This window comes from Streptomyces sp. NPDC104371 (genome assembly GCF_055583785.1).
Genome location: NZ_JBVJNF010000006.1, coordinates 1 through 113,181, shown reverse-complemented (window position 1 = coordinate 113,181; position 113,181 = coordinate 1). Strand labels below are relative to the sequence as shown.

At 70.4% G+C, this 113,181-nt stretch carries 102 protein-coding genes, 11 tRNA genes, 1 other RNA gene and 1 riboswitch (1 of these 115 only partly in view); of the genes, 60 read left to right on the top strand and 54 right to left on the bottom strand.

The window, feature by feature from the left end; translation table 11 throughout:
* The 3 genes from ACZ60T_RS19840 to ACZ60T_RS19830 form a co-directional block, all read left to right on the top strand.
* Positions 1–110, top strand: partial view of a DUF2797 domain-containing protein gene (locus ACZ60T_RS19840; protein ID WP_469667063.1) — the end only. The gene continues 760 nt to the left of window position 1, outside the view; only the last 110 of its 870 coding nucleotides appear in the window; its start codon lies beyond the left edge, outside the window; it ends in the stop codon at positions 108–110.
* A 47-nt stretch (positions 111–157) separates the two neighbouring features.
* Entirely contained in the window at positions 158–568 is a 411-nt protein-coding gene (locus tag ACZ60T_RS19835; RefSeq protein WP_469667061.1) for an antibiotic biosynthesis monooxygenase family protein, read from the top strand.
* A 108-nt stretch (positions 569–676) separates the two neighbouring features.
* Entirely contained in the window at positions 677–1,417 is a 741-nt protein-coding gene (locus ACZ60T_RS19830) for a response regulator transcription factor (protein ID WP_469667060.1), read from the top strand.
* A 52-nt stretch (positions 1,418–1,469) separates the two neighbouring features.
* On the opposite strand, the gene ACZ60T_RS19825 is transcribed toward ACZ60T_RS19830, so the two are convergent.
* The 4 genes from ACZ60T_RS19825 to ACZ60T_RS19810 all read right to left on the bottom strand — a co-directional run bounded on the left by ACZ60T_RS19825 (position 1,470) and on the right by ACZ60T_RS19810 (position 6,002).
* Complete coding sequence (locus ACZ60T_RS19825; protein WP_365629025.1) at positions 1,470–1,943, bottom strand: PPOX class F420-dependent oxidoreductase; 474 nt, start codon at positions 1,941–1,943, stop codon at positions 1,470–1,472.
* 57 nt (positions 1,944–2,000) lie between these two features.
* Positions 2,001–2,822 carry a YceI family protein gene (locus ACZ60T_RS19820; protein WP_469667059.1) on the bottom strand — a complete coding sequence of 274 codons (822 nt, stop codon included), beginning with the start codon at positions 2,820–2,822 and terminating at the stop codon, positions 2,001–2,003.
* A 136-nt stretch (positions 2,823–2,958) separates the two neighbouring features.
* Positions 2,959–5,403 (bottom strand): MFS transporter, encoded by a 2,445-nt coding sequence (locus tag ACZ60T_RS19815; RefSeq protein WP_469667359.1) that lies wholly within the window; start codon positions 5,401–5,403, stop codon positions 2,959–2,961.
* A 119-nt stretch (positions 5,404–5,522) separates the two neighbouring features.
* Positions 5,523–6,002, bottom strand: a complete 480-nt coding sequence (locus tag ACZ60T_RS19810) for a MarR family winged helix-turn-helix transcriptional regulator (protein WP_469667058.1) — start codon at positions 6,000–6,002, stop codon at positions 5,523–5,525.
* 297 nt (positions 6,003–6,299) lie between these two features.
* Between ACZ60T_RS19810 and ACZ60T_RS19805 the strand changes: the two genes are divergently transcribed.
* Entirely contained in the window at positions 6,300–6,494 is a 195-nt protein-coding gene (locus ACZ60T_RS19805; protein ID WP_365629037.1) for a hypothetical protein, read from the top strand.
* 202 nt (positions 6,495–6,696) lie between these two features.
* On the opposite strand, the gene ACZ60T_RS19800 is transcribed toward ACZ60T_RS19805, so the two are convergent.
* From ACZ60T_RS19800 to ACZ60T_RS19765, 8 genes are all read right to left on the bottom strand, one after another.
* Entirely contained in the window at positions 6,697–7,608 is a 912-nt protein-coding gene (locus ACZ60T_RS19800) for an RNA polymerase sigma factor SigF (protein ID WP_365629040.1), read from the bottom strand.
* Positions 7,609–7,853: 245 nt separating this feature from the next.
* Positions 7,854–8,861: an RNA polymerase sigma factor SigF gene (locus ACZ60T_RS19795; RefSeq protein WP_469667057.1), complete on the bottom strand. Its 1,008-nt coding sequence runs from the start codon at positions 8,859–8,861 to the stop codon at positions 7,854–7,856.
* Between the two features lie 208 nt (positions 8,862–9,069).
* Positions 9,070–9,363, bottom strand: coding sequence for a Dabb family protein (locus ACZ60T_RS19790; RefSeq protein ID WP_365629046.1), 294 nt, complete (start codon positions 9,361–9,363; stop codon positions 9,070–9,072).
* A 55-nt stretch (positions 9,364–9,418) separates the two neighbouring features.
* Positions 9,419–9,595, bottom strand: a complete 177-nt coding sequence (locus ACZ60T_RS19785; protein WP_252426540.1) for a hypothetical protein — start codon at positions 9,593–9,595, stop codon at positions 9,419–9,421.
* 535 nt (positions 9,596–10,130) lie between these two features.
* Positions 10,131–10,215, bottom strand: a tRNA-Ser gene (locus ACZ60T_RS19780).
* Between the two features lie 69 nt (positions 10,216–10,284).
* On the bottom strand, positions 10,285–10,713 hold the full coding sequence (gene tadA / locus ACZ60T_RS19775) for a tRNA adenosine(34) deaminase TadA (RefSeq protein WP_365629206.1): 429 nt from the start codon (positions 10,711–10,713) through the stop codon (positions 10,285–10,287).
* Positions 10,714–10,776: 63 nt separating this feature from the next.
* Positions 10,777–11,310, bottom strand: coding sequence for a tRNA adenosine deaminase-associated protein (locus tag ACZ60T_RS19770; RefSeq protein ID WP_365629209.1), 534 nt, complete (start codon positions 11,308–11,310; stop codon positions 10,777–10,779).
* Positions 11,311–11,579: 269 nt separating this feature from the next.
* Positions 11,580–11,786, bottom strand: coding sequence for a hypothetical protein (locus tag ACZ60T_RS19765; protein WP_469667055.1), 207 nt, complete (start codon positions 11,784–11,786; stop codon positions 11,580–11,582).
* 136 nt (positions 11,787–11,922) lie between these two features.
* On the opposite strand from ACZ60T_RS19765, the gene upp reads away from it, so the two are divergent.
* Positions 11,923–12,558, top strand: coding sequence for a uracil phosphoribosyltransferase (gene upp / locus ACZ60T_RS19760; protein WP_365629052.1), 636 nt, complete (start codon positions 11,923–11,925; stop codon positions 12,556–12,558).
* A gap of 95 nt (positions 12,559–12,653) precedes the next feature.
* Here the strand turns inward: upp and ACZ60T_RS19755 are convergent, their stop codons facing one another.
* The 6 genes from ACZ60T_RS19755 to ACZ60T_RS19730 form a co-directional block, all read right to left on the bottom strand.
* Positions 12,654–13,289: a LytR C-terminal domain-containing protein gene (locus ACZ60T_RS19755; protein WP_469667054.1), complete on the bottom strand. Its 636-nt coding sequence runs from the start codon at positions 13,287–13,289 to the stop codon at positions 12,654–12,656.
* Between the two features lie 126 nt (positions 13,290–13,415).
* Positions 13,416–13,712, bottom strand: a complete 297-nt coding sequence (locus ACZ60T_RS19750) for a type II toxin-antitoxin system VapB family antitoxin (RefSeq protein ID WP_004943146.1) — start codon at positions 13,710–13,712, stop codon at positions 13,416–13,418.
* A 329-nt stretch (positions 13,713–14,041) separates the two neighbouring features.
* Positions 14,042–14,194, bottom strand: coding sequence for a hypothetical protein (locus ACZ60T_RS19745; RefSeq protein WP_365629058.1), 153 nt, complete (start codon positions 14,192–14,194; stop codon positions 14,042–14,044).
* 58 nt (positions 14,195–14,252) lie between these two features.
* Positions 14,253–14,597, bottom strand: coding sequence for a hypothetical protein (locus tag ACZ60T_RS19740; protein ID WP_469667053.1), 345 nt, complete (start codon positions 14,595–14,597; stop codon positions 14,253–14,255).
* Positions 14,598–14,699: 102 nt separating this feature from the next.
* On the bottom strand, positions 14,700–15,377 hold the full coding sequence (locus tag ACZ60T_RS19735; protein WP_365629064.1) for an HdeD family acid-resistance protein: 678 nt from the start codon (positions 15,375–15,377) through the stop codon (positions 14,700–14,702).
* Between the two features lie 1,275 nt (positions 15,378–16,652).
* The gene (locus tag ACZ60T_RS19730) at positions 16,653–16,889 is read right to left on the bottom strand and encodes a hypothetical protein (RefSeq protein WP_469667052.1); all 237 of its coding nucleotides are present in this window, start codon (positions 16,887–16,889) and stop codon (positions 16,653–16,655) included.
* Positions 16,890–17,083: 194 nt separating this feature from the next.
* Between ACZ60T_RS19730 and ACZ60T_RS19725 the strand changes: the two genes are divergently transcribed.
* Positions 17,084–17,281 carry an HAD hydrolase-like protein gene (locus ACZ60T_RS19725; protein ID WP_469667358.1) on the top strand — a complete coding sequence of 66 codons (198 nt, stop codon included), beginning with the start codon at positions 17,084–17,086 and terminating at the stop codon, positions 17,279–17,281.
* A 46-nt stretch (positions 17,282–17,327) separates the two neighbouring features.
* On the opposite strand, the gene ACZ60T_RS19720 is transcribed toward ACZ60T_RS19725, so the two are convergent.
* From ACZ60T_RS19720 to ACZ60T_RS19710, 3 genes are all read right to left on the bottom strand, one after another.
* Positions 17,328–18,176: a DUF4231 domain-containing protein gene (locus ACZ60T_RS19720; protein WP_469667050.1), complete on the bottom strand. Its 849-nt coding sequence runs from the start codon at positions 18,174–18,176 to the stop codon at positions 17,328–17,330.
* 295 nt (positions 18,177–18,471) lie between these two features.
* On the bottom strand, positions 18,472–19,044 hold the full coding sequence (locus ACZ60T_RS19715; RefSeq protein ID WP_469667048.1) for a GNAT family N-acetyltransferase: 573 nt from the start codon (positions 19,042–19,044) through the stop codon (positions 18,472–18,474).
* 28 nt (positions 19,045–19,072) lie between these two features.
* Positions 19,073–19,849: a GntR family transcriptional regulator gene (locus ACZ60T_RS19710; protein WP_469667047.1), complete on the bottom strand. Its 777-nt coding sequence runs from the start codon at positions 19,847–19,849 to the stop codon at positions 19,073–19,075.
* Positions 19,850–20,299: 450 nt separating this feature from the next.
* On the opposite strand from ACZ60T_RS19710, the gene ACZ60T_RS19705 reads away from it, so the two are divergent.
* The 12 genes from ACZ60T_RS19705 to ACZ60T_RS19650 all read left to right on the top strand — a co-directional run bounded on the left by ACZ60T_RS19705 (position 20,300) and on the right by ACZ60T_RS19650 (position 30,364).
* Entirely contained in the window at positions 20,300–20,569 is a 270-nt protein-coding gene (locus tag ACZ60T_RS19705; RefSeq protein ID WP_469667046.1) for a DUF6284 family protein, read from the top strand.
* Positions 20,566–21,015 (top strand): Pycsar system effector family protein, encoded by a 450-nt coding sequence (locus tag ACZ60T_RS19700; protein ID WP_469667045.1) that lies wholly within the window; start codon positions 20,566–20,568, stop codon positions 21,013–21,015. The genes ACZ60T_RS19705 and ACZ60T_RS19700 overlap by 4 nt, the downstream gene beginning before the upstream one ends.
* Positions 21,012–22,172, top strand: coding sequence for a conjugal transfer protein (locus ACZ60T_RS19695; protein ID WP_469667043.1), 1,161 nt, complete (start codon positions 21,012–21,014; stop codon positions 22,170–22,172). The genes ACZ60T_RS19700 and ACZ60T_RS19695 overlap by 4 nt, the downstream gene beginning before the upstream one ends.
* Positions 22,172–22,357 (top strand): hypothetical protein, encoded by a 186-nt coding sequence (locus ACZ60T_RS19690; RefSeq protein WP_469667041.1) that lies wholly within the window; start codon positions 22,172–22,174, stop codon positions 22,355–22,357. Before ACZ60T_RS19695 ends, ACZ60T_RS19690 begins: the two co-directional genes overlap by 1 nt.
* Before the next feature lie 2 nt (positions 22,358–22,359).
* On the top strand, positions 22,360–22,677 hold the full coding sequence (locus ACZ60T_RS19685) for a hypothetical protein (RefSeq protein ID WP_469667040.1): 318 nt from the start codon (positions 22,360–22,362) through the stop codon (positions 22,675–22,677).
* 128 nt (positions 22,678–22,805) lie between these two features.
* On the top strand, positions 22,806–24,953 hold the full coding sequence (locus ACZ60T_RS19680; protein WP_469667038.1) for an FtsK/SpoIIIE domain-containing protein: 2,148 nt from the start codon (positions 22,806–22,808) through the stop codon (positions 24,951–24,953).
* A gap of 204 nt (positions 24,954–25,157) precedes the next feature.
* The gene (locus ACZ60T_RS19675) at positions 25,158–25,661 is read left to right on the top strand and encodes a hypothetical protein (protein ID WP_469667036.1); all 504 of its coding nucleotides are present in this window, start codon (positions 25,158–25,160) and stop codon (positions 25,659–25,661) included.
* Between the two features lie 18 nt (positions 25,662–25,679).
* Positions 25,680–25,847, top strand: a complete 168-nt coding sequence (locus tag ACZ60T_RS19670; RefSeq protein ID WP_469667035.1) for a hypothetical protein — start codon at positions 25,680–25,682, stop codon at positions 25,845–25,847.
* 157 nt (positions 25,848–26,004) lie between these two features.
* On the top strand, positions 26,005–26,844 hold the full coding sequence (locus ACZ60T_RS19665) for a bifunctional DNA primase/polymerase (RefSeq protein ID WP_469667034.1): 840 nt from the start codon (positions 26,005–26,007) through the stop codon (positions 26,842–26,844).
* A 2-nt stretch (positions 26,845–26,846) separates the two neighbouring features.
* A complete protein-coding gene (locus ACZ60T_RS19660; RefSeq protein ID WP_469667033.1) occupies positions 26,847–28,319 on the top strand; it encodes an ATP-binding protein in 1,473 nt (490 codons plus the stop codon).
* 451 nt (positions 28,320–28,770) lie between these two features.
* On the top strand, positions 28,771–29,004 hold the full coding sequence (locus tag ACZ60T_RS19655; RefSeq protein WP_469667031.1) for a helix-turn-helix domain-containing protein: 234 nt from the start codon (positions 28,771–28,773) through the stop codon (positions 29,002–29,004).
* Between the two features lie 79 nt (positions 29,005–29,083).
* Positions 29,084–30,364, top strand: coding sequence for a tyrosine-type recombinase/integrase (locus ACZ60T_RS19650; protein ID WP_469667030.1), 1,281 nt, complete (start codon positions 29,084–29,086; stop codon positions 30,362–30,364).
* Positions 30,365–30,426: 62 nt separating this feature from the next.
* Here ACZ60T_RS19650 and ACZ60T_RS19645 read toward each other — a convergent pair.
* Positions 30,427–30,514: transfer RNA gene (locus ACZ60T_RS19645), tRNA-Ser, on the bottom strand.
* Positions 30,515–30,586: 72 nt separating this feature from the next.
* On the opposite strand from ACZ60T_RS19645, the gene ffs reads away from it, so the two are divergent.
* The 6 genes from ffs (at position 30,587) to ACZ60T_RS19615 (ending at position 39,957) form a co-directional block, all read left to right on the top strand.
* Positions 30,587–30,683, top strand: an RNA gene (gene ffs / locus ACZ60T_RS19640) — signal recognition particle sRNA small type.
* 76 nt (positions 30,684–30,759) lie between these two features.
* A complete protein-coding gene (locus ACZ60T_RS19635) occupies positions 30,760–32,979 on the top strand; it encodes a DNA polymerase III subunit gamma and tau (RefSeq protein ID WP_469667029.1) in 2,220 nt (739 codons plus the stop codon).
* A gap of 157 nt (positions 32,980–33,136) precedes the next feature.
* Positions 33,137–34,393 carry a phosphoribosylamine--glycine ligase gene (purD, locus tag ACZ60T_RS19630; RefSeq protein WP_469667028.1) on the top strand — a complete coding sequence of 419 codons (1,257 nt, stop codon included), beginning with the start codon at positions 33,137–33,139 and terminating at the stop codon, positions 34,391–34,393.
* Between the two features lie 390 nt (positions 34,394–34,783).
* A complete protein-coding gene (locus ACZ60T_RS19625; RefSeq protein WP_469667357.1) occupies positions 34,784–37,252 on the top strand; it encodes a M48 family metalloprotease in 2,469 nt (822 codons plus the stop codon).
* A 223-nt stretch (positions 37,253–37,475) separates the two neighbouring features.
* Complete coding sequence (locus ACZ60T_RS19620) at positions 37,476–38,972, top strand: N,N-dimethylformamidase beta subunit family domain-containing protein (protein ID WP_469667027.1); 1,497 nt, start codon at positions 37,476–37,478, stop codon at positions 38,970–38,972.
* An 85-nt stretch (positions 38,973–39,057) separates the two neighbouring features.
* The gene (locus ACZ60T_RS19615) at positions 39,058–39,957 is read left to right on the top strand and encodes a phosphoribosylaminoimidazolesuccinocarboxamide synthase (RefSeq protein ID WP_469667026.1); all 900 of its coding nucleotides are present in this window, start codon (positions 39,058–39,060) and stop codon (positions 39,955–39,957) included.
* Between the two features lie 57 nt (positions 39,958–40,014).
* On the opposite strand, the gene ACZ60T_RS19610 is transcribed toward ACZ60T_RS19615, so the two are convergent.
* The 4 genes from ACZ60T_RS19610 to ACZ60T_RS19595 all read right to left on the bottom strand — a co-directional run bounded on the left by ACZ60T_RS19610 (position 40,015) and on the right by ACZ60T_RS19595 (position 41,285).
* Positions 40,015–40,090 (bottom strand) — tRNA-Gly (locus tag ACZ60T_RS19610).
* Between the two features lie 451 nt (positions 40,091–40,541).
* Positions 40,542–40,614: transfer RNA gene (locus tag ACZ60T_RS19605), tRNA-Gly, on the bottom strand.
* A gap of 81 nt (positions 40,615–40,695) precedes the next feature.
* Positions 40,696–40,767, bottom strand: a tRNA-Gly gene (locus tag ACZ60T_RS19600).
* A gap of 200 nt (positions 40,768–40,967) precedes the next feature.
* A complete protein-coding gene (locus ACZ60T_RS19595) occupies positions 40,968–41,285 on the bottom strand; it encodes a histone-like nucleoid-structuring protein Lsr2 (RefSeq protein ID WP_365629079.1) in 318 nt (105 codons plus the stop codon).
* A gap of 363 nt (positions 41,286–41,648) precedes the next feature.
* On the opposite strand from ACZ60T_RS19595, the gene purS reads away from it, so the two are divergent.
* The 3 genes from purS to purL are packed head-to-tail and all read left to right on the top strand — an operon-like array spanning position 41,649 to position 44,844.
* Positions 41,649–41,912: a phosphoribosylformylglycinamidine synthase subunit PurS gene (gene purS / locus ACZ60T_RS19590; protein WP_365629082.1), complete on the top strand. Its 264-nt coding sequence runs from the start codon at positions 41,649–41,651 to the stop codon at positions 41,910–41,912.
* Positions 41,909–42,589: a phosphoribosylformylglycinamidine synthase subunit PurQ gene (purQ, locus tag ACZ60T_RS19585; RefSeq protein ID WP_365629085.1), complete on the top strand. Its 681-nt coding sequence runs from the start codon at positions 41,909–41,911 to the stop codon at positions 42,587–42,589. Before purS ends, purQ begins: the two co-directional genes overlap by 4 nt.
* Positions 42,586–44,844 carry a phosphoribosylformylglycinamidine synthase subunit PurL gene (gene purL, locus ACZ60T_RS19580; protein ID WP_469667024.1) on the top strand — a complete coding sequence of 753 codons (2,259 nt, stop codon included), beginning with the start codon at positions 42,586–42,588 and terminating at the stop codon, positions 44,842–44,844. Before purQ ends, purL begins: the two co-directional genes overlap by 4 nt.
* Before the next feature lie 49 nt (positions 44,845–44,893).
* Here the strand turns inward: purL and ACZ60T_RS19575 are convergent, their stop codons facing one another.
* Positions 44,894–46,393, bottom strand: a complete 1,500-nt coding sequence (locus ACZ60T_RS19575) for an MFS transporter (protein WP_469667022.1) — start codon at positions 46,391–46,393, stop codon at positions 44,894–44,896.
* Positions 46,394–46,489: 96 nt separating this feature from the next.
* Between ACZ60T_RS19575 and ACZ60T_RS19570 the strand changes: the two genes are divergently transcribed.
* From ACZ60T_RS19570 to purM, 4 genes are all read left to right on the top strand, one after another.
* Positions 46,490–47,131: a TetR/AcrR family transcriptional regulator gene (locus ACZ60T_RS19570; protein WP_469667020.1), complete on the top strand. Its 642-nt coding sequence runs from the start codon at positions 46,490–46,492 to the stop codon at positions 47,129–47,131.
* A gap of 187 nt (positions 47,132–47,318) precedes the next feature.
* Complete coding sequence (locus tag ACZ60T_RS19565; RefSeq protein WP_365629096.1) at positions 47,319–48,116, top strand: maleylpyruvate isomerase family mycothiol-dependent enzyme; 798 nt, start codon at positions 47,319–47,321, stop codon at positions 48,114–48,116.
* A gap of 222 nt (positions 48,117–48,338) precedes the next feature.
* Positions 48,339–49,865 (top strand): amidophosphoribosyltransferase, encoded by a 1,527-nt coding sequence (purF, locus tag ACZ60T_RS19560; protein ID WP_365629099.1) that lies wholly within the window; start codon positions 48,339–48,341, stop codon positions 49,863–49,865.
* 32 nt (positions 49,866–49,897) lie between these two features.
* A complete protein-coding gene (gene purM, locus ACZ60T_RS19555) occupies positions 49,898–50,992 on the top strand; it encodes a phosphoribosylformylglycinamidine cyclo-ligase (RefSeq protein ID WP_469667018.1) in 1,095 nt (364 codons plus the stop codon).
* Between the two features lie 84 nt (positions 50,993–51,076).
* Here the strand turns inward: purM and ACZ60T_RS19550 are convergent, their stop codons facing one another.
* Entirely contained in the window at positions 51,077–51,331 is a 255-nt protein-coding gene (locus ACZ60T_RS19550; RefSeq protein ID WP_252426559.1) for a DUF3073 domain-containing protein, read from the bottom strand.
* A gap of 282 nt (positions 51,332–51,613) precedes the next feature.
* The gene (locus ACZ60T_RS19545) at positions 51,614–52,723 is read right to left on the bottom strand and encodes a Leu/Phe/Val dehydrogenase (RefSeq protein WP_469667016.1); all 1,110 of its coding nucleotides are present in this window, start codon (positions 52,721–52,723) and stop codon (positions 51,614–51,616) included.
* Between the two features lie 242 nt (positions 52,724–52,965).
* Here ACZ60T_RS19545 and ACZ60T_RS19540 point away from each other — a divergent pair, with 242 nt between their 5' ends.
* Together ACZ60T_RS19540 and bldC are read left to right on the top strand one after the other, a co-directional pair.
* Complete coding sequence (locus ACZ60T_RS19540) at positions 52,966–53,808, top strand: DUF8083 family protein (protein ID WP_469667015.1); 843 nt, start codon at positions 52,966–52,968, stop codon at positions 53,806–53,808.
* A 544-nt stretch (positions 53,809–54,352) separates the two neighbouring features.
* Complete coding sequence (gene bldC / locus ACZ60T_RS19535; RefSeq protein WP_003949541.1) at positions 54,353–54,559, top strand: developmental transcriptional regulator BldC; 207 nt, start codon at positions 54,353–54,355, stop codon at positions 54,557–54,559.
* A gap of 490 nt (positions 54,560–55,049) precedes the next feature.
* On the opposite strand, the gene ACZ60T_RS19530 is transcribed toward bldC, so the two are convergent.
* The 8 genes from ACZ60T_RS19530 to ACZ60T_RS19495 all read right to left on the bottom strand — a co-directional run bounded on the left by ACZ60T_RS19530 (position 55,050) and on the right by ACZ60T_RS19495 (position 62,128).
* On the bottom strand, positions 55,050–55,250 hold the full coding sequence (locus ACZ60T_RS19530; protein ID WP_365629113.1) for a DUF6274 family protein: 201 nt from the start codon (positions 55,248–55,250) through the stop codon (positions 55,050–55,052).
* A gap of 160 nt (positions 55,251–55,410) precedes the next feature.
* A tRNA-Asp gene (locus tag ACZ60T_RS19525) sits at positions 55,411–55,485 on the bottom strand.
* A 108-nt stretch (positions 55,486–55,593) separates the two neighbouring features.
* Positions 55,594–59,598: an ATP-dependent RNA helicase HrpA gene (hrpA, locus tag ACZ60T_RS19520; RefSeq protein WP_469667014.1), complete on the bottom strand. Its 4,005-nt coding sequence runs from the start codon at positions 59,596–59,598 to the stop codon at positions 55,594–55,596.
* A 104-nt stretch (positions 59,599–59,702) separates the two neighbouring features.
* Positions 59,703–60,014: a hypothetical protein gene (locus ACZ60T_RS19515; protein WP_469667013.1), complete on the bottom strand. Its 312-nt coding sequence runs from the start codon at positions 60,012–60,014 to the stop codon at positions 59,703–59,705.
* A gap of 179 nt (positions 60,015–60,193) precedes the next feature.
* Positions 60,194–60,267, bottom strand: a tRNA-Phe gene (locus tag ACZ60T_RS19510).
* A 24-nt stretch (positions 60,268–60,291) separates the two neighbouring features.
* A tRNA-Asp gene (locus ACZ60T_RS19505) sits at positions 60,292–60,366 on the bottom strand.
* A 37-nt stretch (positions 60,367–60,403) separates the two neighbouring features.
* Positions 60,404–60,476, bottom strand: a tRNA-Glu gene (locus tag ACZ60T_RS19500).
* An 80-nt stretch (positions 60,477–60,556) separates the two neighbouring features.
* A complete protein-coding gene (locus ACZ60T_RS19495; protein ID WP_469667012.1) occupies positions 60,557–62,128 on the bottom strand; it encodes a metallophosphoesterase family protein in 1,572 nt (523 codons plus the stop codon).
* 86 nt (positions 62,129–62,214) lie between these two features.
* On the opposite strand from ACZ60T_RS19495, the gene ACZ60T_RS19490 reads away from it, so the two are divergent.
* From ACZ60T_RS19490 to ACZ60T_RS19475, 4 genes are all read left to right on the top strand, one after another.
* Positions 62,215–62,565 carry a metallopeptidase family protein gene (locus tag ACZ60T_RS19490; RefSeq protein ID WP_252426566.1) on the top strand — a complete coding sequence of 117 codons (351 nt, stop codon included), beginning with the start codon at positions 62,215–62,217 and terminating at the stop codon, positions 62,563–62,565.
* A 207-nt stretch (positions 62,566–62,772) separates the two neighbouring features.
* Positions 62,773–63,309, top strand: a complete 537-nt coding sequence (locus ACZ60T_RS19485) for a hypothetical protein (protein WP_469667010.1) — start codon at positions 62,773–62,775, stop codon at positions 63,307–63,309.
* 259 nt (positions 63,310–63,568) lie between these two features.
* Entirely contained in the window at positions 63,569–65,770 is a 2,202-nt protein-coding gene (locus ACZ60T_RS19480; RefSeq protein ID WP_469667009.1) for a DEAD/DEAH box helicase, read from the top strand.
* Positions 65,771–65,979: 209 nt separating this feature from the next.
* Positions 65,980–66,052 (top strand) — tRNA-Lys (locus ACZ60T_RS19475).
* A gap of 145 nt (positions 66,053–66,197) precedes the next feature.
* Here ACZ60T_RS19475 and ACZ60T_RS19470 read toward each other — a convergent pair.
* Positions 66,198–67,724, bottom strand: coding sequence for a site-specific integrase (locus ACZ60T_RS19470; protein WP_469667008.1), 1,527 nt, complete (start codon positions 67,722–67,724; stop codon positions 66,198–66,200).
* On the bottom strand, positions 67,721–68,407 hold the full coding sequence (locus tag ACZ60T_RS19465) for a helix-turn-helix domain-containing protein (RefSeq protein ID WP_469667007.1): 687 nt from the start codon (positions 68,405–68,407) through the stop codon (positions 67,721–67,723). The genes ACZ60T_RS19470 and ACZ60T_RS19465 overlap by 4 nt, the downstream gene beginning before the upstream one ends.
* Positions 68,408–68,503: 96 nt before the next feature.
* Between ACZ60T_RS19465 and ACZ60T_RS19460 the strand changes: the two genes are divergently transcribed.
* From ACZ60T_RS19460 to ACZ60T_RS19440, 5 genes are all read left to right on the top strand, one after another.
* Positions 68,504–68,743 carry a hypothetical protein gene (locus ACZ60T_RS19460; RefSeq protein WP_360063471.1) on the top strand — a complete coding sequence of 80 codons (240 nt, stop codon included), beginning with the start codon at positions 68,504–68,506 and terminating at the stop codon, positions 68,741–68,743.
* Positions 68,744–69,006: 263 nt separating this feature from the next.
* Positions 69,007–70,263: a DUF3631 domain-containing protein gene (locus ACZ60T_RS19455; protein WP_469667006.1), complete on the top strand. Its 1,257-nt coding sequence runs from the start codon at positions 69,007–69,009 to the stop codon at positions 70,261–70,263.
* Between the two features lie 482 nt (positions 70,264–70,745).
* Entirely contained in the window at positions 70,746–71,522 is a 777-nt protein-coding gene (locus ACZ60T_RS19450; RefSeq protein ID WP_469667005.1) for a DUF2637 domain-containing protein, read from the top strand.
* Positions 71,523–71,858: 336 nt separating this feature from the next.
* Positions 71,859–72,419 carry a MobC family plasmid mobilization relaxosome protein gene (locus tag ACZ60T_RS19445; protein ID WP_469667004.1) on the top strand — a complete coding sequence of 187 codons (561 nt, stop codon included), beginning with the start codon at positions 71,859–71,861 and terminating at the stop codon, positions 72,417–72,419.
* Positions 72,416–74,131, top strand: coding sequence for a relaxase/mobilization nuclease domain-containing protein (locus ACZ60T_RS19440; protein ID WP_469667003.1), 1,716 nt, complete (start codon positions 72,416–72,418; stop codon positions 74,129–74,131). Before ACZ60T_RS19445 ends, ACZ60T_RS19440 begins: the two co-directional genes overlap by 4 nt.
* 441 nt (positions 74,132–74,572) lie before the next feature.
* Here ACZ60T_RS19440 and ACZ60T_RS19435 read toward each other — a convergent pair whose 3' ends face one another.
* Positions 74,573–75,757, bottom strand: coding sequence for a serine hydrolase domain-containing protein (locus ACZ60T_RS19435; RefSeq protein WP_469667002.1), 1,185 nt, complete (start codon positions 75,755–75,757; stop codon positions 74,573–74,575).
* Between the two features lie 160 nt (positions 75,758–75,917).
* On the opposite strand from ACZ60T_RS19435, the gene ACZ60T_RS19430 reads away from it, so the two are divergent.
* Positions 75,918–77,249: an MFS transporter gene (locus ACZ60T_RS19430; RefSeq protein WP_469667001.1), complete on the top strand. Its 1,332-nt coding sequence runs from the start codon at positions 75,918–75,920 to the stop codon at positions 77,247–77,249.
* A gap of 19 nt (positions 77,250–77,268) precedes the next feature.
* Here the strand turns inward: ACZ60T_RS19430 and ACZ60T_RS19425 are convergent, their stop codons facing one another.
* Positions 77,269–77,865, bottom strand: a complete 597-nt coding sequence (locus ACZ60T_RS19425; protein ID WP_469667000.1) for a TetR/AcrR family transcriptional regulator — start codon at positions 77,863–77,865, stop codon at positions 77,269–77,271.
* 158 nt (positions 77,866–78,023) lie between these two features.
* On the opposite strand from ACZ60T_RS19425, the gene ACZ60T_RS19420 reads away from it, so the two are divergent.
* The 3 genes from ACZ60T_RS19420 to ACZ60T_RS19410 are packed head-to-tail and all read left to right on the top strand — an operon-like array spanning position 78,024 to position 81,959.
* Positions 78,024–79,580, top strand: coding sequence for a class I adenylate-forming enzyme family protein (locus tag ACZ60T_RS19420; RefSeq protein ID WP_469666999.1), 1,557 nt, complete (start codon positions 78,024–78,026; stop codon positions 79,578–79,580).
* Positions 79,581–79,605: 25 nt separating this feature from the next.
* Positions 79,606–80,802, top strand: a complete 1,197-nt coding sequence (locus tag ACZ60T_RS19415; protein WP_469666998.1) for an acyl-CoA dehydrogenase family protein — start codon at positions 79,606–79,608, stop codon at positions 80,800–80,802.
* A 29-nt stretch (positions 80,803–80,831) separates the two neighbouring features.
* Positions 80,832–81,959: a CaiB/BaiF CoA transferase family protein gene (locus ACZ60T_RS19410; RefSeq protein ID WP_469666997.1), complete on the top strand. Its 1,128-nt coding sequence runs from the start codon at positions 80,832–80,834 to the stop codon at positions 81,957–81,959.
* Positions 81,960–82,172: 213 nt separating this feature from the next.
* Here the strand turns inward: ACZ60T_RS19410 and hemC are convergent, their stop codons facing one another.
* The 4 genes from hemC to ACZ60T_RS19390 form a co-directional block, all read right to left on the bottom strand.
* On the bottom strand, positions 82,173–83,144 hold the full coding sequence (gene hemC / locus ACZ60T_RS19405; RefSeq protein ID WP_469666995.1) for a hydroxymethylbilane synthase: 972 nt from the start codon (positions 83,142–83,144) through the stop codon (positions 82,173–82,175).
* The gene (locus ACZ60T_RS19400) at positions 83,141–83,581 is read right to left on the bottom strand and encodes an NUDIX domain-containing protein (RefSeq protein ID WP_469667355.1); all 441 of its coding nucleotides are present in this window, start codon (positions 83,579–83,581) and stop codon (positions 83,141–83,143) included. Before ACZ60T_RS19400 ends, hemC begins: the two co-directional genes overlap by 4 nt.
* 367 nt (positions 83,582–83,948) lie before the next feature.
* Complete coding sequence (locus ACZ60T_RS19395) at positions 83,949–84,431, bottom strand: hypothetical protein (protein WP_469666994.1); 483 nt, start codon at positions 84,429–84,431, stop codon at positions 83,949–83,951.
* Positions 84,428–84,868 carry an ATP-binding protein gene (locus tag ACZ60T_RS19390; protein ID WP_469666992.1) on the bottom strand — a complete coding sequence of 147 codons (441 nt, stop codon included), beginning with the start codon at positions 84,866–84,868 and terminating at the stop codon, positions 84,428–84,430. The genes ACZ60T_RS19395 and ACZ60T_RS19390 overlap by 4 nt, the downstream gene beginning before the upstream one ends.
* A 254-nt stretch (positions 84,869–85,122) precedes the next feature.
* Here ACZ60T_RS19390 and ACZ60T_RS19385 point away from each other — a divergent pair, with 254 nt between their 5' ends.
* From ACZ60T_RS19385 to ACZ60T_RS19375, 3 genes are all read left to right on the top strand, one after another.
* Complete coding sequence (locus tag ACZ60T_RS19385) at positions 85,123–86,010, top strand: helix-turn-helix domain-containing protein (protein WP_469666991.1); 888 nt, start codon at positions 85,123–85,125, stop codon at positions 86,008–86,010.
* Positions 85,997–86,188, top strand: a complete 192-nt coding sequence (locus ACZ60T_RS19380) for a DUF397 domain-containing protein (protein ID WP_469666990.1) — start codon at positions 85,997–85,999, stop codon at positions 86,186–86,188. Before ACZ60T_RS19385 ends, ACZ60T_RS19380 begins: the two co-directional genes overlap by 14 nt.
* 99 nt (positions 86,189–86,287) lie before the next feature.
* The gene (locus ACZ60T_RS19375; protein WP_469666989.1) at positions 86,288–86,590 is read left to right on the top strand and encodes a hypothetical protein; all 303 of its coding nucleotides are present in this window, start codon (positions 86,288–86,290) and stop codon (positions 86,588–86,590) included.
* Positions 86,591–87,098: 508 nt separating this feature from the next.
* On the opposite strand, the gene ACZ60T_RS19370 is transcribed toward ACZ60T_RS19375, so the two are convergent.
* Together ACZ60T_RS19370 and ACZ60T_RS19365 are read right to left on the bottom strand one after the other, a co-directional pair.
* A complete protein-coding gene (locus ACZ60T_RS19370) occupies positions 87,099–89,459 on the bottom strand; it encodes an ABC transporter permease (protein WP_469666988.1) in 2,361 nt (786 codons plus the stop codon).
* Positions 89,456–90,148 (bottom strand): ABC transporter ATP-binding protein, encoded by a 693-nt coding sequence (locus tag ACZ60T_RS19365; RefSeq protein WP_365629134.1) that lies wholly within the window; start codon positions 90,146–90,148, stop codon positions 89,456–89,458. The genes ACZ60T_RS19370 and ACZ60T_RS19365 overlap by 4 nt, the downstream gene beginning before the upstream one ends.
* 220 nt (positions 90,149–90,368) lie before the next feature.
* On the opposite strand from ACZ60T_RS19365, the gene ACZ60T_RS19360 reads away from it, so the two are divergent.
* The 3 genes from ACZ60T_RS19360 to ACZ60T_RS19350 all read left to right on the top strand — a co-directional run bounded on the left by ACZ60T_RS19360 (position 90,369) and on the right by ACZ60T_RS19350 (position 93,431).
* Entirely contained in the window at positions 90,369–91,994 is a 1,626-nt protein-coding gene (locus ACZ60T_RS19360) for a sensor histidine kinase (protein WP_365629137.1), read from the top strand.
* Positions 91,958–92,602: a response regulator transcription factor gene (locus ACZ60T_RS19355; protein ID WP_365629141.1), complete on the top strand. Its 645-nt coding sequence runs from the start codon at positions 91,958–91,960 to the stop codon at positions 92,600–92,602. Before ACZ60T_RS19360 ends, ACZ60T_RS19355 begins: the two co-directional genes overlap by 37 nt.
* 109 nt (positions 92,603–92,711) lie before the next feature.
* A complete protein-coding gene (locus ACZ60T_RS19350) occupies positions 92,712–93,431 on the top strand; it encodes a leucine-rich repeat domain-containing protein (protein ID WP_469666987.1) in 720 nt (239 codons plus the stop codon).
* Positions 93,432–93,458: 27 nt separating this feature from the next.
* Here the strand turns inward: ACZ60T_RS19350 and ACZ60T_RS19345 are convergent, their stop codons facing one another.
* Positions 93,459–94,142 (bottom strand): GTP cyclohydrolase II, encoded by a 684-nt coding sequence (locus tag ACZ60T_RS19345; protein ID WP_365629147.1) that lies wholly within the window; start codon positions 94,140–94,142, stop codon positions 93,459–93,461.
* A 163-nt stretch (positions 94,143–94,305) separates the two neighbouring features.
* Here ACZ60T_RS19345 and ACZ60T_RS19340 point away from each other — a divergent pair, with 163 nt between their 5' ends.
* From ACZ60T_RS19340 to ACZ60T_RS19325, 4 genes are all read left to right on the top strand, one after another.
* A complete protein-coding gene (locus ACZ60T_RS19340) occupies positions 94,306–95,454 on the top strand; it encodes a dihydrofolate reductase family protein (RefSeq protein WP_469666985.1) in 1,149 nt (382 codons plus the stop codon).
* A 104-nt stretch (positions 95,455–95,558) separates the two neighbouring features.
* Positions 95,559–95,632, top strand: a tRNA-Met gene (locus ACZ60T_RS19335).
* A gap of 309 nt (positions 95,633–95,941) precedes the next feature.
* Positions 95,942–96,100: riboswitch (cyclic di-AMP (ydaO/yuaA leader) on the top strand.
* 11 nt (positions 96,101–96,111) lie between these two features.
* Positions 96,112–97,182: a M23 family metallopeptidase gene (locus tag ACZ60T_RS19330; protein ID WP_365629153.1), complete on the top strand. Its 1,071-nt coding sequence runs from the start codon at positions 96,112–96,114 to the stop codon at positions 97,180–97,182.
* Between the two features lie 183 nt (positions 97,183–97,365).
* Entirely contained in the window at positions 97,366–98,310 is a 945-nt protein-coding gene (locus ACZ60T_RS19325; RefSeq protein ID WP_469666984.1) for an aldo/keto reductase, read from the top strand.
* A gap of 14 nt (positions 98,311–98,324) precedes the next feature.
* On the opposite strand, the gene ACZ60T_RS19320 is transcribed toward ACZ60T_RS19325, so the two are convergent.
* The 4 genes from ACZ60T_RS19320 to ACZ60T_RS19305 form a co-directional block, all read right to left on the bottom strand.
* Entirely contained in the window at positions 98,325–99,656 is a 1,332-nt protein-coding gene (locus ACZ60T_RS19320; protein WP_469666983.1) for a PrsW family intramembrane metalloprotease, read from the bottom strand.
* Positions 99,657–99,737: 81 nt separating this feature from the next.
* On the bottom strand, positions 99,738–100,580 hold the full coding sequence (gene trmB, locus ACZ60T_RS19315; RefSeq protein ID WP_469666982.1) for a tRNA (guanosine(46)-N7)-methyltransferase TrmB: 843 nt from the start codon (positions 100,578–100,580) through the stop codon (positions 99,738–99,740).
* Between the two features lie 60 nt (positions 100,581–100,640).
* Positions 100,641–101,858, bottom strand: coding sequence for an L-2-hydroxyglutarate oxidase (gene lhgO, locus ACZ60T_RS19310; protein ID WP_469666980.1), 1,218 nt, complete (start codon positions 101,856–101,858; stop codon positions 100,641–100,643).
* 64 nt (positions 101,859–101,922) lie between these two features.
* Positions 101,923–103,347 (bottom strand): MFS transporter, encoded by a 1,425-nt coding sequence (locus ACZ60T_RS19305; protein ID WP_252426580.1) that lies wholly within the window; start codon positions 103,345–103,347, stop codon positions 101,923–101,925.
* Positions 103,348–104,021: 674 nt separating this feature from the next.
* Here ACZ60T_RS19305 and ACZ60T_RS19300 point away from each other — a divergent pair.
* Complete coding sequence (locus ACZ60T_RS19300) at positions 104,022–106,127, top strand: asparagine synthase-related protein (RefSeq protein WP_469666979.1); 2,106 nt, start codon at positions 104,022–104,024, stop codon at positions 106,125–106,127.
* Positions 106,128–106,286: 159 nt separating this feature from the next.
* Here the strand turns inward: ACZ60T_RS19300 and ACZ60T_RS19295 are convergent, their stop codons facing one another.
* Positions 106,287–107,060 (bottom strand): TetR/AcrR family transcriptional regulator, encoded by a 774-nt coding sequence (locus ACZ60T_RS19295; protein WP_469666978.1) that lies wholly within the window; start codon positions 107,058–107,060, stop codon positions 106,287–106,289.
* A 408-nt stretch (positions 107,061–107,468) separates the two neighbouring features.
* On the opposite strand from ACZ60T_RS19295, the gene ACZ60T_RS19290 reads away from it, so the two are divergent.
* Both ACZ60T_RS19290 and ACZ60T_RS19285 read left to right on the top strand, forming a co-directional pair.
* Positions 107,469–108,842 carry an NAD(P)/FAD-dependent oxidoreductase gene (locus ACZ60T_RS19290; protein WP_365629171.1) on the top strand — a complete coding sequence of 458 codons (1,374 nt, stop codon included), beginning with the start codon at positions 107,469–107,471 and terminating at the stop codon, positions 108,840–108,842.
* Between the two features lie 202 nt (positions 108,843–109,044).
* Positions 109,045–110,685, top strand: a complete 1,641-nt coding sequence (locus ACZ60T_RS19285) for an ATP-binding SpoIIE family protein phosphatase (protein ID WP_365629174.1) — start codon at positions 109,045–109,047, stop codon at positions 110,683–110,685.
* A 111-nt stretch (positions 110,686–110,796) separates the two neighbouring features.
* On the opposite strand, the gene ACZ60T_RS19280 is transcribed toward ACZ60T_RS19285, so the two are convergent.
* Positions 110,797–112,080, bottom strand: coding sequence for an MFS transporter (locus ACZ60T_RS19280; protein ID WP_365629218.1), 1,284 nt, complete (start codon positions 112,078–112,080; stop codon positions 110,797–110,799).
* A gap of 164 nt (positions 112,081–112,244) precedes the next feature.
* Here ACZ60T_RS19280 and ACZ60T_RS19275 point away from each other — a divergent pair, with 164 nt between their 5' ends.
* Positions 112,245–112,793, top strand: coding sequence for a MarR family winged helix-turn-helix transcriptional regulator (locus ACZ60T_RS19275; protein WP_365629177.1), 549 nt, complete (start codon positions 112,245–112,247; stop codon positions 112,791–112,793).
* Positions 112,794–113,181 lie beyond the last annotated feature (388 nt).

Here is a 113,181-nt window from a genome sequence, read left to right as displayed (position 1 = left end):
ACACGCGGTTGATGACGGGCTGGGAGCTGACGGCCACGTCGGGGCGGGACGAAACGACCGTACCCATCCGGGAGTTGGCCGACCCTGGCGTCCAGGACGGGCTGTTCTGACCCCGTGGGTGGACTGGTGCGTTCGCCGTGGACGATCGTGGGGCGGCATGAGCGATGATCACTTCAGCGCGCCTGACGCGCCCGCCCCGTCCGTTCACGCCGCCTCACCGGCTCCGGCCCCCTTCGGCGCCTGTGAACCCCCGTACTACGCCGTCGTCTTCACGTCCGTACGGACCGATGACCACGACGGATACGAGGAGACCGACGACCTGATGGACGAGCTGGTCAAGGAGGTCCCCGGGTATCTCGGGATGGACCACGCCCGGACGCCGGGCGGACTGTCCCTGACCGTCGGGTACTTCCGGGACCTCGCGGCCATCGAGGCGTGGCGGAGCGATCCGCGGCATCGCGCGGCCCAGAAGCGCGGCCGTGAGCACTGGTACGAGAGGTACACGGTGCATGTCGCCAAGGTCGAGCGCAGCTACGGGTTCGAGGCCGAAGACACCGTCGGCATGTGAACGCCGCGGTGCGGCCCGGCCGTTCCATGAGAGGCACCGGTCTGTTTCTCAGGGAAAACACAGGTGGTGGAAAGAGAGCTCTCAGAGGGCGCCGAGAAGGTGGTCACCATGACCACGACCTCGCCCCAGATGCGCTCCGAACTGCTCCGGTCGGACGGGAGCCCCGTCCGTGTGCTGGTGGTGGACGACGAACTGTCGATCGCCGACCTGCTGTCGATGGCCCTGCGATACGAAGGCTGGCGGATCCGCAGCGCGGGTGACGGACAGGGCGCCGTGCAGGCCGCGCGCGAGTTCCGGCCCGACGTGGTGGTCCTCGACATGATGCTCCCGGACACGGACGGCCTGACCGTCCTGGGGCGGCTGCGGCGCGAACTGCCGCAGGTCCCCGTGCTCTTCCTCACCGCCAAGGACGCCGTCGAGGACCGGGTCGCGGGCCTGACCGCCGGGGGCGACGACTACGTCACCAAGCCGTTCAGCGTGGAAGAGGTCGTGGCCCGGCTGCGCGGTCTGATCCGGCGCTCCGGTGCCGCCGACCGCCGCTCCGGCTCCGTGCTGGTCGTCGGGGACCTCGCCCTCGACGAGGACAGCCACGAGGTGACACGGGGCGGTGAGGACATCCACCTCACCGCCACCGAGTTCGAACTGCTCCGCTTCCTGATGCGCAACCCGCGGCGTGTGCTCAGCAAGGCGCAGATCCTGGACCGCGTCTGGTCGTACGACTTCGGCGGGCGGGCCAATGTCGTCGAGCTGTACATCTCCTACCTGCGGCGGAAGATCGACGCGGGCCGTGAGCCGATGATCCACACCCGGCGCGGCGCCGGTTACATGATCAAGCCCGCGCAGTCGTGAGCGGCGGCGCGGCGTCCTCCCGTGCCTTCGGGGAGCCGCGGCCTCTGCCTGTTCAGTCCTCCGGGGCCACCAGGCGGGCCGGGAACCCGCCCGTCGCCACCGGCCCCCACCGCACCGGGGTCACCCGGATCACGGACTTGCCCTGCCTGACCATGGCCTGCCGGTACTCGTCCCAGTCCGGGTGCTCACCCGCGACGGTGCGGTAGTACTCGACGAGCGGCTCGACGGAGTCCGGAGTGTCGATGACCTCCGCCGTGCCGTCGACCTGCACCCACGGCCCGTCCCACTCGTCGCTGAGCACGATCAGGCTGACCCGCTCGTCCCGCTTGGCGTTGCGGGTCTTGGCGCGCTCCGGGTAGGTGGAGACCACGATCCGTCCCGAGTCGTCGACCCCGCAGGTCAGCGGGGAACCCTGGGGGCTCCCATCGGCCCGTCGCGTCAGCAGGACGGCGCGGTGGCGGGGCCGTACGAAGTCGAGCAACTCGTCCAGCGTCACGGCGGTGTTGGTCGCGATGTTCGGTGCCATGAGAGGCAGCCTAGGCGGCCGACGGGCCCGCGCGGAGTGCCCCGCCGAGCCGAGGCCCTACGCCTGCGGCAGCGACTCGCCCTGCACCGCCTGGATGTCCAGCTCCACCTTCAGCGTCGTCCCGATCGCGGCGATGCCCGCCTGGACGACCTGGTTGTAGTTCATCGCGAAGTCCTCACGGCGCAGTTCCGCCGTCGCGCGGAACGCGGCGCGGGTGCCGCCCCAGGGGTCGGAGCCGGTGCCGAGGTAGGCGAGGTCCAGGTCGACGGGGCGTACGACGCCGTGCAGGGTCAGCTCGCCGTGGACCGTCCAGCGGTCCGAGCCCGCCGCGCTCAGACCGGTCGAGCGGTAGGTGATCTCCGGGTACTGCTCGACGTCCAGGAAGTCCGCCGACCGCAGATGGGTGTCGCGCATACCGGTGCCCGTGTCGATGGACGCGGCGCGGATGACGGCCTCGACCCGGGACTTCTCCACCTCGTCCGGGGCGATCTCGATGCGCGCGGAGAAGTCCGTGAACCGGCCGTGCACGCTGGAGATCCCCAGATGCTGCGCGACCGCGCCCACCGAGGAGTGCGCCGGGTCGACGGTCCACGGACCGGGCGGCGGCAGCTCGGTGCCGCCCTGCCGGGCGAGCGTGACCGTACCGATCTCGGCGCGTCCGCTCGCCGTGACGATCGCACTGGCAGCCGCGGGCGCGTACCCGACCGCGGTCACGATCACGGTGTAGGCACCGGGGTCCAGCGCGGTGGTGTCCCGTACGGCCCCGTCCCCGTCGGCCTCGGCGCGCAGCACCTGCCGACCGGTCATGTCGGTCACGGTGACGACCGCGTGCGACACGGCCCATCCGTCCCGGGTACGGATCCGTGCGGTCAGTGCCATCGTGTGGTCTCCCTCTGAGTTCTTGCTCTGAGTTCTTGAAATATCCGTGCGGAACGGGCGGATCGGAACGGGCAAAAGAATCCGGCTCGTGGGGGCGCGCCTTGTTCGCAGCGCACCCCCACGAGCCGGGGAACCTCTACTCGCCCGGGTGGGCCAGTTCGATGTCGTGGTCGTCGACGCCCTGTCCGGACAGGGTCAGCGCGGTGGCCACCGGCGGGTAGCCCGTCGCGATGACCGTGTACTCACCGCTGTCCAGATCGGTGAAGGCGTACGCCCCGTCCGCGCCGGTCATGGCCGTGCCGACCACGTTGCCCGCCGCGTCCACCAGCGTCACGCGGGCGTCCGTGAGAGGGCCGTGCGGGGACCGTACGACGCCCTGGACCTCGGCACCGGCGTCGAGGTCGACCTCGATCCGGGTGACCCCGGTGCCGCCCACCTCGACGGGCAGTGCCCGCGGCCGGAAGCCGGTGGCGTTCACCGCGACCGTGACCGCACCCGGCACCAGCTCGGTGAAGGAGAAGTCGCCCTGCTCACCGGTGGTCCCGGTGGCCAGCAGATCGCCGCGCACATCGGTGACGATCACCATCGCGTCCTTGACGGGCCGCGTGGTCCCGGCGGCCCGGACGACCCCGCTCAGCCCGCTGGTGCCGCTGAGCAGGATGTCGTACGACACCGGCTCCTCGTGCACGACGATCGTCGAGGCCTGGGGCTGGAAGCCGTCGGCGGAGGCGATCAGGACGTACGAGCCCGCGCCCGGCGCGTCCACCGCGTAGGAACCGTCGGCCTGGGCGACCGAGCGGCCCAACTGCCGTCCCCCGAGGGAGATCAGCGTGACGGCGGCGTGCGGGACCGGGGCGCTCTCGACGCCGCGGACGAAGCCGCTGACCGGGACACCCCCGGTGGGCTGCGGAGCGTCCTCGGCGGCACCCTGCTCGGGCGAGGCGGACGGCGTGGCGGTGGCCTCGCCCGACACCTTCTCCGCGGCGACGGCGGCGACGGCAGCGGCGGGGGCGGCGACCTCGGCGGCAGCCTCCGGCGCGCCCTGCGCCGTGTCCTCGGACGAGGCGGTCTGCGCCAGGGCGCCCGCGGTCCGCAGCGGGACCTCCTTGATGAACAGGCTGGTCAGGAAGGCGAGGAACGCCATGCCGGCCGCGATGAGGAAGACATCCGCGATGCCGTGGCCGTACGCGCTCTCCATGACCGTGCGCAGCGGCGCGGGCAGCTTGTCCATGTCCGGGATCGAGCCGCTGCCGCTGGAACCCGAGGCGAGCTGCGCGTACTTGGGGCCGAGGTCGGTGAGGCCGTCCTTGACGTAGTCCGTGATCTTGTGAACCATGACCGCGCCGAGCGCGGAGACACCCACCGCACCGCCGAGGGAGCGGAAGAACGTGACCGTCGAGCTGGCCGAACCCAGGTCCTTGGCCTCCACCTGGTTCTGCGTGCACAGCACCAGGTTCTGCATCATCATGCCGATGCCGAGACCCAGCAGCGCCATGAAGACGGCGACCTTCCAGTAGGCCGTGTCGTAGCGGATGGTGCCCAGCAGACCGAGCCCGGCCGTCACCAGGACGCCACCGCTGACCAGCCAGGCCTTCCACTTGCCGGTCCGGGTGATGATCTGGCCGGAGACGGTGGAGGAGACGAACAGGCCGCCGATCATCGGGATCGTCAGCACACCCGACATCGTCGGGGACTTGTCCCGCGCCAACTGGAAGTACTGGGCGAAGAAGACCGTGCCGGCGAACATCGCGACACCCACGAAGAGCGAGGCGAGCGACGACAGCGTGATGGTGCGGTTGCGGAACAGGCGCAGCGGGATGATCGGCTCGCTGGCCTTGGACTCGATGAAGACGAAGATCGCGCCGAGGACGATCGAACCGGCCACCATCGTGTACGTCTGCCACGACAGCCAGTCGTACTTGTCACCGGCGAAGGTGACCCAGACCAGCAGCAGGCTGACCGCGGCGGAGATGAAGAACGCACCGGCCCAGTCGACCTTCACGTCCCGCTTCACCACGGGCAGGCGCAGGGTCTTCTGGAGCACGATCAGGGCGATGACCGCGAACGGCACACCGACGTAGAAGCACCAGCGCCAGCCGAGCCACGAGGTGTCGGTGATGACACCGCCGAGCAGCGGGCCACCGACAGTGGCGACGGCGAAGGTGGCGCCGAGGTAGCCGGAGTACCGGCCGCGCTCGCGCGGCGAGATCATCGCGGCCATGACGATCTGGGCCAGCGCCGACAGGCCGCCGACGCCGATGCCCTGGACGACACGGCAGGCGATGAGCGTGCCGGGGTTCTGCGACAGACCCGCGGCCATCGAGCCGAGAACGTAGATGATCAGGGCTATCTGGACCAGTGCCTTCTTGCTGTACAGGTCCGCGAGCTTGCCCCACAGCGGGGTGGTCGCGGTCATGGCCAGCAGCGAGGCGGTGACGACCCAGGTATAGGCGGACTGGCCGCCACCGAGGTCACTGATGATGTGCGGCAGCGCGTTGGAGACGATCGTGGACGACAGAATCGCCACGAACATGCCGAGCAGCAGCCCGGAGAGGGCCTCCATGATCTGCCGGTGGGTCATCGGTGCGCCGTCCGGGGCACCTCCCCCGTGCTTGGCGTGGGCCCGCACACCGGCTGGTGTGGTCGTTGCCATGGGCTTCCTTTGCTTACGGTCCTTATGCAGGTGTACGGGTGGTCTGATCAGGCAACGGGGTCCGTCGCGGGTGCGTCCTGCGCGAGCCGGGGCGCGGAGCGGCAGTCGCCGAAGCTCTGCCGCAGCCTTCCCATGAGGTCGATGAGGAGGGCGACGTCGTCGTCGCTCCAGTCGCTCAGCCGGTCGGCGAGCAGTTCGCTGCTGCGCCGGAACAGCTCGTCGAGCTGGTCCCGGCCGGCGTCCGTCAGATGCAGGATGCGGGAACGCTTGTCCGCCGGGTCGTGGGAGCGCTCGATCCAGCCGCGGTCCGCGATATGCGCGACGTGGCGACTGGTGACCGACATGTCGACGGCGAGCAGCTCGGCCAGCCTGGTCATGCGCATGTCGCCGTGGCGGCCGAGCAGGGTCAGGACGGCGGCCGAGCCTCCGGGGCAGTCGGGCGGCAGTATCCGTCCGAGGCCCCTCTTCACGGCTCCGATGGCGCTGAGCTGACGTGCCAGCTCCTCGTACTGCGCCCGGCCGGCCATCGCACCCCTCCATGTTCGTTGCTTAGGGCAACCATAAGGATGGTTGGTTGCCGTAGGCAAATGAAATGGGGGGTGCTGAGCTAAAAGCTTGGCAAAGGCAAGTATTGGCGAACGTAAACCCGCAGGTGAACGCGGGTGAGGATGGATATTGGCAGCCGGCCCGGCGTTCGAAGGCGCGGCCACCCGGGTCGAAGCGGGCCCGGCGGCGACGGCCCGGCCGCTGAACGCACCGCGCTCGCGCTCCGACGAGGGGCCCGCACTTGGGCAGTTCCCGCGGATTCGCTAGGGTCTCGGGCCATGGCTAACACCCAGGGACCCCAGGGCAATTACGACCCCGCGGGCAACACCCAGATGTTCCGTGCCTTTGTCGACGAGGCCCCACCGGCCGCACAGCAGCAGCAGGCTTCGTCCGGCCCCCGCGTCGGGCTGATCGTCGGCGTCCTGGCCGCGGTGGTGATCGTCGCCGCGGTCGCCTGGCTCGCGCTGAAGTAGGACGAAGCAAGACCGAAGCAGGAAGGGCGTCGCCCGGCTCGCGCGGACAGGACGCGGGCGGGGCGATGCCTCATGTCCACGGGACGGGCACGGCACGTCCCGTGCCTCGGTGTGCGCGCCGCACGCCGACGCGCCGCCCCACCGGAAGGGGACCCGGGTCAACCGCGAGTCCCCGCAGGCAACTTGAGGCCACCAGGGCCGCTCAGTCGGAGATGAGCCCTTCCCGCAACTGCGCCAACGTACGGGTCAGCAGCCGGGAGACGTGCATCTGCGAGATGCCGACCTCCTCGCCGATCTGGGACTGCGTCATGTTGGCGAAGAAGCGCAGCATGATGATCTGCCGCTCACGGGGCGGGAGTTTGGCCATCAGCGGCTTGAGCGACTCGCGGTACTCGACGCCCTCCAGCGCGCTGTCCTCGTACCCGAGCCGGTCCGCGAGCGAACCCTCGCTGCCGTCGTCCTCGGGGGTCGGGGAGTCCAGCGAGGACGCCGTGTAGGCGTTGCCGACCGCGAGGCCGTCGACCACGTCCTCTTCCGATACGCCCAGCACAGAGGCGAGTTCGGTGACCGTCGGCGAGCGGTCCAGCTTCTGGGACAGCTCGTCGCTGGCCTTGGTGAGGGCCAGGCGCAGCTCCTGGAGGCGGCGCGGCACCCGGACCGACCACGAGGTGTCCCGGAAGAACCGCTTGATCTCACCGACGACCGTCGGCATCGCGAACGTCGGGAATTCCACGCCCCGTTCGCAGTCGAAGCGGTCGATCGCCTTGATCAGCCCGATCGTGCCGACCTGGACGATGTCCTCCATCGGCTCGTTGCGGCTGCGGAAGCGGGCCGCCGCGTACCGCACGAGCGGGAGGTTCAACTCGATGAGCGTGTCCCGGACATAGGCACGCTCCGGGCTGTTCTCGTCGAGTGCGGCGAGCCGCAGGAAGAGGGAGCGGGACAGGGTGCGGGTGTCGATGGCTTCGGAGGACGCGAGGGCCGGGGCCTCGGAGGCCGGAGGTGTCCCGGCGCTCGGGAGGTCCTGAGGGGCCTGAAGGTCCGGAAGCACGTCGGTGGCCGAGTCGCTCTGCATGAGCGTGAGCACCTTCGAGCTGCCCTGGTCTGCGGACATGCCACCCCCTTTGGGTCGCGGGACGGTCGCGGCGGACGCTCCCGTCGGAGGAACGCAGCCTCCACCTGAATACCGGCCGGGAGGCTGCGGCAAACGCGCTTCCGGAAGGATGTCACATGTCGGCAACACGCTGTAGTGACATGTCGACACAGAAGAGTTGAATGCGCCCTGGTTAAACGGGGTCTGAGGGTGTTTCAGAGGAGAACTGTCGAGAAGGGTCCTCGCGAGCGATTCGCTCGCGTGAGTTACGCGTCGATCCTGTTTGCGGATCGCAGCCGCGCGAAGCTACGGGCGAGGAGCCTTGACACATGCATCTGGGAGACGCCCAGCTCGGCACTGATCTGCGACTGGGTCAGGTTGTTGTAGTAGCGCAGCAGCAGGATCCGCTGCTCCCGCTCGGGCAGTTGGACAAGCAGATGCCGTACGAGGTCGCGGTGTTCGACGCCGTCGAGCGCGGGGTCCTCGTAGCCGAGCCGGTCGAGCAGGCCCGGCAGCCCGTCGCCCTCCTGGGCCGCCTCCAGCGAGGTCGCGTGGTACGAGCGGCCCGCCTCGATGCAGGACAGCACCTCCTCCTCGGTGATGCGCAGCCGCTCGGCGATCTCGGCGGTGGTGGGGGAGCGCCCGTGCGCGGTGGTCAGGTCCTCGGTGGCGCTGTTGACCTGCACCCACAGCTCGTGCAGCCGACGCGGGACATGGACGGTACGGACGTTGTCGCGGAAGTAGCGCTTGATCTCACCGACGACGGTCGGCATCGCGAACGTCGGGAACTGCACGCCCCGGTCGGGGTCGAAGCGGTCGATGGCGTTGATCAGCCCGATCGTGCCGACCTGGACGACGTCCTCCATGGGCTCGTTGCGAGAGCGAAAGCGGGCGGCGGCGTAGCGCACGAGCGGGAGGTTGGCCTCGATGAGCGCCCCGCGGACGCGGCAGTGCTCCGGCGTGCCCGGCTCCAACTCCTTGAGCTGGGTGAAGAGCACCTGGGTGAGGGCGCGGGTGTCGGCGCCGCGGCGCTTGGGGGGCTCCTGTGGTGCGTCGTCCTGAGGAGCGTCCGGGGAGGCGTCGGAAGGGGTGTCCTGCGAGGTGTCCGGAGGAGCGTCCGGGGAGGCGTCCGAGAGAGCGTCCTGCGAGGCGGCGGCCGGAGCGGATGCCTGGGGCCGGGTGGCAGCGGTGGCGGAGGCCTGGGGCCCGTCGGGGGTCGGGGCCGGAGCCTCGTCCTGGGGCGGCGCACTACGGGCCGACACAGTCAACGCCACCTCTTCATCCGTCCACACATCCGTCAATTCATGTCAAAAGCGGTCATAGCATCACAAGAGATGGACGCGGTGTGCAAGTACCGCATAGCCCCGTGTTGAAGGAGAGTTGGGGCCTGCGGCCATGGGGTCCATGACATAGGGGAGCCCCCCACCGTCCCGGTGAGGGGCTCCTGGAGCGGTGTCGCCCCGAATGCCTGCGTGGTGTCGCTCAGACTTCGTAATCCGCGATCACCCATGTGGCGAACTCACGCCACAGCGCGACGCCCGCCTGGTGCTCGGGGTGCTCGAGGTAGCGCACGAGCGCCTCCGCGTCGTCGACCGCGGAGTTGATCGCGAAGTCGTAGGCGATGGGCCGGTCGCTGAAGTTCCAGCCGCACTCCCAGAAGCGCAGCTCGTCGATCCGGCCGCCGAGGGCCTGGAAGACGCGAGCGCCCTCCACGACGCGCGGGTCGTCGCGCTCGACGCCCTCGTTGAGCTTGAAGAGGACCAGGTGGCGGATCACGGGCGCTCCCAGGGGGTGTGACGACGGCCGCCCGGTCGCGAGAGCCTCGCTGGGCTCAGTGGGCTCCGTCGGCGACCCACGTCATGAAGTGGCCGACGGCCTTGGCGGCGCTCGAAATGCCCTCGAACCCTATCTGTACGTAGTCGGCGGCCTTGGCGGGGTCGGTGATGACCACGTAGAGCACGAAGACGACGATCACATACAGCGCGATCTTCTTTCCCTGTACCGCCACCGGCGGCCTCCCCCGTCTGTCACGCCCCGCGGGGCCCGGTTCGCCGGCGGTGAGTGTAACCCGCCCAGGTGTTCGGGGACTCGCAAAAGATCACGTATGCACTATGTCCTCACCGGGTCCGTTCCGCCGTGAGCGTCAGGGACCAATGGCCCAACGGACGGGGCCGTTCGTCCGCCCGGTGCGGCGGGTAAGGGCGGCAGGATGGGTCTGTCCACCGGATCTGGCAGGAGCCGGGGGGCCCGAGGACGGGACCCCACTGCGGGGTCCGCGCCGCAGGCTTGCCCAAGGCGTGGCGCGGACTTGGGGTCCCTCCTCAATGGGGGGGGGAGGCGGTCTGTTCCCCCGCGACCGCCTCCCCAGCGGTGCCGCGTTCCCCCGACGGCGCCCGCGTTCTCCTCAGCGGTGCCGCGTACTGCGCGAGCGGCGAGTACCCTCACGCACCCCCGTCCCACCTCCGCGCCAGGCGCGGGCACGCACGCCGCACACCGTCCCGCACGCACGAAGGGCCCCGTCCTGAGACGGGGCCCTTCTTCGGCGGTAGCGGAGGGATTTGAACCCTCGGTGACTTGCGCCACACTCGCTTTCGAGGCGAGCTCCTTCGGCCGCTCGGACACGCTACCGAGGGAGACCCTACCCCAAGGTGGGCCATGCGCTGAAATCAGTTTCCGAAGATCATCCGGGGCGAGGACTCAGCGGGTCCGGAAGAAGTCCGTGAGGAGCCGGGCGCACTCGTCGGCGAGCACCCCTTCGATCACCTCCGGGCGGTGGTTGAGGCGCCGGTCGCGCACCAGGTCCCACAGCGATCCGGCGGCGCCCGCCTTCTCGTCGCGGGCGCCGTAGACGACCCGCTCCACCCGGGACTGCTGGAGCGCCCCGGCGCACATCGTGCACGGCTCCAGGGTGACGACGAGCGTGCAGCCGGACAGCCGCCACTCGCCGAGCGCCGCAGCGGCCCGGCGGAGCGCGAGGATCTCCGCGTGGGCCGTCGGATCGCCCGTCGCCTCGCGCTCGTTGTGCCCGGTGGCGAGCACCGAGCCGTCCGTGCCGAGCAGGACGGCGCCGACCGGTACATCACCGCCCGCGGTGGCCCGGCCGGCCTCGTCCAGGGCGAGCCGCATCGCGGCCCGCCACGGATCGCGTACCGGATCGGCGGTCGAACTCCCCTCGGTCACCTGGCGCACCTAACGGACGGTCTCCAGGACGTCCGAGGCCCCGAGGGCGTCGGCGATCGCGGTGAGGGCGTCCTGGGCGCCGAGGAGGCGCAGTCGCGGCTCGTCGAAGCCGAGGTCGTCGAGGATCTCGCTGTCCCCCAGGGGGGTGTGCGGTACGGCGGTGTCCGTGCCGTCGCCGTCCTCGTCGTCGGCGGTCTCGGGCTCACCGTCCTCCGTACCGTCGAGGTCGAGGGAGTCCAGGTCGGTGTCGTCGTCCCCGGGCTCCCTTCCGAGCAGTTCGTCCGTGAGCAGGATCTCGCCGTACGAGCTGCGGGCCGCGGCCGCGGCGTCCGAAACGTAGATACGAGGGTCGTCCTCGCCGTCCACGCGGACGAGGCCGAACCATGTGTCCTCCTGCTCGATGAGCACGAGCACCGTGTCGTCGTCGACCGAGGCCTCGCGGGCCAGGTCGGTGAGGTCCGACAGGGTCTCCACATCATCGAGCTCTGTGTCGCTCGCTTCCCACCCGTCTTCGGTGCGCGCGAGCAGTGCGGCGAAGTACACCGTGACTCTCCCACTGGTCATAGGCGTGCCGGTTGGGGGTCCCCCCGGCGGAGGTTACGGGCGGGGAGTGCTTCTCCGAGCCCCACCCACCCGGAATCGTGGCAGAAACAAGGCGTTCCAGGGATGTCTTCGGCTCGCTGTGTCTGCCGTTTCGACCGCGGATACTCCGTTCAAGGCAGTTCACTCACCGCGCACTCGTCGCCGCCACGAGCGGATCGTACGCGGACCGGGGCCGTGTGGTCGTACGACCACCCCGGACGGCCGCGTCGCTACCAGCGGAAGGTGCGCATCCGCAGGGCGCGACGCAGGCGCGCGGCCTTGGCCCTGCGGGGGCGGACACGGTCGCGCAGCTCCCGCGCCTCCGCGAGTTCCCGCAGGAACCGGGCGCGGCGTCGCATGCGCTCGGCATCCGTCTCCGGTGCTTCGCGCTCCTTCGGGGAGTCGCGGTCGGGCCTTGGCACACCACTCCATTGCATCCCTCTCACTTTCCCTCCGATGGGGGGTGGGAAGCCAGTGAGGGGGCGGATCAGAACGAACCGGTTTCGGGGCGGGGCGGTGCGCTGACCCATGCGGCTCGGTGGGCGCCTGGGGCCCCCGGCTACTGTGGGGGGCATGCGTCTCCACGTCGTCGACCACCCCCTGGTCGCCCACAAGCTCACCACCTTGCGCGACCAGCGCACCGATTCCGCGACCTTCCGTCGGCTCGCCGACGAGCTCGTCACCCTGCTCGCCTACGAGGCCACGCGGGACGTGCGTACCGAGCAGGTCGAGATCGCGACCCCGGTCGCCCGGACCACCGGCGTCAAGCTCTCCCACCCGCGCCCGCTGGTCGTACCGATCCTGCGCGCCGGCCTCGGCATGCTCGACGGCATGGTCCGGCTGCTGCCGACCGCCGAGGTGGGCTTCCTGGGCATGATCCGCAACGAGTCGACGCTGGAGGCCTCCACGTACGCGACGCGTATGCCGGAGGACCTCTCGGGTCGCCAGGTGTACGTCCTGGACCCGATGCTCGCGACCGGCGGCACGCTCGTCGCGGCGATCCGGGAGCTGATCCGGCGCGGCGCCGACGACGTGACCGCGGTGGTCCTGCTGGCCGCCCCGGAGGGCGTCAAGATCATGGAGCGCGAACTGGCGGGGACGCCGGTCACGGTCGTGACGGCCGCGGTGGACGAGCGCCTCGACGAGAACGGCTACATCGTGCCGGGGCTGGGAGACGCGGGCGACCGGCTGTACGGAGCGGCGGAGTAAGTCGCGTTCGGGGCGGGGCGTGGTTCCTGCGTACCGCGGGGTGTGTTCCCGCGTACCGACGACCGCGCCTCCGCCCTAGGGCGTGCGGGACGGCCTCAACAGCCGGTCTTCTTGTCGCCCTTGACCGTGGCCGGTGCTGTCAGCGCCGCCAGCGCCTTGTCCGCGTCCGCCTTGCCCGTGAGCGCCGTGAACTTGTCGCCCAGGATCAGGTCGACGGTGGCGTCCTTGCGGGTGTCCGTACGGTGCTCCGCGTGCGCGAGCTGGGTGCTGAGGACCGGCAGCGAGGTGTCGAGGGACGCCTTGGGACCGAGCAGCAGGCCGACGCCCGCGATCTTCTTGTCGTACTCCTTCGTCGCGTTCCCCACGTCACCGATGCGGAAGCCGCGCTTCTTCAGCTCGTCCGCGGCCTGCTTGGCCAGGCCCGTGCGGGGCGTGGCGTTGAGGACGTTGACGGTGATCTGAGCGGGTGCCGGCAGCGCCTTGGCGGCGGCCGTGGGCGATGCGCCCGCCGTCGGGCAGTCCGCCTTCGCACTGGACGCCGTCGCCGTGCTGCCGCCCGTGAAGACATCGATGAGCTGGAGCGTTCCCCAGCCGACCAGGCTGAGCGCGGCCACGGACGCGACGATCGCGACCACGAGCCTGCCGCGGCGCCGGGGTCGGCGCATCCGCGGGTACTTGTCCCCCGTGATCCGGTAGTCGCCGCCCATGCCAGGGGGAGTCAGCATGCTCATGGGCGCAGCGTAGTGCGCCCGGACGGCAATGCCTACTAGATGATCATTGACTGCCCCTCAGTCCAACCCGAAAGGGTCAAAGGGCCCAAGGGGGCGGGTCCGCGCCGGGTCCACCGGGTACGCGGGTCAGTCGAGTTCGAGCACCCGCGCGTGCAGGACCTGCCGCTGCTGGAGCGCCGCGCGGACCGCGCGGTGGAGGCCGTCCTCCAGATACAGGTCGCCCTGCCACTTCACGACATGCGCGAAGAGGTCGCCGTAGAACGTCGAGTCCTCGGCGAGCAGGGTCTCCAGATCAAGCTGCTGCTTGGTCGTCACGAGCTGATCGAGGCGGACCGGGCGCGGCGCGACGTCCGCCCACTGCCGGGTGCTTTCCCGGCCGTGGTCGGGGTACGGCCGGCCGTTTCCGATGCGCTTGAAGATCACACGGAAAGCCTACCGGCCAAGACGTTCCGGGCGCAGCCATGGCGGCGGAGTGCGGTGCCGGAGAAGAGGCGGTAAACGGGGGCAAAGCGGGAGCTGTTGCGGAGCGGTTGTCCCAAGACGGGGAGCGGCGGGACCGTGTCGGCCGGGCCTTGCCCCGGGTCGCGAGAGTGCCCGCCACCCGCGAAGAGGCGGTTCGGCGCATCGCGTTCGGGTCCGCGGGCGGGCGAGCAGGCGGGGCCGCGCACACGTGTGGATCCGGAACATCACCCGTTTGGCCCCTGGGACGAGGCGGGGCGGCTGCCCGATGCGGACAGCCGCCCCGCGCTCCGCTACTCGCGGTCCCTGTCGGCCGGGACGGCCGGGCGGGCGTCTTCCAGGGGCTCGGGTTCGGGCAGGGACTCGGGATGTGGCCGGGGCTTCGCACTGCGCGCGGCCTCGGCTCGCAGCAGGGCGAGCAGGACCGCGTACGGGTCGCTGGGCATGTCGGTGTCCTCGCGTTGCTGAGTGCTGAGTCGGGGGACGGCGGCGGGGCCGGACCTGTCAGCACAGGAGGACGACGGTGCGCAGGGCGTACAGCGCGCCGGAGTACGGCGGGCTTACGGGGCCGGGGAGAAGGCGGTCCGGCGCGGACGGCCAGGCGCGGGGGCGTGGCCTGGGCCGCAACGGCGCGAGGGCGCGGTGCCCCGGAAGGCTCGCGGGCCGCAGTGTGGTCAGTACGTCGTGTTCCGCGTCGCACGTCTGGGTCGTGGACGGCGCGATGCGCTCGCCCCCTGCCGCCTCCGCGGGCGCGCCCGCCGCGAACAGCAGCGCGCCGAGCACCAGCAGCACCCGCAGCCAGGCATGCCGCCGTGCGGTGCGGCGTGGGTGCTGCGGGGCGGGGCTCACGGGAGGTCATGTGCCCGCCATGCACGCACCGTTCGGCGTGTCGGGCCAAGGACTGCCCTCACGGGCTATCTGTGCGGCGTGAAGTTGACGCGGTGCGCGTGGTCACACCGTGCGCGGGATCCGCTGTGCGTGGCCGTGGAGCCGGATCGCCGTGACGATCTCGACGAGGCCGACCACGACCAGCCACCAGCCGGCGACGAAGGTGAGTACGACGATCGAGGCGAACGGCGAGGTGATCAGCACGATCCCCGCGAGGAAGGTGATGACACCGAGGAAGGCCTGCCAGCCGCGCGCGGGCACGGCGGGGTCATGGACGGCGGCCAGGGTGTGGGTGATCCCGCGGATCAGCCAGCCGATGCCGATCCACAACGCGAGCAGCAGGATCGACTCCAGCCGCCCCCGGAAGCAGAACAGGCCCAGCAGGATCGACAGGGCACCGCTGATGAAGGCCAGGACGCGCAGCGAGGTCGTCCGGTGCGTGCCGAAGGCGGCGGCCAGTTGGAGCACGCCGCTGATGATGAGGTAGATGCCGAACAGGATCCCGGCGACGAGCAGGGAGGGACCCGGCCAGGCCAGGATCACGACCCCCAGGATCAGGGAGGCGACGCCGGTGAGCAGGACGACCTGCCAGGCGGCGCGGGAGAGGGAGTGCAGGATCCCCTCGAAGGGCGGCTCCATGTCGCCGCGGGAGGGCCTGGGCGCGTGCGGGTCCCGTGCGCCATGGACGTGACGGTCGTCGTACTCCGGCCCCCAGGGGGAACCGCTCGGTGTGTCGGCCATGACCCATGCTGGGATCGCGCACGCGCGGCCCGCCACTTCGGGTGGGCCACCCGGCTGACACGGTCCCGTCCCGCCGAGTTGCACGACGTGCTGGTCCGTGACCATGGTGTAAGCAGGGTCACGGACATACGCCAGAGGGCCGAGCCACTTTCGTGACCCGGCCCTCTGAGCTGGCGGAGGATACGAGATTCGAACTCGTGAGGGGTTGCCCCCAACACGCTTTCCAACTGTGCGCGCGACCGTACGGACAGGTACGTGCGCGTTCACCGGGCAGGTCAGACAGGGTGCGCGTACGGCGGTGAACAACAGTGATCGTTAGCGCACTGGACAATGACCAGGACAACGAATGTCCGAGGGATGGCGCTACTCCCCGTCCGGTGCGGTGCTGTTGCCGCCCTCTCCCTTCCCGCGGTTGTCCGCGATGTTGAGGAGCAATTGCGTCAGCGTGACTGCCACGGCGGCGACAGCTGCGCCGCCAAGCATCCGATCCTGAGGAACCAACGCGCCGAGCCCGAAGGCCGCCAGGGTGACGAGAACCGAGACGAGTCCTCGCTGCCTGGCGGCTCCGCTCAGAGGGCCGATTCCATAACCACGCCGCCGGGGCATCCTCCGATGACGCGGCACGCTGGTGAGGTGACGCCCCGCGCCGACCCTCTGCGAAGTTAAGTCCTGCGGCTCAGTCGGTACTGTCATTACTGACCTTTCTCACGCTAAGGACAGGTCAGGGCGGCTCCCGTTCCCGCGGGGGCCGTCTTTACTTTGGCCACGCCGCCCTGATGCCTACCTAGAGTGACTCAGGCGCCACAGGCCTCGCATCCACTCATTCTTTGCTGATTTTCCAGAGAAACGCTGCAAACTATGCAATACATGTTGCATTAGGGTGGGCTGAACTGCGCATTCCCCGTACCTCGTTCATGCATGGCATTGCAATGTCTAAACGGGTGCGGTGGGTCCATCTTGCAGATAGGGGACGCCGACGCCAGGCTCGCGCGTGGTAGCCGCTGGTCAGCGACCCACCCGCTGGCAACGAAGGCAATGAGGGGTGGGTCGCGTTGCGCGTAGCAGTCAGCGGCAACCGTTGCCATAGCGTGCCGTTCGGCGCGATCACAGCATTACCAAACTTTTACAGAAGTGCTGGTTCGCCGCTCCCGGCTACCTGAACCATGCCGCCCCCACTCTTAACTGCTTGCTCCGGGAGATGCAGAGCGGGGGCAGTAGTCTCATCCAAAGAGCCGTGCCTACAAGGGTGGGGGGCACGTTGAGTGGGCAACGAGATCAGGTACGAGCGACTACCCCAATGAACTCGGCCCCTTTGTGGTTGCTCACGATGAAGTCGAAGCCGTGACCTGCCGCGCAGGTCAGTTCCACGCTGACGTATCCGCCTCTGGTTCCGAGCGGACTCCCGCCGCTGTCGCGGTCGGGATGCACTGTGACCGCCTCGTGGTCGGCGCCGACCTCCCCCTGCTCTACTTCCGCAATCCCGCACGCAGGGCAATTGAGCTGCCACTGCATGCTCCACCTTCCTGCGTCCCGCTGCACCGGAACGAGGATTCCTTCGTGGCTCTGAGGCACGCTTCCCTCCAAACGGGTTCGGTCCGCTCCATGACAGCTGACCGGCGATCCCCGTGCATGGCTTTTCCTGATCTGGCTCACGGAGGCCGCAGCGTGCCCTCTTCGAGGCCGCTGGCGCGGCTTGTGGCGCCCCGCTGAGCGCCGGGGAGTGGATGGCGGGCGACAACCCTGCGACGGACGTAGCAGGGGCACAGGCGGCCGAACTGCGGACCGCCTGGGTGGCCGGCGGCCGGGAATGGACCGATGCCCTCGCGAACCGACATCGTCGTGTCGAGTGCAGTGGAGGCGACGTTCGCGCGGCAGGCCAGAAGGGGGTGCGCGTACGGAGGTGAACACCAGCATCCCTCAGCGCACTAGACAAGGACCGGGACAACGACGTTAACCCTCTGGCGTCTCTGTCGGCTGATCGAGCTGCTGCTGCCGCTTGCGCTGGTCGTTTTTGAGGGTCTCTACACGCTCGGTGAACTCCAACAGGGCCGCTGCGTCGTCTGCGCTGCCCTTGTAGCGCCCCACCTTCAGGTTGACGGCGTCGTACTCCTCCTCGATGGAGTCTGCCGTCTGCTGGAGGTGGAAGCTGCGCTCGCGAAACTTGAAGTAGCCCGTGAAGCCTGCCGCGAGGCCTACGGCGAAACTCGTGCCGACAGTGATCCACTTGAAGGGAGCTGGAGTCTCCGCAAGGCTCGCTGCCGTCGAAGTCGCAAGCGAACCGATGATGATGACACTCTGAAAGAAGTTGTGGACGCGTCGATAGCGCAGTCCGTCAGCTCGGTACTGCTCGATAGCTCCGGGGACGGTCTCCCGGTAGATGTGCCGACGCGTTGCCGTTGGCAGGTCTATAGAGGCTGCGGAGAGACGCTTGCGTTCGATGGCCAGCTCAAGGTCAATCTTCTTCTCAACTGCGTACCCCGCTTCCCATTCGTCGAGGACTACTCCGTCAAGGGGTTCGCCGCCAGTGCTGAAAGCGCGAACAACTAGGCACAAAAGGAGCAGGGCGAGAAGAATTGGGATGCCCGCGATATTGACGCGGGTAAGGTCGACGCGGCCCCATGCGGCGATGTTCCCAACGAACAGGAGAAGCAGCAGTACGGGGGCAGAGGCGTAGGTTGAAACCAGCACAAAGCGCCGTATGCGCGCTTGGCGTATCTCATTCCGGAGATTGAGGATTTCCCTGTCATGGCCAAGGAGACCCTCAATCGCGCGTTCTGCTGCTGCCGTTGACTGCGCCATGGTCCTCCGCTATGAATCCGTGTGCCGATCACCCGTGATTCGATCATAGGAGTGTATGCGTCCGTGGAAGCCGTTATGGGCCCAATGGCGGATGCTTTATGCAGCCATGGCCGGAAACGAGGCATCCCCGCGAACGGTAGCGCTGGCCACTTAGCGCAACACATGACGGGTTCGTGGTCGCGACGCCGGATGCGGAGCCGCCCTAGGGAGGCTCTTGAAGGCGGCGCAACACAACACCCCCGACCGTGTTCCCACGGTCGGGGGTGTTGTCCGTGACAGTGGAAGGATTGGGGTGTCAGCCTCGCTGGCGCGGTACTCCGGAATCAGTAACCAGCGTCCCACTCTGGCTCCCGACGAGCGGGCCGACGGGCAAGAGGTCTTCGGGCATGGCTAGTTCACCCGCCGCCCGCTGAGCGAGCCATCCCGACCGCCGGTGCGGCGGCGCCTCCGTGCGGACGTGCCGAAAGCCAAGCTCCTCGTAGTAGGCGTGCAGACCGGTGTTCGTGCGCCAGGTGTCGATGCGTACCCAGGTTCGCCCCTCCAGGGCGGCGAGGCGGGACATCCAGTCGATGAGCCGTGTTCCGAGCTGCTGGCCGGAAGCCTCCCGGGCGACGATCAGCTTGTAGAGGTACAGCGCTGTTTCGGGGCGATCGGCATCGGTCCAGAAGTCCCGGTCGACGGGGCCACGGCTCACAGTGGCGAGCACTTGGTCACGCTCACCGACGACGACCCACGCCCGCCCCTCGTCTATGCTCGCGCGCCACTTCGAGATGGCCCGCTCGCCGGTCTCCGGGTCGCTCCATTGGTCGGTTCCTTTGGTCCGTAGCCACCCTTCGGCTTCTGCTCGTAGGGCCAGGAGAGCGGGCACGTCCTCCGCCGCTGCGGGGCGGAGGTACTCAGTCCGTACTGACTTCATAGAGGATCTTGTGCCTGTCTCCGGGGAGGATGGTGACCATGCAGCGGAGGGGCCGATCGTCCGTGTCATAGCCCGTTCGGGTGTGCTCTGCGACTGGAGTGGCTGCGGGAAGTCCAAGTTGCTCCGCTTCCTGGTGAGTCGGCATACGGACTGAGATTTCGTCCACGTACTTGGCTTGCACGAGTCCCACGGAGGCGAGGATGCCGCCGGGCGCGGAGACGTCTCGGGGCTCCATCAGGGGGGTGCCGACCACGAGTTCCTGAGGGAAGTACGAGTCGGCGAGTGCATAGGGCCGGTTGTCTATGAACCGGACGCGCTTGCGCACCACGGCCAGTCCACCTTCGGGAAGCGCGAGGCGCTCGCGAACGTGGGGCGGGGGCACAACGATCGACACTGCGATCTCTTGGCGGGGAGCGTTCCCGTTCTCCGCAATTGCGCTCGCCCACTGGTCGCCGGCGGTCCGCCCTTCCACGGCGTTCGCGTGGCGGCTCCGACTCTCCAACGTCGTCCAGTTCCAGACGACAGGGGGGTAGTTCTCGCGGACGTACTTGCCCTGTCCCTGCCCAGTGACGACCAAGCCTTCCTCGATCAGGAGGCGCACGCCGGTGCGGATGGTCTCTCGGCTGTAGCCGTACTGGCTCATCATCTTGGATTCGCTCGGCAGGGCCTCACCCGCTGACAGCGCGCCAGACAGGATCTGTTCCCGCAGGTCGTAGGCGATTTCCTGAGCCTTCGTCATACCGCGTCGTGCTGCCAAGGCATCTCCTCTGCTCCGACTCCTCCGTACAAGTTAGACCAGGGGGCTTGACTCTCCAAGCCTGACTCGTGCAATCTCTTGCCCAGGCACTCCTCCAGACAAGTCGGATGGGGTGTCACGTACGGCATTGCCGTACCGCCCGGAGGGCTCCGTGAAACGGGCTCGAAGGAAGCGTCGGTTGGCTTGAGAACTCAACAGAGTGTGCCGAGGGAGCCCCGCCCCACCTCGTGAGCAAGAGGGCGGGCGTGCACAGGTTCTGCCCCTGTGTGCGGTACAGCGCGACCCGACCCCTCCGCAGCTTGACCGCTGCGGCCGGTTGCCTCCGCTGCTCGTCTCGTACGAGCAGCGCTGAGGGGAGCCGGATCTACCGACTTCAACGGCGCGCGGCCCCGGTGCTGGAACACCGGGGCCGCTGTTCGGGCCGTTCACATGTGAGAGGAACACGACCCAATGAGCCACATCGTCACTGTTCAGGAAGCTGTTACCGCGTTCGCTCCGTTCATGGAGCCAACGGACGCGGAGCTGGATGCGATCGAGCTTGAGTCTTCGCTAATCCTGGCGGAGGTCGAGTTGCTGGACGTGCAGATCATCATGTTGGACCGCACTCCGACCGAGCTGGACGCCCGCCGTATCCGCCGGGCCGAGCGCAGGGTGCTCGCCGAGCGGTGCGCCCTGGCCAACCGCACGGCCGCCGTGACCGTGTCGGGGGATGCCGCATGAGCGCCGTCCGCGAGGCGAACCTGACCGCCGCCCACGCCGAAGTGAAGGCGGAGATCGCGCGGACCGACAGTAAGACCGCGCTGCTGCTGGCGTTCGTCGGCGCGGTGCTGGCCGGCGCCTGGACGGTCGCCCGCGACCTCCCCCTGACCCTGCCCGCCGCTCTCACGGGCGGTCTGGGCATGGTCGTGCTGGTCGCCGCGGCGGGGCTGCTGCTGCGCTCGGTGCGCCCGAACCTGGGCGGCGGGCACGGCTTCCCGCTGTGGGCCACCCTCACCCCCGACGAGATCAGCGATGCCGTCTCGCGTGACCTTGCTGCGTACATCGCCGGACTGTCCCGGCTGGCCGTCGCCAAGTTCACCTGCCTGCGCCGCGCGGTCGACCTGACCTACGCCGGCGGGGCCCTCCTCATCCTCGCCGCCCTGCTCACGATCGGGGGCAAGGCATGAACCACAAAGAACTGACACGCTCACAGAAGGCGGTGCTCGGAACCGCACTCGGCATCATGGCCGCCGTCGGCGGTATCGGCGGGTACGGCACTTTCAGCAACATCGGCCACGCCTACGGCACCGGGACCGCGCTCGGTGCGGTCGCCGCAGGCGAGGGCGCCACCGCCGTACTCGGTCTAGTCCTGCTCGGGCTGACCATGCTCGGGCAGTCCTCGCCCCGGGTCGTCCGTCTCGGGCTGTGGGCGCTCCCCGCCGCCGCGTCCGTGATGGCCGCGATGGCAGGCCCCGACGCTGGCAGGACCGTGATCTACGCCGTGACCCCGATGGGCATGTGCGTGTCCGCCGAGGGCATGGCCTTCCTCGCGCGCCGGATCGTCGTCCACACCGACGGCCGCGACGCCGAAGCCGAGGCCCGCACGGCGGCTGTCGTCCGCGAGTTGGCCTATCACCGGGCCGTCGTCGCCAACCACCCCGACGAGAAGGAACGGGAGAAGGCGGAGAAGCGGTCGTGGAAGCTGGCCCGCAAGGTCGGCACCGGTGACCACTCGTTGGGGACGCGGCTGGTCGACGTCCAGCGGGATCGGGTCACGGACGGCGCAAACGCCGCGCTGGCCGGGATGTTCGCCGCCCCGATCGACCTGCCCGCCACGCCGCCGGTCGACCCGATCGGCCCGGCGGACACCGAGAGCATGAATGCGGAGGAATCTACTGAGACCGAGAGGATTCGGTCTACGGCTGACCAGCCTGGATCGGCTCCGGTCGCGATCACGCTGACGCGGCTGCCGATGCCCGATCCGGCGCCGGTCACGCTGGGGAAGTCGACCCTTCCCGGCAAGCCTCTGCCCGCCATCACGCCGCCCGTCGAACCGGTACCCGCCGCATCGGACAAGGCTCGATCGGTGGCCGCTGAGTCGACCCGCCCCCACCGTGCGACGTACCGCGTCCCCGACGCTGCAAAGTCGACCCAACCCAAGCGCACCCCCGAGCAACTGCTCACCGAGGCGCGCGCCGCGACCGCCGATTGGCCGGACGCGGAGATCACCGGAGAGGGCATCCGCCGCGCGATCCGCACGTCCCCGAAGAACGCCCGGATGCTGCGGGACACGCTCCTCGCCGAGCGCGCCGCCGACGGGAGTGCCGGGGCGGTGGCTGCCTGATGAGCATCCGTCGTGAGACCGCCGAAGACGACCGCATCCGCGCTCAGGTCCTGATGTCCCTGCTCGGTGACTCCCTGGACCCCGACCGGCCTGTGGACGAGTTCGAGCAGGTCGTCGGCCACGCGCTGTGCGCCAACAAGTCCACCCAACCGCCCGCCGGCCACACGTACCCGAAGAGGGGCTGACCATGAGCAAGGCTGACACCCGCCGCCTGGACCGCGAGATCCGTCTGACCACGCGCAAGCTCGAAGCTGTGCGCGAGCGGGAGATGTGGCCGCTGGACGGCCGTGAGCGTCGCGCCATCGTCGGCGCGTTGGCGGGCGGCTCCTACCGCGTGGTGCGGGGCCGTAGCACCGACCGTGCCGATCGGAAGCTGGAGACGGCCTGGAACGCGGCCGAGACGCGTCTGATCGCGGAAATCACCGCCCTGGAGACCGAGCGGCAGCGGCTCGTGACCGAGGCCGCCCAGGCGAAGGCCGCCAAGAAGTCCTCCCGCTGGTGGTGACCACGCCCGCCGCGGGCCCCGTCACCACCGCTTGACCCGCTCTCTCTGGCCGGGGCGGCGTCCCGCATGCCGCCGCCCCGGCCCCCTCAACTTCCCGCCCTGCTCACGCAGTCAGGAGTCTTCCCGTCATGAGCGACACCGTCGTTCGTCTCACCAAGGACACCGACCCGCCCGTCGTCGGCGATGCGCGCCCGACTCTGACCCTGGTCCCGCCTATGCCCGAGGCGCCGCCCGTCCCGGCTGCGCCGTCGGTGGCGCCGCTGTGGGTGCGGTCCGGCCGCGCTATCAGGACCGCCGCCACGCACGAGAACACCCGGACCGCCGCTCGCGCCGCCGCCCGTCACAGTCTCTACGTGGTGGGCGGGGCGCGGATCGTGGCCCGCCGCACCTGGGATAGCCGCACCGCCGCCCCATACGAGCGCATGCAGCGCGCCGCCGAGGCTGCCGGGAACCACGAGATGGCCGCGGAGTGGGAGGAACGCGGGCAGCGCTACCGCGACGCCCGCCACCGCCGCCGTATGGACCTGCTGCACTCCCCGGTGGAGGCGGCCCGGGGCGTGCTGGTCGGCACCGGGATGGGCATTGGTGGCCTGGTCACGCTCGGGGTGGTGCTGGCCATCGCCAACAAGGACGCCCACGACGTCATCACCCCGATCATGGCCGTGATCGAGTTCATCCGCCTGATGATCACCATCGTGCAGGTGGTGTGGGGGCCTGCGATCACGATCGGCCCGTTCCTGGCCCTGCTCGCCCTGTGGGCCGTCGGCAGCAAGCAGCAAGCCGCCCCGAACTGGGCTCTTCCCGCCAACGCCCGATCCGGCGGAGGTGAGCCGATCACACCGTCGATCGTGGTCAAGGCCCTGCGTGACCTCGGAGTGTCCCCGCTGCGCAACGCCATCAAGGAGATGGGCGACGCCGGCGCTTCCATGCTCTCCCCGATCACGATCGCCGGATGCGGTGTCGAAGTCGATGTCACGCTTCCGTCCGGGGTGTCGACGATCGAGGTTCAGAACCGGCGCCGCAAGCTGGCGGAGAACCTGACCCGGCACGAGCACGAGGTGTTCATCACGATCCCCGAGGCGGCCCGCACGGTCCGTCTGTGGATCGCCGACTCGGGTGCGCTGGATGAGCCGATCGGCCCGTCCCCGCTGGTCACCGACGAGACGGTGACCGCGAACTACAAGACTGGCAAGGCACCGTGGGGACAGGGCCTGCGCGGCGACGCTGCTGAGCTGAGCGTGTATCAGCGCCACCTGCTCGTCACCGGCCGGTCGAACCAGGGCAAGACTGCTGCCCTGCGCGCCCTGGCCCTGTGGCTGGCCCTCGACCGGTCGGTGGAGTTCTGGATCGGGGACCTCAAGGGCGTCGGGGACTGGAGCATGTTCGACGGCATCGCCGAGGTCCTGATCGAGGGCCCGTCCGATGACCACGTAATCCAGGTCACCGAGATGGTTGAGGACGCGGTGGTCGAGATGAACCGCCGCATCGAGGTGCGCCGCGCCGACCCGACCGCAACGTTCCCAGCGCTCATCGTCCTCGTGGACGAAGCGCAGAAGGCATTCATGTGCCCGGCCGTCGGCAAGGACAAGCGGCCCTACGGCGGGTCCAAGGCCACGAGCCGCTACTTCATGGCCGTCCGCGAGATTCACAACCAGGGCCGTGCGGTCGACGTGCTGATGTGGCAGGGAACGCAGGACCCGACCGATCAGAACCTTCCCAAGCTGGTCCGCGAGGGTGCCCACACTCGCGCCTCCCTCGTGCTGGGTAGCGAATCGCAGTCGAAGATGGCGCTGGGCGACAAGGCCGTTGAGGACGGCGCTGCCCCGCACATGCTGCGCCAGGGCCTGGACAAGGGAACCCTGGTCGTCACCTCCGACGGCATCGAGACGCCCAAGGGACAGACGTTCATCACAGTGCGCACCCACTTCATCGACGACGACCCGGCCGTCGAGATCGCGGAGCGGGCCAAGGCCCTGCGGGACGGGGTCACCACCCTGCACGTCGTCGAGCGGGGCGAGGAGCGCGACGCCCTCGCCGACATCGCGTCCGTGATCGGCGACGCGCCCCGGCTGCTCACCAGCGATGTGCTCAAGCGGCTGGCGATCCTGGGTGAAGACGCCTACGGAGACTGGACGTTCACCGACCTCAAGGGCGTGCTGGAAGCCGCTGAGGTCGAGCCGTACAAGTCCCACGGGCGCATGGTCGTCCGGCGCGACGACGTCACCCGCGCCCTCGCCAACCGTGACGAGACGGATTCCGCTTCCGCCGCCGAGTAGCGGGGAGGCACCCCGGCCCGCGTCGGGGAGGCGGGGAGAACTCCCCAATCGCCTCCCCAACCCGCCTCCCCCGCGTTGATCAGCGAAAACACCCCTTCGGGGAGGCGGGGAGGCGTGCAGGTCAGCACCCCGAAACCCCCCTCCACAGCCACCCCGGCAGGGGGTATGTCTGCCTCCCCACCCCGCCACCGGAAGGGATTCCGCATGTACCCCGAGACCACTCCCGGAACGGCCCCCACGGCCGCCGGAATGACCGAGGGCGAAGTCGCCTTCGAGGCCCGCCGGATCATCGACGAGGCGTACCGGCCGGTGCTCGAGGTGCCCACCTCGTACCGCGACACCAGCCCCCTGCCCGCCTACGGCGATACGCCCCCGGTGCCTCAGCCCGACCGCCGGATCGTCCCCGCCTGGGCGGCGGGCACCGCCGTCGCAGGGATCGGCGTCGGTACCGCGTGCGTCGGCGTCGGCTGCGGTGTCTGGCTCGCCTGCCAGGGATTCGCCGCCGTGTCCCTGACCAGCGTCCTTTTCGTCACCCTGCCCATCGCCGCCGTGGCCGCCGTCGTCGCCGCTATCGGATCGGCCCTGCGGTCCCTCAAGAACGTCCACACCGAAACCCACCACCACTACGCCGGACCGGTCCGGCTGGAGAACACCACCACGCACACGCGCGGACTGATTGCCCGCACCCGCAACGAACTTCACCGCTGAGGCAAAAGGAGCACTCGCATGGACATCGACCCGGACGAGATCGTCACCATCGAGCTGCACTGGGACAACGGCGGATGGCTGCCGGAGACCTACAGCCGCGGCATCACCCGCCGCCAACTCGGCAACCTGCTCTTGCAGCTCGACGACATGGCGGGCGAAACCGAGGAGCGCGCCGCGAACAGCTAGCTACGCCAAGGGCGGCCCCCACCTCTCGCCAAAGAACGCGGGGCCGCCCTTGCCTAACCAGCAACCCATCAAGGAACTGGAGATCTCCCAGCATGACGCAACCCACCGACATTCGGCGAGATGACCACCGACCCTTCGCCAGGCTGGTGGTGGCGGCATGAGAGAGCACCTGTGCACCGCGCTCGAACTCGCTGCCTCTCAGATCCCGGTCCTGCCGCTGCGGGCGGGCAAGGTCCCGTTTGGCAACTGCCGCCGCTGCGCGAACAACGCGTGCGGCGGACGGCCGAACATGAAGAGCGCCGGGCCGTGCACCTGCCCGGGTCCCTGCCATGCGTGGGCCGCCGCGACCACCGACCCGGACGTCATCAAGTCCGGCATCTGGCGCCGGGCATGGCTGCGCGCGAGCGCGGTCGCCTACCACCCGGGCGGAGCGGGGCTGACGGTCGTGGACCTGGACAACGCCGACGCGATCACGTGGGCCCGCAAGAACCTGCCCGTTACACAGACTGTGCCCACCACACGGGGTGAGCACTGGCTGTACCTCGGCCGGATGCAGTCCGCGAACGCGGTCCGGCCCGGCGTGGACATCAAGTCCACGATGGCCTACGCCCGCTGGCTCGGGTTCGGTGCCGGCACGTTGGCCTACCTGCCGGATGCCGTGCGTGCGCTGGCCGTGAGCAAGCCCGCCGCGGTTCGGCCTGCACCGCAGACCATCACCATGCCCGCGCCGACTGGGGGCGAGGAGTGCCGCCATCGCACGCCCGCTTATCTGGAGCGTGGCATCGCCATGGCGGTGCAGCGCATCACCGAGGCCACCAGCGGCGTGCACAGCACTGTCTACCGCACATTCCTGGCCGTGCTGTCCACGCATGGCTGGTGCGGATGCCTCACCGAGGCGCACATCGCGCGGCTGTTCACCGCCGCGCAGGCCAAGGGCGAATCGCCCCGGCACTGCACCGACGCGTGGACCAACGCCCGCACCGCACTTGGGATGTAGCCATGTCCGAGGACGAGAAGACTCCGGCCCGCCAGATCATCACGGACTACGCGCAAGCGCACTTCCGGTACTTCCGTACCGCCGACGGCACCGTGTACGCGCAGAAGAATGGCCATCCCGTGGCCCGCCCGATCCGCTCCCAGGGCACCACGGGAAGCCACCGCCAGGAACTCATGGTCGGTCTCTTCCACGACGGGCACGGCGTGTTCAACGGCACCGCTCTCAAGGAGGCATTGGACTTGATCGAAGCCCTCGCGCTGACCGAGGACGTACAGCCTGTCCACATCCGCGTCGCGCCGGGGTTCGACGGCGCGACATGGCTCGACTTGGGCCGGAGCGACGGGCGGTCGGTTCGTATCCACCCCACCGGTTGGGACATCGCCATTCCCGACCCGCGTGAGGTGTGTTGGCGCCGCACGCAGCTCACGGGGGAGTTGCCCCTGCCGGTCAAGGACACTGACAGCAAGGGCATCGATCTCCTGATGCGGCTGTGCAACTTCGCCAATGCCGAGACGGAGTGCCTGGCCATCGCGTGGCTGGTCGGCTGTCTCGGGCCGTCGGTGCCCGTGCCCGCTCCGTTTCTCACCGGCCCGCAGGGCGCCGGCAAGTCCACCGGCGGCCGGATGCTCGTGCGGATCGTCGAGGGCATGAGCGGGGACCTGCGCCGGGCCCCGAAGGACGAGGAGAACCTGATCGCGGCGGTCGCGGCCGGATGGGTCACGGCCCTGGACAACCTCTCCCACATGACCCCGGACCTGTCGGACGCCATGTGCTGCATCGTCACCGGCGCCGAGAACGTCAAGCGCGCTCTCTTCACCGACGGGGACGTGTTCCGCGCTCGCTACCGCCGCCCCTTGCTCCTGACCGGCATCGACGTGGGTGTCATCCGCCCCGACCTCGCCGAACGGCTCTTGCCACTGCGCCTGGAACGTCCCCGGGTGAGGCGCACGGAAGATGAGCTGTGGACGGAGTACGCGGAGGTGCTGCCCGTCGTCCTCGGGTCTCTCCTGGATCTCACGGTGAAGGTCCGCGCAGTCGAGGCGGAGACTCCCACCGACCTGCGGATGGCGGACTTCGCGCACCTGTGCGCCCAGCTCGACGCGGCAACTGGCCTCGGAGCGCTCACCGCTTACCGGGCCAGTCTGGACGACCTCAACGACGACGTGATCGAGGGCGACCTGTTGGCGCAGACCGTCCTCCGGCACGCCGCCGACATCGAACCGGGCGCAGAGCGGCGGATGACCTCCACGGAGTGGCTGCACTGCCTCACCCGCCTCTACACCGGCGAGGACTTCCGTCCCCTGCCCAAGGGGTGGCCGACCACCGGCAAAGTCCTCTCCGACCGTCTCAAGCGTCTACAGCCGACCCTGGCCGCCCGGGGCGTCCTCATCGACTCCGGCCGCACCAGGGAGGGCCGCTACATCGAGATGACCCGCTCACCGGCCACGCCCCCGCACGAGCAGCAGGCGTTCTGACCGGCACCGCCACGACCGCACGAGCAAGAGGAGCACCACCGGCCAGGCGTGCTCCTCTTGCTGTTCGGCGGCGGCGCCGCCCTGCGCTGGACGCGCCGCGAAGCGGCTCCTTCTTCACGCCCTGAGACGCACCGCACCACCACAGACACCCCCCTCTCTTTTTCCTAAGTGGGGAACGCTGCGTCACCTGCGTCACAGGCGCCCGGAAAACGCCGGGTGACCTGCGTATACGGCCGTGACGCAGACGGCCGCCCTCTGCGTCACGCCGCGTCACCTGCGTCACGCGTGACGAACAGTCTGCGTCACCGGTGACGCACCATTGGCGCTCCGCGTCACCCGAAACCCGCAGGTCAGACAGCATGAATGACGCAGGTGACGCGGTGACGCAGAAATCCGCACCTAGGACACACGCGAACTCCCGATACAGACTCCGCGCAGAGGAGACCGTTCCATGAGCATCGCCACCGTGGACATCGCACCACTCGCTGGGGCTGGCGACCCGGCCCCCGTGCTGCTGACCGTCGAAGAGGCCGCCCGCTGCCTCCGCATCGGCCGCACGACCTGCTACGCCCTCATCCGCGCCGGAGCCCTGGAGTCCCTGACCATCGGCGGACTCCGACGGGTCCCCGCTGACGCCCCGGCCGCCTACCTCGCCCGGCGCCGCGCCGAGCAGCGCGCCGCCTGATCTCACCATTCCGGAGCGCCGCCCGACATTCGGGCGGCGCTCCGGTCTGTCTACCTCGTACCGACCGGAGGAACTGCCAATGGCAGAGGAGAAGAAGCGCACTCGCCGAGCCAACGGCGAATCGGCCATCTACCTGGGCAAGGATGGACGCTGGCACGCTCGTGTGCCCATGGGCTACAAGGACGACGGAACGCCCTACCGCCGACACCTGACGCGCCCTACCCGCAAGGAGCTGGTGGACGAAGTTCGGCGCCTGGAAAAGCAGCGCGATGAGGGGTCCGCGCGCCAGCCCGGCAAGCCGTGGACGGTGGCGAAGTGGCTTGAGCACTGGGTTGAGAACATCGCCAAGCCTGTCGTGAGCGAGAACACGTACGCCGGTTATGAGGTGGCGGTGCGGGTGCACCTGGTGCCGGGCATCGGCCGACACCGCATTGATCGGCTGGAGCCCGAACACCTGGAGAGCCTGTATCGCCGGATGCAGAGCGCTGGCAGCAAGGCGGGCACCGCTCACCAGGCCCACCGGACGGCCCGTACGGCCCTGGGCGAAGCGGTGCGGCGCGGCCACGCGGCGAAGAACGCTGCCGCGCTGGCGAAGCCTCCTCGGATGGAAGAGGACGAGACCGAGGTAGAGCCCTACTCGGTCGATGAGGTGCAAAGCCTCCTACTCGAAGTCAACAAGCGCCGGAACAGTGCCCGCTGGATGCTGGCCCTGGCGCTCGGGCTGCGACAGGGAGAGACGCTCGGCCTGCGGTGGTCCGACGTGGACCTGGACAACGAGTACCTGAAGCTTCGCCGGAACCGGTTGCGGCCGAAGTACGAGCACGGGTGTGGTGATGCAGCGCCGTGCGGCCGGAAGGCCGGGTACTGCCCGGCCCGGGTGCAGGTGCGGCGCGAGACGAAGAACACGAAGTCACGCGCCGGGCGTCGCGCCGTGCCTCTCCCCGGCCCGCTCGTCGTGATGCTCCGCTCCCACAGGGAGACACAGGCCCGAGAGCGCGCGACAGCCCGGAATCTGTGGACCGAGTCCGCCTACGTGTTCACCAAGCCGTTGGGCGGGCCACTCAGCCCGAACACGGACTATCACGATTGGAAGCGGCTGCTGGAAGACGCCGGCGTCCGGAACGGGCGTCTGCACGACGCACGGCACACCGCGGGGACCGTGCTCATGCTGCTCGGGGTACCGGATCGGGTCATCGACCAGATCATGGGTTGGGAGCCGGGCGGGGCGGCACGGATGCGTGCGCGGTACCTGCACGTGACCGATCCCATGCTCAAGGAGGCAGCGCAGAAGATCGAGCGCGCCATCTGGGGAGCCCCGGGAAACCTCGCTGTGGACAAAGACCAGGACAACGAGGCGTGAGGACAACGTCGAAGGGCCCCCTGTTTCCAGGGGGCCCTTCGACATCGTGCCCGGTGAGGCACTGGCGGAGGATACGAGATTCGAACTCGTGAGGGGTTGCCCCCAACACGCTTTCCAAGCGTGCGCCCTAGGCCTCTAGGCGAATCCTCCGCCGCAAACATTACATGACGTTGAAGAGTGCTTGCGAACTCGTTCGGGCTCCGGCGATCGGGTAGGCTTGGGCTCAGCCCCTCACGCGGCGCTATCTGACTGAACTCCCCCAGGGCCGGAAGGCAGCAAGGGTAGGTCGGCTCTGGCGGGTGCGTGGGGGGTCTTGTGCGTTCCGGGCCTGGTGGAGCGGGGGCCGCGGCCTCGGGCTGGGCAGGTTGTCGGTGGGCGCCTATAACCTCGTATGCGTGTCGTCTCTCGCGTTGTACCGCCGCTATCGCCCGGAGTCGTTCGCCGAGGTCATCGGGCAGGAGCATGTCACCGACCCGTTGCAGCAGGCGCTGCGGAACAACCGGGTCAATCACGCGTACCTGTTCAGCGGTCCGCGCGGCTGCGGCAAGACGACCAGCGCGCGGATCCTGGCCCGCTGTCTGAACTGCGAGCAGGGGCCGACGCCGACGCCCTGCGGCGAGTGCCAGTCCTGCCGGGACCTGGCCAGGAACGGGCCGGGCTCCATCGACGTCATCGAGATCGACGCCGCGTCGCACGGCGGTGTCGACGACGCCCGTGACCTGCGAGAGAAGGCGTTCTTCGGGCCCGCGAGCAGCCGGTACAAGATCTACATCATCGACGAGGCCCACATGGTCACGTCGGCCGGATTCAACGCGTTGCTCAAGGTCGTCGAGGAACCGCCGGAGCACCTCAAGTTCATCTTCGCCACCACCGAGCCCGAGAAGGTCATCGGGACCATCCGGTCGCGTACGCACCACTACCCGTTCCGCCTCGTGCCGCCCGGGACCCTTCGGGACTACCTCTCCGAGGTGTGCGGGAAGGAGGGCATCCCGGTCGAGGACGGGGTGCTGCCGCTCGTCGTGCGCGCGGGCGCGGGGTCCGTACGTGACTCGATGTCCGTCATGGACCAGCTCCTGGCCGGTGCGAGCACCGACGGCGTGACGTACGCCATGGCCACCTCACTGCTCGGTTACACGGACGGCTCGCTGCTCGACTCCGTCGTCGAGGCCTTCGTGTCCGGTGACGGGGCCGCCGCCTTCGATGTCGTGGACCGGGTCATCGAGGGGGGCAACGATCCGCGGCGGTTCGTCGCCGACCTGCTGGAGCGGTTGCGGGACCTGGTGATCCTGGCCGCCGTGCCCGACGCCGTCGAGAAGGGGCTCATCGACGCCCCCGCCGACGTACTGGAGCGGATGCAGGCCCAGGCGGGCGTCTTCGGCCCGGCCGAACTGAGCCGTGCCGCCGATCTCGTCAACGAGGGGCTCACGGAGATGCGCGGGGCCACCTCGCCCCGGCTGCAGCTCGAGCTGATCTGCGCGCGCGTGCTGCTGCCCGCCGCGTACGGCGACGAGCGCTCGGTCATGGCCCGGCTGGACCGGCTGGAGCGCGGTGTCGACTTCTCCGGTGGCGGTGCGAGCCCTGCCATGGGGTACGTGCCGGGGCCCGAGGCGCACGGCGGGGCGGGCGGCGCGGCCGTGCCGCCCGGTGGCGGTGTCGCGGCGGCTCGTGCCGCAGTGCGTGCCAGTGGGACGGCTGCTCCGGGCGGGTACGAGGCGGCGCCTGTTTCGCCGCCGCCCGCGGAGACCGCTCCCGCTGCCGCCCCAGCGCCCGCCGTCCCTGCGGCTCCGCAGCCGCAGGCAGCACCCACGGCCGCTCCTGCCGCCCCCACCGCCACTCCTGCCGCTCCCGGTGCCTGGCCGACCGCTGCCGCTGCGGGCGGCGCCCGGAAGCCAGGTGGGTGGCCCACGGCCGCCTCCGCGGGCGCTGGGCGGGCGACGGCCGCACCCGCCTCTTCCGCCCCGGCACCCGTCGCCTCTCCGGCACCCGCCGCCTCCGCCCCGGCTGCCGCGTCGGCGCCCGGCGGGCTCGACCCCCGTGTGCTCTGGCCGAACATCCTGGAGGCCGTCAAGAACCGCCGCCGCTTCACCTGGATCCTGCTGAGCCAGAACGCCCAGGTGGCGGGCTTCGACGGGACGACGCTGCAACTGGGCTTCGTGAACGCGGGCGCGCGGGACAACTTCGCGAGCAGCGGCAGCGAGGACGTGCTGCGGCAGGCGCTGGCCGAGCAGTTCCATGTGCAGTGGAAGGTCGAGGCGATCGTCGACCCGTCCGGCGGCTCGGCCCCGCCGACCGCCACGGGCTCCGGGTCCGGCGGCGGCTTCCACTCCGGAGGCGGAGGCGGCGGTGGATACGGCGCTGGCGCACCCGCCGTGTCGCGCCCCGCGCCCCAGCAGGCCGCCCCGACGGCGCGCCCCGACGCACCGACGGCGTCCGCACCGGCCCCGGCGGCGCCTACGGCGCCCGCTCCGGCCGCCGCCGAGCGACGCGTGGTCGCCCCCGAGGACGACATGCCGGAGGAGGACGACCCCGACCTCGACGAGTCGGCCCTCTCGGGTCGCGAACTGATCGTCCGGGAGCTGGGGGCGACGGTCGTGGAGGAGTTCACGAGCGAATAGGCCGCAGGAGAGGAGCGGAGCAAGGGCACTCTCCGGGCCTCTTCGGGCCTCTTCGGGCCTCTTCGGGCTTCTTTGGGATGAACCCACAAGTCCGTGCCCGGCTCCGCTTCGGTGGCCCCCACAAGGCCGCGCGGCTCCGCCCGTTAGGCTGACCCCCGTGAAGGTCCTTGTCATCGGTAGCGGTGCCCGCGAGCACGCCCTGTGTCGTTGTCTCTCCCTCGACCCCGACGTCACGGCGCTGCACTGCGCCCCCGGCAACGCCGGTATCGCCGAGGTGGCCCGGCTGCATCAGGTCGATCCCCTCGACGGAAAGGCCGTCGCCGCGCTGGCCACGGACCTCGCCGTCGACCTGGTCGTCGTGGGCCCGGAGGCGCCGCTCGTCGCGGGCGTCGCCGACGCCGTACGCGCCATCGGCATCCCTGTCTTCGGCCCCTCCCAGGAGGCCGCGCAACTGGAGGGCTCCAAGGCCTTCGCCAAGGACGTGATGGCGGGGGCGGGCGTCCCGACCGCCCGTTCGTACGTCTGCACGAACGCGCGCCAGGTCGAGGAGGCGCTCGACGCGTTCGGCGCCCCCTATGTCGTGAAGGACGACGGTCTCGCCGCGGGCAAGGGCGTCGTCGTCACCACCGACCTGGAGGCCGCGAAGGCCCATGCGGCCGGCTGCGAGCGCGTCGTCATCGAGGAGTTCCTCGACGGCCCCGAGGTGTCCCTGTTCGCCGTCACCGACGGCACCACGGTGCTCCCCCTCCAGCCCGCCCAGGACTTCAAGCGCGCCCTGGACGGCGACGAAGGGCCGAACACCGGCGGCATGGGCGCCTACTCGCCGCTGCCGTGGGCCGACCCGAAGCTGGTCGAGGAGGTCCTGGAGACCGTCCTCCAGCCCACGGTCGACGAGATGCGCCGCCGTGGCACCCCGTTCTCCGGGCTGCTGTACGCGGGCCTTGCGATCACCTCGCGCGGGGTACGCGTCATCGAGTTCAACGCCCGCTTCGGCGACCCCGAGACCCAGGTCGTCCTCGCCCGCCTGAAGACTCCGCTCGGCGGTCTGCTGCTGGCCGCCGCCAACGGCAGCCTCGCCGACCTCGAGCCCCTGCGCTGGAGCGACGACGCGGCGGTCACCGTGGTCGTGGCCTCGCACAACTACCCCGGCACCCCGCGCACCGGCGACCCGATCACCGGACTCGACGAGGTGGCGGACCAGGACGCCCCGTTCGCGTACGTCCTGCACGCGGGCACCCGGCGCGAGGGCGAAGCGGTGGTGAGCGCGGGCGGACGCGTGCTGTCGGTCACCGCGACCGGCGCGGACCTGACCGAGGCCCGTCGTCGGGCGTACACGGCCGTGGGCCGTATCGGGCTCGACGGCTCCCAGCACCGTACGGACATCGCGGCGAAGGCTGCGACGGCCGACATCTGAGCGCCGCAGACATCCAAGGGTCCCGTATCCGTCGCAGGATGCGGGGCCCGCGCGTATGTCCGGCCTGCGGCGAAATGTGCGACGAGGCGTGCGACAAGGGGGCAAGCATGGGGGAGATCCTCGCCCTGGGTCATCCACCTTTCCCCAGAGCCATTCCATCGAGTGACCGATGACCCATCCGGCTGACGACAGCCGGGGCCCCAACTAGGGTGCCGCGCAAGCGTTCCGGCACTTGGCCCACCGGCATTGCGATGTCAGTGACGGGTGCCACAGTGGGGGAGTGAGCAACGCACGGGCATCCGGCGGCGACTTCCGTGACGGAGAGCGTCACGGCGTCTTTCGCGCCGGACAGAGGCGGGACAAAGGGGGTGCCGTTCGGTCGTGACCGGGATGAGTGTGGAGATGGGCGCGCAGGCCGCGCGGTCACGGGCCCTTGCCGTGCTGCGGGTCCGCGGCCGGGCGCTGGCCGTCGCCCTGCTGCCCGCGGCGGTCGCCGTCGTACTGCTCGCGGGCGGCGCCACCGGCCGTCTCAGCGGAGGCCACTGGGCGACCGCGCGCTGGATCATGACCGGCGTCGCCGTGGTCGTCCTGCTCTCCGCCACGGGTGTCGCCCTCGTCGTCTCCCGCGCCCGCCCGGCCATGAGCCCGACGGTCCCGATCGCCGAGGAGTCGGCCCCGGATCTGTACCGCATGGTCCGCGATCTGGCGGACCGCCTCGATGTCCCCGCCCCGTCCGCGATAGCGCTCACCCCGGACTGCGACAGTTGGCTGGAGGACCGCACCCACCCCGCCCACGGCAAGCCCGCCTCCGCGTCCGCGCGCGCGACAGCGGGGACCTGGGGGATACGCGGCCTGTCGGCCTCCCGGCAGCATCGCGCCGCGCCCGTGCTCGTCATCGGCTCGCCGTTCCTGTGGTGGATGCGGGTGGGCGAGCTGCGCGCGGTCCTCGCCCCGGTCGTCGCCGGTACGGGCCCGTCGGCGCACCCTGACATAGCGGCGGCGCGCCGTTTCGTACGGGGGCTGGACGCGGCCGTGGCCGTGACGTCGACGCCCGGCCGCGGCCCCCTGACCCGTACGGTGCTGACCGGCGTCGGCTGGGTGGTCCGCCTGCTGCTGCGAAGCTGCCGCGGGCATGCCGCGGAGATGGAGCGCGGCGTGGCGGCGGCAGCGGCCGTGCGTGCGCAGACGGTCGACTACGGCCTGCGGATCGTCGCCCAGGAGCAGGTCGGGCTGGCGTACGCGGGTTGGGACCGGCTGCTGACCCGGGTCGCGCTGCCGGCCTGGCGGATGGGGCGCTGGCCGTCGCGCCTGGACGCGGGCGTGGTCGCGGCGCTCACGGAACTCTCGCGCCGGGACCGACTGGCCGAGAGCTTCACCTCCCGCCTGGGCGAGCGGCCGGCCTGCGATCTGCTGGAAGAGCCCGGCATCGTGGACGAGGCCGCGTCGCTGCTCGCGGCCCGGCTCTTCCACGGAGGTCCGGCCCGGCCCGGCCCGGACTGGGCCCCGGTGGACTGGCAGGCGTACCCGGACGAGGTCGTCGACCGCAAATGGCGCACGGACGCGGCCCGCCTCCAGCGGGTCCTGGACACCCTGGGCGTCCACCACACCACGGACACGACCGCACCCGACGCGGACGGGCCGACCCTGGACCGGGTGCTGGAGTACCTCACGGTCCGAGCGGACGGCGGCGAGGGCGCGGGAGCGCGCGGCATCGCCCGCGCGGGAGGCGCGGAGCGGCCCGACCCGTTCGGACCGGCCCAGCGGCCCGGGAGAAGCGAGCCGGTCAGGCGGAACGGGCGGGTGCAGCGCGTCGAACGGGCTTCCGGCGGTGCGGTGATACCCGAGACCGTGGAGACGCCGGGCGAGGAGGACGGGTCCGGAGACGACGGCCCGTCCAGCGGCATACGCGCCCTCGCGGCCGACGGCACACCGGAGAACGGACGGGGGACGCCCGATCTACGAGCCGCGAGCACCGGAAGGGGACCGGATGACCTGCGGCCCGACGACGCGCACACCCCGAACGGCGACGCTTCCGCGGACGAGGCCCACCGTGATCCTGCGAAGGCCCCCGGCCCCGAAGGCGCGCCGGACGGCCCGGTCGGTGGCGACGGTGACGTGCACGCCTCGAATGGTGGCGCCTCTGCGAAGGCGCCCGGCACTGACGGCGTACCGGGCACCCTGGGCGGCAGCGACGCGCACGCTCCGAACGGGGACGCTTCCGTGGGCGAGGTCCACCGTGATCCTGCGGCGGCCCCCGGCGACAACCCGGTCGGTGGCGACGGCGACGCGCACGCCCCGAACGGCGACGCTTCCGTGGGCGAGGTCCACCGCGCCCCCGCGACGCCCCCCGCCCCCGAAGGCGCGTCCGACGCCCCAGTTGGCGACGGCGACGCGACCGGCGACTTCGACAGCGCCCCCGCCGTTCTGTTCGCCCCCGATGACGAGAGTCTTCTCGCCGATGGGCGTACTGCCGCGCTCCTCGCCGGGCTCAGTGCCGAGGTGGCGCGGGAGGGGGCGGCGATATCCGACGGCGCGGACGTCGGGCAGTCGGCCGCGCCGGATCGCACGCCGTGGGACGACGGGATGCTCCCGCTGTTCCCGCTCCAGCCGCCCAGCACGGGCCGTGAGCTGCTCGTCGACCATGTCACCGCGATGGTGTGCTGCGCCGCGATGGACACCGCGGGGGCGGTGCCGGGCCTCGACTGGCTGGACGGCCCGTCCCTCCTGGTCCGCGGCGAGCGCACGGCCGACCTGGCGTCCCGGGTCCTCAGTCTGGTCGAGGAGGGCGACCCGGCCCCGCTGCGCACCTGGCTCGTCGGACTGGGCATACGACCGGAGAAGCCGCTCCGGTTGGTCTGACCGCCACAGGACCCGTCCCATCTGCGCAAGGCCTCCACACCGCAGGGTCGCGGCCCTCACCACTGGCCGGAACTTCCCATTCCGGTCACGTCAATTAGCGACGAACGGTGACGGAGCGCGTGCGTAATGTGATGTGCTGGGACCGATCGGGCGCCGGCCACAAGCTATCGGGCGCAAGGCAAGAGCCTAGAAGGCTCACGGGGGACGAGGGAGGGGACATCGTATGGGCTCGGAGCACATTCGCCGTTGGGAGTCGGGTGCCCTCGCGCACGCGGTGACGGACCCCTTCGGCCAGGGTCCGGTTCCTTGGCTGCGGGGCAGTGAGACGTACTTCGACGACACGGGCCATGTGGTCCCCTGGTATGTGGACCCGGCCCCGCCCCCCATCCCGTCCCAGGCCAAAGGGGCGCGCATCCCGGCCCCGCGCACGAGCGGTCCTCGCTCGGCCGACGACGTCCACCGCCAGATCAAGGGCTTCACGTCCGCGGGCGCGGTGGCCCCCGGCGAGGCCATCGACTTCCACATCACGGTCGACCCGCCGCAGGAGTTCAGCGTCGACGTCTACCGGATCGGGCACTACAGCGGCGACGGCGCCTTCAAGATCACCACCAGCCCCCGTCTCCCCGGCATCGTCCAGCCCGCCCCGCTCACCGCCGACCGCACGGTCTCCTGCCACCACTGGTGGCTCTCCTGGCGGCTGCCGATCCCGTCGTACTGGAGCGTCGGCGCGTATGTCGCCGTCCTCACCACCGCCGACGGCTACCGCTCCCATGTCCCCTTCACGGTCCGCGACGCCCGCCCGGCCGATCTGCTCCTGCTGCTTCCCGACGTCACCTGGCAGGCGTACAACCTCTACCCGGAGGACGGCCACACGGGCGCCAGCCTCTACCACGCCTGGGACGCCGACGGCCGGTTGCTCGGCGAGGCCGAGGCCGCGACCACGGTCTCCTTCGACCGCCCCTACGCCGGAGCGGGCCTGCCCCTCCACGTCGGCCACGCCTACGACTTCATCCGCTGGGCCGAGCGGTACGGCTACGACCTCGCCTACGCCGACGCCCGCGATCTGCACGCGGGCCGGGTCGACCCCACCCGCTACCGGGGCCTGGTCTTCCCGGGTCACGACGAGTACTGGTCGACACCGATGCGCCGCACCGTGGACCTCGCCCGCGAACACGGCACCTCACTCGTCTTCCTCTCCGCCAACACCATGTACTGGCAAGTCGAGTTGGGCCCCTCCCCGTCGGGCGTCCCCGACCGCCTCCTCACCTGCCGCAAGCGCCGCGGCCCCGGAAAGCCCGCGCTGTGGCGGGAGATCGACCGTCCCGAGCAGGAGACGATCGGCATCCAGTACGCGGGCCGGGTGCCCGAGCCCCACCCCCTCGTCGTCCGCAACGCCGATCACTGGCTGTGGGAGTCGACCGGCGCCCATGAGCGCGATGAGCTGCCGGGCATGGTCGCCGGGGAGGCCGACCGCTACTTCCCGCGCGCCCGGCTGCCCGAGCATCTGAGCCGCATCCTGCTCTCCCACTCCCCGTACCGGGACAGCGAGGGCGCCCTGCGTCATCAGGAGACCTCCCTGTACCGGGCCCCCTCCGGCGCGCTGGTCTTCGCCTCCGGAACGTTCGCCTGGTCCCCGGCGCTCGACCGCCCCGGCCATGTGGACACCCGCATCCAGCAGGCCACCGCGAACCTCCTGGACCGCATCTGCAAACGGGACTGACACGTTCCGCACGGGCCCCGTGGTCCGGCTCGCCGCCCGCATACGGGAGAATCGAGCCAGTTGGAGAGAACCACGGGGAGGAACCGTGTCCGGATTCGTGGAAAAGCCCGAGCCTGTACAGGTGCCGGGTCTGGTGCATCTGCACACCGGGAAGGTGCGTGAGCTGTACCAGAACGAGGCGGGCGACCTCGTGATGGTCGCCAGCGACCGTACGTCCGCATTCGACTGGGTGCTGCCGACCGAGATCCCGGACAAGGGCCGGGTCCTCACCCGGCTCTCGCTCTGGTGGTTCGATCAGCTCGCCGATCTGCTGCCGAGCCATGTCCTGAGCACCGAACTGCCGCCCGGCGCGCCCGCCGACTGGGCCGGGCGCACGCTGGTCTGCAAGTCGCTGCGGATGGTTCCCGTGGAGTGCGTGGCCCGCGGCTACCTCACCGGCTCGGGGCTCGTCGAGTACAAGCAGTCCCGTACCGTCTGCGGCCTCGCCCTCCCCGACGGCCTGGTCGACGGCTCGGAGCTGCCCGCCCCGATCTTCACCCCCGCGACCAAGGCCGCGGTCGGCGAGCACGACGAGAACGTCTCCTACGAGGAGGTCGCCCGCCAGGTCGGTGCGGAGACCGCCGCCGAGCTGCGACAGGCGACCCTCGCGGTCTACGGTCGCGCCCGTGACATCGCCTGTGACCGAGGGATCATCCTCGCGGACACCAAGCTGGAGTTCGGCTACGACGGCGACACCCTCGTCCTCGCCGACGAGGTGCTCACCCCGGACTCCTCCCGCTTCTGGCCGGCGGATCAGTGGGAGCCGGGCCGCTCCCAGCCGTCGTTCGACAAGCAGTTCGTACGGGACTGGCTCACGTCCCCGGCCTCCGGCTGGGACCGCTCGAGCGAACAGCCGCCGCCCCCGCTGCCGCAGGCGGTCGTGGCGGAGACGCGCGCGAAGTACGTGGAGGCGTACGAGCGACTGACGGGCCTCACCTGGTCCTAGGGGCCCAGTACGGAAACACCGAAGGCCCCGGTCGTCATGACCGGGGCCTTCGATATCTGGAGCGGACGACGAGGCTCGAACTCGCGACCTCAACCTTGGCAAGGTTGCGCTCTACCAACTGAGCTACGTCCGCACTGCGCACTGCGCGAGAGCAACTATACCCAACCTCACCCCTGCGCGAGACGCACTGCCGCCGACCGCTGTCCGTACCCGGCCAGGCCTCACGCAGCGCGGCCCGCACGGCGATCTCCGCGCCGGGCACCCCGCCGACGTCCGGGCCTCACGGCACCTCGTCTTCGCCTGCGGTCGGTTCGCGCGCCGACCGGGAGCGCGTCGGCGACCAACTCCGGTTCCAGGCAACGGGTTCCAGTGGGCACGGCGCGGACTCGCGCGCCCCGTCGCGAGGCTCGTTCCACAGGAACGGGCTGCCCGTGACCAGTGAGGATCAGCGCCAGGCTCCGGGGAGTTCGGCACACGCGGATGTGGCAACCCTCACAGGACCCGACGAACCGCGAGGGAAACCGACCGACCTTCGAGGGAAACGAAAGAGACCCTGGTCCACTGGACCAGGGTCTCTCTTCCCGAGCGGACGACGAGGCTCGAACTCGCGACCTCAACCTTGGCAAGGTTGCGCTCTACCAACTGAGCTACGTCCGCATATGCTCCCGACCGGCTTTCACCGATCGGTGCGAGCACCAGCCTACCTGATCCACAAGGATGGTCGGACCGATGCCGTAGAGCGGGTGACAGGGATTGCACACTGCGCCTCCCCCTTGGAAAGGGGGTGTTCTACTACTGAACTACACCCGCATGTCCTCGGGGTTCCGGCCTTTCGGCCTTGCCCCTCGGCGTGCTCCAGACTCTAGCTGATCACCAGGGGGAGAGCGCAAGTCGGCTGTTGACAGGGGCCGATGAGGGTGCGAGCGACTGTTGCGCACCGAGAGCCGGGGTGCGCGCCGACGGGCTCCGGGCAGACCCGGTCAGGTCCGCCCGGAGCCCGCCCGGACACCTCAGTGCGCCTGCGCGAACGCTTCGTACACCTTCTTGGGGATGCGGCCCCTTGGCGGTACGTCCATGTTGTGCGAGCGCGCCCAGGCGCGGACCGCGGCCGGGTCGGGCGTCAACGCCGTGTGCGTGTACGACTTCCCGGACTTCGCCTTCTTGCGCCCGGCCTCGACGTACGGCGCCAGCACCTTGCGCAGCTTCTTTGCATTGGCTCGATTGAGGTCGATCTCGTACGACTTGCCGTCCAGACCGAAGGCGATGGTCTCCGCCGCTTTCGAGCCGTCGATGTCGTCAAAGAGAGTGACTACGACACGCTGCGCCACGAATATCGGTCCCTTCGTGCGACACCTCCGCGGCCACCCATCCCGACGTGCACAGACGTGGGGAAGATGACGGAGAGATGTCGACTGTCCGGCAGTAATTGAGCGAAGTATCGGCTATTGCCATTTCCTTTGTACAGTGCCCGGCATTGCACTGTGAAGACCGACCGAATGCCTCCGCGTGTCCGAGGGCCAATGTTCTCCCCACCCTCTACGGATTTTCCAATGATTTTCCTTGCAATCTCCGCAGGTGGTCGCCACTGTGCCGTGACCGCGGTCACGTAGGATGCTACGAATCTACGCGAGTAGAAATTTTGTGCGGGTAGTCTGAAGGGACCTGCTCAGCACCACACACCGGGAGTGCCAGTGGCACGCGTCGTAGTCGACGTCATGCTCAAGCCGGAGATTCTCGACCCGCAGGGCCAGGCGGTGCAGCGCGCGCTGCCGCGGCTCGGATTCGAGGGTATCTCCGACGTACGTCAGGGAAAGCGATTCGAACTCCAGGTGGACGGGCCGGTCGATGACGCCGCGCTCGCCCGTATCCGCGATCTGGCGGAGTCCTTCCTCGCCAACACCGTGATCGAGGACTTCACCGTCAAGGTGGAGGAAGTGGCGGAGGCCGCGAAGTGACCGCTCGTATCGGCGTCGTCACTTTCCCCGGCAGCCTCGACGACCGGGACACCCAGCGCGCGATCCGCCTCGCGGGCGCCGAACCGGTCGCGCTCTGGCACAAGGACAAGGACCTGCACCAGGTCGACGCCGTCGTCCTGCCGGGCGGCTTCTCCTACGGCGACTACCTGCGCGCGGGCGCCATCTCCCGCTTCTCGCCGGTGATGGAGACCGTCATCGAGCAGGCGAAGGCCGGCCTTCCGGTGCTCGGTATCTGCAACGGCTTCCAGGTCCTCACCGAGGCCCATCTCCTCCCGGGCGCGATGCTCGGCAACGACCACCTCCACTTCATCTGCCGCGACCAGAAGCTGCGGGTGGAGAACGCGCGCACGGCCTGGACCAGCGACTACGAGGCGGGCCAGGAGATCCACATCCCGCTGAAGAACATGGACGGCCGGTACGTCGCCGACGCGTACACGCTCGACAAGCTGGAGGCCGAGGGGCGGGTGGTGTTCCGCTACCTCGACCTCAACCCCAATGGCTCGCTCCGTGACATCGCGGGCATCACCAACGAGGCCGGGAACATCGTCGGTCTCATGCCGCACCCCGAGCACGCCGTCGAGCCGCTGATCGGTACGGGCCGTACCGACGGTCTGCCGTTCTTCACGTCGATTCTCAAGAAACTGGTTGGCGCATGAGCCGGACGCCTCTGGACACGGTCGAGCACGCGGCCGAGACCCCCGACGTCGAGCTGCCCTGGGCCGAACTCGGCCTGAAGAAGGACGAGTACGAGCGGATCGTCGAGATCCTGGGCCGCCGCCCGACCGGCGCCGAGCTCGCCATGTACTCGGTCATGTGGTCCGAGCACTGCTCGTACAAGTCCTCCAAGGTCCATCTGCGCCAGTTCGGCGAGAAGGCCCCCGAGTCCGACGCGCTGCTCGTGGGCATCGGCGAGAACGCCGGTGTCGTGGACGTCGGCCAGGGATACGCGGTCACGTTCAAGGTCGAGTCGCACAACCACCCCTCGTACGTCGAGCCCTACCAGGGCGCGGCCACGGGCGTCGGCGGCATCGTGCGCGACATCATCGCGATGGGCGCCCGGCCGGTCGCCGTCGTGGACCCCCTGCGCTTCGGCGCGGCCGACCACCCGGACACCAAGCGGGTGCTGCCCGGCGTCGTCGCCGGCATCGGCGGCTACGGCAACTGCCTCGGCCTGCCCAACATCGGCGGCGAGGTCGTCTTCGACGCCTGCTACCAGGGCAATCCGCTGGTCAACGCCGGTGCCATCGGCGTGATGCGGCACGAGGACATCCATCTCGCCAAGGCGTCCGGCGCGGGCAACAAGGTCATCCTGTACGGCGCCCGGACCGGCGGCGACGGCATCGGCGGCGCCTCGATCCTGGCCTCCGAGACCTTCGACGACGCGAAGCCCTCCAAGCGCCCCGCCGTTCAGGTCGGTGACCCCTTCCAGGAGAAGCTCCTCATCGAGTGCACCCTGGAGGCGTTCCGCGAGAAGCTGGTCGTCGGCATCCAGGACCTGGGCGCGGCCGGTCTGTCGTGCGCCACGTCCGAGCTGGCCTCCAACGGCTCCGGCGGCATGCGCGTGACCCTGGACGACGTACCGCTGCGCGACTCGACGCTCTCCCCCGAGGAGATCCTCATGAGCGAGTCGCAGGAACGGATGTGCGCGGTCGTCGAGCCGTCGAAGGTCGAGCGGTTCCTGGAGATCTGCGCCAAGTGGGACGTCATCGCCACGGACATCGGCGAGGTGACCGACGGCGACCGGCTCGAGATCTACTGGCACGGCGGGAAGATCGTCGACGTCGACCCGCGGACGGTCGCGCACGAGGGTCCGGTGTACGAGCGCCCGTACGCCCGTCCGCACTGGCAGGACGCGCTCCAGGCGGACGACGCGAACAAGCTGCCGCGCCCGGCCACGGGTGCGGAGCTGAGGGAGCAGGTCCTCCGGCTCGTCGCCTCCCCCAACCAGGCCTCGAAGTCCTGGATCACCTCGCAGTACGACCACTTCGTGCAGGGCAACACGGTTCTCGCCCAGCCCGAGGACTCCGGGATGATCCGGATCGACGAGTCGACCGGGCTCGGCGTCGCCATCGCGACCGACGGCAACGGCCGGTACGCGAAGCTCGACCCGTACACGGGCGCACAGCTCGCGCTCGCCGAGGCGTACCGCAATGTGGCGACCACCGGCGCCAAGCCGCTGGCCGTCTCCGACTGCCTCAACTTCGGCTCGCCCGAAGACCCGGCCGTGATGTGGCAGTTCGCGGAGGCCATCCGCGGACTCGCCGACGGCTGCCAGCAGTTGGGCACGCCGGTGACCGGCGGCAACGTCTCCCTGTACAACCAGACCGGCGAGGCGGCCATCCACCCGACCCCGGTGGTCGCGGTGCTGGGCGTCATCGACGACGTCGCCCGGCGCACCCCGGTCGCCTTCCAGGAAGAGGGCCAGCTCCTCTACCTGCTCGGCGACACCCACGAGGAGTTCGGCGGCTCGGCCTGGTCGCAGGTCGTCCACGACCACCTCGGCGGGCTGCCTCCGCGGGTCGACCTGGAGCGGGAGCGGCTGCTCGCCGAGATCCTGATCTCCGCGTCCCGCGACGGCATGATCGACTCCGCGCACGACCTGTCGGACGGCGGTCTGGTCCAGGCGGTCGTGGAGTCGGCCCTGCTGGGCGGCAAGGGCGCGCGGCTGGTCGTCCCCGACGGTCTGGACGCGTTCACCTTCCTGTTCTCCGAGTCGGCCGGCCGCGCGATCGTCGCCGTGCCGCGCTCCGAGGAGATCCGCTTCAACGACATGTGCGGTGCGCGGGGTCTGCCCGTCACCCGCGTCGGTGTCGTCGACGGCGACACGGTCGAGGTGCAGGGCGAGTTCGAGCTGCCCCTGGCGGAGCTGCGCACGGCCCACGAGGGGACCATTCCGGCGCTGCTGGCCTGATCCCGCCTTTGAGGGGCCCCGTCCGGGACAGACACCGGGCGGGGCCTTCTCATACGGCCTCGGCGGGCCGCGCCTCCACCGGTCGCGTCCTCGGCAGCCTCAGGGCGAGCAGCACGGACAGCGCCATGAGCGCGGCCCCGCACAGGAACACCGTGTCGAGCGCTGAGACGTACGCGGTCAGGCCCGCCGCACGGTCCGCGCCGCGCAGCACGGCCAGGGAGCCGACGTCGCCGGGGCCGTCGTAGAGACGGTTCAGCAGGGTGCCGAAGAGGGTGGCGCCGAGGGCCCCGCCGAGGGTCTGGAAGAAGCGGATCGCGGTGGTGGCGACGCCGAGTTGGTGGACCGGGGCCGACTGCTGCACCAACTGGATCAACTGCCCGAGGAGTTGGCCGAAGCCGAGGCCGACGAGCAGCAGGGCCGCCCGCAGTTGCCACAGGGAGGTGTGGGTGCCGGTGGTGCCCAGCACCAAGTAGGCGGCCATGCACAGCACGGACCCGCTGATCACGAACGTCCGCTCGGACCAGCCGCGTTCGGTGAGCCACCCGGTGATGACGCCGACCGCCATGATGCCTGCCGCCATGGGGATCAGATACAGGCCGGCGGAGGAGCTGGTGATGCCGCGGACGAGCTGGAGGTAGACCAGCACGTAGTAGATGACGCCCATCATGGCCGCGCCCATCAGCCCCTGGATCGCGAAGCCCAGCCGCAGTTCGCGGATGCGGAAGAGCGAGGGCGGCAGGATGGGCTCGGCGGCGGTGGACTGGCGGCGCAGGAAGAGCCCGAGAGCGCAGACGCAGGCCAGGGCCAGGCCGGTGATCTGCGGCGAGGTCCACGCGTACTGCTTGCCGCCCCATTCGGTCACCAGCAGCAGAGCGGTGGAGAACGCGGCGGCGAGCGTGGCGCCGGTGAAGTCGATCGAGCGGCCGGTGGCGGGGCGGGGGAGCTTCAGCACGACCACCGCGGTGGCCAGGGCGGCGATGCCGAGCGGCAGATTGACGTAGAACGCCCAGCGCCAGCTCGCGTGGTCGGCGAGGAAGCCGCCGAGCCAGGGGCCCACGGCCATACCGCCGCCCGCGACGATCCCGCCGGTGCCGGCGCCCTGGTTCTTCTTCCGGCCGGGCCCCGCGAGCTGGGCGATGACGACCATCGTCACGCTCATCAACCCGCCCGCGCCGATGCCCTGTACGGCCCGGGAGGCGATCAGCATGCCGATCGACTGGGCCGCGCCGCACAGGGCCGAGCCGCCCAGGAAGGCGCTCAGGGCGCCGAGGAAGACGGGCTTGGCGCCGAGGGTGTCGCAGAGCCTGCCGTAGAGCGGGAGCATCGCGGCGGACGCCAGCGAGAAGGCGCTGACCAGCCACGGGATCTTGTCGATGCCGTGCGCGGGATCGAGGTCGCGGACGATCGGCACGGTGGCCGCCGAGACGATCTGCATGTCCAGGACGGCGAGGACGATCGTGACGAGGCAGGCCAGTAAGCCGAGTTTGCGCTGGGTGTCGGTCAGTTGAGGGTCGGTCGGGCGGGCGCTGGTCGGTCGGGTGTCGGTCATGGGCAGCACCATGCCCCGGATTTATGTATCGAGTCAATATTTCATCGCGGAGTAAATTTCGGCTCGGGCTAAATTTCGCCTTGGTACAGTGGCGCCATGGCTGCTGAGGCGATGGGGCTGCGCGAGCGCAAGAAGCACCAGACGGGGCTGCGGATCTACCGGACCGCCATCGCCCTGTTCGCGGAGAAGGGCTTCGAGGCCGTCTCGGTCCAGGAGATCGCCGACGCCTCCGACGTCTCCAAGATGACCGTCTTCAACTACTTCGGTACGAAAGAGGATTTGGTCTTCCGGCCCATGGTCGAGCACTTCTCGGACGCCGCCCGCGCTGTCCGCGAGCGCGCGCCCGGCGAGTCGGCCGTGGACGCCGTACGACGGCAGTTCCTGGAGATGATCGAGGGGCGCGATCCATCGGTCGGCCTGCACAGCGAGCCGTTCGCCCGCCGGATCCGCGAAGTCATCATGGCGACGTCGGTACTGAGGGAACGTGCCTACGTCGAGTCGGAGAAGGGCGCGCGGGCCCTGGCCGATCTGCTCACCGAGGAGACCGGCGACGCCACGCTCGCGCTGATCGCCGCCACGACGCTGACCGCCGCGCGCGGCGCCCTCGTCGAGGAGCACTACCGCCGCGTCATGGCCGGCGAGAGCATCGACGAGGTCGCCGCCGACGCCGCCGACCGCGCGAACCGCGCCTTCGACCTGGTCGCGAAGGGCCTGCGCGGCTACGCGGTCAAGGCCTAGGGCCTGTTGCGAAAGTCGCGTCGTTCGCCCGGAGGGCGGGCCTGGCGGCGTCCGGTGCGGTGCATCGCAAGGCGGAGGGTCGCCCGCGTACTGGATGTACGCGGGTGATCCCGACAACGCGGCGAGGTGCCGTGCCGGGCGTCGCCAGGCAGGCGGGACTTTCGCAACAGGCCCTAGGCTCACCGCCATGCCCCCGGCCAAGAAGCGCACCAGGACCTACGATCCGGTGAAGACCCGCACCGCGGTGCTCGCCCAGCTCGCGGGTGTACGGGACGCCGTACGCACCCTGACGCCCGAGCAACTCGCCCTCCCCACACGGCTGGAGGGCTGGACCGTACGGGAACTGGTCGCGCACATCGGGATGGCCGTCACCGCGGTCGGCCGCGCCCTCGAGCTGCCGGAGCCGGCGCGGCAGGACGCCTCGCTGCTCGACTGGCCGTTCGCCACCTCCGCCGACGCCGCCGCCATCGACGCGTTCACCCGGTGGCTCGCCCAGGACCCCCCCGACCTCGACGCCTGCCTCGCCGAGGCCCAGCAGGACCTGACGCGGCAGCTCGACACGTACCCCGGCACCCGGCTGCTGGCCACCCACCGCGGCGCCCTGCCGCTCGCCGACTACCTCGTCACCCGCGCCGTCGAACTCGTCGTCCACACCGACGACCTGAACGCCGCCGTTCCCGGGCTCGACATCCCGTACGACCGCCAGGCACTCGCCGCCGCGACCCGGCTGCTCGCCGACGCCCTCGCGGTGAAGGCACCCGGTGCCTCGACCGAGGTGCGCATTCCGCCGTACGCCGTCGTGCAGTGCGTCGAGGGCCCCCGGCACACCCGCGGCACCCCGCCCAACGTCGTCGAGACCGACCCGCTGACCTGGATCCGGCTGGCCACGGGGCGGACGCCGTGGCGGGAGGCCCTGGCGGACGCCCGCGTCAGCGCGAGCGGGGACCGGGCCGACCTCACGGCGCTGCTGCCGCTCATGGCCTGAGACGGGAGTCCAAGAGCGCGCGGGATGTGTGACGCCTCACTCAATTCCGCAGAACGGGAATCACCGCGTCCGCGTGCTGCGCGGGTATGCCCCGGACGACTCGCCAAGCGCTGCTGACCAGCGAAAACGCCGTACGCCCGGTAGGGGCCGGGGGTGAGGGGCCCGGAGATCGGCCCCCTCCCCAGTTCGGACCAGCGGTCGGCCTCGAATACACTCGGGGACGTGCCACGTGGTGACGGTCGACTCAATCACGACTTGCTCCCCGGTGAGAAAGGCCCCCAGGACGCGTGCGGCGTCTTCGGTGTCTGGGCTCCGGGCGAAGAGGTCGCAAAGCTCACGTACTTCGGGCTCTACGCCCTCCAGCATCGGGGTCAGGAATCCGCGGGAATCGCGGTCAGCAACGGCTCCCAGATCCTCGTCTTCAAGGACATGGGCCTGGTGTCCCAGGTCTTCGACGAGACTTCTCTCGGTTCGCTCCAAGGTCATATCGCGGTCGGTCACGCCCGCTACTCGACCACCGGCGCCTCCGTGTGGGAGAACGCCCAGCCGACGTTCCGCGCCACGGCCCACGGGTCGATCGCGCTCGGTCACAACGGCAACCTCGTCAATACGGCGCAGCTCGCCAAGATGGTGGCCGCCCTCCCCAAGGAGAACGGCCGCGCCACCCAGGTGGCCGCGACGAACGACACGGACCTCGTCACCGCGCTCCTCGCGGGCCAGGTCGACGACGACGGCAAGCCGCTGACCGTCGAGGAAGCGGCCCCGCTGGTCCTTCCGCAGGTCAAGGGGGCCTTCTCGCTCGTCTTCATGGACGAGCAGACCCTCTACGCGGCCCGCGACCCGCAGGGCATCCGTCCGCTGGTCCTCGGCCGCCTGGAGCGCGGCTGGGTCATCGCCTCCGAGACCGCCGCGCTCGACATCACGGGCGCCAGCTTCGTCCGCGAGGTCGAACCGGGCGAGTTCATCGCGATAGACGAGAACGGTCTGCGGTCGTCGCGATTCGCGGATGCGAAGCCTCGCGGCTGTGTCTTCGAGTATGTGTACCTGGCCCGCCCCGACACCGACATCGCCGGGCGGAACGTCTACCTCTCCCGCGTCGAGATGGGCCGCCGCCTCGCCAAGGAGGCCCCCGCCGAGGCCGACCTGGTCATAGCGACCCCGGAGTCCGGCACCCCGGCCGCCATCGGCTACGCGGAGGCGAGCGGCATCCCCTTCGGCGCCGGACTGGTCAAGAACGCGTACGTCGGGCGTACCTTCATCCAGCCCTCGCAGACGATCCGCCAGATCGGCATCCGCCTGAAGCTGAATCCCCTCAAGGACGTCATCAAGGGCAAGCGCCTGGTCGTCGTCGACGACTCGATCGTGCGCGGAAACACCCAGCGGGCGCTGGTGCGGATGCTGCGTGAGGCGGGAGCCGCCGAGGTCCACATCCGGATCTCCTCCCCGCCGGTGAAGTGGCCGTGCTTCTTCGGCATCGACTTCGCCACCCGCGCCGAGCTGATCGCCAACGGCATGACGGTCGAGGAGATCGGCACCTCGCTGGGCGCCGACTCGCTGGCGTACATCTCCCTCGACGCCATGATCGAGGCGACCGCCATCGCCAAGCCGAACCTGTGCCGCGCCTGCTTCGACGGTGAGTACCCGATGGAGCTGCCGGACCCCGAGCTGCTGGGCAAGCAGCTCCTGGAGACCGAGCTGTCGGCCGGTCCGGCCGACACGGCCGCGACGGACGCCATCCGCCGTCCGTGAGCCCCTCCCCCCAACCCGAAAGATCCCAGGCAATGTCTACTGCGTTCGATCGGTCGACCCCATCGACGGGAACCTCCGGTGCCTCCTACGCGGCGGCGGGCGTCGACATCGAGGCGGGCGACCGCGCGGTGGAGCTGATGAAGGAGTGGGTGAAGAAGACGCAGCGCCCCGAGGTCCTCGGCGGCCTCGGCGGCTTCGCCGGTCTCTTCGACGTCTCCGCCCTGAAGCACTACGAGCGCCCGCTGCTCGCGTCCGCCACCGACGGGGTCGGCACCAAGGTCGACATCGCCCGCCGGATGGGCGTCTACGACACCATCGGCCACGACCTGGTCGCCATGGTCATGGACGACATCGTGGTCTGCGGCGCCGAGCCGCTGTTCATGACCGACTACATCTGCGTCGGCAAGGTCCACCCGGAGCGCGTCGCCGCGATCGTGAAGGGCATCGCCGAGGGCTGTGTGCTCGCCGGATGCGCCCTGGTCGGCGGCGAGACGGCGGAGCACCCCGGTCTTCTCGGCCCGGACGACTTCGATGTCGCGGGCGCCGGTACGGGCGTCGTGGAGGCCGACCGGCTGCTCGGCGCCGACCGCATCCGCAAGGGTGACGTCGTGATCGCCATGGCCGCCTCCGGACTTCACTCGAACGGGTACTCACTCGTCCGCCACGTGCTGCTCGACCGGGCGAAGCTCGGCCTCGACCAGCACGTGGAGGAGCTGGGCCGGACCCTCGGCGAGGAACTTCTGGAGCCCACGAAGATCTACTCGCTGGACTGCCTGGCGCTCACCCGCACCGCCGAGGTGCACGCGTTCAGCCACATCACCGGTGGCGGGCTCGCGGCCAACCTCGCCCGGGTGATCCCGGACGGGCTGCACGCGGTCGTCGACCGTGCGACCTGGACCCCGGCGCCGATCTTCGACCTGGTCGGGAAGACCGGAGACGTCGAGCGCCTGGAGCTGGAGAAGACGCTGAACATGGGCGTCGGCATGATCGCGATCGTCCCCGAGCAGTCGGTGGACGTGGCGCTCGCCGCCCTGGCCGACCGCGGCGTGGAGGCATGGGTCGCCGGCGAGATCACCGACCGGGACGGCCACGAGACGGGCGCGGCCCTGGTGGGTGACTACGCTTGAGCGGCAGCACGAAACCCGGTCCGGTGCCGAGGCGCCGGGCCGGGTGAGGTGCAGTTAGATGCGGAATCTGCGAAGCGTGCTACGTCAAGCGCCGCGCCGCCGTGACGTGGGACCGGACTGGTCGTCCTCGTCGTCCTCATCGTCGTCGTTGTACAGATCCGCGTACCGTGCGTACGGGTCGTCGTTTTCGTCGTCCTCGAACGGCTCGCTGTTCGGCGGCTGGCTCGAAGTCGATGCGCCCAGTTCATTGGCAAGCCGCGTCAGATCTGTCCCACCGCTGTTGTACTTCAGCTGGCGGGCGACCTTTGTCTGCTTGGCCTTGGCCCGGCCGCGCCCCATGGCTCGACCCCCTCGATGACAGGGCTCGACGGCCCCAGAGTCTTGACACGCGTTCATGATCCAGAACGGGCTCTCCTCGGAGAGACCGGTCCGTAGGGCTTCCACGGTACCTGAGCCCACGCCCATACGGTACGTCGCCCGTGGGCGGGCGTGTGCCCAAGACCGCCGAGGTACCCCGTCCTCGCTGGTCACGGCCGATTTTAACCACTAATTGGCGGACGACCCGCCGATAAGAGTGAGAGTTCTCTCCCTCTCCCGTCGGCGGGTACCGGTCACGCCTGCTCACCTCTGCGCGGTGACGCCCGAGCGAGCCTCCGTCCGTGCCTCGGCCATCCGCTGCTCGGCGATCCGGTCCGCCGCGGCGGCGGGCGGAATGCCGTCCGTCTTCGCACGTGCGAATATGGCCAGCGTGGTGTCGAAGATCTTCGCGGCCTTCGCGCGGCACCGGTCGAAGTCGAAGCCGTGCAGTTCGTCGGCGACCTGGATGACACCGCCCGCGTTGACCACGTAGTCCGGCGCGTACAGGATCCGGCGGTCCGCGAGGTCCTTCTCGACGCCCGGGTGCGCGAGCTGGTTGTTGGCCGCGCCGCACACCACCTGCGCCGTCAGCACCGGCACCGTGGCGTCGTTCAGCGCTCCGCCGAGCGCGCAGGGGGCGTAGATGTCCAGCCCCTCCGTGCGGATCAGGGCCTCGGTGTCGGCGGCCACGGCGACCTCGGGGTGCGCGTCGGTGATCCGGCGCACGGCGTCCGGCCGCACATCCGTGATCACGACCTCGGCGCCGTCCTCCAGCAGATGCTTGACCAGGTAGTACCCGACCTTGCCGACGCCGGCGACGCCGACCTTGCGGCCCCGCAGCGTCGGGTCGCCCCACAGATGCTGGGCGGAGGCGCGCATGCCCTGGAAGACGCCGTAGGCGGTGAGCACGGAGGAGTCGCCCGCGCCGCCGTTCTCCGGGGAGCGCCCGGTGGTCCAGGGGCACTCCCTGGCCACGACGTCCATGTCCGCCACGTACGTGCCGACGTCGCACGCGGTCACGTACCGGCCGCCGAGCGAGGCCACGCACCGGCCGTACGCGAGCAGCAGGTCCTCGGTCTTGATCCGCTCGGGATCACCGATGATCACGGCCTTGCCGCCACCGTGGTCCAGCCCGGCCATGGCGTTCTTGTACGACATCCCGCGCGCGAGGTTCAGCGCGTCGGCGACGGCCTCCTCCTCGGTCGTGTAGGGGTAGAAGCGGGTACCGCCGAGGGCGGGGCCCAGGGCGGTGGAGTGGATCGCGATGACGGCCTTGAGGCCACTGGCCCGGTCCTGGCAGAGCACGACCTGCTCGTGGCCTCCCTGATCCGAGCGGAACAGGGTGTGCAGGACGCCGTCGGTTACGTCGGTCACGGTGGTGACTCCCGGATGAGTAGCGGCGGTTGGGGCGGGCCCGTACGGGTGGTGGGCCCGGTGGGCATGAGCGTAGAACGTGCGGGTGCCTGTCGGCGGTGTCGTGCTCAGGATCACCCCTGCTTGGAGTACGGCGCGTACGGCCATGCCGGGCCCATGGCACGATTTGCCATGGTTTTCCGCCCCCGGCCCGGCCGCCCCCGGACGGGTTTCGGGTGCGGTCCGATGGGGAGGGAGCAGGCGTGCCCAAGGTGTCCTCGGTGATCGTCCCGTATGCGTCCTACTTGCGCGTGTACGAGCCGCTGGCCGCCTTCCCGGAGCCGGAGCGCGGCCACTGGGAGCGGTACGCCCGCCGCCCCGACCGCCCCTCGTACCAGGACGAACTGCGCCGCTCCCTGGCCGACTTGCTGCCCACCCCGCCGGTCGCCGTGCCGGTGCACGAGAGCGGCGACGCCTTCGTGACCGAGGTCGAGGGGGCGCTGTGCGTCTGCCCGTGGCGCACGCGGCTGCGCGGCTGGCAGGCGCTGGGCGAGCCGGACCAGGAACTGCCCGTGCCGGTGCTGGACGCGGTCCTGCCGCCCGTGGTGCGCCGCCAGGCCGCCCAGGACTACGAGCGCTGGCTGGCCCGCAACCCGGACGCGCGGCCGTGGATCCGCACCGCGACCTGGCAGGTGCCGCTGAACTGGTTCGTGCTCGTCTCCGACGGCGAGCGGCGCTATGACAAGGGGTCCGGCGAGATCCCGCCGATGCTTCGCTATCGCACGCCCATGGTGCAGGCGCGGCGGCGCACCGCTCGGGCGCTGCGGACGCTGCGGGAGACGATCGACGAGGGGCCGCTCATCGACGGGCTGGTGGAAGTGGGGCGCTGGCTGGAGGAGTTCCATCCGCGCTCACTGGTCGAGTTGGACTACGGCGGGCTCGTGCACGCCCTGCCGGCCGCGGAGCTGGACGGGGACCACTCGGCCGCGGATGTCGCCGAGGGCATCGAGGCGCTGCGGCGGGGCGACGGGGTCACCGCGGGGGAGGCGTACGGGCGGCTGGTGGAGCGCTGGCGGGCCGTACGGGACCGCCGCTCGGCGAACTGACAGCAGAGCTGCGACGAACCGGTGCGCGAATTGTGACCCGTGAGACATGATGAAGTGATAAGTCTTGGCCCAGGGTTGACGTGCCGCAGACAGATGCGCGGGACGTAGGCCTCAGATCCGGGCTAATGCTGTCAAGCGTGACGGACCGCACTTACAAGGACCTTGCGCCTAACGGCCCTCCTCATGCCAAAATAGGACAAGGAGCCCGGGGGAGGTTCCGCCTGTCCACTCATGTTCGGATTCTCTGCGTTGCGTGCTTTGGGGGGTCTGGGGCCTCCTGATCGCCCTGTGACTGATCGTCACAGTGGCGTGACTGTCCGCTATGGCATGGTCCATCGGCTTCCGTCGCTGATGAACACCTGGGAGGGCAATTCCATCGGTTTGGCCGACGCGGCTGGACAGATGGTGTAGTTGTAGTGCCGAGGACAAGCCGTTCGTCCTATAACCGACTCGACTCGCGTCCGCCATATCGGGCAACGCGGGTCAAGGTGCAGAATTTAGAGGAAAGAACCGAGAAGGTTCGGTTCTCCCGAGGAGGCCGCTCATGACAGCTCGCACCCCTGATGCCGAGCCGCTGCTGACCCCGGCTGAGGTCGCCACGATGTTCCGCGTCGACCCCAAGACGGTCACGCGGTGGGCGAAGGCCGGCAAGCTCACGTCGATCCGTACGCTCGGCGGCCACCGCCGCTACCGCGAGGCCGAGGTTCGCGCCCTGCTGGCGGGTATCCCGCAGCAGCGCAGCGAGGCCTGAACAACTGCATAACCGGACATACCGTCAGACCCCCCAATCTGCCGCGACGTCCACCCACAGCTCCAACTGACGCGGGTTCTGCCCCAACAGAGCCCTCCCCCGAGGTCATCTGAGGCACGACAAGGGTGCGTCATCGATCGCGCTGGACTCCGCCGGGTCCAGCGCGATCTTTTTTGTTGCCCCACCCACCCCCATCAGCCCCGATTCATGAGCGGCCCTGTGGAGGTCTGGGGAGGGGTGTCGGATCTGTTGTGCGGGGCCCTCGGGGGAGGTGCAATTGCACATATTAAATTGACCCTTTGTAGGCGGGGTGTAAGGGACGCGGTTCCTCAAAGTTATGTCGTGACACCCGTCACACGCCCGGGTTCTTGTTGCGCTCGTGCTCTCTTTGCTAGAGGAACACGCTTGCGTGGAAAGGGTGTTGGGCGAATGGGCGCGCGTGTCCGGAGGCGGCCGGGTGCGAGTTCCGGACGGCCCTCAAGGGCCTCTGTCACGCCTGGGAGGCGCCGGCGGGGCTCTCGTCCACGAAGACCGCCTGCGGGCTCTCCTCGCCGTACGGGGCCGGTTCCGTCGCCAGGAGCTGTAACTGGCGGCAGACCGCGCAGTGCCACGTCACATGACGGAGGCCGGAAGCGGCGGCCAGATGGGCACGGAGCAGAGCACGCGTCTTGTGTCGAACGGACGTCGCCATACGCCACCTCCTGGGCTCGAACAGCCCTTTGGCCCTGGCTTCCGGGGTACCGGGGGAATGTGACGCCGTCAAGTCCCACGGCGTCCGGCGGCGAGTGGACCACGGCAGCCGTACGCGAGCACGAAGAAGCCCCGCACCTTCAAGATGCGGGGCTTTACTGCGGTCCTGACGGGATTTGAACCCGCGGCCTCCACCTTGACAGGGTGGCGAGCACTCCAAGCTGCTCCACAGGACCAGGTTTCGCGGCGCGGATCGTGCGGTGCGCTGCGAGAAGAGACTGTACAGGAGGGTGAGCCCCCGGGTCGAACTCACCCAACGTGTACCGTCCGTCACCCGGTGGCCGTCACGGTGCGGCCGCGTCGATCGCCTTCACGATCCGCTTGTCCGAGACCGGATACGCCGTGCCCAGCGCGTGCGCGAAGTAGCTGACCCGCAGCTCCTCGATCATCCAGCGGATGTCCAGGACCGAGGAGGGGACAGGGCGGCCCTGCGGCAACTGCTCCAGCAGCCACGCGTACTCGTCCTGCATCTCCTGGACCTTCTCCATCCGCGTGGTGTCCCGCTGGACGTTCGTCGGCATCTGCTGCACCCGGCGGTCCACGGCGATCAGATAGCGCATCAGGTCGGGCAGGCGCCGCACTCCCACCGCGGTGACGAAGCCGGGCTTCACCAGGGCGTCGACCTGCGCCCGTACGTCCGTCAGGTTCGCCAGCAGCGCCGGGCTCCGTACGGCCTTCAGACGGCGCTCGCAGGACTGCCAGGCGGCCAGCACCTGCTGCACCTGCCCGACCGTGCGCACCGTCATGTCGACGATCTCCGCGCGCACCCGGTCGTACAGCTTCCGATACGACTCCTCGTCCCAGGCAGGCCCTGCGAAGTCCGCGATCAGCCGGTCCGCCGCCGCCGTCGCGCAGTCGTCGAACAGGGCCTGGATCGAGCCGTGCGGGTTCGCCGACAGACCGAGCTTCTGGGCGTTCGTCAGCTTCTCGGACGCGAACTTCGCCGGGTTCACCGGGATGTTCCGCAGGATCAGGCGCCGCGTGCCCTGCCACATGGCCTGCGCCTGCTCCTCCTCCGTGTCGAAGAGGCGTACGGAGACCGTGTCGCCGTCGTCGACCAGCGCCGGATACGCCTTCACCGGCTGGCCGGCGCGGCGCGTCTCGAAGACGCGGGTCAGCGAGCCGATCGTCCAGTCCGTGAGGCCCGTACGCTCCAGCGACGTACCGCCCTGCCGCTCGGCCGTGGCCGCCGCGGCCTGCGAGAGCGCCTTGCGGGCCTTCGGCTTCAGCTTGAGCTTCAGGGCCGTGAGGTCCTTGTCCTCGGCGAGCTTGCGGCGCCGCTCGTCGACGATCCGGAACGTGACCGTGAGGTGGTCCGGCACCTTCGACCAGTCGAAATCGGCCGCCTCGAACGGCACGCCGACCATCCGTCTCAGCTCCCGCGCCATCGCCACCGTCAGCGGCTCCTGAGCGGACTGCGCCTGGCCGTCGGCCTCCGGGGCCGACGCCTTCTCCAGGAACGCCTTCGCGTAGTTCGGCGCCGGGACGTAGTTGCGGCGGACGGGCTTGGGCAGGGAGCGGATCAGCTCGGTGACCAGTTCCTCGCGCAACCCCGGGATCTGCCAGTCGAAGCCGTCGTCCTCAACCTGGTTGAGGACCTGCAAGGGGATGTGGACCGTCACGCCGTCCGCGTCCGCGCCGGGCTCGAACTGATAGGTGACCTTGAACTTCAGCCGGCCCTGCCGCCAGGAGTCGGGGTAGTCGTCCTTGGTGACCGCGCCCGCCTTCTCGTTGATGAGCATCTCGCGCTCGAAGTCGAGGAAGTCGGGCTGCTCATGGCGCTTGTGCTTCCACCAGGAGTCGAAGTGGGCGCCGGACACCACGTGTTCGGGCACCCGCTGGTCGTAGAAGTCGAACAGCGTCTCGTCGTCGACCAGGATGTCCCGGCGCCGGGCGCGGTGCTCCAACTCCTCGACCTCGGTGAGGAGTCTGCGGTTCACGGCGAAGAACTTGTGGTGCGTGCGCCAGTCGCCCTCGACGAGCGCGTTGCGGATGAACAGCTCGCGGCTCGCCTCCGGGTCGATACGGCCGTAGTTCACCTTCCGCTGGGCGACGATCGGAACGCCGTACAGCGTCACCTTCTCGTACGCCATCACGGCCGCCTGGTCCTTCTCCCAGTGCGGTTCGCTGTACGTCCGCTTCAGCAGATGACCGGCGAGCGGCTCCACCCACTCGGGCTCGATCTTCGCGTTGACGCGCGCCCACAGCCGGGACGTCTCCACCAGCTCGGCGGACATCACGAAGCGCGGCGGCTTCCTGAAGAGGGACGAGCCCGGGAAGATCGCGAACTTGGCGTTGCGGGCGCCCACGTACTCGTTGCGTCCGCCGTCCTTGCGGGCGCCGGCCCCGGAGTCCTTGGACTCCTTCACGTCCTTCAGCCCGATGTGCGAGAGCAGCCCGGCGAGGAGCGAGACGTGGACGCGGTCGCCCGGGGCGTCCTCCTCGTTGAGCTGCATGCCCATCTGCTTGGCGACGGTGCGCAGTTGGGTGTAGATGTCCTGCCATTCGCGGATGCGCAGGAAGTTCAGGTACTCCTGCTTGCACATCCGGCGGAACGACGACGAGCCGCGCTCCTTCTGCTGCTCGCGGAGGTACCGCCACAGATTGAGGTAGGCGAGGAAGTCGCTGGTCTCGTCCTTGAAGCGGGCGTGCTGCTGATCGGCCTGGGCCTGCTTGTCGGAGGGGCGTTCGCGCGGGTCCTGGATGGACAGCGCGGCGGCGATGACCATGACCTCGCGGACACAGCCGTTGCGCTCGGCCTCCAGGACCATCCGCGCGAGGCGGGGGTCGACCGGCAGTTGGGCGAGCTTGCGGCCGGTGTCCGTGAGCCGCTTGCGCGGGTCCTTCTCCGCCGGGTCCAGCGCGCCCAGTTCCTGGAGGAGCTGGACGCCGTCGCGGATGTTGCGGTGGTCCGGCGGGTCGATGAAGGGGAACTTCTCGATGTCGCCGAGACCGGCCGCGGTCATCTGGAGGATGACGGAGGCGAGGTTCGTCCGGAGGATCTCCGCGTCCGTGAACTCGGGCCGGGTCGTGAAGTCGTCCTCGCTGTACAGGCGGATGCAGATACCGTCCGACGTACGGCCGCAGCGGCCCTTGCGCTGGTTGGCGCTCGCCTGGGAGACCGGCTCGATGGGCAGGCGCTGGACCTTGGTGCGATGGCTGTAGCGCGAGATACGGGCGAAGCCGGGGTCGATGACGTACTTGATGCCCGGGACGGTCAGCGAGGTCTCGGCCACGTTGGTGGCCAGGACGATCCTGCGGCCCGTGTGCTGCTGGAAGACACGGTGCTGCTCGGCGTGCGAGAGCCGGGCGTAGAGGGGCAGCACCTCGGTGAACCGGTACTGCTTCTTGACCAGGGCGTCCGCCGTGTCGCGGATCTCCCGCTCCCCGGAGAGGAAGACGAGGATGTCGCCCTTGCCCTCGCCCATGAGTTCCTCGACGGCGTCCGTGATCGCGGTGATCTGGTCGCGGTCGGCGTCGTCGCCGTTCTCCTCGAGGAGCGGGCGGTAGCGCACCTCGACGGGGTAGGTACGACCGCTGACCTCGATGATCGGCGCGTCGCCGAAGTGCCGCGAGAAGCGCTCGGGGTCGATCGTGGCCGAGGTGATGATGACCTTGAGGTCCGGGCGCCGCGGCAGGAGCTGGGCGAGGTAGCCGAGCAGGAAGTCGATGTTGAGGGACCGCTCGTGGGCCTCGTCGATGATGATCGTGTCGTAGGCGCGCAGCTCGCGGTCCGTCTGGATCTCGGCGAGCAGGATGCCGTCCGTCATCAGCTTCACGAAGGTGGCGTCGGGGTTCACCTGGTCGGTGAAGCGCACCTTCCAGCCGACGGCCTCGCCGAGGGGCGTGTCCAGCTCCTCGGCCACGCGCTCGGCGACCGTCCGGGCGGCGATACGGCGGGGCTGGGTGTGGCCGATCATGCCCCGTACGCCACGGCCGAGTTCCATACAGATCTTGGGGATCTGTGTGGTCTTGCCGGAGCCGGTCTCGCCCGCCACGATCACGACCTGGTGGTCGCGGATGGCGTCGGCGATCGCGTCCTTCCGCTGGCTGACGGGAAGCTGCTCGGGATACGTGACGGCCGGGACGCGGGCGGCGCGCCCGGCGATCCTGTCCTCGGCCTTGACGACCTCCGCCTCGATCTCGGCGAGTACGGCGGTCCGGGCCTCGGGCTTGCGGATCTTGCGCGCGCCTTCGAGCCTGCGGCCGAGACGGTGCGCGTCACGCAGGGACAGCTCGGTCAGGCGGCGGGCGAGGGTGCCGAGGGCGGGGGCGGGATGCGTAGACATACGCGGTCCAGGATCTCACCTTGGCGAAATTCCTGGCTAACGATTTGCCTCCGGCGGTTCGGCGGGTCGCCCCCGCGGCCCTCGGGGCGGGCGATCGGGTGCGCTCAGCCGCCGCTCGGCTGCTGTGGGACCGGAGGCGCGGGCTGCTCGCGGGGAGCCCTGTCCTGGGTCATCGCGGTGGCGGTGTTGGAGACGGCCTTGATGCCCAGGTACGCGGTGGTCATCCCGCTCATCGCGGTGAACGCCGCGCTGAGCACGCCCACGATCACCGACTTGTCGCCGTCCAGCCGCCACACACCGAAGATCACGACCCCGGCGATCGCGACATTGCTGATGAGGACCGCGAGTAAGCCGTAGCGGGCGCGGTCCTTCTCCACCTCGACAGCTCCGGCGAGTTTCGCCTGATCCCGGCGCATGATTCCCCCGTTCGAACGATTGCGTCGACTTGCTCGAAACGTAGCGGCCGGGAGAGGACATGCCAAGGAGGGGCGGGACACGCGACACGACGTGCGACGCGACCTTCGGCACGAGCTGCGAAACGAACTTCGACACGACGAAAGCCCCATCCCGCAAGGGATGAGGCTCTCATCAACGGTGGCTGGGGCCGGGGTCGAACCGGCGACCTTCCGCTTTTCAGGCGGACGCTCGTACCAACTGAGCTACCCAGCCACGAGGTTTCACGTGAAACCTCAGCGGTCCTGACGGGATTTGAACCCGCGGCCTCCACCTTGACAGGGTGGCGAGCACTCCAAACTGCTCCACAGGACCAAGCGTTGTGTACGACAGTGTCGCACACGGTTGTGCGTGCCCCCAACGGGATTCGAACCCGTGCTACCGCCTTGAAAGGGCGGCGTCCTAGGCCGCTAGACGATGAGGGCTATCGGCCCGCCTGCGCGCTTCTCAGCGCGTCGGGGACGTGAGAAGCATATGGGATGGGGGGAGGGTTCGCCAAAACGGTTTAGGGGGCGGGCGTCCGGGGCGTGCCGGAGCGGTCCCGGGGCGCGGGTGTCGGGTGTGCGCCCGGCTGGTTCTCCCTGGGCAGGTGGCGGGTCACCTCCGCCGCCGTGAGGCCCAGTCCGCCGAGCTTGATCTCGTCCCAGGCCTGGAGGCGGCGGGTGTCCCGGTCCAGGTAGAGGATCGAGGCCTCGATGGGGTCCGGGTCGTCGTCCTCGACCGCGCGCAGTCCGCTGCCGCCCGTCGAGCCCTCGATGCGCAGCCGGGTGCCGTACGGCATGACCTCCATCTTCTCCCGGTGCAGATGACCGGCCAGCACCAGAGGCACCTCGCCGTCCGTCTCGCGGGCGGCCGTCGGCTCGTGGGCGATGGCGATGTCGACGGGGGTCCCGGCGGCCTTCTGGTCGCTCAGGGCGGAGGCCAGGCGGGCGCCCGCCAGCTCTTCGGCGCGGTCGCCGCCGGGCGCGGCCGAGCGGTCGGGGGTGAACTGCGGGTCGCCGATCCCGGCGAAGCGCAGGCCCGCGAGAGTGATCGCCCTGCCGTCGTCCAGCACATGGACGTTCTTCATCCGCTCCATATAGCGCTGGGTGGTGCGGGAGTCGTGGTTGCCGCGGACCCATACGTACGGGGCGCCCAGGTCCTCGACCGGGTCCAGGAAGCCGTTCTCCGCCGCCGTCCCGTGGTCCATGGTGTCGCCCGAGTCGACGATCACGTTCACGCGGTACTGCCGCGCCAGCGACGCGATGATCTTCCAGCTCGCCGGGTTGAGGTGAATGTCCGAGACATGCAGGACCCGGATCGTCGTGGGGTCGGGTTCGTACGCGGGGAGGGTGGACGTGGCGTCGTACAGCTTGGTCACGTTGGTCACCAGGCGCGCCAACTCCTGCTGGTAGACGTCGAATTCGGTGACGATGCTGCGCGCGTTGCCGACCAGGGAGGGGGCGGAGGAGAGCAGGCCCGAGAACCTCGGTTCGAGGACCGAGGCCGGGTTCCAGGTGGCGTACGCCGTCGTGCCCGAGGCGGTGAGGAGCGCGAGGGCCAGGCCGCCTGCGGTCAGGGCGCGGCGCGGGCGGCGGTAGACCACGAGGCCGAGTGCGGTGGCGCCGAAGACCACCGCGACACAGGAGCGCACGGCGAGATCGAGGGTGCCGTGTTCCACGTCGTGGGTGACCTCCTGCTGGAGGCCGGAGAGCCGCTCGGGGTGGTCGACCAGCGCCTGGGCGCGGACCGGGTCGAGTCGGTCGACGTTGACGTCGAGGCGGACGGGGGCCTGGTGGCTGTCCAGCCGCAGCGCGCCGAGCGGGGAGACGTTGATCTTCGTGCCGCCGGTGAGGGAGGGGCGCAGGGTCATGGTGGTGTCCATCGGGCCCACCGGGACGCGTACGTCGCCCACGATCAGCAGGCCGAGCCAGGCGCCAAGCAGCACGACGCCGACCATGCCGAGCGCGTGGAGCCAGGGGTGCGGCCGGGGGACGAGTGAGGTGGCGGGCGGCGGGCGCCGAGAGCGGTGGCGTCGGGCGAGGGCACCCGCCGCCCTGAGCAGGCGGCGCGGGGCTGCGGCGAGGACGCTGGCCATTGGTCCCGTATGCCCAGTTCCGGGCGCGGCTATGCGGGACGGATTCGCGGCTGCCCCGCGGACCCGCCGTACCGGACAATGGCCCTGTGCTGGAGATGACGCGCGAGGAGTTCGAGGAACTGGTCGCCGAGGCGCTCGACCGGATTCCACCGGAGTTGACGCGGCTGATGGACAACGTGGCGGTGTTCGTCGAGGACGAGCCGCCCGCCGACGATCCCGACCTGCTCGGGCTCTACGAGGGCACTCCGCTGACGGACCGCGGCGAGTGGTACGCGGGCGTGCTGCCGGACCGGATCACGGTCTACCGGGGGCCGACCCTGCGGATGTGCGAGACGCGCGAGGACGTGGTGGCCGAGACGGAGGTGACGGTGGTGCACGAGATCGCCCATCACTTCGGGATCGACGACGAGCGGTTGCACGTGCTCGGGTACGGGTGACGCCCAGGCCCCCGGACGGGTGAGGCGATGGTCCCCGGACGGGTGATGTTCTCTTCGCGTGGCCGCGTGTCCTCTTGCGGGTGGCGGGAGTTGGGCAGGGGGACTCCTCGACCGTCCCCGACCTCTCGGCAGCTTCCCGCGCGCTCTGCCCCGCTCGCGCGCGGGAGTTCGCCGGACAGGGGAGACCCCTAGCGGAGGTGGCTGCCCGTGCCCGCCTGTTACGTACCCGTCCGTCTGGCCGTCACGGTGCTGGCCGTCGTCGCGAGTGCCGGCTGCATGAGCGTGGGGGACGACGCGGGCAGCCCCCGGCCCGCGCACTCGGCAGGGCGGCACGGCGGGACCGCCCCGGACGGCGGGGCGCGGGCGCGGGCAAGCGGCGGTGACGGCAAGGCGGCAGGCGGCGCCACGGTCAAGGGAGGCCCGGCGACGTCGGGCGCGCCCGGGGCCTCCGCCGCACCCTCCGCGTCGGCGTCCCGAGGCGACGCCGAGAGCCGGGACCCCGAGCCGCCCGCCAAGGGGGAGGCCCCGAAGGGGGACGACGGCAGCGGCAGGCCGGTACCGCCCGCGCCGACGAAGGCCGAGCCGCTCCCGACCCGCACGTCTTCCGCGCCGTCGCCGCCCCAGGAGCCCGACCCGCCGTCGCCGTCCCCGACCGTCGCGGAGCCGTCGTCCTCGGCACATGAGCCGACCCCGCAGTGGGCGCACCGGGAACCGGCGCCGCGGGCGGGCCACCCGGTGGCCTAGCGGGCCAGGGCCTAGGTGGACGGCTGTGTGGTGAGCCGTGTGGTGAGGCTCACCCGGGGAGCGCCGGAATCGGTTTGCGTTCGCCGGGCTCGGGTGCGTATGGTGGCAGATCGTTTGATCCCATTTGCCCGGCGCCATCATGACGCGCCGCGTGTGGCGCGTACTCTCCCTTGCCGTGGCCGGACCGCATTGAGGCGGTCGATTGCGAATTCACGGAGTTTGGGCGCGTGCCGTGAACTCCGGAAGGTTCGCATTTCGCATGTCTGTTTCCAGCACTGAACACATCGTCCTGCCCGAGAACGGGGAGGGCGAGGACCAGTCCACCGCCCCCGAGATCACCTTCGCCGACCTCGGCCTGCCCGAGGGCGTCGTCCGCAAGCTCGCGCAGAACGGCGTCACCGCGCCCTTCCCGATCCAGGCCGCGACCATCCCGGACGCCCTGCTCGGCAAGGACATCCTCGGCCGCGGCCGGACCGGATCGGGCAAGACGCTCTCCTTCGGTCTGCCGACCCTGGCCACCCTGGCCGGTGGGCGCACCGAGAAGAAGAAGCCGCGCGCCATCATCCTCACGCCGACCCGTGAGCTGGCCATGCAGGTCGCCGACGCGCTTCAGCCCTACGGCGACGTCGTCGGGCTGAAGATGAAGGTCGTCTGCGGCGGCACCTCCATGGGCAACCAGATCTACGCCCTCGAGCGCGGCGTGGACATCCTGGTCGCCACGCCCGGCCGACTGCGCGACATCATCAACCGCGGCGCCTGCTCCCTCGAGAACGTGCAGATCGCGGTGCTCGACGAGGCCGACCAGATGTCCGACCTGGGCTTCCTGCCCGAGGTCACCGAGCTGCTCGACCAGGTGCCGGCCGGCGGCCAGCGCATGCTCTTCTCCGCGACCATGGAGAACGAGATCCAGACGCTCGTCGACCGCTACCTGAACGAGCCGGTGAGCCACGAGGTCGACGCCGCCCAGGGCGCCGTGACGACCATGTCGCACCACATCCTCGTCGTGAAGCCGAAGGACAAGGCCCCGGTCACCGCGGCCATCGCCTCCCGCAAGGGCCGCACCATCATCTTCGTGCGTACGCAGCTCGGTGCCGACCGTGTCGCCGAGCAGCTCCGCGACGCCGGTGCCAAGGCGGACGCGCTGCACGGCGGCATGACCCAGGGCGCGCGCACCCGGACGCTGGCCGACTTCAAGGACGGGTACGTGAACGTGCTCGTCGCCACGGACGTCGCGGCCCGCGGTATCCACGTCGACGGGATCGACCTCGTGCTCAACGTGGACCCCGCCGGGGACCACAAGGACTACCTGCACCGCGCCGGTCGTACGGCTCGCGCGGGCCGTACCGGCACGGTCGTGTCGCTCGCGCTGCCGCACCAGCGGCGCCAGATCTTCCGGCTGATGGAGGACGCGGGCGTCGACGCCTCGCGCCACATCATCCAGGGCGGTGCCGCCTTCGACCCGGAGGTCGCCGAGATCACCGGTGCCCGGTCCATGACCGAGGTCCAGGCCGAGGCCGCCGGTAACGCCGCGGAGCAGGCCGAGCGCGAAGTCGCCCACCTCACCAAGCAGTTGGAGCGCGCCACGCGGCGTGCGGCCGAGCTGCGCGACGAGGCCGACCGGCTGGTCGCCCGCTCCGCTCGCGAGCGGGGCGAGGACCCCGAGGCTGCGGTCCAGGCCGCCGCGGCGGCGGTGACCGAGGCCCAGGAGAGCCCGGCTGCCGCCGGGACGCCGGAGGCCGCCGAGGTCTTCGTGCCGGGCCAGCCGACCGCGCAGGACGCCGAGCGGGTCCAGCGGACCGAGGAGCGTACGGCCGGTGCGCCGTCGTACGAGCGTCGTGAGCGCCGCGATGACCGTGGTGGTTTCCGTCGTGACGGTGACCGCGACCGCCGCCCCTTCGACCGTGACCGTCGTGACGGTGAGCGTGGTGGGCGTTCGTTCGAGCGGCGTGACGACCGTGGTGGTTTCCGCCGTGACGGCGACCGTGACCGTCGCCCCTTCGACCGCGACCGTGACCGGGACCGTGGTTTCGGCGACCGTGACCGTGACCGTCGTTCCTTCGACCGTGACCGTCGTGACGGTGAGCGTGGTGGGCGTTCGTTCGAGCGCCGCGATGACCGTGGTGGTTTCCGTCGTGACGGTGACCGTGACCGTCGTCCGTTCGACCGTGACCGTCGTGACGGTGAGCGTGGTGGGCGTTCGTTCGAGCGGCGTGACGACCGTGGTGGTTTCCGTCGTGACGGTGACCGCGACCGTCGCCCCTTCGACCGCGACCGTGACCGCCGCGACGACCGCGGCGGCCACCGCGGCAGCGACCGCCCGTTCAACCGTGACCGCCAGGGCGACCGCCCCGGCTTCCGCTCCGGCTCCCACGACCGCCCCTACGGCCGTCGTGACGACCACCGCGGCACGGGCTCGTTCGGCCGCCGCGAGGACAAGCCGCGCTGGAAGCGCAACGGCTGACACCCGGTCACCGGGACAGGCCAGGATCGGGAAGGGTCCGTACGACTTCGGTCGTGCGGGCCCTTCCGCGTTCCTGCCCGGAGTCCGTCGTGCGGCTGGATCGGCCGGAGGGCCGTGAGCCGGATCTCCACCGTTGGGGTGGCCGGGTCAGCGGTACCCGATCGGCGTCCCGGCCTCCTGGGGCTATGCTCGGGGAGGCAACATCGCCAGGGCCCTTAGCTCAATTGGCAGAGCAGTGGACTTTTAATCCATTGGTTGTGGGTTCGAGTCCCACAGGGCCTACGGGTTGTAGGCGGGGGGAGCGCCCTCTGACCTGCTATGCAGCGCCCGGGTTGGCTTCGGTCGGCTCGGGCGCTGCTTCGTTTTCGGGCTCTTGCGTGAGCGATGCGTGAGCGGATGCGCCTGTGTCCTGCGGATCGGCCGGTGCCTAGGCGGACGGTTCGGCAGCTGCCGGACGAGACCGGGGGACCAACTTCGCTGCTTTCTCGGCGATCTCGCGGTCCAGCTCGGGGAGCAGGCTTGTGTACGTGTCCGAGGTCAGCGTGATGGTGGAGTGCCGGAGCGTCTCCTTCACCGTGTGGATGTCGCCACCGCCTCCGTGCGTGAGCGTCGCGGCCACGTGGCGCAGGTCCCGCAGGGTGATAGGCGGCAGGTCGGTCGTGGCGAGGATGCGGCGGAAGGTCTCCGAGACGGTCTCAGGGTGGAGCCAGGAGCCGTCCTCCTTCGTGAAAACCTTGCCCGTGTCCTGCCAGGCGCTGCCCCAGGCCGCGCGTTCCTTGTCCTGACGGGCCTTGTGTTCGCGCAGCACGGCGATGTTCATGCTGTCGAGCGCGATGGTGTTGGCGCTGCCGTCCGTTTTCGGCTCTGACTCGTAGGGGTCCCAGCCGTCGACCACGATCTCCTTGGCGGGGGTGATGAGGCCGGCGCCGAGATCGACCTCGTGCCAGTCCTGGCCGACCGCCTCGCCGCGACGGAGGCCGCGGGTGCCCATCAGATGGAAAGCCGCGTACAGGCGGTCGCTCTCGGCGGCATCGAGGAAGACGCCGAACTGCTGCGGGGTCCACACCATGACCGGGCCAGGGATTTCGCCTGTCTCGCGCCAGCGCCATACCCGTTCATCGGTCCAGAGGAGCGGCTTAGGGCGCCGGCCGGACTCCAACTCGACGTGGGAGGCCGGGTTGAAGGTGATGAGCTGCTGGGCGATCGCGGAGTTCAGTGCCGCGCGCAAGGTGCGACGGATCGCCTGCCGGGTGGCCGGGCCGGTGATCTTCCGGAACGGCTTCATCTCCGCCAGCTTGGCCCGTTCGCCCGCGAGTAGCTTTCGCTCGGCTCCCACTGGACGTCCGGGCTTGCTCGGCTTACAGCGGGCGATCTGCTCGCGGCGGGCTGCGTTCTCGGCCGCGATCACCTCGTTCTCGTCGGCGATCGCGTCGAACATCTCCACGAGGTGGCCGACGTTGAGCCGGTCGAGGCGTACATGGCCGATGCGCGGCTTCAGGTGGACGCGGATGTGGGAGGCGTAGCCGTTGAGCGTGGTCTTGCGGCGCTTCTTGGCGGCGAACCACTGGTCCAGCCACTCGCCGACGGTGAGGCTGCCGCGAAGGGCCAGGCCCGCCCTGAGGCGGCGTCGGGTCTCCTCAATGGCTGGCAGCGGGGCCTTCTCGGCTGCGACCTCCTCCAGCATGGCGACGAGGCGCTGGAGGCTGTCGGCGTCGTCCTTGTCCGCCAGGGCGAGTAGGGAGCGGACGTGGTCCAGGTCAGCCTGAGCGTCCTTCAGGGACTCATAGCCGGCGCGGCTGAAGGAGCGGCGGGCCCCGTTCTCACGGGGTGGCAGCTCCTGGCGTATGGAGTAGTAACCGTGCTTGCGGCCCTTGCGCTTGGGGCACGAGGAGCCGAGTTCCTTGCCGGTCTTCGGGTCGCGGCAGGAGCAGCGGCGGTAGGTGGAGCCCTTCAAAGGCGTTCCTCCGGGGTGGTTTTGGTATCGGGCTCGGGCGGGTCGACGTCACCCAGCGCGGGCGGCAGGTCGGGTGGGGTGGCTTCCTCCTCGCGGAGGTCGCGGCGGAGGTGACGGAGCCTGTACTTGGCGGAGATGGCCTGGTCGGCGTACTTGGCCCGCTGGCGCTCGGCCTCTTCCTTCTCGGCGCGGCTGGTGGCTGTCTTGGCCGCGAACCGCGCCCGTTCTTCCTCTTCGAGCGCGGCGAGAGCGGTGCGGACAAGGCTGGCGTGAAGCTCGAAGTCGGGGACCAGGCCGGCGTCGTAGCCGGGCACGTCCTCCTCACAGGTGAAGCGGCGCAGGGCGTCCCAGGTGGGCACGAGGTGCTGGAACGGGAGTTCCTGGGTCTCCTCGACGTAGCCGACCGGGAAGATCAGGCAGACCGGGTACGTCTCCAGGGCCGCGGCCAGGACCATGACGTCCACGAGGGGCAGGTTGGCCCGGCGGCCGGACTCCATGTTGGCGATCACGTTGCGCGGGATGGGATGCCCGAGTTCCTCGCACCGGTCCGCCAGGTCCTGCGCGCTCCATCCCATCTCCTTCCTCCTGCGCCGGACTTCACCGGCCACGTTGGCCTTGATCCGGTCCGCCCACTCGGGGACGTCGTCCTCGTCGCTTCCATCATGGGAACCGTGCTGTGTCATATAGACACAGTAGCTTCGTCATCCTGGTTTGTGGACGCCTGGAGACGGATGTGATGACCGCGTTCGCCGAGGGCTGCATGGAAAGGAGCGCGCTGCATGCGCGACGACGCGACGGCCGCAGACTCGAAGGGCGTGAAGGGGATGAGCCGGGAAGAGGTGCTCGCCCTTCCTGTGGCTGTTGACCTGGATACGAGCAATCGAGCGCTGGGGCTCGGTCGGAGCAAGGGGTATGAGTTGGCGAAGCGGGGCGCCTACCCGTGCAAGGTGCTGCGGTTGGGCAATGCCTACCGGGTGGTGACCGCAGATCTGTGGGAGTTGCTCGGGCTGGCGGCGTGAAGACCGGGGAGCGTAGCAGACGGTTCTGCGCTGAGCTGACACAGAAACGCTGGACTGTTGCCGGGGGCGGACGTACTGTCCGTGTTCCCTCGGGGAGCAGACCGCGTGTCCCGAGAAGGGACAGAGCGCGTGTTCCGACTCGGAACACGGCGAGCCTCCGGCGCGGCAACGCCGGAGGCTCGGGAATCCCCGTCGCCCGCATTCAACGAACGATCCGCGCCGTCGGGCCTGCATGCCCGGCGCCGCAGAAGAGGAGCCGCCCAGTGCAACCTGAGAACCTCGCGCCCTATTCCGCCCCCGCAGCCGCCGCTTGGCCGCCGGTCGCCGTGCCGGGCAAGCCCCACCAGGGCGAACCCGAACACGCCGCGTCGGCCGAGGTGGCCGAGACACCGGCACCGGATCCGGAGCCGACCGCCGGGTCGGCGCTGCTGGACGAACTGCGTGCGCAGATAGCGAAGTTCGTGATCCTGCCCTCGCCGGAGACGCTGGACGCGGTGACGCTGTGGGTGGCGGCGACTCATCTGCAGCCCGCTTGGCAGCACGCGCCGCGTCTGGCAGTGGTGGGACCGGCCAAGCGGTGCGGCAAGTCGCGACTGCTGGACGTGCTGACCGAGACGGTCCACGAGCCGATGCTCACCATCAACACCACCCCGGCGGCGGTGTTCCGGTCGATCACCGAGGAGCCGCCCACGCTCCTGGTGGACGAGGCGGACACCATCTTCGGTACGCCGAAGATGGCGGAGAAGAACGAGGAGATGCGCGGCCTGCTCAACGCCGGCCACCAGCGCAACCGCTACGTCACACGGGTGGTCGGCAACGACCACACCCCGCACCGGTTCGCCACCTTCGCCATGGCGGCGCTCGCGGGGATCGGTGACCTGCCCGACACGATCATGGATCGAGCTGTGGTGATCCGTATGCGCCGCCGGGCGGAGGGTGAGCGCGTCAAGCCCTTCCGCTCCCGACGCGACATCCCCGCCCTGCACGACCTGCGCGACCGGATCGCTGCATGGGCAAGGCCGCTGCTGGACGAGGCGGCGGATCTGGAGCCGGACATGCCGGTGGAGGACCGGGCTGCGGACACCTGGGAGCCGTTGATCATCATCGCGGACCTGGCCGCCGGATCCTGGCCCCGGCGCGCCCGAGAGGCGTGTGCACGGATGGTCGCCGCTGAGGTCGAGGCAGAGGAGGACCGGCCCGGCGGAGCCCGGATCCTCGCCGACATCCGCAGGGTATTCGTAGCCCAGCGCGAGACCGACAGCCTCACCACGGACGAACTACTCCACCAGCTCCGCCAGGATGCCGAGAGCCCCTGGGCGGAGTGGGGACGCAACGGGCTGAACGCCAAGGACCTGGCAGCGATGCTCCGGGAGTTCGACATCAGGCCCGGCAACGTCCGCCTCGCCGACGGAACTCAGCGCAAGGGCTACATGCGCAACAAGTTCCTCGATGCCTGGCGGCGGTACTGCCCCACCGTTCACTCAGTGAACGCCGCGCCTGCTGCCCCCGCCGCGGACTGAACCCCCACACCCCCGGGTGCCCGTACCTGCCGTCCCTGCCGTGATCTCGCAGGTCAAAAGGCGTGCAGGCAAGACGGCAACCGGGGGCAAGACGGCACCGCGATCATGGTGATCGCCGACCGCCGTGAGTACGCCGCCCGGATCCGTCTCGTGCCGTCCCGCACGTCCCCGCCGTATCACCGCAGGTCAAATCCCTGTCTGCCGGGACGGCACAACGTAACGGTGCCGTCCCGGCCCGCAGGGGATACGCCGAGCCCCAACCGGCCGACCGCTCGCCGTGAGGCCGCCCACTGCACACGCCAGAAAGCACCCGGATGCCGCCGGTACGGCAGATCAAGGCCCCTGCCGTACCGGCCCTGACCTGGGCTTGCAACGGACAAGACGGCAAGACGGATCACACCGCCAAACCTTCAGGAGCACCCCGCTTGACCCTCCCCACCCCCATGAGTCGGGGGCACCGGCCCGACGAAGGACGGCTGTCGATGACCAAGCAGGACATCGAGCGGTACACGCTCGGTGCGGCCGGAGTCGTCATCGTCGCCCTCACCATCAGCGGATTCTGGCTGTCGTACGCGCACCTCGCCGAGGTCGCCGGACAGCACGGGCTGCGCAGCTCTCCCACCCGCCGTTGGGCCTGGCCGGCCACTCTGGACGCCTTCATCATCGCGGGCGAATTGCTCATGCTCCGCGCGGGCCTGCGCAGGGCGACCGACAAGTGGGCAATCGCCCTCACGGCCACCGGATCGCTCGGCTCCATCGCGCTCAACGTGGCCGGAGTCAACGGCACGGGCAGTGCGAGCACCGTGCCGCTGCTCGACTACGTGGTCGCCGCGGTTCCGCCGACCGCCGCGCTGCTGGCCTTCGGCGTCCTGATGCGCCAGATTCACCAGCTCGTCGACCAGCCCGCAGGCCATCTGGATCCCTCGCCGGTCCAGGTGCCGGAACCACCGGTCAGTGCCCCCGCCAAGGCCGCCGAGCCCGCGCAGGCGCCCGCCGTACCTGCCCAGCCGCCGGAACCACCTTCCGAGCGTACGGAAAGCAGGCCACGTGGCGGCCGTCCGCCCGGCGCCACGCTTGAGGAACTCGTGGAGATCGGCCGGATCGCCCTCGCCGAGCACGGCACGCTCACCCGGTCCCTCCTCCGGAAGGCCGTCAAGGACAAGGGGCTGACGATCAGCAGCGAGCGGCAGACCGACGTGATGAGCGTCCTGCGGCCCGAGATCGAAGCCACCGCCGAAACCGGTCCGGACGGCAACTGACCGGAACACCTACGGGGTGACCGGAACCCTTCCGGTCACCCCGGCCAGCCAGTCACGTCGCCCGCTCATCCACAACCTGTGGACCGCGCGCTGGCCACCAGTGCCGGCCACCCCTCTCCTACGACCCGCATGCGCATTGCGCCCCTTTTCGGAGAACCTCCTGTGACGTCACCACTGCCCCGCACTGGCCACCCTGCGGACGAGCCACTGGCCCAGGCTAAGTCCCCTACGCTGATAGGCCGTTTGAGGCGCGCGTTCGGACGGGGTGCCCCTGGCGGAGCCAGTAGTACCCCGAGTCCGACTCGGGGCCGGTCTTCGGGGGTCTCCGCCCCGGGGGTGGCGGAGACGGCCCAGCGCCAGGGGGCGCAGGACCAGGAGGCCGTGGCCGAGGGCGGCCCTGACCTGGACACGCTCCACACCGTCCAGCGCGAGATCCTCCGCCCCGTATGTGAAGACGCTGCCGCCGTCGGCGAGTCTTCTGTGAAGAGCGTCCAGCCGACGATCCGCCGCTTCACCGGCGAAAAGCGTGATGCACGCGTCGGCCCCCTGCGTTTCCTTGATGAGGAGCGTGCCCGCCTCCAAGACGTCGCAGCCGAGCACGGCTACAAGGGAGACTCCGGGTTCGCGGCCGACGTGGTTATGGCCTTCATCACCGGACGGTTCACCGCCAATCTCCCCTTGTCCGAGGACAGGCGCCGAACACATATCTTTCGCGCCCAGGTCCTGCGCCAGCTCAACCGGATCGGCGTCAACGTCAACCAGATCGCCCGCGCCCTCAACAGCGACCAGACCCCACCCGACATCCGCCAGCGCCTGACCGAACTCCAGCAGCTGCTGGAGCTGATCGCCGAGGCCCTGCGCCAGCCCGCTGAGCCGGAGACGGAGGCAGCCGCATGATCGCCGCCATCAAACGGGCAGGGGCCAACACCCGCGGCCTGCTCGCCTACCTCTACGGCCCCGGCCGTCACGACGAGCACCTCGACCCGCATATTGTGGCGGGATTCGCCATGCTCGGCATGCCCGACCCCGGCCGCGACGAGGACGCCACCCTCACCGAACTCACCCGCTACCTCGATGCGCCCGTTCGGCTCCGGAACAGCGAGTTCGGCAAGAAGGTCACGGACCACGTCTGGCACTGCCCCGTGCGTGCCGCACCCGAGGACCGCTACCTCTCCGACGCCGAGTGGGGCGAGATCGCCCGGCGCATCGTCGAGGCGGCCGGCATTGCCCCGGCCGGTGACGACCTGGCCTGCCGCTGGATCGCCGTGCGCCACGCCGACGACCACATCCACATCCTCGCCACCACCGTCCGCGAGGACGGCCGCCGCCCCAAACTCCACGACAGCGGCCTCCGCGTCGGCGACGCCTGCCGCGAGATCGAGAAGGACTACGGGCTGCGCCGCCTGAAGAAGGGCGACCGCACCGACGCCCGCCGACCCACCCAGGCCGAGATGCACAAGGCCGAACGCCTCGGCTGGGAACAGCCCAGCCCCGAGTGGCTCCAGGACCGCATCCGCGCCGCCATCCCCCACGTGACCAACGCCGAGGAATTCATCGCCTACCTGGAAGCCGACGGCATCGAGGTCAAAGTCAAGCGCGGCCCGTCAGGAGACCTCCTCGGTTACGCCGCCGGCCGCCCCGGCGACCTCAACGACAACAAGGAGCAGATCTTCCACCCCGGGGGGAAGATCGCTCCCGACCTCTCCCTGCCCAAGATCAAGGAGCGCCTCGAATCAGGCCAGCCCGAAGAGCACCCCACCGCCCGCCGCAACCGCCCCAGCACCCCCTGGCACCAGGCCACCGACGCGCTCGACACCCTCCACGCCGACCTCGCCGACGACACACACGCCCAGGCTCATATCGCCGCCCTCGGCGAACTGCTCGAAGCCACCGCCCAGAAGGCCCCCGACCACCTGCGCACAGAACTCCAGGCCGCCTCCAAGGCGTTCGGCCGAGCCCAGCGCTCCCGGATCCGCGCCGAAGACCGAGCAGCCGACGCCCTGCGCAGCGCGGCACGCGACATCGTCCACACCGCCACCGGCCCCGACGGAAGCGCGCTCGCCGCCTTGCTCGCAGCCCTCGTCTGGGCCGCCATCGTCGCCGGACGCTGGCACGAGGCGAAGAACCACGCCCACCAGGCCGACGCAGCCCGCCAAGCCGTTCAGCACCTCCAGACAGCCGCGGACCGAGCCCTTGCCCCGACGCTCGCCGAACTAGCAGCCCGGCTGCCGAAGGATCAGGCCCACCGTGTTCTCGCGAACGACGTGCGGGCAGCCGTCCCCGACCACGCCGAACGGATCCTCGCCGACCCGGCCTGGCCGGCACTCGCCACTGTCCTCTCCGACGCCGAAGCCCACGGCCACCAAGCCCACCAGCTCCTCAAGGAGGCCGCCGCCCAACGCGAGCTGACCACCGCCCGCCAACCCGCCCGCGTCCTCATCACCCGTATTCAGCACACTGGCCGAAACCCGGCCCCCAACCGCCGCGCCGAAGCCGCCCGCCGACGCTCCACCTTCGCGGCCTCATTCCCCACCCAGCGGAGCCGCAATGCCCAGCCCGGAGCGGCAGGGGCGATACCTGCTGAGCAGCAGATCCGACAGCGCCGGTAGGGAGCAAACACCCCACGTGCCCTGCCGGTGGCCGTCATCCAATGGTTCTGAGTAATGGCTTTCCAGTAGGTCGGCTGTGGGCGCAAGCCCCGCAGTCGACCAGCCGGGATCGCTTCGCCCTCGGAGAGCAGGCGAAGCCTGGCCCATCCGGGCCGCCACCAGGTGACAGGCTTTCCCGAACTGGTCCATGCTGAAAACGCGCGCATGGGTAGACCAGTCGGTGTTCGGCTCTGGTTGCCGAGACGGGCTGCCCTTTCCGGCCCCTGTCCGGGCTCCCCGCGGTGCAGCCGCACAGTGCCGGTCACCGCGTGTCAACCGATCCCACACCGTGGTCGGCCGGGCCTTCCAGGAGGATCCGCGCTGAGAGAGCGGCCGGTGCCGAGCCGACCGGAGTCCGTGACCGTCACCCGGTCACGGACTCCGCTGTTTTCGGCGCCCGCTTTACGCGTTGAGGTGGACGCCGATTCGCACGAACGCCTGGACCAGCGGGACCGGTGGCACCGCGGATGAGATGACCTGTGAGCCGAAGTGGACGACCACGAGGTCCAGGCCCGGCGAGACGAAGAGCCGCTGCCCGTGGATGCCGCTGGCCATGTAGGAGTCGTAGGGGTCGTTCAGGATCCACCACAGGTCGTGGTAGGAGAGCGTGGTCGGTGAGTCGGGGGGTGCGGCCGGGAAGCGGACCCGGCGGGGGTAGCCCTCGGGCACGCCGCTGGCGATCGTGCCGGCCACTTGCTGCGGGACCACCTGCTGGCCCGCGACCGCCCCTCCGCAGCGCAGCATCTCACCGAGCCGGGCCACATCGCGTGCCGTCGCGCTGAAGCCTCCGCATGCGGCTTCGACACCGTCGCCGTCCAGGATGTAGTACGCGTCCTCCTCCGCACCGATCTTGGCCCACAGCATGTCGCTGAGCAGGGCCGAGGTGGACAGGCTCGTGACGCGGCGGAGGACTTCGGCCAGCGTCTCGACATTGCCGTTCTCGTAGCGGAACTCCTCTCCCGGGGCCCCCGTGGCGCGGGCGGTCAGCAGGTGCTCGCGGATGCTGGTCGGACCGCTGTAGCCGAACGGCCGCAACTGCGGGGCGATGACCGCGTAGTAGCGCTGGGCCTCGATCGCCTTGTCGAAGCCGCGGCTGGCGTAGCTCACCTGGGTCCCCATGTGGAGCAGGTCCTGGACCCGGGCATCGCCGAAGGCCGTCCCGGCGAGTTCGGGGACGTAGGCGCAGGCCGGGGCCGTACGGTCCAGCAGCCCCTGGTAGGCGAGCGTCGCCGCGGCGAGGCCGAGGTAGGACTTGGCCGCCGAGGCGTTGAAGTGGGGGGTGTGCGCGTCGGCGCCGTGCAGGTAGCGCTCGTAGACGACCTGGCCACGGTGCATCACCAGGAACGCGTCCGTCTGGGCCGCGGCGAACAGGTCGGGAAGCTTGAGCGCGCCCGCGTCGGTGGTGACGAGGTCGAGGGAGTCGAGGTCGGCCTCACTGCGCGGCAGGTGACGGACGGGCGCCGAGCCTCGCCACACCCGTCGGCTGGGGGAGAGTTCACGGCCCTGGGACGTGAAGCGGCGGATCCAGGCGGGATCCGTGTAGCCGCGGGTCCACAGCAGATCACTCAGCGGGGCTGTCTCGGGCATGACTCACTCCTTCGCGCCAGGTGTTTCCCAGCGCGTTGTTGTTCGAGGCGTTGACCTGGCGTGACCTGGCGCCTAGGTTGCCAAATCAATCGATCGCTAACAGACAGCTTGTACGGGAACATACTTCCATTTCAATACTCCAGAGCCGCAGGAGTGCCCGATGGTCGAGCCGCAGCCCCGAACCGCCCCCCGCCCGGACGCCGCCGGGCCGCCATCGGATCCTCGGGCCGATCGTCGGCGCGCCTGGCTGATAGCCGCGCTGATCGTGGCGTTCATGCTGGTCAACTACGCGGACAAGTCCGTCCTGGGCCTCGCGGCCGTGCCGATCATGGACGAGCTGCACATCAGCAACAGCACCTACGGCCTGATCTCCAGCTCCTTCGCCCTGCTGTTCAGCCTCTCCGGACTGCTCGTCGGGTTCGTCTCCGCGCGGGTCTCCAGCCGAGTGCTCCTGGTCACTCTGGCCGCCGTGTGGGCGGTGGCGCAGCTGCCGGTGCTCTTCGTGGCGTCGGTGCCGGCGCTCGTTGCGGGGCGGGTCCTGCTGGGTGTGGCCGAGGGGCCGGCCGCACCCATGTCGATGCACGCGCTGTACAAGTGGTTCCCGGAGGACCGGCGGGGCCTGCCGTCGGCGTTGCAAATCAGTGGCGCGGCGCTGGGCACGCTGATCGCCGCGCCGGTCGTGACCTGGCTGATCAGCGCGTTCGGATGGCGCTCGGCCTTCGCGGCGCTCGCCGCGGCCAGCGTGGTGTGGAGCCTGCTGTGGTGGAGGACGGGGCACGACGGACCGTACGGCCACGAGTCCGCGCACTCCGCGCAGGGCGCCAGGTCCGACACCGGAGTGGCGACCCGGCTGCCGTACCGAGGGCTGCTGCTGAACGGGACGGTGCTGGGGAGCATCTCGGGGGCCTTCGGCGCCTCCTGGGCCCTGGCTCTGAGTCAGGCGTGGCTGCCCGCCTACCTGCGCACTCAGCTCGGCATGTCACCGGGCCGGGCGGCGACGCTCATCAGCGGTGTCTCGGCGTTCTGCTTTGTGCTGCTGCTGGCTGTGTCGCCGCTGGTGGACTCGCTGAAGCGGCGTGGGGTGTCGAGCCGTTGGTCGAGCGGTGCGCCGCAGGGGGTCGCGGTCGCGGTCGCCGGGCTGGCCATGGCGGCCTTCCCCTTCGCCGACGCCCGGGTGCTGCTTCTGGTGCTGCTCGCGGTGGCGTTCGGCGCGCACGCCATCGCCCTCCCGCTGCACTACATGACGACGGCCGCCGTCGTGCCGCCCACGCAGCGCGGAGCGGTGTTCGGCATCGTCGCCGCAACCGGAACCCTGCCCGGCCTGATCGCGCCGTACCTGACCGGACGCCTGCTGGACTCGGCTCCCTCGCAGGGCACTGGATACACCCATGCGTTCCTGCTGTCCGCCGCCGTGATGGTGGTCTGCGGGCTGGTCGCCCTGACCGCGATCCGGCCCGAGAGGGACTCACAGCGACTGAGTCCGATGGGCTGAACGGCGGCAGGTGGGCAGTTCAGGCCGGTGGCTCAAAGCCGCTGGCCCAGTAGCGGCCGTGCATCGCGAGGTCGAGGAGCATGCGAACGACCTCCTCGGCCGGCAGGGTCGGCGTGTCCTGCTCGACCCACCAGCGCAGCACCGCGATCTGCTCCCCGACCCACACCCGGGCCAGCAGCTCGGGGTCGATGCGCGGCTGGACGGCGTTGCGCTCGGCGCGGGCGCGGAACTCCTCGGCCGTGGCCCGGGCGCAGGCGTCCACGAACATCTGCAGCGGCTTGCCGTCGCCCTCGCCGCGCAGCACGATCCGGTACAGATCGCGCTCCTCGCGCGCGTGCCGCAGCATCTCCAGCACCGGCTTGCCGGTGAAGCCGATCGCGCTGTCGGCGACCGCGGGCGCCAGACGCTCGGACAGCTCGGCGAGCAGGTCCGCGGTCACGCGCGCGAACAGGTCCTCCTTGTCCCGGAAGTGTGCGTAGAAGGTCGCGCGTGCCACATCCGCGCGCTCGGTGATGTCCTCCACCGTCAGCGCGGTGAAGCCCTGCTCCAGAACGAGCTCCACCAGGGCCGCCCCCAGGACCCGGCGTGAGCGTCTGGTCCGCCTGTCCTCCGCCATGCACCCCTCCTCATCGTCGCGCACGGTCGTCGCGCTGCGTACGCGCTCAGTCTAGGAGACTCTTGACATGCTAGAAGTTAATGAACAAGCTGTCTGGAACTGAGCGGTATGTAAATCTACGGACGCGTCCATGGACGTCATCTACTGAGTAGGCCCTCATGAACCTCGGCATCTATCTGTCGCGCAGCGCTCGCTACTGGCCCCAGGCCCCCGCCCTCGTCTGCGGGGACCACTCCTGGACCTTCACCGACCTGGAACGGGCTGCCAACCGCCTGGCCTCTGCCCTGGCCGCCCGGGGCCTGCGCCCCGGCGACGCCGTGGCCTCCCTCGCGTGGAACCGCGGTGAGCTGGTGGAGATCGAATTCGCCCTGTACCAGGCCGGGCTGACCCGCGCGCCCATCAACGCCCGCCTCGGCCGCGGCGAGATCGAGCACATCCTGCGTTACGCCCCCGTACGCGTCCTCATCTACGACGCCGCCCACCGCGAGGACGCCCTCGCCGCAATCGCCTCAGCGGGTACCGGATGCCTGCCAGTCTGCCTCGACGGCGCACAGCCGGGTGAGGTCTCCTACAGCGACCTGCTGGCAGAAGGGGACGAGGCACCCGTCCGCGTCGAAGTCGGCGAGGACGCCCCCTGCGTCCTGAACTTCACCTCCGGCTCCACCGGCGCCCTCAAGGCCGCCGTGCAGACGGCCGGCAACCGCCTCGCCAACATGCGCAAACAGCTGATGGCCGACGAGTCCCGCCCCCGCCCCGGCACCCGCTACCTCGCGTGCGGCCCCATCACCCACGCCACCGGCATGGGCCTGCTCGCTGGCGTGTTCGGCGGCTCCACGACCTACGTCCTGCCGAGCTGGAGCCCGCAGAGCTTCCTGGAGACGGTCGAGAAGGAACGCATCACCGCCACCTTCCTGGTGCCGGCCATGCTCAACACGGTCCTCGCCCACCCCGACGCCAGCGGCTTCGACCTGTCCTCACTGGCGAGCGTGCGCATCGGCGGCGCGCCCATCTCACCCCAGCGCCTGCGCGACGCCGTGGAGTTCTTCGGCCCGGTCGTCGCCCAGGGCTACGGGCTCGGCGAGACCACCAGCGTGGTCGCGGGCCTGAGCAGCGAGGAGATCGCCCGGGCGGTGAAGGAGGACCCGGAACTGCTCCAGTCCTGCGGCCGCGCGTCGTACGACACCGAGATACGCGTCGTCGACGAGGGGGGCCGGGAACTGGGACCGCGCGAGGTCGGCGAGGTCATCGTGCGCGGCCCGGACTGCGTACGGGAGTACTGGCAGGAGCCCGAGCTGTCCGCGGAGACCTTCCGCGACGGCTGGGTGCACACCGGCGACCTGGCCTGGATGCGGGAGGACGGCTACCTCTTCCTGGTCGACCGCAAGAAGGACATGATCATCTCGGGCGGCTTCAACATCTACTGCACCGAGGTCGAGGCCGCCCTGTACGAACACCCCGCGGTGCAGGAAGCCTGTGTGGTCGGCGTGCCCGACGAGCAGTGGGGAGAGGCCGTCAAGGCGGTTGTCGTCACCCACGCCGGTGCGACCGCAACGGCCGACGACCTGATCGCCTTCTGCGCCGGTCGCCTTGACCGCTTCAAGAAGCCCCGCTCGGTCGACTTCGTGCCCGAGCTGCCCCACAACCGCAACGGCAAGCTCGACCGCAAGGCCGTACGCGAACCCTTCTGGGCGGGCGCCGCCCGCCGCGTCAACTGATCACATTCTGTTCGGAGCCTCCGCCGTGACCTTCTCCCTCCACCCCGCCTACGACGACCCGCGCACAGCCGACCTCGTCGACCGCCTGCGCGACTACCTCGACGGCGAACTCGCCGACCACGAACGCGAACGCGGCCTCACCCACGCCAGCCGCCTCACCCGTGCCGACCTCGAACCGGTCTGGCGCCGCAGCCGCGAACTCGGCTTCTACGGCATCCACCTGCCCGAGGAGTACGGCGGCCAGAACCTCACCTACACCCAACTCGCCGCTCTGAAGGAGGAGATCGGCGCCAGCGGCCGCGTCCTCGCCCACAGCGTGCTCGGCGACATGGGCGGCCCGCTGCGCGCGGGCGACATCCTCAAGCACGCCACCGAGTACCAACTGGACAAGTACCTACTGCCGCTCATCCGCGGTGAGCGCGCCTGCTGCTTCTCCCTCACCGAGACCGACGCCGGCTCCGACATCCGCGCCATGCGGACCGTAGCCGTACGCGACGGCGACGGCTACCGGCTGACCGGGCACAAGGTGTTCTCCTCCGCCGGCCCCTTCGCCGACTTCGCGATCGTGGTCGCCCGCATGGCCGGTACCGGAGAACAGGAGGGCGAAAAGCCGCAGTTCTCCGCCTTCCTGGTGGACCTGGACAGCCCCGGCTGCCGGGTCGAGGACGGAGCGACCCCGATGTCGGGGGAGCACATCGAGAGCGACATCGTCCTCAACGACTGCCACGTGCCGGCCGCCAACCTCCTCGGCGAGGAAGGCAAGGGCATGCGCATCGCGCTGGGCCGGGTCACCACCAACCGGCTGTTGCACTGCCCCACCGTCCTCGGCGCCACCCGTCGCGCTCTCGCCCTCACCCTGGACCGCACCCGCACCCGCAAGGTGGCGGGCGGCCAGCCGCTCCTCATGCTCCAGGCCATCCAGCACAAGGTCGCGGACATGGCCACCGAGTTCTACGCCGCACGCTCCATGACCTACGCCGCGATGGCGGCCCTGGACGAGGGACGCGAGGTACACGCGGAAGCGTTCATGTGCAAGCTGTTCGTCGCCGAGTCCGCCTTCCGCATCCTCGACGAGGCCGTCCAGATCCACGGCAAGGAGGGCCTGACCCAGGGCAACGAGATCGAATACCTCTTCCGCAAGATCCGCATGTTCCGCGTCCTCACCGGCACGTCCGAGATCCAGCGCAACGGCATCGCCAAGCTCCTGGCCTTCAACCACTGACCAGCCCACACCTCCGTAAGGCGACCTCGATGACCGTTCCGCACTGGTCCTCGCTGACCGGCAAACGCATCCTCGATCTCTCCCGGCTCCTGCCCGGCCCGTACGCCACCTCGCTTCTTGCCGACCTCGGCGCGGACGTCATCAAGGTGGAGGACCCGGCCAGCGGCGACCCCCTTCGCGTCGCCCCGCCGCTTTTCGATGCCCTGAACCGCAACAAGCGCTCCGTCGCCCTCGACCTGCGCACCGAGGACGGCCGGACCACCTTCCTGCGCCTGGTCCACACCGCCGACGCGGTGGTCGAGAGCTTCCGGCCCGGCGTCCTGGACCGCCTCGGCCTCGGGTTCGACACCCTGCACGAGACGAACCCGCGTCTGGTCCTGTGCTCCCTCACGGGCTACGGCCAGACAGGCCCGTACGCCGCCCATCCCGGCCACGAACTCAACTTCCTCGGCCTGTCCGGCTTCTTCGCAGTCCCCGGCCGCCTTGACGGGACGATCACCCGCCCCGGCGTCCGCGTCGGCGACATGGCGGGAGCCATGCACGCAGCGCTGGCCCTCACGGCAGCGCTGACCGGCGACGGGGTTCGGGAAGGTCAGCACATAGACGTCTCCCTCAGCGAGTCCATCACCGCCTGGTGTTCCCTCTTCGCCCTCCCCCTCATCGGCATCGAAGACCCCCTGGCGGCCGGACTCGTCCAGGGTGACAACGACGTCTTCACCACCTCCGACGGCAGGCTCCTGTCGTTGGCCACCTTCGAGGACAAGTTCTGGCACCGCCTGCGCTCAGAACTGGCCGCCGACTTCCCCGAACTGGGCACCCAGGCATACGACCGACGACCCGAACGCACGGCAGCGAAGGACCAGGTGAACGCCCTGCTCGGCAAGGTCTTCGCCGCCAGGGACTACGACTGGTGGCACCGCCGCCTCACCGAGATCGACGCCCCCTGGGCACCGGTCGTGACCGACCCCGCCCATCTCCTGTCCGACCCCCACACGACGGCCCGAAACCTCTTCATGAAGCCCGCCGGGAGCACCTCGACCCCCCAGGCCCGTTTCCCGGTCACCTTCGGCGCCGGCCTCACCACCTTCCGCAGCGTGGCACCCGGCCTGGGCGAGGACACCGAGGAGCTGCTCGCGGAACTTGATGGCGCACACTGAGCCACCGTGCCTGAGCGAAAAGCACGACACCACAAACAAGCCAGGCTCCGCGAGCGGCAGCGGCTCGCGGACGTCGTGGAACAGTGTGCCCAAAACATGCGGGGGTACTTTGGGCCTCTGACCAGCGGCGATATGCAGTAGGGACAGCAGACGGCCCCGGCACCTGTGGTCCTGGTGCCGGGGCCGTCTGTGTGTTCCGAAGGGGCGTCGCCGTTAGTGGGGAATGCCCTCGATGATGTCTCGGGCGCCCTGCCGCAGCAGCTCGGAGCAGACGCGCGAGCCGAGCACCGCTGGATCGTTCAGGGACTCGCCCCACATGTGGGCGTGCACGAACTTGGAGCCGTCGCGGCTGAACACCATCCCCCGCAGCGACAGCTGGCCGTCGGGTTCCGTGATGCAGTGCCCCGCGATGGGGCTGTTGCAGTGTCCCCGTAGGCCGTGCAGCATCACGCGCTCGGCGGTGATCTCGGTCATGGTGCGGTCGTGGTTGAGCTGCTGGAGCAGGTAGGCGACCGGGTCGTCGTCCTTCCGGCATTCGAGGCCGAGGGCACCTGCGCCGACCGCCGGCAGCATCTCGGCCACCTCGAACATCTGCCGGGTGCGGGCGGACAGGCCGAGGCGTTCGAGGCCGGCCCGCGCGAGCACCATCGCGTCGAGCTTGTGGTCCATCTTCTTGCGGCCGTCCAGCTTGTCGATCCGTGTGCCGACCAGGCCGCGGACCCGTACGACGTTGAGGTCGGGGCGCACTCGGTTGATCTGCGCCTTGCGGCGTACGGCCGAGGTGGCGACGGAGGCACCGGGCGGGAGGTCGGCCAGCGTCTGCACGTCGGACTCCTCGGGCACGACCAGGACGTCGCGCACGTCGTCGCGCTCCAGGTAGGCGGCGAAGATCAGTCCCTTGGGCATGGGGACGTCGCCGGGGACGTCCTTCATACAGTGGACGGCCATGTCCACCTCGTGGCGCTGCAACATCTGGTCGATCTCGCGGACGAACAGGCCCTTCCCGCCGAGCTGGGCGAGGTCGCCCTGCCACTTGTCGGCCTCGGTCGTCACCGGCTTGACCTCGATGTCGAGGTCGGGCTCGACCTTGCGCAGCAGGGCCGACACCTGGTCGACCTGGGCGAGCGCCAGGGGGGAGCTGCGGGTGCCGATACGCAGCTTCCGGGCGGGGAAATCGTTGTTCATAACGTCCCTTCTCTGGTTTCACGGTAGACCGCACGACTGGGGGTCTGGAGAGGTCCCGCGATCCGCGCGGCTATTGCGGGGTGCAGCAGCGTTTCTGCGTCGGCGCGGGTGGCCCAGCGCCAGGCGTCGAGTTCGTCGCGCTGCAAGGTGATGAGGGCGGTGTCGGCTGGGTAGAGCATGGGGCCGGCGAACAGGAACGCGATCCGGTCGCGGCGGCCGAGCCTGGTGGATTCCAGCCACTCGACGGCGAAGAGGTCGTCTGGCTGCACGTCGAGGTCGAGCCCCAGCTCTTCCCGTGTCTCCCGGAGTGCGGCGTCGAGCGGCGACTCGCCGAACTCGACGATCCCGCCGGGCAGCTGCCATGGGGCGTCGGGCTTGGCCGGGCGAACGATCAGCAGAGCGTCGCTCGGATTGGTGATCAGCACAGCGGCCGTCATCGGGTGGCCGGGGGCCGGAGGTGGCATCGTGCGTCCTTTCCGGGGCTGGTGGATCACAGAAGGCGGGCCAGCGAGGGAGGCATGAAGAGCCCTCTTGCCCGGTGCTGCGCCCAGGCAAGGGGGCCGTCGTTGTCCTGCCGCGTTGCGTACCTCGGACACAGCAAGCAGTCGTCGAGGTGCTGGGCCGGTACTTCCCCGGGGTGTACTTCGGCGATGTGCCGGGCAGTCATCAGTTCTTCCCAGAAGTGCCCTTGTGGGGAGTCCCAGTTGTTGCCGAGACGCCGTAGCCATCGAGCGCACTCTGGGCAGGCCCACATGAACGGCGGGGGCAGGGGCAGAGCGGGGGTCCCGCTCGGGTCCTCCTCCATCAGCGGTTCCTCAGAGCTGTTACGCCCGTGAACGCGCGTTTCGTGATGATGACGCGGTCAAGGTAGTTGGCGACAGCGTCGGGGCCGGCGCCCGGGGGAATCGGGTCGAGGGCGATCGTAATCACGGCCGCTCCGCCACCATCGAGATGCCTTCGCCACGGGTCACCGGGGGTGGGTATCTGCATGAAGACCTTGGGGTGCCCGTAATCGAGGGCGACGTACGGACCCCGCGTCACGATGCGGTCGCCGATGTCCGGTGCGATCTCAACGGCCGGACGTAAGCCCATCGCGTCGGCCATGCCCATCAAGCCGACCTCGATCGACTCGGTCGTTTCGCCGGGATGCTGCGGCGGAGCATGGCCGATCAGTAGAAAGGCGACCGGGTCTCCCAGTGATACGGCGTCGACCCAAGTCGACACGATGCACTGGGCAATGAAGTCGGGGCCGGGCACTGCTCGGATTGTGAGGCCGGTGTCGGTCACCTTGCCACCTCAGCCCACACGAACTTTCCGAAAGGACGCTCGCCGATGCCCCACAGCCCCGGGCACAGCGCTTCAAGGATGATGAGGCCGCGCCCGCGGTCACGTTCGGCGGACTCGGGCCGGTGGCGGGGCACGCGGCGCACAGGGTCGTGTACCTCGACGCGAGTTCGGTCGGCCTTAGGAGCCAGGACGAGACGAATTGAGTCTCCGGGCTCGCTTCCGTACCGGTAGGCGTTGGTGACCAACTCGCTGGTGACCAAGACGACATTGTCAACGTGCCTCTTCGGCACGTCTGGCGAGTGGCGATCGATGAACGCGCGTGCGAACGCGCGGGCCTGGCCGGCTGATTGGGGTTCGCTCGTCAGTAACAGGAAGGGGCTCAGCCCGTCGAGCGGCGGGGTGTATCCGGGCGGGTGCGCCTGCGGCAGATCGATCATGCGTGTCCTCTCACGGACAAGTGCTGTGCGCAGTAGCGGACTTGTGCAGGCCGGTACGACGACGTAGCGGAAAGATCGCTCACGGGGAGTGGATTTCCAGACTGCACGGCGCATGGTTCGCCGTGCAAGACTTCATGGCGTTGTACCGCTTGCAGGGTGTCGAACTGACGTCTTGTACTGCGGAACGAGCACCCAACAGCTTTCATCGTGAGGGACGAAAGTCCTTCATACTGGGCTCTGTAGGAGGGGTTGAGATGGCTGAGGGTCCGACCGGGTCAACAGTTCCGCGCCGCCAGCTGGGGCGGAATCTCCGAGATCTACGCAACCGGGCACGACTGACGGTGCGCGCAGCAGCGAAGAAGCTGGAGTGGTCCGAGGCGAAGATGTGGCGCATCGAGACCGGCCATACTCCTCTACGTAGCCTCGACGTTCAGGCAATGTGCCTGGTGTATGGCGCTCCAGCAGACCTCACCGAGGCCCTGATGGGCCTCGCGAAAGAGACCAAGGCGCGGGGCTGGTGGCATGCCTACGGCGACTTGATCCCGGAAGGTTTCGACGTCTACGTGGGCCTTGAAGAAGCCGCGGCGTCGCTGTCGTTGTACGAGAGTGACATCGTTCCGGGGCTGCTTCAAACCGACGGATATGCACGCGAGATCATCCGTACGCACATCCGAGGGATTGACGACGCGGACCTCGATGGACGCGTGCGTCTGCGAATTGAGCGTCAGTCGCTTCTGACCCGGGTCACCGATCCGCCGGTGCTGCGCGCGGTCCTGAGCGAGGCTGTACTACGTCGTCCCGTTGGCGGGCGCGACGTGATGGCGCAGCAGCTCGCCCACCTCGTCTACGTCGCGGAGCTGCCGAACGTCTCGATTCGGGTGGTGCCCTTCGACGTTGGTATGCACTCAGGAGTCGTTACCGGGCCGTTCATCATCTTGCGGTTCCCCTTGACCGGCGACGGAGTCGCCACGGAGCCGCCGACGGTCTACGCGGACGGGTACACCGGGGGTCTCTATCTGGACAAAGAGCGGGAGGTGGAACAGTACGACGCGGCCTTCAACGACATCTGGACAGCATCGCTGGACGAGCAGGCGTCGCGGCGCCTGATTTCTGAGGTAGCAGGGAGCTATGAAAAGGGTTGAAGACGTCGAGTGGTTCAAGTCGAGCCACAGCAACGGAAACGGCGCCTGCGTCGAGGTGGCGTACCTTGACGACGCGGTCGCCATGCGAGACAGCAAAGAGCAGGCGGGGCCGGTCCTGACGAGTGCTTTCGAAGGGTGGCGAGCATTCATCGGAGGCGTGGCCAAGGGCGAACTGTAGGCACTGCCCGCGGAGATCCGAACGAATCGCGTCCCAAAGCACAACGCGCCCCCCGTACGGCCACAGTCGGCCGTACGGGGGGCGTTGTCATGGACTTCGGTGGCGACCCGTTCGGCCCTGTCGACGCAGGAGGTCCACACCCTGGTCACCGAAGTCCGCCGAGTGCTGAGACCAGGCGGCGCCTTCGTCTACACCGTCCGCTACACCGGAGATGTGCACCACCGGGCCGGCGCCGGACGCGGAGACGACATCTGGGAGCACGGCGGCTGCGCCGTCCACTTCTTCCCTCGTGATCTGGTCGACGCCATTGCCGAGAGCTGGAGCCTTCAGGAAGTCGATGCCTTCGAGGAGCGCGATCTCCCGAGGCGGCTGTGGCGCGTCACTCGGACCGTGCCCGGGTGAGCGCAACCCGAAGACTTCGGTGCCGTCGTATCCCATGAAGCCTCCAGACCCGCCGCGACCGCCGACCAGCGAGGCTCCACACGCCCCCACCGTGCCGACAGCCGCTGCCGGTACCGAAGAGAACTCTGCCCTGTCACCTCTCGCAGCTCGGCACACGGCAGGTCACACCCGCCTTCGTGCGTGAGCGATGCGTGAGCGGACTGTCCGGCACGGGGCGTCATGAGCCGGACGGAGCACGCTGCCGCATGGCGCTGATCAGTCGAAACAGCACCACGCGGCAACGGCGAGCACCACCCGGCAAGCCTTGGCCAGGACTTTTAATCCATTGGTTGTGGGTTCGAGTCCCACAGGGCCTACGGATGTGAGGGAGGGGTTACCCCTCCGACCCGCTACGCGGCGCCCGGGTCGGCTTCGGTCGGCTCGGGCGCCGCGTCGTTCGGCCCCTGCGTCGAGCGGGTGTGCCTCAGGGGCGCGAGGTTCGGTGCGCCGGTGAGTGGCGCGCAGGGCGCTACTCGCTCCTCAGCGCCGCCGCGGTCCTCGCCCTCGCCGCCCACCCCGCGGGCAGCAGCGCTCCCGCCGTGGCGATCACCAGGCCACCCAGTAGCAGACCGGCCAGTACCGGCGGCGAGTACACCGCCATGTCCGTCGCCGGGATCGCGGTGCCCGCTGCGTGGCCCATTACCGGCGCCACCCACGTGTGCAGGGCCATGCCGACCGGGACGCCGACCGCTGCCGCCACCAGGCCGATCCCGGCCACCGAGGTGAGCACCATGGCGACGGTCTGCCGCGGCGACATGCCGAGCGCCTTGAACACCCCGAAGTCGTGGACGCGTTCACGGGTGTCCAGCACCACCGTGTTGAGGACGCCCAGCCCGGCCACCGCGACCAGCATGAGGGTGAACATGGCCACCAGTGCGTCGATGGCGATGATGGTCGGGTTGATCCTGTTCCCGGTCGGGAGCACCAGGGTGTCCGGCGACCGCAGCGCCTTGCCGAGCGAGGCCGCGTAGGCCGTGGCGTCGGTATCGGGCTTCAGGTCGATGCTGAACTGCACCAGCTCCGAAGGGATCGTGAGGTCGAGCCCGGCCAAGGAGGAGAGGTCGGTCCGTATGACCGTGCCGCCCTCGCTGGTGTCCAGGTCCTCACCGACGATCCGCACCGCCGTGCGACGGCCGCCCGCCGTGAGAGTGATGGTGTCACCGACATGCGTCCCGGTGGCCCGCAGGAAGCCGTAGGGGGCCACCGCCTGCCCAGGGCCGTGGAACCAGGTTCCGGAGATCATCTGGTAGGCGCCCCACGAGGAGTCGCCCTGATAGGCGACCACACGGGTCGAACCGGCCAGTTTGGCCACGCCGACCTGAGTCCGCGCGGTGCTGAAGTACCTACGGGTGCCCGGCTGCGCGGTGATCTTCGCGGCGATCAGTGCCGGATCGGCCGTGTCGCGGGAATCCTTGTCGGCCAGTGGCGCGACGTTCTGCACTGTCACCGCGCCCGCGTTCTCACGGTCGAGCCCGTTCTGGACGTCGTTCACCGAGATCGCCAGGCCGGTGCCGAAGGTCACTCCGACCGTGCCGAAGACGACGGCTGCCGCCACCGTCGCCGAACGGGCGGGCCGGGCAAAGGGGTTGCCCAGCCCCAGACTCAGTGCGCGCGGCAGCGGCAGCCTGCCGAGCAGCCGCCTCACCGCCCGGCCACGGCCGGCCCGAGGTGTCCGACCCAGGGCGATCGCCTCGACCGTGCGCAGCCTTCCGGCCCGTAGTGCGGGGGCCAGTGCCGTCGCCGCGACCACGATCAGCGCGACGGCGGGGACGGCCAGATCGATCCACGGTGCGATCGTCAGCGAGCTGGTGCTGTAGGCGCGCTGGGCCACGCCCAGGGCCGGGACCGCCATCAGGTTGCCCAGCACGACGCCGAGAGCGGTGCCGACCGTGGCGGGGATCAGTGCCTGGACGACGTAGGCGCGGACCACTTGTGCCGGGGTGAAGCCCAGGGACTTCAGGATGCCGATGCGCCTGGTCGCCGTGCCGACCGCGCCGTTGACCACGGTGCCGATGACCAACATCGACATGACCAGGCCGATCACCCCGAAGGCGACCACGAAGGGGACGAGGGTCGATGTGGTGCGGTTCGCGGACCGTTCGGCCTGCAAAGAGGAGGAGGCCCCGGTCAGCGACCCCGGGGGTACGGCGGACTCGATCGCCTTGCGGTCGGCGGTGACCTCGGCATCGGTGGCGGCGTGCCGGAAGCGGTAGAGCATCTGTAGGCCGGGCCTGCTGCCCGGCGCCGTCAGGGCCGCCGCCTGCTCGGGGGAGACCCAGGCGTCCGCGGTCGCGGTCACCGACCGGGCCAGCCCCACCACGGTCAGCACCGGCTTGCCCGGCAGGTCGGGAAACGACAACTGGTCGCCCACGCCCAGCGGCGTGTCCCGGTCGCTGAGCACGATCTGCCCACTGCCGGTGGCCCAGTGGCCCGCGGTGAGGGACAACTCGTCGACCGCTTTGCCGGTGTCCGCTCGGCCGACCACGCTCATCTCGGGCAGGACACCGCCGACCGGCATCCGCGCATGGTTGGCGCCGATCCGGGGGGACAGCGACCGCACGGGGTAGGGCCCCGCGGCGGCGGTCACGTCGGCCAGGTGCACGGTCGTGGCGACCTGCGCGGCGGTTGCCGTGGCCGGGTCGAACCAGGCCGTCAGATGCGCGCCGCGCTGCTTGGCGAAGGCGTGCTCGAACGGCGTCCGGGAGGCCACCAGCAGTCCGGCCGCCAGGACCGCCGCGGCCACCGCCATCGTGGTGGTCAGCACCGTCACCAGGGTCTGGGTCCGGCGTCGGCCGACCCCCGCCCGAACCACCTTGCCCAGCGCGCTCATCCGGCTACCACCCGGACCACATCGCGCGCGATCCGGCCGTCGACCAGCTCGACGGTGCGGGTCGCACAGGCGGCGGCGAGTGCCGTGTCGTGGGTGACCAGCACGATCGTCTGCCCCTCTTGGTTCAGCTCGGTCAGCAGGTCCCTGACCTCGGCCGCGGAGGCGCTGTCGAGCGCGCCGGTCGGCTCGTCGGCCAGCAGCAGTTGTGGACGGTTCATCAGCGCCCGTGCCACCGCGACCCGTTGCCGCTCACCGCCGGAGAGACGGCCGGGGAAGGCGCGCGCGTGCCGGGCGATGCCCAGGCGCTCCAGCAGGTGGGCCGCCCGGTGGCGGGCCAGGGCGCGCGGCCGGCCCGCAAGCTGTGCGGGCAGCAGGACGTTGTCCTCCACGGTCAGGTCGTCCAGCAGGTTGAAGAACTGGAAGACCATCCCGATCCGTTCCCTGCGGTACCTCGCCAGGGCGGCCTCGCCCTGCTGGTCCAGGCGGAGTCCGCCCACGGTGATGGTGCCCTCGGACGGCCGGTCCAGCCCGGCGATCATGTTGAGGAGGGTGGACTTGCCGCTGCCCGAGGGCCCGAGCACCGCCAGTGCCTCGCCGGCGTTCACCTCCAGGTCCATGTCGGCCAGCGCCGGGCGCCCTTCGTCGTACTTCTTGTTCACGTCGCGGATCTCGATGATCGGCGCGGTCACGGGTCCTCCACGGGTCGGGAAACGGCCGGGGCGCCGCTCCTGCGGCGCATTCCTCGATGCCTCCCAAGAAGCTAGGAACAGAGGGGAGTTCGCCGACACCGGGCTGAGCGGGGTCTTGGAGGTGTAGCTGGCTACAGCCCCGTTTCGGGGCCCAGGACGCATGCCCGTCGAGCTGGTTGCCCCGCACACTGGTCCGGACCGACAGGGGAGGAGAGCGGATGTGAGCGGTAGTGCGATCACCCCGGGCGGAGGTCCCCCGGGGCAGGCCCGAACCCAGTCGCCCGCACCGTGGCGTGCGGAGGAAGGGGAACCCGCGCCCTCCCGGGTCGGCAGCGGCGTGCTCGCGACCATCCGGCTGTTCGCGATCTGGGGCGTCAGCCTGGTCGGGGCCGCGGCCCTGTTCGCCGCCCCCGGACTGCTCCTGATCACCGTGAACCAGCCCTGGCATCCGCCGACGGCCGCGATGGCGGGCGACGGTGGCAAGGACAGGTATCACCTGTGGCTGCTGGTGGTTCTCGCCCTGGTCCCCTGCGCGGTATCCGGATTGCGTCGGCTGGTCCGCAGCGGCGCCGACCAGGAGGGCAGGAGTGCCCTCGGGGCGGGCGGGGCGGTGCTGCTCGTCCCCCCGGTCCTGGCGCTGATCGCCCTGGCGGTCCACCGGGGGCCGCTGCCCGGTGGCGACCACGGCGTCATCTGGCTCGGCCCGCCGCTGCTCGCGTGCAGCCTGCTGGGCATGCGTCGGGTGGCCGGACTGCACCGGAGGATGGCGGGTTCGTGGAGCGGGACGCCCATCGCCGTGCCCTACCGGGCCGCGCCCGTCACCGGCATTAGACCGTGGTGGGGACGAGTGCGGCTGTTGACGCGTTGGGTACTCACCGACCCGGCGACGTGGCGGGACCTGCTGTGGACCTCCTTCACCGGAAGTGTGGGAGGCATCCTCGCCGTACTCGTCGCCATGCCGGTCTACGTCACCGCGCGGATGCTCGGCACGTTCCTCGGCTCCGAGACGGTGGGTCGGGCGCCGGCTGAAGCGCACGTCTTCCTGGCAGTGCTCACGGTGACGACGACGCTGCTGGTAGCGCTGCCGATCGTGCTGTGGGCCGCACCTCGGCTGTTGCTCGGATACAGTCGGTCGGCCCGCTTTCTGCTGGGCCCGAGCCGGCAGGAGGAACTGGCGCAGCGCGTCGATCACCTGGCGCAGACCAGGTCGGACACCCTGGACGCCGGGGCGGCCGAGATGCGGCGGATCGAGCGTGACCTGCACGACGGCGCACAGGCCCGGCTGGTGGCCATGGGCATGGCCCTGGACACGGCACAGCACCTCGTGGTCAGCAACCCGGAAGCCGCGCAGAGCCTGCTGGTCGAGGTCAAGGCGTCCTCGGTGAAGGCGCTGGCCGAACTGCGCGACCTGGTCCGTGGCATCCACCCGCCTGTGCTGGCCGACCGGGGCCTGGCCGACGGTGTCCACGCGCTGGCCCTGGACCTGCCGCACCGGGTGCACTTCACCGGTGAGCTGGCGGGCCGGGCGCCCGCTCCGGTGGAGTCGGCGGCCTACTTCGCGGTGAGCGAGCTGCTGGCCAATGTGTCCAAGCACGCCGAGGCACGGCAGATCTGGATCGAGGTCGGCCATGACAGCGGCGTCGCGACGGGTACGCTCCGGATCACCGTCACCGACGACGGTCGGGGCGGGGCCGATCCGGCCGACGGCACGGGCCTGCGCGGCGTCGAGCGCCGCCTGGCCGCCTTCGACGGCGTACTCGCCGTCAGCAGTCCGCCCGGCGGTCCGACCATCGTGAACATGGAGATCCCGTGCGTGTTGTCATCGCCGAAGACCTCTTCCTCCTGAGGGACGGCCTGACGCGCCTGCTGGAGGCGCACGGATTCGAGGTGGTGGCCGGCGTCGACAACGGGTCCGGCCTGCTGGCCGTGGTGGCGGCCGAGAAGCCGGACGTGGCGATCGTCGACGTACGGCTGCCGCCGACCTTCACCGACGAGGGCCTGCGCGCCGCGCTGGAGGCCCGACGGCTCTCCCCGGGGCTTCCGGTGCTGGTGCTCTCGCAGTACGTCGAGCAGCTGTATGCCCGCGAGCTGCTGGCCGCGGGCCAAGGCGGCACCGGCTATCTGCTCAAGGACCGGGTGATGGACGGCGCCCAGTTCGTCGACGCGGTCCGGCGGGTGGCCACGGGCGGCACTGCGATGGACCCCGAGGTGATCGCCCGTCTGCTGGCCCACAACTCCGCCGACGGCGCCGTGGCCGCGCTGACCCAGCGCGAGCGGGAGGTCCTGTCGCTGATGGCGGAGGGGCGCTCGAACGCGGCGATTGCCCAGCAACTGGTGATCACCGAGCGGTCGGTGTCCAAGCACACGGCCTCGATCTTCACACGGCTCGGCCTGCAGCCCTCCGATGACGACAACCGGCGCGTCCTGGCGGTGCTGGCGTACCTCAACCGCTGAGAGCACACCCGGCCGGTCTCCTGACCGTCTGATCCGCATCAACGCCCGTGACGGGCAAGGCGGTCCGTCGACCGCGTCGAGGAAGCGAAGACCAGGAGGGGACCACACCGTGTCGCACGTACTGAACCTGTGGCGTCAACAGTTGGGAGCGGTGCCCGACTCGGTCTGGCAGCGCACCGACGTCCAGGTGCTGATCCTCGCCGAGACCGGGCTCACCGACCTCCCGCCCGAGATCGGCCGGCTGCTCCGGCTGACCACCTTGGATCTCGGTCACAACCGCCTCACCTCGGTGCCCGACGCGCTCGGCGACCTGGACGGCCTCAGTGACTTCCTCTATCTGCACGACAACGATCTGACCGAGATCCCCGACGCGCTGGGCAAGCTGACGCGGCTGCGCTACCTCAACGTCGGCGAGAACTCCCTGACCGCGCTGCCCGAGGCCATCGGCCGGATGACCGGGCTGATCGAACTGAGGGCGCAGTCCAACCGGCTGACCACGCTGCCCGACAGCATCGGCCGACTGCACCGCCTGCGCGAACTCTGGCTCCGGGGCAACGCGATCGAACGCCTGCCGTCGTCCCTGGCCGACCTTCACGACCTGCGTCACCTGGACCTGCGGGAGAACGCCCTGGCCGAGCTTCCGCGCGCGCTGGCCGGGTTGCCCCGGCTGCGCCGGCTCGACGTACGCGGCAACCGCCTCACGCGCCTGCCGGACTGGGTCCTCGGCCTGCCCGCGCTGGAGAAGCTGGACCTGCGCTGGAACGCCTGCGCGCCCGCTCCGTCGCTGTCGGCCGAGCTGGAGCGGCGGGGGTGTGTCGTCCTTCTGTAGACCGCGAGCCGTCACGGGTGAGAGAGGTCAGTGCCTCGTCAGTTCCGTGAGCGGCAGCGTGTGCTGGGTGTGGACCACCTTCGCGTGGAGATAGCGGACGTTGTGGGCCGTGGTGAAGACACCCGTCGGAACGCGGTCGACGACCGTGAGGCCCAGGGCGCGGAGTTGGGACGCCTTGTCGGGGTTGTTGGACAGCAGGTCCAGGGACTCGATGCCGAGGACGCGCAGCATCTGGGCGGCGGCCGTGTAGTCACGGGCGTCCTCCGGCAGCCCGAGCGCGGCGTTCGCCTCGTAGGTGTCGAGGCCCTGGTCCTGGAGCGCGTAGGCGTCGAGCTTGTTGTAGAGGCCGATACCGCGGCCCTCCTGGCGGAGGTAGAGCAGCACGCCGCCCCGGTCGGCGATGCGCCGCACCGCCTCGCGCAGTTGGGGACCGCAGTCGCAGCGGGCCGAGCCGAGGACATCGCCGGTCAGGCACTCGGAGTGCAGCCGCACCAGCGGAGCGCGGTCGGCGGCGGGCTCGCCGAGGACCACCGCCACATGCTCCTGGCCGTCCGCGAGGCCGTGGAAGGTGACCAGGTCGGCCGTGACGGCGCAGTCGTCGCCGAAGCGGAGCGGGACCGTCACGCGGGTGCGGACGGTGGCGGCGGGGAGGCCGGCCGGGTCGCCGCTGTCGGCGGCACCGGACGCCGTGGTGTCGCGGGGGTCGCACATGTCGGTCGTCCTTGTCCGGGCCGGTGGGTAGCGGGTGCCGAGGATGCGCCCCCATGCTTCCGCTGTGCGGCACCCCTCGGTCGGAGACTGTAATCAACCGACCGGAAGGCGATCGCCCGAGCCCCGTCCGGATCCCCGCCCCCGACCACTGGAGCGCGACCCCATGGCCCACCCCTACGTTCTGTTGTCCGCCGCCGTCTCGCTCGACGGCTTCCTGGACGACACCGGACCCGAGCGGCTTCTGCTGTCCGGGCCGGAGGACTTCGACCGGGTCGACGAGGTACGGGCGGACAGCGACGCGATCCTCGTCGGCGCGGGCACGCTGCGCAGCGACAACCCGCGCCTGCTGGTCGCCTCCGCCGAGCGGCGCGCGGCCCGGATCGCCGCCGGGCGCCCGGAACACCCGCTGAAGGTCACCGTCAGCGCGTCCGGCGACCTCGACCCCGCGGCCCGGTTCTGGCACACGGGCGGCGCGAAGATCGTCTATACGACGGACGAGGGCGCCCGGCGACTGCGGGAGGTGCTGCCGACGGACGTGGAGGTGACCTCGCTCGGCCCCGCCGTGGAGTGGGCGGCTGTGCTCGCGCACCTCGGGGACGTCAAGGGCGTACGGCGGTTGATGGTCGAGGGCGGCGGGCGCGTGCATACGCGGTTGCTCCAGCAGGGGCTCGCGGACGAGCTGCGGCTGGCGGTGGCGCCGCTGTTCGTGGGCGAGGCGGACGCGCCGCGGATGTTCGGGCCCGGGGCGTACCCGCCGGGCCGGATGCGGCTGCTGGAGACCCGGCCGGTCGGGGACGTCGTCCTGCTGCGGTACGTCCCCACGGCGCCCGGCACCGGGAGATCGGCCGCCGCCGCCGACCGGCGATGGCTGCGGACGGCCTGCGAACTGGCCGCGCAGTGCCCGCCCTCCCGTACGGCCTTCAGCGTCGGCGCGGTGATCGTCGCGGCCGACGGCACGGAGCTGGCGCGGGCGCACTCCCGGGAGGGCGGCGACCCCGTCGTCCACGCCGAGGAGGCGGCGCTGGCGAAGCTCGACCCGGCGGACCCCCGGCTGGCCACCGCCACGGTGTACAGCAGCCTGGAGCCGTGCACCCGCCGCGCCTCCCGGCCCGCGCCCTGCGCCCGGCTGATCCTCGACGCCGGGGTACGACGGGTGGTCACCGCATGGCGCGAGCCGGACACGTTCGTCGCGTCGGCCGACGGGAGCGGGGCGCTCACGGCCCAGGGGGTCGACGTGGTGCTCCTGCCGGAGTGCGAGCGGCGGGCGAAGGCCCCGAACGCCCATCTGCTCTCCCCGCCCGACCGCTCCTGACCTGGCCCCGGCGCTTCCCGGACCGGGTGAAACAGCAGGTGAGAGTGGGGAAGCGAGATCCGTGCACGAGGTACCCCGCGGATGACGTACACTTGAATCACCGACGCGGGGTGGAGCAGCTCGGTAGCTCGCTGGGCTCATAACCCAGAGGTCGCAGGTTCAAATCCTGTCCCCGCTACTGATCACCGAGGGCCGGAATCCGAAAGGGTTCCGGCCCTCGGTGCGTTCGCCCCCTCATACCCTCGCCTTGATCACTAGCAGTCACGTTGCGTAAGTGAACGGAATCGCTCCGCACAGCAACTGACGCCCCGTCAGGCTCATGAGACGGGTGACACGTGGTCAACTCGCCCTACTTCCACCGCTCATGAGGCGAAAGTCCTGGCCGATGGGATCGATGATCCGGCCGAGCAACTTGGAATACGGCCCTCGCGTCTATTAACGTTCGATAACGCAGCGCGGTCGTCCCAGCCGTCACCCGAGGCGGCTCCGTGCGCGTGTGCCGAATCCCGTAAGGGAACCGGGGAACCACCACTTTGGGGTGAATCGGGCGGATGCCGCCGTGGCAGCACGGCAGGCACAGAACCCGTAGGAGACCTTCCTGCTCCGAACCCGTCAGCTAACCCGGTAGGCGAGACGGAAGGAAAGGAGTGCGCCCGCGTGGCGTCCAACCGGTCTGCCCAGAACACGTCGTTCGCCCCCGAGGACACCCAGCCGTACGGCTTCGCGGCCCGCGACGACGAGGGCCCCTGGGAAGAGTGGAGTCCTTCGGAGGAGTCCGTCCGTCCCGTCCGCGGCAGGCACCGCGTCGGCAAGCAGCGCGGCGGCGGCCTCGCGCGCAGCTCCACCGTTCTCGGCGTCGGCGTCATAGCCGCCGTCGGCGCGGGCGGCATGGCCACCGCGCAGACCGGCAAGCCGCCGGTGTCGATCTCCCTGCCGGACATGCCCTCGTCCCTGCCCGACATCTCCTCGGTCACGGACTCCGCCAAGTCGCTCATCGGCCAGGACGACGACACCCCCGAGGCCGCCGCCACCCCCCTCAGCGACGTCGGCCTGACCAGCGCCGCCTCGGGCAGCGCGGACGCGGGCGAGGCGCTGCGCGCCCGGATCATGCAGCAGGCCGAGTCCCAGCAGGACCAGGTCGACCAGGCCGCCGCGCGTGCCGAGCAGGAGGCCGCCGCGAAGCAGGCCGCCGAGGCCGCGACCAAGGCGCAGGACGAAGCGAAGGCCAAGGCCGCCGCCGAGAAGAAGAAGGCCGAGGAGGCCAAGAAGAAGGCGGAGGAAGAGGCCCGCAAGAAGGCCGAGGAGGAGCGCCTGGCCAAGCTGGCCAAGCAGTACTCCCTGCCCACCTCCTCGTACACGCTGACCTCCCACTTCGGCGACGCCGGCAGCATGTGGTCCTCCGGCCACCACACCGGCCTCGACTTCGCCGCCCCCACGGGCACGCTCCTCAAGGCGATCCACACGGGCACCGTCACCGAGGCCGGCTGGGCCGGGGCGTACGGCTACCGCACGGTCCTCACCCTCGAGGACGGCACCGAGCTGTGGTACTGCCACCAGTCCTCGATCAGCGTCAGCGTCGGGCAGAAGGTCAGCACCGGCGATGTCATCGGGCGCGTGGGCGCGACCGGCAACGTCACCGGTCCGCATCTGCACCTCGAGGTCCACACGGGCGGCGGCGACGCGATCGACCCGCTGGCGTGGCTGCAGAACAAGGGCATCAACCCCTGAGCACCGGGCCCCGCGCCCGCACGCCCGCCCACCTCTGATCCCCGGCGGTCCTGACGGCTACCCCCCGACGTCAGGGCTGCCGGTCACGCGTTCCCGCACCGACACCGCGCCCGCCCGCCGCGTTTACGGGAACTTTGCCCCACACCGGAAGTGATCACTCCGAAGCGGGCGTTGACTACGGTCATGACTTCTCTTCGCAAGCTCGGCTCCTCCGACCTCGAGGTCTTCCCGCTCTCGCTCGGCGGCAACGTCTTCGGCTGGACCGCCGACGAGGCGCAGTCCTTCGCGGTGCTCGACGCGTACACCGCGGCGGGCGGCAACTTCATCGACACGGCCGACATGTACTCGGCCTGGGCCGACGGCAACCAGGGCGGCGAGTCCGAGACCGTCATCGGCGACTGGACGAAGGCGCGCGGCAACCGCTCCGATGTCGTCATCGCCACCAAGGTCGGCCGGCATCCCGAGCACATGGGGCTCGCCGCCGACACCATCAAGGCCGCGGCCGACGCGTCCCTGCGCCGCCTCGGCACCGACTACATCGACCTCTACTACACGCACTTCGACGAGCCGGAGACCCCGGTCGAGGAGATCATCGGCGCGCTCGACGACCTGGTGAAGGCGGGCAAGGTGCGCGCCATCGGCGCCTCCAACATCTCCGCCGCCCGCCTTCAGGAGTCCCTCGACTTCTCCGACCGGGAGGGCCTGGCGCGGTACGTGGCGCTCCAGCCGCAGTACAACCTGGTCTCCCGCGAGACGTACGAGGGGGAGCTGTCGGACATCGCCTCCCGCGCGGGCCTCGCGGCCGTCCCGTACTACTCCCTTGCCTCCGGCTTCCTGACCGGCAAGTACCGGCCCGGCACCACGGTGGACTCGCCGCGCGCGGAGGGCGCGGGCAGGCATCTGGAGACCGAGCGCGGACGCCGCGTGCTCGCGGCCCTCGACGAGGTCGCGCAGGAGCGCGGCGCGCAGGTCGCGACGGTCGCGCTCGCCTGGCTGGCGGCCCGGCCGACGGTCGTGGCACCGATCGCCTCCGCCCGTACGGTCGAGCAACTGCCCGCGCTGCTGGCGGTGCGGGACCTGACGCTGACGGACCAGGAGCAGAAGCTCCTCACGGAGGCGTCCGCGTAGCTCCGTCAGGGGCCTCAGCCCTGTGAGCGGTACGGGTTGTACACCGGGTACCCGGCAGGGGGCGCCGTCTGCCACGCGGGCGGCGCCCCGGTCGCCGGGGCGTACCCGTGTCCCCACACCGGCCTCGGGGCCGCGGCGCGCGCGGCGTGTGCCAGCGCGGGCAGCGCCACGCCCCGTCGCGCCCACATCCCGGTGAGCAACTCCCGTTCCCGTACGGCGAAGTCGGCCGCCGCCCGGCCCCGGCGCCCCTGGCGGCGCAGGAACGCCAGCGATGTCGCGTACGCCTCGTACTCCGCGACCGAGCGCGCCGCCGCCTTCCCGAAGTGGCGTCCCGCGTACTCCCGGGCCAGCTTCCGCGCCCGCATGGAGCCGAGGGCGAACGGCTCGCCGGGCCCCACCCAGCCGGCGGCCACGTACGCGGGCAGTTCCTCGCGCACGGTCCGCAGCTCTCGCTGCCGTGTCCAGATCACCAGCCAGGTCAGGAGCCCGAACGCGGGCACCATGAACCCCCCGTACACCGCGAAGAACCCGAACTGGCCGAAGGACGCGGAGCCGTTCCACAGGGAGTGCATGCTCATGGCGAGCAGCAGTCCGCCGAGCGGCACCAGGATCCGGCGTACGCGCTGGCGCTCGGCGGAGAGCGCGGCGATGCCGATGCCGATGCCGGTGAGCACGGTGAACAGCGGATGCGCGAAGGGCGACATCACCACGCGGACGAAGAACGTCGCGGCGGTCACGGACGCCAGCCCGCGCCCGCCGCTGAGCTGGTCGGTGCCGAAGGCCGTGCCCAGATAGAGGATGTTCTCGGTGAAGGCGAAGCCGGTCGCGGTGACCCCGGCTATCACCACCCCGTCGACGATGCCGGTGAAGTCCCGTCTGCGGAAGAGGAAGACCAGCAGCACGGCGGCGGCCTTCGCGGACTCCTCGACGACGGGCGCGATGACGGTGGCGCCGAGGGTGTCGGCGTTGCTCGGATCGGCGGTCGAGGTCGCTATCCACCGGGTCGCGAAGCTGTTGGCGACGATGGCGATGAGCGCGGCGGCGCACGCGCCCCATGCGAAGGCGAAGACCAGGTTGCGCCAGGGGCCCGGCTCGACCCGGTCCAGCCAGCGAAACGCGGCGACGAGCAGCGGTACGGGCAGGACCGCGAGGCCCAGCCCGACCAAGAACCCCTCGGTGCCGGTCTGTTGGCGTACGAGGGCGAGGATGACGAGCCCGGAGAGCGCGAGCAGCGTGATCAGCGCGCCGTAGCGCACCCATCGCTTCTGCCACCAGTGCGCGGGGCGGAACACGCCCCCTCCGGCGTCGCCTTCGGGGTGCGTCGGATACGGGAGACCGGTGACCACGGCACGACCCTAACGAGAGGGGGTGACACCGCGCGATGGTGCCTGGTGAACGGGGTGATCAGGCGGCTGGACGCGGGGAGTTCAGACGGCGGACGGCCGGTCCGGGTGCGGTACGCGACGGAAGAGCAGGTCGTTCACGACATGGCCCTTGTCCAGGCCCTGGCCCTCGAAGCGGGTCAGCGGCCGGAAGGCGGGCCGGGGCGCGTAACCGCCGTCCGGCCGGGTGTTCTCGAAGGCCGGGTGCGCGGTGAGCACGTCGAGCATCTGCTCCGCGTACGGCTCCCAGTCCGTCGCGCAGTGCACCAGCGCGCCCGGTCGCAGGCGGGTCGCGGCCAGGGTGAGGAACTCGGGCTGGATGAGGCGCCGCTTGTGGTGGCGCTTCTTGGGCCAGGGGTCGGGGAAGTAGACGCGCAGCCCGTCGAGGGAGTCGGGTGCGAGCATCTCGCGCAGCAGGATGATCGCGTCACCGTTCGCGACACGGACGTTGGCGAGGCCCGCCCGGTCGGCGAGGGCCAGCAGATTGCCCTGGCCCGGGGTGTGGACGTCGACGGCGAGGATGTTGGTCTCCGGGGCGTCGGCGGCCATCCGCGCGGTGGCCTCGCCCATGCCGAAGCCGATCTCCAGCACGACGGGGTTCGTGTTCCCGAACAGCTCGGCGAGGTCCACGACCCGCTGCCCGTCGATGTCCAGCCCCCACCGGGACCACAGCCGCTGCAACGCGTCCGCCTGCCCGGCCGTCACCCGGCTGCGGCGCGGCTGGAAGCTGCGGATCCGCCGCTCGAAGTGCGACCCGGCGGGATCGGCCTGCGGCCCGTCGGGAAACCGTGGCTCCCTCTTGGCCCGCGACCCACCGGGGACGCGCGGAGACAGACCACCGTCGGCGGTCTCGGAGGCTACGGGGGCGAAGTCGAGGGAGTCAGACACAGTGCCCTCCATGGTACGGGGCCACCGCCTGCGCTCGGGCCGGGCCGAGGCAGGGGGCGTTCAGTTCTGGTTCAGCGTCGTGAGTGCTCGGCGTGCCACCTCTCGGCCGATCGGCAGTGCTGCCGTGGCGGCCGGTGACGGTGCGTTCAGTACGTGGACCGTCCGCGGGCCCTCCTTGATCAGGAAGTCGTCCACCAGCGTTCCGTCCCGCAGGACGGCCTGTGCCCGTACCCCCGCCGGTGCCCGTACGAGATCCCGCGGGCCGACCGGCGGCAGCAGCCTGCGCACCGCCTCGGTGAACGCCTCCTTGGACACCGACCGCCGTAGCTCCCCGGCCCCGTACCGCCAGTGCCGTCGCGCGATCCGCCATGCCCCCGGCCAGGCCACCGTCGCGCCCAGCTCCCGAGGCCGCAGGACCCCCCAGCCGTACCCCTCGCGCGCCAGCGCGGGCACCGCGTTCGGCCCGATGTGCACCTCTCCGTCGATCCCCCGCGTCAGATGCACCCCGAGGAAGGGGAACGCCGGGTCCGGCACCGGATACACCAGTCCCCGCACCAGATCGGGCCGCGCCAGGGTGTAGTACTCGCCGCGGAACGGCACGATCCGCATGTCCGGGTCGTCCCCGGCCAGCCGGGCCACCTCGTCGCAGTACAGCCCCGCGCAGTTCACCAGCGCACGGGCGCGCAGGACCGTTTCGTCGCCGGTCAGTACGGCGACGCCGCGCGCGGGGCGCCGGTCGATCCGGACGACCTCGCTGCCGTACCGCAGCTCCGCCCCCGAGATCTCGCCGAGCCGCCGGGCGACCGCCGTGTAGTCGCAGATCCCCGTGATCCCGACATGGAGGGCGGCGAGGCCCCGCACCTCGGGCTCGTACTCCGCGATCTGCGCCGGGCCCAGCTCCCGCACCGCGATGCCGTTCTCCCGGCCGCGCTGCGCGAGCGCGTGCAGCCGGGGGAGTTCCGCCCGGCCGGTCGCGACGATCAGCTTGCCGGTGACCGCGTGGGGGATGCCGTACTCCGCGCAGAAGGCCATCATCTCGGCGGCGCCCCGCACCGCGTAGCGCGCCTTGAGCGAGCCGGGGCGGTAGTAGATCCCGCTGTGGACGACCCCGCTGTTGCGTCCTGTCTGGTGGCGGGCGGGGCCGGGCTCCTTCTCCAGGACCGTCACCCGCGTGCCCGGCGCGGCACGCGTGATCGCGTACGCCGTCGACAGGCCGACGATTCCGCCGCCCACCACCAGCACATCGCAGTCGTACGCGATCCTGGGCACCTGCTCCACCTCCCGGTCCCGATAGTGCACTGCGCCACCGACAGTGCCCTCAAACCCGAAGAGGCGGCGTGGCTCAGGCCGGAGTCATCAGCAGCGGCCGGGCGCGCTCGCGCAGCTCGGCCACGCGTGGCTCGTCGCCGTACGGCTCCAGCCGGTGCAGCAGATCGCGTACGTACTCGGTGGTGCGCGCCGACGATATGCGCCCGGCGACCTCCACGGCCCGCACGCCCTGCTCGCACGCCGCGTCCAGATTGCCCGACTCCAGCTCGGCGACCGCGGACACCACCAGGCGCAGCCCGTGCGAGCGCACGAACTCCTCCGTGGGGCGGGACAGCGCCTGCTCGGTGAAGCGACGCACCTGGCGGGGGGCCTTGAGATCGCGGTAGCACTCGGCGGCGTCGGCGGCGAAGCGGTCGTAGGAGTAGAAGGCGAGCCAGGAGGGGTCGTTGTCGCCGTCGCGGGAGCGCTCCAGCCAGTTCTCGGCGTCCTTCAGGGCCGCGCCGGCCGCCTGGGCGTCCCCCGCGCGGGCGTGCGCGCGGGCTTCGACGAGCCGGAAGAAGCTCATCGTGCGCGCGGTGGCCAGACCGCGGTTGCGCTCCAGGGCGGCCTGCGCGAGGTCGACGCCCTCGTCACCGAAGCCGCGGTACGTCGCCTGGAGCGACATCGTGGCCAGCACATAGCCGCCCAGGGGGACGTCGGCGGCGGCGCGCGCGAGGCGCAGCGCCTGGATGTAGTAGCGCTGGGCGGCCTCCTGCTGTCCCGTGTCGAAGGCCATCCAGCCCGCCAGGCGCGTCAGTTCGGCGCTCGCACCGAACAAGGCCCGGCCCACCTCGTCGGAGTAGGAGCCGAGCAGCAGCGGGGCGGCCTCGACCCGTAAGCACTCGGGCACCATCGACGAACGCCAGTCGCCGCCCCCGTACTTGGAGTCCCAGCGGCTGGCGTCCTCCGCGGCCTCGCGGAGCTTCTGCACATCGCTGTGGCCGACCTTCAGCGCGGCTCCGGGGCCGTCGGCGAGGCCGGGCTCGCGCGCCACCGAGCTGTCGGCCGGGGTGATCAGCCAGCGGGAGGCGGGGGTCGCGTAGGCGCTGACCGCGAACGACCCGGCCAGCGACTGCCAGATGCCGCCGCTGCCGGCCCGGCGACCGGCGAGGTCGAGGCGGTACAGCTCGGTCGCCGACTTCACCGCCTGGGCCAGGTCGCGGGGGAAGGTGAGGCCCACTTCGGGCGCGGGGTCCGCGTCCGCCAGACCGATCTCGTGCAGCGGTACGGGGCGGCCGAGCTTCTGGCCGATGGCCGCGGCGATGAGATGCGGGGCGGCGCCCTGCGGCACCATGCCCTTCGACACCCAGCGCGCCACCGAGGTCTTGTCGTAGCGAAGAGTCAACCCGCGCTGTGCGCCAAGGTCGTTGACGCGCCGGGCGAGTCCTGCGTTGCTGATTCCCGCGAGGGCGAGAACCGCGCCGAGCTTCTCATTCGGCTCGCGTTGCTCCCTGGACATGCGCCACCCCTCGACACAGACGGCTGCCGCGGTGTTGGCATAACCTCGCGGCATTCGTAAACCCAGCGTAGTTCCCCGCATCCCATGCGTTAAGGGGCGAAAATCCGGATGGCGGGATTGTGGTACGTACCTCTGTACGGAGTGTCGTCACGTGCTCCCGATGTGTGGCCGTGCGCCCGTCCGTGCGCTCTTCTGCGGCCGCCCGGAGAACGGTTCGATGGGCGGTGCGTGGGTCGGCCCGCTGTACTGGATCCAGCGGGCTGGGGGACACCGCCGCCTTCATCCCCGCGGGCGGCGGACCAGTCCGGGAGGCGAACTCCGCCTCCCGGACTGTGCGTTGGAGGTCCCTGTACGGAGCGTGCCCAACTCGGCCCGGCCTCAGTCGAATTGGCCGAAAGTCGACGGCGAGGGGCGCGGGCGATCAAGGCCCCGACCACGCCTCTTGAGGGCGCGAAGGGCGTTCGAGGGGAGCGTATCGGGGGCGCATTCGCGTCGCCGACCCGCCTCAACAGGCGCTTCCGCAGCAGGAGTTCACCAGCTTACGACGGTCCCCGCAGGGGCGCGCCACAGGGCGCGCGAGCGGTCGCAGACGCCCTCCGGCGCGCATTCTTCGTGGCAGCATGGGAGCCGTTCGTGCGGTGCACTGGTTGTCCACAGCCTGTGGAGGCGTTTCGATGCGGTGGTTGGTGGGGTGGAGCAGCGCTGCCGCGGGGGCCGCTGTGTCCAGTGCCGCCGGGGCCACCGGATACGACGCGGGGGCCGCCGGATACGACGGCGAGAGCGTGCGCCCGGTGGGCGCCCAACTGCTGTGGGGCGACCCCGATCCGCTGTGGGCGGTCGGCGACTGGCGCCCCGACGAGGTGCGTGTGGTGAAGGCCGACGCGCAGACCCGGATCGCGGTCCTCGGCACCTGCGGGGCGTCCGACGAGGAACTGCGCGTCGGTCTGTTCGCGGCCCGCGGAGGAGCCCTGCGCCATCTGACGGCCTGGTCCGGCGGCTACACCGCCGTCGTCCAGGTGGGCCGCAGGATCACGGTGTGCGGCGATCTGGCCGGTGCGCGGCCGGTGTTCCACACCCCCTGGGCGGGTGGCACGGCCTACGCGACCGCCGCCCTGCCGCTCGCCGACCTGATCGAGGCCAACCTCGACTTCGGGCACCTGGCGGCGCTGCTGGCGGCCCCCGATGTCCCGGCCGCGGTGCACGACTCGACGCCGTACGACGGCGTGCGCCGCATTCCGCCGGGGCACGCGCTCATCCTGCGCACGGGGGCGCGGGAGATCGCCGGGTACGAGCCGGTCGCCTCCCTCGCGGTCTCGGCGCCGTCCGCGGACCCCGCCGCCGCGGTGGACACCGTCCGCGACGCCCTCGTCGACGCCGTCCGCACGCGCCTGTCGGCGCCGCGGCATGTCCCGGGCACGGGCATCGACCCGGGGCCCGTGCCCGGCATGGGGCCCGCCGAACGGCGCGCCGCGCGCGGGATGCCGGTCCCGGGGATCGGCGCCGACCTCTCCGGAGGACCGGCCTCGGGCACGCTCGCGCTGCTCGCCGCCGGGCTGCCCGGTATGCCCGGTACGGTCCTGGGTCATGGCACCGGTGCCGGGGAACGCCTGCTGGCCGTCACCTTCAACGACCTTGCCGTGGGCGGGCGCGAGGCCGAGCTGGAGCGGGCCGGTGCGCTGGCGGCCAACCCCCGGCTGCACCACGTGGTGGTGGCCGGCGGCGAGGAGGCGCTCCCGTACGCCGATCTGGAGGCGCCGCTGACGGACGAGCCGGGCCCCTCGCTGGTGACGGCGGGCAGGCACCGCGCGCGCCTGGCGTCGGGCAGCGCCGACCACTTCACGGGCCATGGCGCACGCCAGGTCCTGGACGCGCACCCGGCCCGCCTCGCCGACCTCCTGATGGACCGCAAGCGACGCCATCTCGTGCGCCCGGTGGCCGCGTTGGCGAAGGCCGACGGCTCGGTCCTGGTGCCCGCGCGCGTGTACGGCGCGGCGCGGAGGCTGGCCCGTACGCCGTACCGCGCCGGGATCGAGGGACTCGCCGACCGGCTGATGCGGCGCAGGTTCGAGGAACCCGGGGGCGCCGTCGGGGCGTCGCTCGCGGCGCTCACCTGGGCCAGACCGGGTCCGGCGGCACGCTGGCTGACCGGTGAGGCCCTCGCCGAGGTAGCCGTGCGTCTTCAGGCGGCCACGGGGCGGGCGGGCGTCGGTCCGGGGCAGCTTCCGGGCGACTTCCGCGCGCGGGCGGCCCTGGCCCGGTACGCGGCGGATCTCCGTGTCCTCGAACAGGCCTCCGAGGTCCGCTCCCAGCGGCTGCACGCGCCCTTCCTGGACAACCAGGTCGTCCGCGCGTGCCGCGAGCTTCCCGGCGCGCTGCGGGTGCGGCCGGGGGCACGGGCCGCGATCCTGCGCACGGTGCTGGAGGGCGCGGGCGTCGGCGGGCTGCCCCCGGGCTGGGGCACCCCCTCGCACGGCTCCTCGGCCGCCGCGGCCCGTACGGGTCTGCGGCTGGCGGCGAACTCGCTGATCGCCCTGTTCGACACCCCGCTGCTGGCGGAGGCGGGCCTGGTGGAGGCCAGGGTGGTCCGCAAGGCGGTCCGGGCCGCCGCGGAGGGCGCACCGCTTCCCCTGGACGGCCTCGCGGACCTGGTCTCCCTCGAACTCTGGCTACGCCGCCTCCTGTCCCGCCGAGGCACGTGCTGGACAGGCACCCCGTCCCGCACCCGCGCAGTACCGGAGGGAATCGCGACACGGGGCCGAGCACTGGGCGCGGGGGCGTAACGCCTCGCCTCCGTCACATCCACGGCCGACGCCGAACCTCAGCCACCCGCCTCCCTCAGGCGAGGGTCGCCGTGCGGGGCCGGGCACCGGGCGCAGGAGAGTGATGGCCCGTCAGGGCCTCTCCCGCGCCCGCCGCCACGGCTCGGCCGACCGTCCGTCTCACGCCGGGCGTGAGCGCAGGCCCTCCAGGAGGATGTCGAGCAGGCGGGTCGAGGCGGCTGCCTGCTGGGCGGCGTCCGGGAGCAGAGGGGCGGCCGTCGCTATCACCAGCAGGACGTCCGACACCGCCACGTCCGCGCGCAGTTCACCCGCCGCGCGGGCCCGCTCCACCAACTGCCCGACGACGTCCAGCAGAGTCGTCGCGCCCGCGTCGTCCGGCTCCGCCGACCGCTGCCCGACCAGCCGCAGCTCACCGGTCGGCTGGGTCCGCTGCTGGGGCAGCCGGGCCTCGTCCGCCGATGCCGCGCCCGACACACCCGGCTCGTCGGACCCCGCTTCGACGACGCCCACCCGCAGCACCTGCGGCGGCAGCAGCCGTCCCGCGCCCGACGCCACCGACATCCGCAGGAAGCGCGAGAGCGCCGACCACGGTTCGTCCTCCTCGCTGAGCGCCGCGCGCGCCTGCCCGGTCAGCCGGGCGGTCTCCTCCTCGGCTATCCGCCGCACCAGGACGTCCTTGCTCGGGAAGCGCCGGTACACCGTGCCGACACCGACCCTCGCGCGCCGCGCCACGTCCTCCATCGGCGCGCCGTACCCCAGCTCGCCGAAGACCTCGCGCGCCGCGCGCAGTACGTGTTCCAGATTGCGCTGTGCGTCCACGCGCAGCGGCGTCGTCCGCGGGCCCTCCCCGCGTCCGTCACCCGCCGCCGCGTCCATCGCGTCGGCCGGTGTCACGGCGGACGCGGATGACCAGTGAGTGTTCTGCATGTGCATAAGCGATCCCCCGGTAATGACGTCTCCCCCCGGAGACACTTCCCGTCATCGGAAGCCGGAGCGTAGGAACAAGCGCCGTCGCGTGACCGGGGCCGCCCGTCGCGGACCCGATCGAACCCATCCCCCTACACCCCGTCGTCACACGAACATAGTTGAGGGAGGGTCAATTCAGAAGGGGCTGGTTCCGCACGGAGCGCCCCCCGATCGGAGTACGGGCCGCTTACCTCCTGATTACGCCCCCTACCCCCACCCTATGTACCCCGTCTGACCTGCGCCCTTTCCCCGGACTCCAGCACACCGGCCCACGCCGCCCGCCACCCGCGTCCGGTCACACAATTTGCCGGGCCTGTGGACAAACTTGAGAGACGGGTGCGTCATGGGATGGTGACGGCTGCGATCCATCGGGCGATGGCCCCCGAACCCCGCACGTGCGTACGCGTCCTCGTCATCGGTGGCGGCTACGTCGGTCTGTACACGGCTCTGCGCCTGCAACAGAAGCTGAAGGCGGAGATCAGGAAGGGCGAAGCCGAGATCGTGGTCGTCTCGCCCGAGCCGTACATGACGTACCAGCCGTTCCTGCCCGAGGCGGCGGCCGGTGCCATCTCGCCGCGCCATGTGGTCGTCTCCCTGCGCCGCGTCCTCGCGGACTGCCAGATCGTCGTCGGCGAGGCCACGTCCATCGACCACGCCCGGCGCACGGCCACCCTCTCCACGCCCGCCACCGAGGAGAGCGGCCGCACGGAACAGCTCGCCTACGACGAACTCGTCCTGGCCCCGGGCTCCGTCTCGCGCACCCTGCCGATCCCCGGCCTCGCCGAGCACGGCATCGGCTTCAAGACCGTCGAGGAGGCCATCGGCCTGCGCAACCACGTCCTCGAGCAGATGGACATCGCCTCCTCCACCCGCGACCCCGCCATCCGCGACGCGGCCCTCACCTTCGTCTTCGTGGGCGGTGGATTCGCCGGTGTGGAGGCGCTCGGCGAACTGGAGGACATGGCCCGCTACGCCGCGCGGTACTACCACAACGTCAAGCCCGAGGACATGAAGTGGATCCTCGTGGAGGCCTCCGACCGCATCCTCCCGGAGGTCGGCGCGGAGATGGGCCGCTACACCGTCACCGAGCTGCGCCGCCGCAACATCGAGGTACGTCTGAAGACCCGCCTCGAGTCGTGTGCCGACCGGACCGTCGTCCTCTCCGACGGCGCGCGCTTCCCCGCGCGTACGGTCGTGTGGACGGCCGGGGTGAAACCGCACCCGGTCCTCGCGGCCACCGATCTGCCGCTGAACGGCCACGGACGTCTGAGGTGCACCCCGCAGTTGAGCGTGGACGGCGTCGCACACGCGTGGGCCGCGGGAGACGCGGCGGCCGTCCCCGACGTCACCGCGAAGGAGCCGGGCCGGGAGACCGCCCCCAACGCCCAGCACGCCCTCCGCCAGGCCAGGGTCCTCGGCGACAACATCGTGCACGCGCTGCGCGACGAGCCCCTGGAGACGTACGCACACAAGTACGTCGGCTCGGTCGCCTCCCTGGGACTCCACAAGGGCGTCGCGCACGTCTACGGACGCAAGCTGAAGGGCTACCCCGCCTGGTTCATGCACCGCGTCTACCACCTCAGCAGGGTGCCGACCTTCAACCGCAAGGCGCGCGTCCTGGCCGAATGGACCCTGGCGGGGCTCTTCAAAAGGGAGATCGTCTCGCTCGGATCACTCGAACATCCCCGAGCGGAGTTCGAACTCGCGGCCGGTGGAAAGGCTTCAGGGGACCCGAAGGGGTCGTTCTGAGCGGATGCAGGAACTCTGCCGGAGGCACGGGCGTCCAACGGGTGTTGGTCCGGTCGGCCAGACTGGTCCACGCCCCGGGGCGGGCCGGCACCCACCCCGGCACATCCACAAGGAACTCCCCCTGCGGCACCTGGGCGCAGGCCCCGGACCCCCGACAGGATCCGGAGCCGGCCGGAGACGACAACGACGAGGCAAGGAATCGGTGAACTTCACGCGCTGGAGCGCCCGGCTCCCCGGAACACAGCGCCGCGCCGCAGCGCGGACCGAGCACACGGTCTCCACGGACCGGCGGGGAGACGGCTCCGTACCCGCGGCCCGCGGTGAGCGGCTCACCGACGACCCGCCGGGCGTGCCCGCCGTCGACGACCTGCCCGTACGCGAGGTCCTCGACCGCGTCCCGGCCCTCGTCGCCCTGGTGCACGGCCCCGACCACCGCATCGCCTACGTGAACGACGCCTACGCGGCGGCCTTCGGCACCCGCCCCGTCGGCGAACCCGCGCGTGAGGCGTTGCCCGAGCTGGACCGGCTCGGCCTCCTCCCCCTCCTCGATCAGGTCCTGCGCAGCTCCAAGCCGCGCACGGTCAAGTCCCGCAAGACACCCGACGGCCGGTCCTACACGTTCACGTGCACCCCCGTGGACCTGCCCGACGACGCGGCCGGGGGCGTGCTCGTCTTCGCCACCGACGTCACGGACCACGCCGAGGCCGCCGAACGGCTGCGCGCCAGCGAGCGCGAACAACGCGAGACCGCGGTGACCCTCCAACGCTCCCTGCTGCCCCAGGAGCTGGAGCAGCCCGACGACCTGCGCATCGCCGCCACCTACCAACCCGGCGGCACGGAAGCCGCGGTCGGCGGCGACTGGTACGACGTGATCACCCTGGGCGGTGGCCGCACGGCCCTGGTCATCGGCGACGTGATGGGCCGGGGCGTCCGGGCGGCTGCCGTGATGGGCCAGCTCCGTACGGCCGTCCGCGCCTACGCCCGCCTCGACCTGCCCCCGCACGAGGTCCTCCAACTCCTCGACGGCCTCGCCGCGGAGATCGACGCCAACCAGATCGCGACCTGTGTGTACGCCGTCCACGACCCGAACGAGGGTCGGCTGGTGTACGCGTCGGCGGGCCACCTCCCGATCCTGGTACGCGACGAGAACGGCGACGTGCTGCGCGCCGACGAACCCACCGGCCCACCGCTCGGCACGGGCGGCTGGATCCACACATCGGGCTCGGTGCCGCTGGCACCCGGCTCCACCGCGGTCCTCTACACGGACGGCCTGGTCGAGCGCCGCGACGCGGACCTGGACGAGGGCATCGCCGCCCTGGAGAACGCGCTCGCCGGTGCCACCGGCACCCCCCAGGTGATCTGCGACCGCCTGCTCCGCTCCGCGGGCGTCACCGCGGGACACGACGACGACGTGGCGGTCCTGGTCCTCCAGCACCCGGCGCGTACGGGCCCGGACAGCGAGCTCTTCCGCAACGCGGCCCTGGAACTGCTCGGCGGGGTGGAAGCGGCGCCACGCGCGCGTGCCTTCGCCTCCGGTGTCCTGACGAGCTGGCGCTTCCCGCCCGAGCTGCATGATCTGGGCGTGCTGGCGGCCAGTGAACTGGTCGCGAACTCCCTGCAGCACGGGACCCCGCCGATGAGGCTGCGCCTGCGGCGCACCGACCGGCGGCTGATCATCGAGGTGACGGACGGGGACGATCATCTGCCCCGCCGCCGACGCGCGGAGCCCGCGGACGAGGCGGGCCGCGGGATCGCGATCGTGGCGACCATCGCCGCCAGTTGGGGCTCGCGGCGGACACCGGGCGGCGGCAAGGCGGTGTGGTGCGAGTTCACCCTGCCGTGAACGGCCGCCTGTCCGTGACCGATCGACCGGCCGTGAACAGCCGACGGCCCGGGGACCGAGGCACCCACGCCTCGCACCCCCGGACCCCGGCAGCCCGAACGGGCTCCGTCCTCACACGCCGGACGGGCTGACCTCCGCGCGCTCCGACAGAGCGGCCGTCCCCTGCGTCACCACCCGGCTCTTGGCCGACGGCTGGTTCTGCGCCGGCGTGAGATGCCGCCCGAGCCGGAGCGCCAGGACCGTGATGCCCAGCGAGCACAGCAGGAACGTGACGACGTACGGGCCGGGCAGCGACGCGGCCAGCGGACCGCCGATGGCCGGGCCCACCGCGAGAGCGAGCTGCTTCACCAAGGCGAAGGCCGAGTTGTACTGACCCGCGAGCCCCGTCGGCGCCAGATCCGCGACCAGCGGAGCGACCGTCGGCGACAGCAGCGCCTCACCGAGCCCGAAGAGCCCGTACGTCGAGATGAACGCCGCGGTGGCCATGGCCCGGCTGCCGTGCCCCAGCCCCGCGTACGCCGCGGCGGCCCAGGCGACGGCCCAGATGAGTCCCACGGACGCGATCACCCGGGTCCGCTTCTTGCGCTCCACGAACCGCAGCACCGCGAACTGCGCTACGACGATCACGGCCGTGTTGGCCGCCAGCGCCGTGCCCAGCGTGGACGGCGCGATCCCGGCCGCCTCGACGCCGTAGGCGCTCAGCCCCGACTCGAACTGCCCGTAGCAGGCGAAGAACAGCACGAAGCCCAGGACGCACAACTGCACCATCGCCCGGTTCTCCAGCAACCGCTTCCAGCTCGCCTTGCCGCCCTGCGGCGCGGCGTCCTCGAGCTTCGGAGCGCGCGGCATCCGCACCGTCGCCATGATCCCGACGAGCAGCAGGAACATCGCCGCCTCGATCGCGAACAGCAGCGTGAAGGACATCGCCCTCGACGTGTCGACGAGATGGCCGCCGATCAGTCCGCCGACACCGAGGCCCAGGTTCTGCAGGAAGAACTGCATGGCGAACGCCCGCGACCGCGTCTCCGCCGTCGAGCAGTCCACGATCATCGTGGCCAGCGCCGGCTGCATCACGGCCTGCCCCGCGCCGAGCAGCGCCGCCGAGAGCAGCACGGTCGAAGCGCCGCTCGCGAGCCCCAGGCTCAGCGCGCCGACGGCGGCGGTGACCAGTGAGGCGAGCAGCACCGGAAGCGGGCCGCGCCGGACGATGGCCCGCCCGGCGAACGGAAGCACGACGAGCGCGGCGACGGCGAAGACGGCGAGTACGAGACCCGCCGTCACAGCACCGAGATTCCGCACCTGCGCCACATAGACGTACAGATACGGAACGGTGAAGCCGAGGCCGAACGCGCTGAGTGCGTTGCCCACATGAACCCGGCGCATCGCTGCGCCCATTGCCCTGGTCACGTTCACCTGCCTTAAGGAGAGGGGCCGCCGGGCAGACGGACGTCTTACCCCTGAAGCGGTTAACCCTGAAGACTTCGAAGCTAAAGTTAGATCCTAAACAGTATACGTCCAAGGACTTCGATGCCAAGCCGACGCGTGCCATACTGCGGGCCATGGGCGACACATACGGCGTCAGCGAGCCGACCCTCGAGGAACAGATCGCCGCCTACCAGCGCGAGTTCCAGGACTTGGACCCCCAGGTCGAGAAGATCGTCTCGGCGCTGTCCCGCCTCAACCGCCGCATGAACGTCGCCTACGGCCGCCAGACCTCCGGGCTCGGCATCAGCAACGCCGAGTGGGAGGTGCTCAAGGCGCTGGTCCTGTCCGGCGCCCCCTATCAACTGGGGCCGAGCGATCTGGCCAAGCGGCTCGGACTGACACCCGCCGCGATGACCCACCGCATCGACCGCATGGTGAGCGAGGGGCTGGTCACCCGGGAGCGCGACGAGGCCAACCGCGTCCGCGTGATCGTCGAGCTGACCGCGGACGGCCGTGAGAAGTGGCTGGAGGCGATGCGCCTGGCCACGGTGTTCGAGGAGGACCTGCTCCAGGACCTCTCTCCCGAGGAGCGCGTCGTCCTGGGCGAGGCGCTGACCCGCCTGCTCCGCCGCGTGGAGCACGCCCAGCCGGACGCGGGCGGCCGGCTCAGCGACCTCGACTGAGGTCACCGACGGTTTGCCGATGCTTCACCTTGGGCAGGCTTGACAGTCCACCCTCGGATCCGTAGTGTTCTCCGAGTTGCCACGGGGCCGTAACGGTTCTGCGGGAACGCATCCGCCGCGCTAGCGGCAACCAAACCACTCAGCACGATCGCCCGACAGGGTTGAATTCGCATGCTCGAATTCAATTCGAATCGGCTTCGACGGTCCCTGATCCACTCGATTGGGAATCGCGGAAGAGATCCGCTAAGGTTCGGGACGTCGGAACGGCCCAGCGGCCGGGAAGACAAGCCCCGCTGACGGGGAATCAGGGCCGAAAGGATCTGATAGAGTCAGAACCGCCGGAAAGGGAAACGCGGAAGCGAGAACCTGGAAAGCACCGAGGAAATCG

What these genes read in the sequence shown, in the direction of transcription:
- ACZ60T_RS19300 (WP_469666979.1), top strand. Translation starts at nt 104,022, where the DNA reads ATGCGGTGGTTGGTGGGGTGGAGCAGCGCTGCCGCGGGGGCCGCTGTG.
- purM (WP_469667018.1), top strand. Translation starts at nt 49,898, where the DNA reads ATGTCTACTGCGTTCGATCGGTCGACCCCATCGACGGGAACCTCCGGT.
- ACZ60T_RS19745 (WP_365629058.1), bottom strand. Translation starts at nt 14,194, where the DNA reads ATGCCCAGCGACCCGTACGCGGTCCTGCTCGCCCTGCTGCGAGCCGAG.
- hrpA (WP_469667014.1), bottom strand. Translation starts at nt 59,598, where the DNA reads ATGTCTACGCATCCCGCCCCCGCCCTCGGCACCCTCGCCCGCCGCCTG.
- ACZ60T_RS19280 (WP_365629218.1), bottom strand. Translation starts at nt 112,080, where the DNA reads ATGGGCGCAGCGATGCGCCGGGTTCATGTGGGCAACGCACTCAGCGCG.
- ACZ60T_RS19440 (WP_469667003.1), top strand. Translation starts at nt 72,416, where the DNA reads ATGATCGCCGCCATCAAACGGGCAGGGGCCAACACCCGCGGCCTGCTC.
- ACZ60T_RS19420 (WP_469666999.1), top strand. Translation starts at nt 78,024, where the DNA reads ATGAACCTCGGCATCTATCTGTCGCGCAGCGCTCGCTACTGGCCCCAG.
- ACZ60T_RS19700 (WP_469667045.1), top strand. Translation starts at nt 20,566, where the DNA reads ATGAGCGCCGTCCGCGAGGCGAACCTGACCGCCGCCCACGCCGAAGTG.
- ACZ60T_RS19665 (WP_469667034.1), top strand. Translation starts at nt 26,005, where the DNA reads ATGAGAGAGCACCTGTGCACCGCGCTCGAACTCGCTGCCTCTCAGATC.
- ACZ60T_RS19680 (WP_469667038.1), top strand. Translation starts at nt 22,806, where the DNA reads ATGAGCGACACCGTCGTTCGTCTCACCAAGGACACCGACCCGCCCGTC.
- ACZ60T_RS19685 (WP_469667040.1), top strand. Translation starts at nt 22,360, where the DNA reads ATGAGCAAGGCTGACACCCGCCGCCTGGACCGCGAGATCCGTCTGACC.
- ACZ60T_RS19550 (WP_252426559.1), bottom strand. Translation starts at nt 51,331, where the DNA reads ATGGGGCGCGGCCGGGCCAAGGCCAAGCAGACAAAGGTCGCCCGCCAG.
- ACZ60T_RS19670 (WP_469667035.1), top strand. Translation starts at nt 25,680, where the DNA reads ATGGACATCGACCCGGACGAGATCGTCACCATCGAGCTGCACTGGGAC.
- ACZ60T_RS19345 (WP_365629147.1), bottom strand. Translation starts at nt 94,142, where the DNA reads ATGTGCGACCCCCGCGACACCACGGCGTCCGGTGCCGCCGACAGCGGC.
- ACZ60T_RS19800 (WP_365629040.1), bottom strand. Translation starts at nt 7,608, where the DNA reads ATGTCCGCAGACCAGGGCAGCTCGAAGGTGCTCACGCTCATGCAGAGC.
- ACZ60T_RS19480 (WP_469667009.1), top strand. Translation starts at nt 63,569, where the DNA reads ATGTCTGTTTCCAGCACTGAACACATCGTCCTGCCCGAGAACGGGGAG.
- ACZ60T_RS19380 (WP_469666990.1), top strand. Translation starts at nt 85,997, where the DNA reads ATGAAAAGGGTTGAAGACGTCGAGTGGTTCAAGTCGAGCCACAGCAAC.
- ACZ60T_RS19325 (WP_469666984.1), top strand. Translation starts at nt 97,366, where the DNA reads ATGACTTCTCTTCGCAAGCTCGGCTCCTCCGACCTCGAGGTCTTCCCG.
- ACZ60T_RS19755 (WP_469667054.1), bottom strand. Translation starts at nt 13,289, where the DNA reads ATGAGCATGCTGACTCCCCCTGGCATGGGCGGCGACTACCGGATCACG.
- ACZ60T_RS19695 (WP_469667043.1), top strand. Translation starts at nt 21,012, where the DNA reads ATGAACCACAAAGAACTGACACGCTCACAGAAGGCGGTGCTCGGAACC.
- ACZ60T_RS19515 (WP_469667013.1), bottom strand. Translation starts at nt 60,014, where the DNA reads ATGCGCCGGGATCAGGCGAAACTCGCCGGAGCTGTCGAGGTGGAGAAG.
- tadA (WP_365629206.1), bottom strand. Translation starts at nt 10,713, where the DNA reads ATGCGGCTCGCCCTGGACGAGGCCGGCCGGGCCACCGCGGGCGGTGAT.
- ACZ60T_RS19340 (WP_469666985.1), top strand. Translation starts at nt 94,306, where the DNA reads ATGGCCCACCCCTACGTTCTGTTGTCCGCCGCCGTCTCGCTCGACGGC.
- ACZ60T_RS19390 (WP_469666992.1), bottom strand. Translation starts at nt 84,868, where the DNA reads ATGATCGATCTGCCGCAGGCGCACCCGCCCGGATACACCCCGCCGCTC.
- ACZ60T_RS19460 (WP_360063471.1), top strand. Translation starts at nt 68,504, where the DNA reads ATGCGCGACGACGCGACGGCCGCAGACTCGAAGGGCGTGAAGGGGATG.
- ACZ60T_RS19400 (WP_469667355.1), bottom strand. Translation starts at nt 83,581, where the DNA reads ATGACGGCCGCTGTGCTGATCACCAATCCGAGCGACGCTCTGCTGATC.
- ACZ60T_RS19650 (WP_469667030.1), top strand. Translation starts at nt 29,084, where the DNA reads ATGGCAGAGGAGAAGAAGCGCACTCGCCGAGCCAACGGCGAATCGGCC.
- bldC (WP_003949541.1), top strand. Translation starts at nt 54,353, where the DNA reads ATGACAGCTCGCACCCCTGATGCCGAGCCGCTGCTGACCCCGGCTGAG.
- ACZ60T_RS19825 (WP_365629025.1), bottom strand. Translation starts at nt 1,943, where the DNA reads ATGGCACCGAACATCGCGACCAACACCGCCGTGACGCTGGACGAGTTG.
- ACZ60T_RS19495 (WP_469667012.1), bottom strand. Translation starts at nt 62,128, where the DNA reads ATGGCCAGCGTCCTCGCCGCAGCCCCGCGCCGCCTGCTCAGGGCGGCG.
- ACZ60T_RS19295 (WP_469666978.1), bottom strand. Translation starts at nt 107,060, where the DNA reads ATGCACATGCAGAACACTCACTGGTCATCCGCGTCCGCCGTGACACCG.
- ACZ60T_RS19675 (WP_469667036.1), top strand. Translation starts at nt 25,158, where the DNA reads ATGTACCCCGAGACCACTCCCGGAACGGCCCCCACGGCCGCCGGAATG.
- ACZ60T_RS19465 (WP_469667007.1), bottom strand. Translation starts at nt 68,407, where the DNA reads ATGACACAGCACGGTTCCCATGATGGAAGCGACGAGGACGACGTCCCC.
- ACZ60T_RS19425 (WP_469667000.1), bottom strand. Translation starts at nt 77,865, where the DNA reads ATGGCGGAGGACAGGCGGACCAGACGCTCACGCCGGGTCCTGGGGGCG.
- ACZ60T_RS19435 (WP_469667002.1), bottom strand. Translation starts at nt 75,757, where the DNA reads ATGCCCGAGACAGCCCCGCTGAGTGATCTGCTGTGGACCCGCGGCTAC.
- ACZ60T_RS19370 (WP_469666988.1), bottom strand. Translation starts at nt 89,459, where the DNA reads ATGAGCGCGCTGGGCAAGGTGGTTCGGGCGGGGGTCGGCCGACGCCGG.
- ACZ60T_RS19385 (WP_469666991.1), top strand. Translation starts at nt 85,123, where the DNA reads ATGGCTGAGGGTCCGACCGGGTCAACAGTTCCGCGCCGCCAGCTGGGG.
- ACZ60T_RS19720 (WP_469667050.1), bottom strand. Translation starts at nt 18,176, where the DNA reads ATGGCGCAGTCAACGGCAGCAGCAGAACGCGCGATTGAGGGTCTCCTT.
- purL (WP_469667024.1), top strand. Translation starts at nt 42,586, where the DNA reads ATGAGCCGGACGCCTCTGGACACGGTCGAGCACGCGGCCGAGACCCCC.
- ACZ60T_RS19575 (WP_469667022.1), bottom strand. Translation starts at nt 46,393, where the DNA reads ATGACCGACACCCGACCGACCAGCGCCCGCCCGACCGACCCTCAACTG.
- ACZ60T_RS19625 (WP_469667357.1), top strand. Translation starts at nt 34,784, where the DNA reads ATGAGTGTGGAGATGGGCGCGCAGGCCGCGCGGTCACGGGCCCTTGCC.
- ACZ60T_RS19570 (WP_469667020.1), top strand. Translation starts at nt 46,490, where the DNA reads ATGGCTGCTGAGGCGATGGGGCTGCGCGAGCGCAAGAAGCACCAGACG.
- ACZ60T_RS19530 (WP_365629113.1), bottom strand. Translation starts at nt 55,250, where the DNA reads ATGGCGACGTCCGTTCGACACAAGACGCGTGCTCTGCTCCGTGCCCAT.
- ACZ60T_RS19690 (WP_469667041.1), top strand. Translation starts at nt 22,172, where the DNA reads ATGAGCATCCGTCGTGAGACCGCCGAAGACGACCGCATCCGCGCTCAG.
- ACZ60T_RS19450 (WP_469667005.1), top strand. Translation starts at nt 70,746, where the DNA reads ATGACCAAGCAGGACATCGAGCGGTACACGCTCGGTGCGGCCGGAGTC.
- ACZ60T_RS19410 (WP_469666997.1), top strand. Translation starts at nt 80,832, where the DNA reads ATGACCGTTCCGCACTGGTCCTCGCTGACCGGCAAACGCATCCTCGAT.
- ACZ60T_RS19565 (WP_365629096.1), top strand. Translation starts at nt 47,319, where the DNA reads ATGCCCCCGGCCAAGAAGCGCACCAGGACCTACGATCCGGTGAAGACC.
- ACZ60T_RS19830 (WP_469667060.1), top strand. Translation starts at nt 677, where the DNA reads ATGACCACGACCTCGCCCCAGATGCGCTCCGAACTGCTCCGGTCGGAC.
- ACZ60T_RS19820 (WP_469667059.1), bottom strand. Translation starts at nt 2,822, where the DNA reads ATGGCACTGACCGCACGGATCCGTACCCGGGACGGATGGGCCGTGTCG.
- ACZ60T_RS19810 (WP_469667058.1), bottom strand. Translation starts at nt 6,002, where the DNA reads ATGGCCGGCCGGGCGCAGTACGAGGAGCTGGCACGTCAGCTCAGCGCC.
- ACZ60T_RS19835 (WP_469667061.1), top strand. Translation starts at nt 158, where the DNA reads ATGAGCGATGATCACTTCAGCGCGCCTGACGCGCCCGCCCCGTCCGTT.
- ACZ60T_RS19805 (WP_365629037.1), top strand. Translation starts at nt 6,300, where the DNA reads ATGGCTAACACCCAGGGACCCCAGGGCAATTACGACCCCGCGGGCAAC.
- ACZ60T_RS19275 (WP_365629177.1), top strand. Translation starts at nt 112,245, where the DNA reads ATGGGCGACACATACGGCGTCAGCGAGCCGACCCTCGAGGAACAGATC.
- ACZ60T_RS19305 (WP_252426580.1), bottom strand. Translation starts at nt 103,347, where the DNA reads ATGTCCAGGGAGCAACGCGAGCCGAATGAGAAGCTCGGCGCGGTTCTC.
- ACZ60T_RS19765 (WP_469667055.1), bottom strand. Translation starts at nt 11,786, where the DNA reads ATGCAATGGAGTGGTGTGCCAAGGCCCGACCGCGACTCCCCGAAGGAG.
- upp (WP_365629052.1), top strand. Translation starts at nt 11,923, where the DNA reads ATGCGTCTCCACGTCGTCGACCACCCCCTGGTCGCCCACAAGCTCACC.
- ACZ60T_RS19705 (WP_469667046.1), top strand. Translation starts at nt 20,300, where the DNA reads ATGAGCCACATCGTCACTGTTCAGGAAGCTGTTACCGCGTTCGCTCCG.
- ACZ60T_RS19815 (WP_469667359.1), bottom strand. Translation starts at nt 5,403, where the DNA reads ATGACCCACCGGCAGATCATGGAGGCCCTCTCCGGGCTGCTGCTCGGC.
- ACZ60T_RS19620 (WP_469667027.1), top strand. Translation starts at nt 37,476, where the DNA reads ATGGGCTCGGAGCACATTCGCCGTTGGGAGTCGGGTGCCCTCGCGCAC.
- ACZ60T_RS19735 (WP_365629064.1), bottom strand. Translation starts at nt 15,377, where the DNA reads ATGGCCGACACACCGAGCGGTTCCCCCTGGGGGCCGGAGTACGACGAC.
- ACZ60T_RS19655 (WP_469667031.1), top strand. Translation starts at nt 28,771, where the DNA reads ATGAGCATCGCCACCGTGGACATCGCACCACTCGCTGGGGCTGGCGAC.
- ACZ60T_RS19430 (WP_469667001.1), top strand. Translation starts at nt 75,918, where the DNA reads ATGGTCGAGCCGCAGCCCCGAACCGCCCCCCGCCCGGACGCCGCCGGG.
- ACZ60T_RS19660 (WP_469667033.1), top strand. Translation starts at nt 26,847, where the DNA reads ATGTCCGAGGACGAGAAGACTCCGGCCCGCCAGATCATCACGGACTAC.
- hemC (WP_469666995.1), bottom strand. Translation starts at nt 83,144, where the DNA reads ATGAACAACGATTTCCCCGCCCGGAAGCTGCGTATCGGCACCCGCAGC.
- ACZ60T_RS19290 (WP_365629171.1), top strand. Translation starts at nt 107,469, where the DNA reads ATGGCCCCCGAACCCCGCACGTGCGTACGCGTCCTCGTCATCGGTGGC.
- ACZ60T_RS19730 (WP_469667052.1), bottom strand. Translation starts at nt 16,889, where the DNA reads ATGCAGTGGCAGCTCAATTGCCCTGCGTGCGGGATTGCGGAAGTAGAG.